Source organism: Pseudomonas sp. EB271-G4-1 (assembly GCF_058791355.1).
Genome location: NZ_JBYTEO010000017.1, coordinates 1 through 112186, shown reverse-complemented (window position 1 = coordinate 112186; position 112186 = coordinate 1). Strand labels below are relative to the sequence as shown.

The 112186-nt window shown below is 60.0% G+C and carries 105 protein-coding genes, 2 tRNA genes, 1 other RNA gene, 2 pseudogenes and 1 riboswitch (1 of these 111 cut by a window edge); of the genes and pseudogenes, 66 read left to right on the top strand and 44 right to left on the bottom strand.

The annotated features are described in order from the left end of the window. Positions 1-1861, top strand: partial view of a PqiB family protein gene (locus tag AC3WWR_RS11365; RefSeq protein ID WP_168758951.1) — the 3' portion only. The gene continues 443 nt to the left of window position 1, outside the view; only the last 1861 of its 2304 coding nucleotides appear in the window; its start codon lies beyond the left edge, outside the window; it ends in the stop codon at positions 1859-1861. A 184-nt stretch (positions 1862-2045) separates the two neighbouring features. On the opposite strand, the gene mksF is transcribed toward AC3WWR_RS11365, so the two are convergent. The 3 genes from mksF to mksB are packed head-to-tail and all read right to left on the bottom strand — an operon-like array spanning position 2046 to position 6851. After that, positions 2046-4886, bottom strand: a complete 2841-nt coding sequence (gene mksF, locus AC3WWR_RS11360) for an Mks condensin complex protein MksF (protein ID WP_020799719.1) — start codon at positions 4884-4886, stop codon at positions 2046-2048. Next, the gene (gene mksE / locus AC3WWR_RS11355) at positions 4883-5584 is read right to left on the bottom strand and encodes an Mks condensin complex protein MksE (RefSeq protein WP_020799720.1); all 702 of its coding nucleotides are present in this window, start codon (positions 5582-5584) and stop codon (positions 4883-4885) included. The genes mksF and mksE overlap by 4 nt, the downstream gene beginning before the upstream one ends. After that, on the bottom strand, positions 5574-6851 hold the full coding sequence (gene mksB, locus AC3WWR_RS11350; RefSeq protein WP_162276381.1) for an Mks condensin complex protein MksB: 1278 nt from the start codon (positions 6849-6851) through the stop codon (positions 5574-5576). The genes mksE and mksB overlap by 11 nt, the downstream gene beginning before the upstream one ends. Positions 6852-7087: 236 nt before the next feature. On the opposite strand from mksB, the gene AC3WWR_RS11345 reads away from it, so the two are divergent. Both AC3WWR_RS11345 and rimI read left to right on the top strand, forming a co-directional pair. Next, a complete protein-coding gene (locus AC3WWR_RS11345) occupies positions 7088-7828 on the top strand; it encodes an energy transducer TonB (RefSeq protein WP_168759232.1) in 741 nt (246 codons plus the stop codon). Next, positions 7821-8273, top strand: coding sequence for a ribosomal protein S18-alanine N-acetyltransferase (gene rimI, locus AC3WWR_RS11340; protein WP_007978046.1), 453 nt, complete (start codon positions 7821-7823; stop codon positions 8271-8273). The genes AC3WWR_RS11345 and rimI overlap by 8 nt, the downstream gene beginning before the upstream one ends. Positions 8274-8413: 140 nt before the next feature. Here the strand turns inward: rimI and AC3WWR_RS11335 are convergent, their stop codons facing one another. Further along, the gene (locus AC3WWR_RS11335; RefSeq protein WP_020799723.1) at positions 8414-8818 is read right to left on the bottom strand and encodes a hypothetical protein; all 405 of its coding nucleotides are present in this window, start codon (positions 8816-8818) and stop codon (positions 8414-8416) included. 167 nt (positions 8819-8985) lie between these two features. Between AC3WWR_RS11335 and can the strand changes: the two genes are divergently transcribed. Next, positions 8986-9630: a carbonate dehydratase gene (gene can / locus AC3WWR_RS11330; RefSeq protein WP_008055619.1), complete on the top strand. Its 645-nt coding sequence runs from the start codon at positions 8986-8988 to the stop codon at positions 9628-9630. Between the two features lie 82 nt (positions 9631-9712). On the opposite strand, the gene AC3WWR_RS11325 is transcribed toward can, so the two are convergent. The 3 genes from AC3WWR_RS11325 to AC3WWR_RS11315 all read right to left on the bottom strand — a co-directional run bounded on the left by AC3WWR_RS11325 (position 9713) and on the right by AC3WWR_RS11315 (position 12942). Further along, complete coding sequence (locus tag AC3WWR_RS11325) at positions 9713-10885, bottom strand: hypothetical protein (RefSeq protein WP_492598704.1); 1173 nt, start codon at positions 10883-10885, stop codon at positions 9713-9715. Positions 10886-11035: 150 nt separating this feature from the next. Beyond that, positions 11036-11356, bottom strand: coding sequence for a hypothetical protein (locus tag AC3WWR_RS11320; RefSeq protein ID WP_020799725.1), 321 nt, complete (start codon positions 11354-11356; stop codon positions 11036-11038). Positions 11357-11523: 167 nt separating this feature from the next. Further along, positions 11524-12942 carry a short-chain fatty acid transporter gene (locus AC3WWR_RS11315; protein WP_033039034.1) on the bottom strand — a complete coding sequence of 473 codons (1419 nt, stop codon included), beginning with the start codon at positions 12940-12942 and terminating at the stop codon, positions 11524-11526. A gap of 200 nt (positions 12943-13142) precedes the next feature. Here AC3WWR_RS11315 and AC3WWR_RS11310 point away from each other — a divergent pair, with 200 nt between their 5' ends. The 4 genes and pseudogenes from AC3WWR_RS11310 to ddlA all read left to right on the top strand — a co-directional run bounded on the left by AC3WWR_RS11310 (position 13143) and on the right by ddlA (position 17083). Next, on the top strand, positions 13143-14456 hold the full coding sequence (locus tag AC3WWR_RS11310) for an MFS transporter (RefSeq protein ID WP_042955697.1): 1314 nt from the start codon (positions 13143-13145) through the stop codon (positions 14454-14456). 128 nt (positions 14457-14584) lie between these two features. After that, positions 14585-15361 (top strand): annotated as a pseudogene (locus AC3WWR_RS11305) (PAS domain-containing protein); the annotation flags it as partial. After that, the gene (locus AC3WWR_RS11300) at positions 15341-15901 is read left to right on the top strand and encodes a methyl-accepting chemotaxis protein (RefSeq protein ID WP_420850702.1); all 561 of its coding nucleotides are present in this window, start codon (positions 15341-15343) and stop codon (positions 15899-15901) included. The pseudogene AC3WWR_RS11305 and the gene AC3WWR_RS11300, both read left to right, overlap by 21 nt. 87 nt (positions 15902-15988) lie before the next feature. Continuing rightward, the gene (gene ddlA / locus AC3WWR_RS11295; protein WP_492598703.1) at positions 15989-17083 is read left to right on the top strand and encodes a D-alanine--D-alanine ligase; all 1095 of its coding nucleotides are present in this window, start codon (positions 15989-15991) and stop codon (positions 17081-17083) included. Positions 17084-17134: 51 nt separating this feature from the next. Here the strand turns inward: ddlA and ggt are convergent, their stop codons facing one another. Next, positions 17135-18967 carry a gamma-glutamyltransferase gene (ggt, locus tag AC3WWR_RS11290; protein ID WP_492598702.1) on the bottom strand — a complete coding sequence of 611 codons (1833 nt, stop codon included), beginning with the start codon at positions 18965-18967 and terminating at the stop codon, positions 17135-17137. A 154-nt stretch (positions 18968-19121) separates the two neighbouring features. On the opposite strand from ggt, the gene AC3WWR_RS11285 reads away from it, so the two are divergent. Beyond that, positions 19122-20231, top strand: a complete 1110-nt coding sequence (locus AC3WWR_RS11285; RefSeq protein WP_492598701.1) for a DUF2817 domain-containing protein — start codon at positions 19122-19124, stop codon at positions 20229-20231. A 182-nt stretch (positions 20232-20413) separates the two neighbouring features. Here the strand turns inward: AC3WWR_RS11285 and AC3WWR_RS11280 are convergent. Further along, positions 20414-20490, bottom strand: a tRNA-Met gene (locus tag AC3WWR_RS11280). 242 nt (positions 20491-20732) lie between these two features. On the opposite strand from AC3WWR_RS11280, the gene AC3WWR_RS11275 reads away from it, so the two are divergent. Together AC3WWR_RS11275 and AC3WWR_RS11270 are read left to right on the top strand one after the other, a co-directional pair. Further along, the gene (locus AC3WWR_RS11275; RefSeq protein WP_492598700.1) at positions 20733-21950 is read left to right on the top strand and encodes an MFS transporter; all 1218 of its coding nucleotides are present in this window, start codon (positions 20733-20735) and stop codon (positions 21948-21950) included. Between the two features lie 100 nt (positions 21951-22050). Then, entirely contained in the window at positions 22051-24252 is a 2202-nt protein-coding gene (locus AC3WWR_RS11270; protein ID WP_492598699.1) for an OsmC domain/YcaO domain-containing protein, read from the top strand. Positions 24253-24316: 64 nt separating this feature from the next. On the opposite strand, the gene ychF is transcribed toward AC3WWR_RS11270, so the two are convergent. The 8 genes from ychF to AC3WWR_RS11230 form a co-directional block, all read right to left on the bottom strand. Continuing rightward, on the bottom strand, positions 24317-25417 hold the full coding sequence (ychF, locus tag AC3WWR_RS11265) for a redox-regulated ATPase YchF (RefSeq protein ID WP_168758944.1): 1101 nt from the start codon (positions 25415-25417) through the stop codon (positions 24317-24319). Positions 25418-25439: 22 nt separating this feature from the next. Then, entirely contained in the window at positions 25440-26024 is a 585-nt protein-coding gene (gene pth / locus AC3WWR_RS11260) for an aminoacyl-tRNA hydrolase (protein WP_020799735.1), read from the bottom strand. 169 nt (positions 26025-26193) lie between these two features. Then, positions 26194-26793: a 50S ribosomal protein L25/general stress protein Ctc gene (locus AC3WWR_RS11255; RefSeq protein ID WP_007981839.1), complete on the bottom strand. Its 600-nt coding sequence runs from the start codon at positions 26791-26793 to the stop codon at positions 26194-26196. A 142-nt stretch (positions 26794-26935) separates the two neighbouring features. Next, positions 26936-27877 carry a ribose-phosphate pyrophosphokinase gene (locus tag AC3WWR_RS11250; RefSeq protein ID WP_003171603.1) on the bottom strand — a complete coding sequence of 314 codons (942 nt, stop codon included), beginning with the start codon at positions 27875-27877 and terminating at the stop codon, positions 26936-26938. A 45-nt stretch (positions 27878-27922) separates the two neighbouring features. Beyond that, positions 27923-27997, bottom strand: a tRNA-Gln gene (locus tag AC3WWR_RS11245). 36 nt (positions 27998-28033) lie between these two features. Next, positions 28034-28885: a 4-(cytidine 5'-diphospho)-2-C-methyl-D-erythritol kinase gene (gene ispE, locus AC3WWR_RS11240; RefSeq protein ID WP_033041355.1), complete on the bottom strand. Its 852-nt coding sequence runs from the start codon at positions 28883-28885 to the stop codon at positions 28034-28036. A 1-nt stretch (position 28886) separates the two neighbouring features. Then, positions 28887-29504 carry a lipoprotein insertase outer membrane protein LolB gene (gene lolB / locus AC3WWR_RS11235; RefSeq protein WP_033041357.1) on the bottom strand — a complete coding sequence of 206 codons (618 nt, stop codon included), beginning with the start codon at positions 29502-29504 and terminating at the stop codon, positions 28887-28889. A gap of 4 nt (positions 29505-29508) precedes the next feature. Beyond that, positions 29509-31233, bottom strand: coding sequence for a tetratricopeptide repeat protein (locus AC3WWR_RS11230; RefSeq protein ID WP_033041358.1), 1725 nt, complete (start codon positions 31231-31233; stop codon positions 29509-29511). A gap of 314 nt (positions 31234-31547) precedes the next feature. On the opposite strand from AC3WWR_RS11230, the gene hemA reads away from it, so the two are divergent. The 6 genes from hemA to AC3WWR_RS11200 all read left to right on the top strand — a co-directional run bounded on the left by hemA (position 31548) and on the right by AC3WWR_RS11200 (position 36916). Next, entirely contained in the window at positions 31548-32837 is a 1290-nt protein-coding gene (gene hemA / locus AC3WWR_RS11225; protein ID WP_033044017.1) for a glutamyl-tRNA reductase, read from the top strand. After that, a complete protein-coding gene (gene prfA, locus AC3WWR_RS11220) occupies positions 32834-33916 on the top strand; it encodes a peptide chain release factor 1 (RefSeq protein WP_020799741.1) in 1083 nt (360 codons plus the stop codon). The genes hemA and prfA overlap by 4 nt, the downstream gene beginning before the upstream one ends. Further along, positions 33917-34747, top strand: a complete 831-nt coding sequence (gene prmC, locus AC3WWR_RS11215) for a peptide chain release factor N(5)-glutamine methyltransferase (RefSeq protein ID WP_083349750.1) — start codon at positions 33917-33919, stop codon at positions 34745-34747. Beyond that, entirely contained in the window at positions 34741-35496 is a 756-nt protein-coding gene (locus tag AC3WWR_RS11210; protein ID WP_020799743.1) for a molybdopterin-synthase adenylyltransferase MoeB, read from the top strand. Before prmC ends, AC3WWR_RS11210 begins: the two co-directional genes overlap by 7 nt. Beyond that, positions 35489-36280 (top strand): glutamate racemase, encoded by a 792-nt coding sequence (murI, locus tag AC3WWR_RS11205; protein WP_432668578.1) that lies wholly within the window; start codon positions 35489-35491, stop codon positions 36278-36280. Before AC3WWR_RS11210 ends, murI begins: the two co-directional genes overlap by 8 nt. A gap of 117 nt (positions 36281-36397) precedes the next feature. Further along, positions 36398-36916, top strand: a complete 519-nt coding sequence (locus AC3WWR_RS11200) for an acyloxyacyl hydrolase (RefSeq protein WP_489326383.1) — start codon at positions 36398-36400, stop codon at positions 36914-36916. Between the two features lie 60 nt (positions 36917-36976). Here AC3WWR_RS11200 and AC3WWR_RS11195 read toward each other — a convergent pair whose 3' ends face one another. From AC3WWR_RS11195 to AC3WWR_RS11170, 6 genes are all read right to left on the bottom strand, one after another. Then, positions 36977-37282: a YkgJ family cysteine cluster protein gene (locus AC3WWR_RS11195; RefSeq protein WP_033044015.1), complete on the bottom strand. Its 306-nt coding sequence runs from the start codon at positions 37280-37282 to the stop codon at positions 36977-36979. An 85-nt stretch (positions 37283-37367) separates the two neighbouring features. Then, the gene (locus AC3WWR_RS11190) at positions 37368-38150 is read right to left on the bottom strand and encodes an SDR family NAD(P)-dependent oxidoreductase (protein WP_020799748.1); all 783 of its coding nucleotides are present in this window, start codon (positions 38148-38150) and stop codon (positions 37368-37370) included. 72 nt (positions 38151-38222) lie between these two features. Then, complete coding sequence (gene phrB / locus AC3WWR_RS11185) at positions 38223-39668, bottom strand: deoxyribodipyrimidine photo-lyase (protein WP_033044014.1); 1446 nt, start codon at positions 39666-39668, stop codon at positions 38223-38225. A gap of 34 nt (positions 39669-39702) precedes the next feature. Next, entirely contained in the window at positions 39703-40644 is a 942-nt protein-coding gene (locus AC3WWR_RS11180; RefSeq protein WP_033044013.1) for a MerR family transcriptional regulator, read from the bottom strand. Next, positions 40644-41603: a YbgA family protein gene (locus AC3WWR_RS11175; protein WP_033044012.1), complete on the bottom strand. Its 960-nt coding sequence runs from the start codon at positions 41601-41603 to the stop codon at positions 40644-40646. Before AC3WWR_RS11175 ends, AC3WWR_RS11180 begins: the two co-directional genes overlap by 1 nt. Before the next feature lie 148 nt (positions 41604-41751). Further along, positions 41752-42738, bottom strand: coding sequence for an NAD(P)/FAD-dependent oxidoreductase (locus tag AC3WWR_RS11170; protein WP_033044011.1), 987 nt, complete (start codon positions 42736-42738; stop codon positions 41752-41754). A 198-nt stretch (positions 42739-42936) separates the two neighbouring features. Between AC3WWR_RS11170 and AC3WWR_RS11165 the strand changes: the two genes are divergently transcribed. Continuing rightward, positions 42937-43839 (top strand): TIGR01777 family oxidoreductase, encoded by a 903-nt coding sequence (locus AC3WWR_RS11165; protein WP_033044010.1) that lies wholly within the window; start codon positions 42937-42939, stop codon positions 43837-43839. A 13-nt stretch (positions 43840-43852) separates the two neighbouring features. Further along, on the top strand, positions 43853-44878 hold the full coding sequence (hemH, locus tag AC3WWR_RS11160; RefSeq protein ID WP_033044008.1) for a ferrochelatase: 1026 nt from the start codon (positions 43853-43855) through the stop codon (positions 44876-44878). 97 nt (positions 44879-44975) lie between these two features. Here the strand turns inward: hemH and AC3WWR_RS11155 are convergent, their stop codons facing one another. Both AC3WWR_RS11155 and upp read right to left on the bottom strand, forming a co-directional pair. After that, positions 44976-46250: a uracil-xanthine permease family protein gene (locus tag AC3WWR_RS11155; RefSeq protein ID WP_020799756.1), complete on the bottom strand. Its 1275-nt coding sequence runs from the start codon at positions 46248-46250 to the stop codon at positions 44976-44978. A gap of 2 nt (positions 46251-46252) precedes the next feature. Beyond that, complete coding sequence (gene upp, locus AC3WWR_RS11150; protein ID WP_008060213.1) at positions 46253-46891, bottom strand: uracil phosphoribosyltransferase; 639 nt, start codon at positions 46889-46891, stop codon at positions 46253-46255. A gap of 162 nt (positions 46892-47053) precedes the next feature. On the opposite strand from upp, the gene AC3WWR_RS11145 reads away from it, so the two are divergent. The 4 genes from AC3WWR_RS11145 (at position 47054) to AC3WWR_RS11130 (ending at position 48941) form a co-directional block, all read left to right on the top strand. Further along, positions 47054-47611, top strand: coding sequence for a hypoxanthine-guanine phosphoribosyltransferase (locus tag AC3WWR_RS11145; RefSeq protein WP_020799757.1), 558 nt, complete (start codon positions 47054-47056; stop codon positions 47609-47611). A gap of 3 nt (positions 47612-47614) precedes the next feature. Beyond that, positions 47615-48088: a WbuC family cupin fold metalloprotein gene (locus AC3WWR_RS11140; RefSeq protein ID WP_033044006.1), complete on the top strand. Its 474-nt coding sequence runs from the start codon at positions 47615-47617 to the stop codon at positions 48086-48088. A 16-nt stretch (positions 48089-48104) separates the two neighbouring features. Then, positions 48105-48590: a hypothetical protein gene (locus tag AC3WWR_RS11135; RefSeq protein WP_020799760.1), complete on the top strand. Its 486-nt coding sequence runs from the start codon at positions 48105-48107 to the stop codon at positions 48588-48590. 63 nt (positions 48591-48653) lie between these two features. Next, positions 48654-48941, top strand: coding sequence for a PA4642 family protein (locus AC3WWR_RS11130; RefSeq protein ID WP_179055767.1), 288 nt, complete (start codon positions 48654-48656; stop codon positions 48939-48941). Between the two features lie 87 nt (positions 48942-49028). Here AC3WWR_RS11130 and mqo read toward each other — a convergent pair whose 3' ends face one another. Together mqo and AC3WWR_RS11120 are read right to left on the bottom strand one after the other, a co-directional pair. Next, a complete protein-coding gene (mqo, locus tag AC3WWR_RS11125) occupies positions 49029-50537 on the bottom strand; it encodes a malate dehydrogenase (quinone) (RefSeq protein WP_492598698.1) in 1509 nt (502 codons plus the stop codon). A gap of 740 nt (positions 50538-51277) precedes the next feature. Then, complete coding sequence (locus tag AC3WWR_RS11120) at positions 51278-51511, bottom strand: hypothetical protein (RefSeq protein ID WP_020799763.1); 234 nt, start codon at positions 51509-51511, stop codon at positions 51278-51280. A 199-nt stretch (positions 51512-51710) separates the two neighbouring features. Between AC3WWR_RS11120 and AC3WWR_RS11115 the strand changes: the two genes are divergently transcribed. Both AC3WWR_RS11115 and AC3WWR_RS11110 read left to right on the top strand, forming a co-directional pair. Beyond that, positions 51711-52295: a YajG family lipoprotein gene (locus AC3WWR_RS11115; protein WP_008060219.1), complete on the top strand. Its 585-nt coding sequence runs from the start codon at positions 51711-51713 to the stop codon at positions 52293-52295. A gap of 274 nt (positions 52296-52569) precedes the next feature. Next, positions 52570-52848 carry a hypothetical protein gene (locus tag AC3WWR_RS11110; RefSeq protein WP_020799764.1) on the top strand — a complete coding sequence of 93 codons (279 nt, stop codon included), beginning with the start codon at positions 52570-52572 and terminating at the stop codon, positions 52846-52848. Positions 52849-52903: 55 nt separating this feature from the next. Here AC3WWR_RS11110 and AC3WWR_RS11105 read toward each other — a convergent pair whose 3' ends face one another. Continuing rightward, the gene (locus AC3WWR_RS11105) at positions 52904-54070 is read right to left on the bottom strand and encodes a 1-acyl-sn-glycerol-3-phosphate acyltransferase (RefSeq protein WP_020799765.1); all 1167 of its coding nucleotides are present in this window, start codon (positions 54068-54070) and stop codon (positions 52904-52906) included. A 139-nt stretch (positions 54071-54209) separates the two neighbouring features. Between AC3WWR_RS11105 and AC3WWR_RS11100 the strand changes: the two genes are divergently transcribed. The 3 genes from AC3WWR_RS11100 to AC3WWR_RS11090 are packed head-to-tail and all read left to right on the top strand — an operon-like array spanning position 54210 to position 55321. Beyond that, entirely contained in the window at positions 54210-54392 is a 183-nt protein-coding gene (locus tag AC3WWR_RS11100) for a CPXCG motif-containing cysteine-rich protein (RefSeq protein WP_020799766.1), read from the top strand. 9 nt (positions 54393-54401) lie between these two features. After that, on the top strand, positions 54402-54662 hold the full coding sequence (locus AC3WWR_RS11095) for a putative signal transducing protein (RefSeq protein ID WP_020799767.1): 261 nt from the start codon (positions 54402-54404) through the stop codon (positions 54660-54662). 35 nt (positions 54663-54697) lie between these two features. Next, on the top strand, positions 54698-55321 hold the full coding sequence (locus AC3WWR_RS11090) for an SOS response-associated peptidase (protein ID WP_020799768.1): 624 nt from the start codon (positions 54698-54700) through the stop codon (positions 55319-55321). Here the strand turns inward: AC3WWR_RS11090 and AC3WWR_RS11085 are convergent. Continuing rightward, entirely contained in the window at positions 55308-55475 is a 168-nt protein-coding gene (locus tag AC3WWR_RS11085; protein ID WP_160171752.1) for a hypothetical protein, read from the bottom strand. The two genes, AC3WWR_RS11090 and AC3WWR_RS11085, sit on opposite strands and share 14 nt — an antisense overlap. A gap of 11 nt (positions 55476-55486) precedes the next feature. Here AC3WWR_RS11085 and AC3WWR_RS11080 point away from each other — a divergent pair, with 11 nt between their 5' ends. Then, complete coding sequence (locus AC3WWR_RS11080) at positions 55487-56305, top strand: M48 family metallopeptidase (RefSeq protein WP_033044000.1); 819 nt, start codon at positions 55487-55489, stop codon at positions 56303-56305. A gap of 136 nt (positions 56306-56441) precedes the next feature. On the opposite strand, the gene AC3WWR_RS11075 is transcribed toward AC3WWR_RS11080, so the two are convergent. The 3 genes from AC3WWR_RS11075 to AC3WWR_RS11065 all read right to left on the bottom strand — a co-directional run bounded on the left by AC3WWR_RS11075 (position 56442) and on the right by AC3WWR_RS11065 (position 59277). Then, entirely contained in the window at positions 56442-57026 is a 585-nt protein-coding gene (locus AC3WWR_RS11075; RefSeq protein WP_020799770.1) for a TMEM165/GDT1 family protein, read from the bottom strand. Positions 57027-57115: 89 nt separating this feature from the next. Next, a riboswitch (yybP-ykoY riboswitch) is annotated at positions 57116-57240 on the bottom strand. A gap of 39 nt (positions 57241-57279) precedes the next feature. Then, entirely contained in the window at positions 57280-58278 is a 999-nt protein-coding gene (locus tag AC3WWR_RS11070; RefSeq protein WP_020799771.1) for a methyltransferase, read from the bottom strand. A 33-nt stretch (positions 58279-58311) separates the two neighbouring features. After that, a complete protein-coding gene (locus AC3WWR_RS11065; RefSeq protein ID WP_492598697.1) occupies positions 58312-59277 on the bottom strand; it encodes a 2-hydroxyacid dehydrogenase in 966 nt (321 codons plus the stop codon). Positions 59278-59368: 91 nt separating this feature from the next. On the opposite strand from AC3WWR_RS11065, the gene AC3WWR_RS11060 reads away from it, so the two are divergent. The 5 genes from AC3WWR_RS11060 (at position 59369) to AC3WWR_RS11040 (ending at position 68542) form a co-directional block, all read left to right on the top strand. Further along, on the top strand, positions 59369-59998 hold the full coding sequence (locus AC3WWR_RS11060) for a LysE family translocator (RefSeq protein ID WP_020799773.1): 630 nt from the start codon (positions 59369-59371) through the stop codon (positions 59996-59998). A gap of 152 nt (positions 59999-60150) precedes the next feature. After that, positions 60151-61833, top strand: coding sequence for a fatty acid--CoA ligase (locus AC3WWR_RS11055; protein ID WP_432668572.1), 1683 nt, complete (start codon positions 60151-60153; stop codon positions 61831-61833). Positions 61834-62170: 337 nt separating this feature from the next. After that, on the top strand, positions 62171-64108 hold the full coding sequence (locus tag AC3WWR_RS11050) for a DUF1302 domain-containing protein (protein WP_151143297.1): 1938 nt from the start codon (positions 62171-62173) through the stop codon (positions 64106-64108). A 26-nt stretch (positions 64109-64134) separates the two neighbouring features. Beyond that, complete coding sequence (locus AC3WWR_RS11045; RefSeq protein ID WP_020799776.1) at positions 64135-65499, top strand: DUF1329 domain-containing protein; 1365 nt, start codon at positions 64135-64137, stop codon at positions 65497-65499. 304 nt (positions 65500-65803) lie between these two features. Beyond that, a complete protein-coding gene (locus AC3WWR_RS11040) occupies positions 65804-68542 on the top strand; it encodes a winged helix-turn-helix domain-containing protein (RefSeq protein ID WP_492598696.1) in 2739 nt (912 codons plus the stop codon). Positions 68543-68616: 74 nt separating this feature from the next. Here AC3WWR_RS11040 and AC3WWR_RS11035 read toward each other — a convergent pair whose 3' ends face one another. Continuing rightward, positions 68617-69231 carry a hypothetical protein gene (locus tag AC3WWR_RS11035; RefSeq protein WP_492598695.1) on the bottom strand — a complete coding sequence of 205 codons (615 nt, stop codon included), beginning with the start codon at positions 69229-69231 and terminating at the stop codon, positions 68617-68619. Further along, the gene (locus tag AC3WWR_RS11030) at positions 69228-70691 is read right to left on the bottom strand and encodes a PAAR domain-containing protein (RefSeq protein ID WP_492598694.1); all 1464 of its coding nucleotides are present in this window, start codon (positions 70689-70691) and stop codon (positions 69228-69230) included. The genes AC3WWR_RS11035 and AC3WWR_RS11030 overlap by 4 nt, the downstream gene beginning before the upstream one ends. A gap of 227 nt (positions 70692-70918) precedes the next feature. On the opposite strand from AC3WWR_RS11030, the gene AC3WWR_RS11025 reads away from it, so the two are divergent. Beyond that, the gene (locus AC3WWR_RS11025) at positions 70919-71563 is read left to right on the top strand and encodes an MBL fold metallo-hydrolase (protein WP_020799778.1); all 645 of its coding nucleotides are present in this window, start codon (positions 70919-70921) and stop codon (positions 71561-71563) included. A 104-nt stretch (positions 71564-71667) separates the two neighbouring features. After that, a complete protein-coding gene (locus AC3WWR_RS11020; protein WP_033045649.1) occupies positions 71668-72372 on the top strand; it encodes a YiaD family glycine zipper/OmpA-like lipoprotein in 705 nt (234 codons plus the stop codon). Between the two features lie 241 nt (positions 72373-72613). Here the strand turns inward: AC3WWR_RS11020 and AC3WWR_RS11015 are convergent, their stop codons facing one another. Continuing rightward, positions 72614-73048: a Z-ring associated ZapG family protein gene (locus tag AC3WWR_RS11015; RefSeq protein WP_033045648.1), complete on the bottom strand. Its 435-nt coding sequence runs from the start codon at positions 73046-73048 to the stop codon at positions 72614-72616. Positions 73049-73192: 144 nt separating this feature from the next. Here AC3WWR_RS11015 and AC3WWR_RS11010 point away from each other — a divergent pair, with 144 nt between their 5' ends. The 3 genes from AC3WWR_RS11010 to zapE all read left to right on the top strand — a co-directional run bounded on the left by AC3WWR_RS11010 (position 73193) and on the right by zapE (position 76387). After that, positions 73193-73822: an alpha/beta hydrolase gene (locus AC3WWR_RS11010; protein WP_033045646.1), complete on the top strand. Its 630-nt coding sequence runs from the start codon at positions 73193-73195 to the stop codon at positions 73820-73822. 24 nt (positions 73823-73846) lie between these two features. After that, on the top strand, positions 73847-75202 hold the full coding sequence (locus AC3WWR_RS11005) for a tryptophan--tRNA ligase (protein WP_020799782.1): 1356 nt from the start codon (positions 73847-73849) through the stop codon (positions 75200-75202). A gap of 90 nt (positions 75203-75292) precedes the next feature. Continuing rightward, complete coding sequence (zapE, locus tag AC3WWR_RS11000) at positions 75293-76387, top strand: cell division protein ZapE (protein WP_020799783.1); 1095 nt, start codon at positions 75293-75295, stop codon at positions 76385-76387. A 155-nt stretch (positions 76388-76542) separates the two neighbouring features. Here zapE and AC3WWR_RS10995 read toward each other — a convergent pair whose 3' ends face one another. Next, on the bottom strand, positions 76543-77463 hold the full coding sequence (locus AC3WWR_RS10995) for a GlxA family transcriptional regulator (protein WP_177326158.1): 921 nt from the start codon (positions 77461-77463) through the stop codon (positions 76543-76545). A gap of 220 nt (positions 77464-77683) precedes the next feature. Between AC3WWR_RS10995 and AC3WWR_RS10990 the strand changes: the two genes are divergently transcribed. After that, a complete protein-coding gene (locus AC3WWR_RS10990; RefSeq protein WP_492598693.1) occupies positions 77684-78820 on the top strand; it encodes an acyl-CoA dehydrogenase family protein in 1137 nt (378 codons plus the stop codon). 130 nt (positions 78821-78950) lie between these two features. Here the strand turns inward: AC3WWR_RS10990 and AC3WWR_RS10985 are convergent, their stop codons facing one another. After that, positions 78951-79991 (bottom strand): NADP(H)-dependent aldo-keto reductase, encoded by a 1041-nt coding sequence (locus AC3WWR_RS10985; RefSeq protein ID WP_454866284.1) that lies wholly within the window; start codon positions 79989-79991, stop codon positions 78951-78953. Between the two features lie 246 nt (positions 79992-80237). On the opposite strand from AC3WWR_RS10985, the gene rplM reads away from it, so the two are divergent. From rplM to AC3WWR_RS10950, 7 genes are all read left to right on the top strand, one after another. Further along, positions 80238-80666, top strand: a complete 429-nt coding sequence (rplM, locus tag AC3WWR_RS10980) for a 50S ribosomal protein L13 (protein ID WP_003228062.1) — start codon at positions 80238-80240, stop codon at positions 80664-80666. A 14-nt stretch (positions 80667-80680) separates the two neighbouring features. Further along, the gene (gene rpsI / locus AC3WWR_RS10975; protein WP_003228056.1) at positions 80681-81073 is read left to right on the top strand and encodes a 30S ribosomal protein S9; all 393 of its coding nucleotides are present in this window, start codon (positions 80681-80683) and stop codon (positions 81071-81073) included. Between the two features lie 269 nt (positions 81074-81342). Continuing rightward, positions 81343-81936, top strand: coding sequence for a ubiquinol-cytochrome c reductase iron-sulfur subunit (gene petA / locus AC3WWR_RS10970; RefSeq protein WP_008060255.1), 594 nt, complete (start codon positions 81343-81345; stop codon positions 81934-81936). Then, positions 81936-83147 carry a cytochrome b gene (locus tag AC3WWR_RS10965; RefSeq protein ID WP_007943720.1) on the top strand — a complete coding sequence of 404 codons (1212 nt, stop codon included), beginning with the start codon at positions 81936-81938 and terminating at the stop codon, positions 83145-83147. Before petA ends, AC3WWR_RS10965 begins: the two co-directional genes overlap by 1 nt. Beyond that, complete coding sequence (locus AC3WWR_RS10960; RefSeq protein ID WP_020800905.1) at positions 83147-83929, top strand: cytochrome c1; 783 nt, start codon at positions 83147-83149, stop codon at positions 83927-83929. Before AC3WWR_RS10965 ends, AC3WWR_RS10960 begins: the two co-directional genes overlap by 1 nt. Before the next feature lie 155 nt (positions 83930-84084). Continuing rightward, positions 84085-84702, top strand: a complete 618-nt coding sequence (locus tag AC3WWR_RS10955; protein ID WP_007972581.1) for a glutathione S-transferase N-terminal domain-containing protein — start codon at positions 84085-84087, stop codon at positions 84700-84702. 16 nt (positions 84703-84718) lie between these two features. Beyond that, complete coding sequence (locus AC3WWR_RS10950) at positions 84719-85132, top strand: ClpXP protease specificity-enhancing factor (RefSeq protein WP_007943725.1); 414 nt, start codon at positions 84719-84721, stop codon at positions 85130-85132. Positions 85133-85281: 149 nt separating this feature from the next. Here AC3WWR_RS10950 and AC3WWR_RS10945 read toward each other — a convergent pair whose 3' ends face one another. From AC3WWR_RS10945 to AC3WWR_RS10930, 4 genes are all read right to left on the bottom strand, one after another. After that, positions 85282-85860 (bottom strand): BON domain-containing protein, encoded by a 579-nt coding sequence (locus tag AC3WWR_RS10945; RefSeq protein WP_492598692.1) that lies wholly within the window; start codon positions 85858-85860, stop codon positions 85282-85284. Continuing rightward, the gene (locus AC3WWR_RS10940; RefSeq protein WP_007972584.1) at positions 85857-86450 is read right to left on the bottom strand and encodes a phosphoheptose isomerase; all 594 of its coding nucleotides are present in this window, start codon (positions 86448-86450) and stop codon (positions 85857-85859) included. The genes AC3WWR_RS10945 and AC3WWR_RS10940 overlap by 4 nt, the downstream gene beginning before the upstream one ends. Before the next feature lie 104 nt (positions 86451-86554). Next, complete coding sequence (locus AC3WWR_RS10935) at positions 86555-86917, bottom strand: YraN family protein (protein WP_020800838.1); 363 nt, start codon at positions 86915-86917, stop codon at positions 86555-86557. Next, positions 86917-88728, bottom strand: a complete 1812-nt coding sequence (locus AC3WWR_RS10930; protein ID WP_020800839.1) for a penicillin-binding protein activator — start codon at positions 88726-88728, stop codon at positions 86917-86919. Before AC3WWR_RS10930 ends, AC3WWR_RS10935 begins: the two co-directional genes overlap by 1 nt. A gap of 208 nt (positions 88729-88936) precedes the next feature. Here AC3WWR_RS10930 and rsmI point away from each other — a divergent pair, with 208 nt between their 5' ends. The 18 genes from rsmI (at position 88937) to lpxC (ending at position 108411) form a co-directional block, all read left to right on the top strand. Next, positions 88937-89809: a 16S rRNA (cytidine(1402)-2'-O)-methyltransferase gene (rsmI, locus tag AC3WWR_RS10925; RefSeq protein WP_042955884.1), complete on the top strand. Its 873-nt coding sequence runs from the start codon at positions 88937-88939 to the stop codon at positions 89807-89809. Positions 89810-89883: 74 nt separating this feature from the next. Beyond that, an RNA gene (gene rnpB, locus AC3WWR_RS10920) (RNase P RNA component class A) lies at positions 89884-90237 on the top strand. A gap of 356 nt (positions 90238-90593) precedes the next feature. Continuing rightward, positions 90594-91049, top strand: coding sequence for a division/cell wall cluster transcriptional repressor MraZ (gene mraZ / locus AC3WWR_RS10915; protein ID WP_033040298.1), 456 nt, complete (start codon positions 90594-90596; stop codon positions 91047-91049). Further along, positions 91046-91993: a 16S rRNA (cytosine(1402)-N(4))-methyltransferase RsmH gene (gene rsmH / locus AC3WWR_RS10910; RefSeq protein WP_008060265.1), complete on the top strand. Its 948-nt coding sequence runs from the start codon at positions 91046-91048 to the stop codon at positions 91991-91993. The genes mraZ and rsmH overlap by 4 nt, the downstream gene beginning before the upstream one ends. Beyond that, complete coding sequence (ftsL, locus tag AC3WWR_RS10905) at positions 91990-92283, top strand: cell division protein FtsL (RefSeq protein ID WP_020800843.1); 294 nt, start codon at positions 91990-91992, stop codon at positions 92281-92283. The genes rsmH and ftsL overlap by 4 nt, the downstream gene beginning before the upstream one ends. Then, positions 92283-94022, top strand: a complete 1740-nt coding sequence (locus AC3WWR_RS10900) for a peptidoglycan D,D-transpeptidase FtsI family protein (RefSeq protein ID WP_173667183.1) — start codon at positions 92283-92285, stop codon at positions 94020-94022. Before ftsL ends, AC3WWR_RS10900 begins: the two co-directional genes overlap by 1 nt. Beyond that, positions 94022-95485 (top strand): UDP-N-acetylmuramoyl-L-alanyl-D-glutamate--2,6-diaminopimelate ligase, encoded by a 1464-nt coding sequence (locus AC3WWR_RS10895; RefSeq protein ID WP_020800845.1) that lies wholly within the window; start codon positions 94022-94024, stop codon positions 95483-95485. Before AC3WWR_RS10900 ends, AC3WWR_RS10895 begins: the two co-directional genes overlap by 1 nt. Next, on the top strand, positions 95478-96845 hold the full coding sequence (locus AC3WWR_RS10890; protein ID WP_083349737.1) for a UDP-N-acetylmuramoyl-tripeptide--D-alanyl-D-alanine ligase: 1368 nt from the start codon (positions 95478-95480) through the stop codon (positions 96843-96845). The genes AC3WWR_RS10895 and AC3WWR_RS10890 overlap by 8 nt, the downstream gene beginning before the upstream one ends. After that, a complete protein-coding gene (gene mraY / locus AC3WWR_RS10885; RefSeq protein WP_008016698.1) occupies positions 96845-97927 on the top strand; it encodes a phospho-N-acetylmuramoyl-pentapeptide-transferase in 1083 nt (360 codons plus the stop codon). Before AC3WWR_RS10890 ends, mraY begins: the two co-directional genes overlap by 1 nt. Positions 97928-97933: 6 nt before the next feature. Further along, the gene (gene murD, locus AC3WWR_RS10880) at positions 97934-99280 is read left to right on the top strand and encodes a UDP-N-acetylmuramoyl-L-alanine--D-glutamate ligase (protein ID WP_432668569.1); all 1347 of its coding nucleotides are present in this window, start codon (positions 97934-97936) and stop codon (positions 99278-99280) included. Further along, positions 99277-100494: a putative lipid II flippase FtsW gene (ftsW, locus tag AC3WWR_RS10875; protein WP_020800848.1), complete on the top strand. Its 1218-nt coding sequence runs from the start codon at positions 99277-99279 to the stop codon at positions 100492-100494. Before murD ends, ftsW begins: the two co-directional genes overlap by 4 nt. Further along, the gene (murG, locus tag AC3WWR_RS10870; protein ID WP_020800849.1) at positions 100484-101554 is read left to right on the top strand and encodes an undecaprenyldiphospho-muramoylpentapeptide beta-N-acetylglucosaminyltransferase; all 1071 of its coding nucleotides are present in this window, start codon (positions 100484-100486) and stop codon (positions 101552-101554) included. Before ftsW ends, murG begins: the two co-directional genes overlap by 11 nt. After that, entirely contained in the window at positions 101547-103007 is a 1461-nt protein-coding gene (murC, locus tag AC3WWR_RS10865) for a UDP-N-acetylmuramate--L-alanine ligase (protein WP_020800850.1), read from the top strand. Before murG ends, murC begins: the two co-directional genes overlap by 8 nt. Further along, positions 103004-103969 (top strand): D-alanine--D-alanine ligase, encoded by a 966-nt coding sequence (locus tag AC3WWR_RS10860; RefSeq protein ID WP_083349735.1) that lies wholly within the window; start codon positions 103004-103006, stop codon positions 103967-103969. Before murC ends, AC3WWR_RS10860 begins: the two co-directional genes overlap by 4 nt. 4 nt (positions 103970-103973) lie before the next feature. After that, positions 103974-104840: a cell division protein FtsQ/DivIB gene (locus tag AC3WWR_RS10855; RefSeq protein WP_033040309.1), complete on the top strand. Its 867-nt coding sequence runs from the start codon at positions 103974-103976 to the stop codon at positions 104838-104840. A 15-nt stretch (positions 104841-104855) separates the two neighbouring features. Beyond that, entirely contained in the window at positions 104856-106115 is a 1260-nt protein-coding gene (gene ftsA, locus AC3WWR_RS10850; RefSeq protein WP_008060298.1) for a cell division protein FtsA, read from the top strand. Between the two features lie 78 nt (positions 106116-106193). Next, a complete protein-coding gene (ftsZ, locus tag AC3WWR_RS10845) occupies positions 106194-107387 on the top strand; it encodes a cell division protein FtsZ (protein WP_020800853.1) in 1194 nt (397 codons plus the stop codon). A gap of 112 nt (positions 107388-107499) precedes the next feature. After that, the gene (gene lpxC, locus AC3WWR_RS10840) at positions 107500-108411 is read left to right on the top strand and encodes a UDP-3-O-acyl-N-acetylglucosamine deacetylase (protein WP_008060300.1); all 912 of its coding nucleotides are present in this window, start codon (positions 107500-107502) and stop codon (positions 108409-108411) included. A 78-nt stretch (positions 108412-108489) separates the two neighbouring features. Here lpxC and AC3WWR_RS10835 read toward each other — a convergent pair whose 3' ends face one another. The 3 genes from AC3WWR_RS10835 to AC3WWR_RS10825 form a co-directional block, all read right to left on the bottom strand. Next, complete coding sequence (locus tag AC3WWR_RS10835) at positions 108490-109983, bottom strand: sensor domain-containing diguanylate cyclase (RefSeq protein WP_033040313.1); 1494 nt, start codon at positions 109981-109983, stop codon at positions 108490-108492. Between the two features lie 147 nt (positions 109984-110130). Next, positions 110131-111399 carry an OprD family porin gene (locus AC3WWR_RS10830; protein WP_093935845.1) on the bottom strand — a complete coding sequence of 423 codons (1269 nt, stop codon included), beginning with the start codon at positions 111397-111399 and terminating at the stop codon, positions 110131-110133. A gap of 249 nt (positions 111400-111648) precedes the next feature. Further along, positions 111649-111870, bottom strand: a complete 222-nt coding sequence (locus AC3WWR_RS10825; protein ID WP_179055788.1) for a hypothetical protein — start codon at positions 111868-111870, stop codon at positions 111649-111651. Positions 111871-111952: 82 nt separating this feature from the next. Here AC3WWR_RS10825 and AC3WWR_RS10820 point away from each other — a divergent pair. Continuing rightward, positions 111953-112186: pseudogene (locus tag AC3WWR_RS10820) on the top strand (hypothetical protein); the annotation flags it as partial.

Here is a 112186-nt window from a genome sequence, read left to right as displayed (position 1 = left end):
GCCACCGCTGTCGGACGCCCAACCCGGCCTGCACCTCACGATCAAGGCTGATCGCCTGGGCTCGCTGAACCGTGGCAGCCCGGTGTTCTACAAGCAGATCAAGGTCGGGCAGATCAAGAGCTACGTGCTCTCCGAGGACCAGAGTACTGTCGAGCTCAAGGTCTTCATCGAGCCGACGTACGCCAAGCTCGTGCGCAAACACACGCGTTTCTGGAACGCCAGCGGCATCAGCATCGATGCCAACCTGTCCGGTGTAAAAGTTCGCAGTGAATCCCTAGCCAGTATTGTTGCTGGTGGTATTGCGTTTGCCACTCCTGAAAATCGCAAGGACAGCCCGCCTACCGATCCGAGCCTGCCGTTCCGCCTTTATGAGGACTTCGATGCGGCTGCCGCCGGGATCAAGGTCAAGGTCAAGCTAAGCGACTTCGAAGGCTTGCAGGCGGGCCGTACGCCGGTGATGTATAAAGGTATTCAGGTCGGCACCCTCAAGGCCCTCAAGGTCGATCCCGATTTGTCCGGCGCCAGCGCCGAGTTGACCCTGGACCCGCTGGCCGAGGATTACCTGGTCGATGGCACCCAGTTCTGGGTGGTCAAGCCGTCGATTTCCCTGGCGGGCATTACCGGCCTGGAAGCATTGGTCAAGGGTAACTACATCGCCGTGCGTCCTGGGGACAAAGGCGCCGCGCCGCAACGTGAGTTTGTCGCACGGCCCAAGGCGCCGCCGCTGGATTTGCGTGCACCGGGCCTGCACCTGGTGTTGTTCACCGATAACCTCGGTTCGCTGGAAGTGGGCAGCCCGGTACTCTACAAGCAGGTCAAGGTGGGTTCGGTACAGAGCTATCAGTTTTCGCGCAAAAAGAAACAGCTGGTGATCGGGGTCCATATCGAGAAGGAATACGAAGACCTGGTCAACGCTTCCACGCGGTTCTGGAACGCCAGTGGCATCACCTTGACCGGTGGCCTGACTGGCGGGATCCAGGTCAAGAGTGAATCGTTGCAAAGCCTGATGGCTGGCGGCATCGCCTTCGAAACACCGGAGGCCAAGGCACCCTTGCAGAAGCGCATCCCGCGTTTCCGCCTGTTCGCCAGCCATGAGCTAGCCAACCAGAAAGGCGCGGTGATCACCATCAAGGTTGACCGTGCCGATGGCCTGCGCACTGGCACGCCCATCCGCTTCAAGGGGCTGGATGTCGGCAAGATCGAAGACGTTGACCTGAGTGACGATCTGCAGTCGGTGCTGCTGACTGCGCGGATCGATGAAGTCCCGGAGCGCATCGCTCGTGTCGGCAGTCAGTTCTGGGTGGTCAAGCCCGAGTTGGGGCTGATCAAGACGTCGAACCTGGAAACATTGGTTACCGGGCAATACATCGAGGTGCAACCGGCAGCGAAGAACCTGGGCCCGCAGAAGAATTTCGTGGCGCTGGCCAATCCCCCGGAAACTGCCAAGCAGGAAGCTGGTTTGAGCCTGACGTTGAGCGCTCCTCGTCGTGGTTCGCTGAAGGCTGGGGTTCCGGTGACTTATCGAGAAATCACCGTGGGCAAGGTGACGGGTTATGAGTTGGGCCAGACGGCCGATCGTGTGTTGATCCGCATCCTGATCGAGCCCAAGTACGCGCCATTGGTCCGCAGCGGCACGCGGTTCTGGAACACCAGCGGTTTTGACTTTGATGTGGGTCTGTTCAGAGGGGCGACAGTGCGTACTGAATCGCTTGAGACGATGATCCAGGGCGGTGTCGCCTTTGCTACGCCGGATGGTGATCGCATGGGCACCCCCGCGCGACCGGAGCAGACATTCCCGCTGTTCGACAAGTTCGAAGAGGAATGGCTGACCTGGGCGCCGAAGATTCCGCTCGGCAAGTAGTGTATTGGCGGCTGTGATGCCGCCTTCGCGAGCAGGCTCGCTCCCACAGTGGTCAGCGTCGTTCACATATTTTGTGTACGCCACGGACTAAATGTGGGAGCGAGCCTGCTCGCGAAGAACCTCTCCAAATAAAAAGGCCGCAATCCATTGGATCGCGGCCTTTTTATTACCTTCGATTCAAGTCTCAGACCGCATCCAGCTCCGGCTCATCCGCTTCAACGTTCACAGTCGCCTTCACCTCGTCGTGACGACGAATGTACTTCCAATCATCCTCATCAATGTAGATGCCAGCCGGGCCGCTACCACCTTCCAGGTCGATGGCGACACTGGCGCAGACCTGTGGCTTCACACTGGCCAGGATGGGCACGAAGCCCAGTTGTAGACTGGTCTCCAGCAACGCCGCCTGGTTTTTCTCGTCGATGTCCGCCGCCTCGTCGAGGTAGTACGGCAAGCGCACACGTCCGGCCAGGTCGCGGTCCATCAAGTGCAGCAACAAATACATGTTGGTCAGCGCCTTGATGGTCATGGTGGTGCCGTTGGACGCGGCGCCGTCGATGTCGGTGTGGATAACCGGCGATCCGTTGACCTTGGTGATCTCGAACGCCAGTTCGAACAAGTCCTTGAGGCCGAGCTGGTTGTGGTTTGCCGCCACCAGCCGCGCCAGGTATTCCTTGGCCTCTTCGTTCTTGTTGTCCTGCTCGGCGCTCTGGCTCAGGTCGAAGACGGACAGGGTCTCGCCTTCTTCGTACTGGCCGGCGCTGTGGATGATCTGGTCGATGTGCTTGAGTGCTTCCTTGTTCGGCGCCAGTACGATGCGGAAGCTTTGCAGGTTGGACACCTGACGTTTGTTGATCTCGCGGTTGAACAGCGCCAACTGGTGCTCGAGGCTGTCGTAGTCGCTGCGGATGTTGCGCAGGGTCCGGGCGATGTCGGTAACAGCCGCACGCCGGGCCTTGCCGAGGGTCAGGGCTTCGTCGGTACGGTGTGCGTAGGCGTTGATCAGCAGTTGCAGGCGACGTTCCATATCGTCTTCGCTGTCGAACTTGGCCACGCCCTTGAGGCGCACCTGGGCGTACAGCGCCTCGATCTGGCCATCGGCACGCAACAGGCCTTGCCAGCTGTCCTGATAGTCGTTGAGCAACGGCAGCAGGTTGTCCATCGAATCGTCGACCGGATCCATGAACGGCGTGCCGAACGGCAGATCCGCCGGCAACAACTGACGGCGGCGCAGGGCGTCGTCGAGGGTGCGTTGCTTGGCTTCCATGTCACCGATCTGCCGGCCGACCAGTTGCAGCTTGGCGGACAGTTGCTGGACGCGTTCGGTGAAAGCATCGCTGGAGCGCTTCAATTCGTCCTGGGCGGCTTCCATCTGCGCCAGCTGCTCCAGCTTGTCGCCCTCTTCGGCGCTCAGGGTTTGCGCGCGACGGAAGTCTTCCAAGGCTTTCTGGGCATCCAGCACCTGCTGGTACAGCGCTTCGGTCTGGGTCTTGCTCGCGGCGCGGTCGGCGGCCACGGCTTGCTGGGTTTTCAGTTGCTTGAGTTCTTTTTCCAGACGCTCTTTCTGGTCGCGTAGCGCGGCGCGGTCCGCCAGGGCTTGCAGGGCCGGGGGCTCAATGTGCGAGATGTCGATGGACAGGCCCGGTACTTCGAAGCGCTCGCCTTTGAAACCGTCGAGGATCAGCTCTACGGATTTGACCCAGTCGCCGTTGTCGTCGAGGGTAATGCCGTGCTCGCCCAGCGGCAGGCTGAACAGTGCGCTGTTGAACAGGCGCATCAGGCGCTCGACGTCCTGCTGCGAGAATTCTTCGCGCAGGCGGGCGTAGCTGTTGTTGTCGGCGTGGTCGAGTTGTTGCTTGACCGACTTCAGGCGTTTTTCCAGCTCACGCAGGCGTTCTTCCAGGTCCTCGGCACTGAATTGCCGCGACTGCGCCAAGGCACCTGCCAGCTCATCGTGGGCGTCCTTGGCCGCGAGCAGTTGTTGCTCGAGCACCTTGACGTCTTCGACCAGGGCAAAACGATGCTTGAGCACCGCCAGCTCGCCGAGCCAGCGCTGGATGCCAGTGATTTCCCGCTCCAGGCGCATCAGCTCCTGGGTGCCGCCACGCTGATCGTTCTGCAGGGCGTCCTGCTCGTGGCGATAGTGCTCGGCCTGGATGGTCAGCTCTTCCTTGCGGGCACTGGCGTAGTCCGACCAAGTGCCGAGCAGGGAGTCGAGCAGCGGCGAGAGGCGGTGCAGCTTGCCGCGCAGGATATCGCGCTGTTTCACGCCGTTGGCGAGGGCTTCGACCAGGGGACCGGCTGCCACCAGCGATTGGTAGTCCTGTTCCATGCGTCGTACGTCGCGGAAAGCTTCTTCGCACGCGGCGATGTAGTCGACGCTACCGGAACGCAGGCTGTGCTCGAAGGCGTCGAGGAACAGTTGCTTGAGCTTGGCCGCGGTGATTTCGCGCATGTGCAGCAGGTTGATGAACAGCGCGCGGAAGGTCTTCAGGCTCTGTTCGCTGGTAGAGCGCAGGGGGATCAGTGTCAGGTCCAGCGGGATCGAGGTGTGTCCACCGACCAGCAAGCGCCGCAATTCATCGGGCTTGAGTTCGTAGGCTTTGAGGCCTTCGCGCTCAAGGTTGCTGAACAACTCCTTCTGGCGCAGGCAGGTGTCGTTTTTCTGGTAGTGGGCCAGGTCCAGCCGGCCGGCGTAGGCAAAGAACTGGTGACCGAAGCCGCCACCCGGACCGCGTCCGACCACGCCGATCACGTGGGGGCCATGGGGCAGGTTCACCTCCACCAGGATGTAGCTGGTGTCGGAGGCGAAATAGAAGCGCCGGGATTGCTCCAGGCTGTACTTGCCGAAGCTCATGTCCGACATGCGTGCCAGGATCGGGAACTGCAGCGCATTGATCGAAGCGGATTTACCGAGGTTGTTCGCGCCGTAGACCGACAGCGGCTCTTCCAGCGGGAACAGGCCGAGGGTGTAGCCGGCGGTGTTCAAAAGGGCAAAGCGGCGGATGCCGTAGCGTTCCTTGATCATGCGTCGAGCTCCTGTTCTTCGGCAATGGCGCGGGCCAGGGCGTCTTCTTCGCTTTCATCTGCAAACTCTGCCAAGTCGAGCGGGTCGTCGGTCTGCAGTAGTTTTTCATCGCTGTCTTCATCGATCAGCACCGGAGCCGGCAGCGGCAGTACGCTGTGCAGGCTGGCCGCCAGGTCACGGTCCTGTTGCACCGATAGGCACACATCGAGGAAACGGTGCATCGGCGGCAGGAAACGGTACACGCCGTTTTCTTCGCCGGCGAAGCCGAGTTGGGTCATGCGGCGCATGATTTTTTCTTCCAGCTCATCCTGGGTCTGTACTTCGGCCTGGATGAACAGGTCGCGGTACTTTTCCAGCAGCGATGGCAGTTCATCGCGACCCAGGCTGCCGCCGTCGAGCACGGCGACCGGGTCGCGGCCCTGATCGGCCAGGTGCTCGACAAGGATGAAGGTGAACAGCGCCAGACGCTGCGCGGTCTTATTCACCGCCGCGGCGGCCAGGTCCGGTACGAAATAGTAGAAACCACGGGTGTCGCAGACCAGTTCAAACCCCAGGGCCTTGAACAGCGTGCGGTACTGGTCCTGGAAGTTCGACAGCTGCGCATACAGCTCAGGATCGCGGCGGCTGACGTGGTAGCCCTTGAACAGCTCGCGAAAGATCGGTGCCAGTTGGGACAGTTCGGAAAGATCAAGATGCATGGGGGATGCTCGCAGAATTCTCGGTAGGGTCATCGCCGACCGAGAGCAGGGCGAAGGAGCGCAGGCTGACCTGGTGCTCGTGTGTGTGGTAGTCGCGACGTTCCAGGCGTTCGCGCTTGAAACGTTTTTCCCGGGACAGTCGCGAGAACCAGTACAGCAATTCGTCGGTGGCGCCGTCCGGCTCCTGCTCCAGCAGCCAGGTCATCAGGTCCGGCATCGGCAGGGCGTCTTCGCAGCGTTCGAGCATTTCCCGAACCGTGCGTGGCGCACGTGGAGCTTCGCCTTTCTGGGTTTTGTGGGCCTTGGGGAAGCGCGCCGGTTTCGGTTCGAAGCGGGCCAGGGCATAAACGTAGGCCTCGACCTGGCTGGCGCTGCCGAGGAAGGTGCTTTGCGGGCGTGTGAACAACGGCATTGCCGCCTGCGGCACGGCATCGATGCCTTTTCGGCGAATGGCGGACAGGGCCAGGGCCGCGCCACGGGTGACAGCGTTGTGGCGACGTGCCTCTTCACGCAGCGGCAGCAATAGTTCGCGCGCGTGACGCAGGGTCAACTGGGCGCTGGTCTGCATTTCAAGGATACGCGCGTGAGTGCGCAGCAACATGTCGTCATCGACCAGGTGGCCGAGGCGTTGCTGCTCGGAGAGCATCTTCAGCAGCACGGTTTCAACCTTGCGCACGCCTTGTTCGAAAGCGCCGTCGGCGTTCACCAGATCAATCATCGGCTCGACGTATTCGTCCCAGGTCGCCAGCACTTCAGCGTAACGCTGGCGCAATGGAATCTGTCGGTCGCTGGTTTTCGCCCTTTCGGCGACGGCCACCAGTGCTTGTTCGTCGTTATCGAGTTTTTTCAGTACATCGCGAACTCGCATGTCGAGCAGGCGAAGCTGGCGGGCCAGGTCGTTGCCGTCGCGGATGTCGAAGGCGTCCTGGATGTAGCCGGCCAGGCGCTCGAGATGGCGCAGATAGGCTTCGATTTCCAGGCACAGGCCCAAACGGTGTTCACGGCGCAGGTAGGCGAGGAAGTCGTGAATTTGCGCATTGAGCTCGAAACGGTTCGGGCTTTTCGCCACCGGAACCAGAATATCGAGGCGAATCCACACGTCCAGCAGGCTGGTGATGTCCTGCGGCGTACTGTCGAGTTGCTGGGCGGCCAGTTGCGTGCGCAGTTCGTTGAGGCTCAGGGTGCCTTGGTCGAAATGCTCGCACAGTGGCTCCAGAAGTGCCCAGTGTTCAGCGAGGGCGCGCAAGACGCGCTTGGGTTCGATCATCGGAATGGCCGGCTGGTTGGCGAATAAAAGCCGCGATTGTACTGCATCAGGCACGATGCGATTCACTCTCGGGACGGGCTGTCGCCATTTTTCACAAGTGGAAAGATTATCGGTGCAGTCTATCGATCAACAGCGGGCGATCTTGCGCGAAGGGCGGTAGAATCGGCGCACTTTAGTTATCCACAAGTGGCCGACCTTTGCTTATCGAGTCCCGTCGTCGCGCTTATTTGAACGCCATGCAGGTGGTCAACTGGTTGCCGCGCACCGAATTGCCCTTTGCCGCCCCGTCGCGGCCCGAGCTGCTGGAGCCGCCCGAGGCGCTGGTCGAGGCTCCCGTGGCGCCTGTGCCGGTGGTCGAGACGCCCGTCGTGCCTACGGTAAAACCCGCCGAGCGGGTGAAGGTCGAGGTGCCGCGGCCATCGCTGGCCAGCACGCGCACTGGCGCAAAACCTGCGGCCGAGGAGGCGCCGGTGGTCGCCAGGGTCGCGCCGGTGCCGCCGCCGCGCTTTGCCCTGCAACTGCTGCGAGCCGGCCGCTGCCTGCTGCTGGTGGAGTTACCCACAGGTGAATCCTTCCAGGCACGCGACCCTGCTTATCTGCTGCTCAAGGACATGCTGCGAGCCGCCGGTCTGCCGGACAGCCCGCAGATCATCGGCGAGCCAGTACGCTGGCCGCTGCTGGTGCGTGGGACTATGGACCAGGGCCCGGAGGCCGCCCGTGACTTTGTGCAAGGTTTCCTCTCGGTGCGCATGGAAGAAGTGCCATGCGCCTGCCTTTGGCTGATCGGCCTGCCCGCGGTGCGGTTTGCCGGTGAAGCGGACTCTGATGCGTTCAACCGCGAATTGCAGATTGAGGGCCTGGGCTCGGCGTGGGCGGTACCGGGCCTGGAATTGTTAATGGAAGAGCCACAGCGCAAGGCCGCCGTGTGGCAAGCCATGCGTCGGCTGATGGCGCGTTGGAAAGAATCGAATGAGTGACGCTGTATCGTTCCGCCCGATGACCGAGGCGGACCTGGAAACTGTTCTGAAGATCGAGTATGCGGCCTACAGCCATCCCTGGACCCGCGGGATTTTTCTCGATGGCCTGGGCAAGTATCAGATCTGGCTGATGTTCGAAGGTCAGCAGCAGGTGGGCCATGGGGTGGTGCAGATCATTCTTGACGAGGCGCATCTGCTCAACATCACCGTCAAGCCGGAAAACCAGGGCCGAGGCCTGGGTTTGACCTTGCTGGAACATTTGATGTCGATCGCCTACAAGGCCGATGCCCGGGAATGCTTCCTGGAAGTGCGCGACAGCAATACCGCGGCGTTCAAGCTGTATGAGCGTTACGGTTTCAACGAGATCGGACGTCGACGGGATTACTACCCGGCGGTGGGTGGGCGCGAAGATGCGGTGGTCATGGCCTGTACATTGGTGGATTGATCACCATCGTTTTGGTTTAACGCCGATTCCTGCGTAGTAGCTGCCGTAGGCTCGGGCCGCGTTCGGACGATCTTTGATTTTTAAGATCAAGATCAAAAGATCGTCCGAACGCGGCCCGAGCCTGCGGCAGCTCCTACAGATCAGCGTTTCTTGTCCAGCGGATCGCTCTGCGCCATCTCTGCCTCGTCCAACCCGTTGCCCCCACCAATCTCGTCTTCATCGACAATGCTCAAGTCCCAATCGGCCTGATCACCTTCACCCAATTCCTGGGCATCCCGCGCACCGTCCTCACGGATGAGTGTTTCCGGGGTCAGGTCATCATCGGTCGATTCATGATCATCGGTCGATGCCCCCGTCATGCCGGCTTCACGCACGCGTTCTTCAGGTATCAGCTGCTTGCGTTCCTTGTGTGGCAATTCATCGCCGATTTTTGCGCTGGGTTCTTCCGTGTCGAAATCCAGCTCATGCACCGAGCCCATGCGATCTTCGTTATCATCGATGGGTTCCGGTTGCACCGCATCGTACGGACGTCGTGAATCAGTCATGGCAATTCCTCATACTGTTAGCCTTATAGAGTGGACCCACTGGGTTGCAGGGAATTCCACCGGCATGGAGCGCCATGAACGGGCAGCGGCGGGCATTTGCATAACGCGCGTGACCCCGACGGACGGTTGTCTGTCAAAGCAGCGCACCATTATCGAGGCTTCATTGCATGAACGAATTACAAGATCTGATTGATAACAACGAGCGCTGGGCCGACGCGATCACCAAAGAAGATCCTGACTTCTTCGCCAAGCTGGCTCGTCAACAAACGCCGGAGTACCTGTGGATCGGCTGTTCCGATGCGCGGGTGCCGGCCAACGAGATCGTCGGCATGCTGCCGGGCGATCTGTTCGTGCACCGCAACGTGGCCAACGTGGTGTTGCATACGGATCTCAACTGCCTGTCGGTGATCCAGTACGCGGTCGACGTACTCAAGGTCAAGCATATCCTCGTGACCGGCCACTATGGCTGTGGCGGCGTGCGCGCCTCGATGCAGGACCGTCAGTTCGGCCTGATCGACGGTTGGCTGCGTTCGATTCGCGATCTCTACTACGAGAAACGTGAAGAACTCGCCAAATTGGCCACCGAAGAGGAGCAGGTCGACCGCCTCTGCGAGCTCAACGTGATTCAGCAAGTGGCCAACGTCGCCCATACCAGCATTGTGCAAAATGCCTGGCACCGCGGGCAGAACCTGTCGATTCACGGTTGCATCTACGGCATCAAGGACGGTCGCTGGAAAAGCCTGAACACCACGATCAGCGGTTTCGAGCAATTGCCACCGCAGTATCGACTGCGTCCGGTCGAGAAGTTGTAAGCCTGCGCAGCAGACGCTTTGCCGACGCCAGTGTTGCAAAAACATCTGGTCGTCGGCGCTCTCCGTCAGTTGACTCGTCAGCCTATAGCGCGGGCGCGGGTATCGCCGGGGCTGGCGCTGGCACCTTGAGCAATTTGAGCTGGGCCTTGATCGATGCTGTCGCACATTTGCCCGCGGCCTGTCCCGGGGTCAGCTTGCGGATCGAGGTGTAGAACAGCGCACAGGTTTTATCGGCCTGGGCTACTTGCCATGTCTGGGTGCAGCTTTTCAGCTCGATATCGGGATTGGTGTCCGTTTCACGGCCCATGGCGGCCTGCCAGCAAGCGGCACTCAAATCCTGGCCCATGACTTTCAGGCCCGCAGTATCGGCTTGGGCCTGGGCGTCTTTGCCGGTGTAGCTGGCTGGATCGGCGGCGTACCAGATGTAGCTGGGATGGTTGGCGCCCAATAGCGGTACTTTTACTCCGTCGACCGGGCTGATTGTCACCAGGCTCAACACATTCACGGTTGGCCCGTATTGCTGCTTGATCCAATTGCGCACCGGTGCACCGAAGGCAACCGTTGGCAAGGCCGCGCCGCTGGAATGTACGGTCACCTGCTTGACCATGTTGGTCTGGTAGTCCTTGAAGTAGTCGTAGACGCCTTCCAGATCCTTGCCGGCGTTCGAAGGTGCGGCAATCGGGGCGATATCGATAATGGTTTGGTAGCCCGGTAGCTGCTCGGGCGGGACGCCATTGATGGTCAGCAGCGTGGCCCAGCGATCCGTGGTGGCCGACTTCAGGTAATCCTGGGCCTGGGTCAGCGAATAATCGGGTGGGAAGTGCAGCAGCTCGACGCTTCTGCGGTTTTCCAGGGCCATGCCCAGTGGCAGGAAAAAATGCCAGTTATAGGCCCACTTGCCGTCGGCATTCAGTTTGCTCGCACCGTTGTAGGCCAGCTCGCCGGCGTCAAGCAGTGCTGCCAGGGGTTTTTCATAGCGCCTGGGCACGCCCGTGATTTCGGCATGGAGTTGACCGTTTTCGGTTTTGACCAGGACCTTGGCCTCGCTATAGCCATCGCGCTGCACGCTTTGCGTCAGGTAGTGCTCGACGGTCTGCTCCAGCGTCCAGTTGCGAAAGCAGATCACGTTGCAGTTGTTGGGATAGGCGAACAAACGACTGACGCGTTCGGTGCTGCCCAGCTTCAGGGCGATATCGGCATGAGCAGCGGTGCTCAGGGTGAGGGCCGCGAGAGTGAGGCCTGCGAGTCTTAACATGCTCAGATCCTTTTCAGCGTGGTCGCGATACGAAGATGCACGTCATACTGGATCAACACAATGATGCAGAAAACCAGGCCTCAAGCACTTTTTTTCGAAGCGTGCGATCCGCCCCGCGATCAGTGTTTGCGGGGGAGTGAGGTCAGGCGATCACAACAGGCGTAGCGCCAATTGGCTGCCGGCACGCAAGTACTCGACCTGTGCGGTAACCGCATCCTTGACGATAGCCTCACCGGTATCGCTCAGCCTGGCTTTTTTGGCATCGAGGACGGCGCTTTGCAGTAACTGCATGGCGACATCCATCGCTTTCTGAAAGGCCGTCACATTGTTGTGCTGGCCAAATTCGCGGACAACGGCGTCCATGCGGCGATCGGCATCGTCTCGCAGGGCCCTGTACTCAACCACCGAGACGTTACCGTCCTGGTAAATTTCATTGATCAACTCTTCCAGTGTCTTGGATATCGGTGTCATCGGATCTTCCTTGGGTTTTTGGTGATTGATACTCCGGGACAGGTTAATTCAAGGAAGCTGGTTGCGAGAGTCAGGGCTTGCCGTTGGATTGGGTGGGACAACGCTGCGCGTTTTGTAAGAAAAACGCGCAGTCTCAGGTCGCGCTGACCCTCGCTGTAGCCGCTTCCCTATGGCATCACCGGCGGCGTATACGCCAGCGTCGTTCCGAGTGCCCACAGCAGCACCAGCACCAGTGGTGTGTGTACCAGCAATTGCACGAACGAGAAGCCGATCAGGTCTCGCGCCTTCAATCCCAGCACGCCCAGCAGCGGCAGCATGTAGAACGGGTTGATCAGGTTGGGCAGCGCTTCGGCGGCGTTGTAGATCTGCACGGCCCAGCCCAGGTGGTAGTTCAAGTCGTTCGCCACTTGCATCACATACGGTGCTTCGATGATCCATTTACCGCCGCCGGACGGAATGAAGAAGCCGAGGATCGCCGAGTACACGCCCATCAGCAGGGCATAGGTGTCATGGGAGGCAATGCTCACGAAGAAGGTCGAGATGTGGTGGGCGAGGGTCTGCGCGTCGGCGCCCTTGACCGTGGTCATCAGTGCGGCGATCGAACCGTACAGTGGGAACTGGATCAGCACGCCGGTGGTGGTCGGCACCGCGCGGGCCACCGCGTCGAGGAAGCTGCGCGGGCGCCAGTGCAACAGGGCACCGAGCATGATGAACAGGAAGTTGTAGGTGTTGAGACCGGAAATCGCGCTGATCGCAGGTTTGGTGGAAAACTCATGGAACAGCCACCCAGCCGCCAGCAGCACCAACAGGATGGTCAGCAGCGGGCTGTGTTCCAGCCATTCTCCGGGACGGGTGCGTGGTTGCAGTGGTGGCAGGTTGAAACTCGGGTCGACGCCACAGGCCTGGGCGTCTCGCGCCGTGTGCGGGCCGGGGGCAGTGGCGTAGGCGATGATCAGCGAGATGACGATCAAGGCCAGCAACATGACGCCCGACTGCCAGAGAAAGATCGTTTGGGTGAACGGAATCACCCCGGTAATCGACAGGATCGACGGCGGCAGGCTGGCCGGGTTGGCCTGCAACTGCGCAGCAGACGAAGACAGGCCCAGGGCCCACACCGCGCCCAACCCCAGGTACGCGGCTGCACCCGCGGCGCGATAGTCCATCTTAAGGTCGGTACGGCGGGCAAGGGCGCGCACCAGCAAGCCGCCAAACACCAGTGACAAACCCCAGTTAAGCAGCGACGCGACCATGGAAATCAGGGCCACCCAGGCCACCGCGGAGCGCCCGTTTTTCGGCAACTTCGCCAGGCGATCGATCAGCTTCACCGCCGGTGGCGAGCTGGCGACCACATAACCGCCGATCACCACGAACGCCATTTGCATGGTGAACGGGATCAGGCTCCAGAAGCCGTCACCAAAGGCCATGGCCGCATCAGTCGGCTTGGCGCCCATGGCCATGGTGGCCACGGCGACAATGATCACCGCCAGGGCGGCAAATACCCAGGAGTCGGGGAACCAGCGTTCGGCAAAGCTTGAACAGCGCAGGGCAAAGCGGGCGGAGCGGGTATCTTCGATATCAGCGGCCACGGGACTACCTCGAATTATTATGTTTGTTGTGGTCTTCGGGGCAGCATAGGCCCCTCTGGACAGACGCCAACCTTAATTCAAACGAGTGTTTTTTGCGGCGCTGATTTAGGCCTATGGGACTTTGGTCTAACGGGTTGTCCGTCGGCGCGTTTGCGTAGACCATGGGCGCCTTGGTTTTTGCCTGTGCCAGAGTTCTTTTCATGACTGCCAATATAGATCCACGTCCGCTGCCATTCAGCCGCTCGGACTACAAGACCCTGGGGCTCGCGGCTCTCGGTGGCGCGCTGGAAATCTACGACTTCATCATCTTCGTATTTTTCGCCCTGACCTTAAGCCAGCTGTTTTTCCCGCCCGAAATGCCTGAGTGGCTGCGGCTTCTGCAAAGCTTTGGCATCTTCGTCACCGGGTACCTGGCGCGGCCCCTGGGTGGGATCCTGATGGCGCATTTCGCCGACAGTCTGGGTCGCAAGAAGGTGTTCAGCCTGAGCATCCTGATGATGGCGCTGCCGTGCCTGCTGATCGGAATCATGCCGACCTACGCGCAGATCGGCTATTTCGCGCCACTGCTGCTGTTGGCCCTGCGCGTCCTCCAGGGCGCGGCGGTGGGTGGCGAGGTGCCGAGCGCCTGGGTATTCGTAGCGGAACACGCGCCAGTCGGCCATCGCGGCTACGCCCTGGGCTTCCTGCAGGCGGGGCTGACCTTTGGTTATTTGCTTGGCGCCCTGACGGCAACCTTCCTGGCGCAGACTTTTACTCCAGCGGAAATCCTCGATCACGCCTGGCGTTATCCTTTCCTGCTGGGCGGGGTGTTTGGCGTGATTGGCGTCTGGTTGCGGCGCTGGCTCAGCGAAACGCCGGTGTTCATGGCCATGCAAGCCCGGCGCGAGGCAGCCATCGAGTTGCCGTTACGGGCAGTCCTGCGTGAACATCGCCTGGCCCTGCTGCCCGCGATGATTCTCACCTGCGTGCTGACATCAGCGGTGGTGGTGTTCGTGGTCATCACCCCGACCATGATGCAAAAAACCTTCGGCATGACCGCCAGCCACACCTTCGCCCTGAGCGCATTGGGCATCGTGTTCCTGAACATTGGCTGCGTGCTCGCCGGTCTGCTGGTCGATCGCATCGGCGCCTGGCGTACCGTCATGCTTTATAGCCTGTTGCTGCCACTGGGTATCGGCGTGCTCTACACCTGCCTGATCAGCGGTGGCAACTGGGTCGGCCTGGCCTACGCGGTGGCTGGACTGAGTTGCGGAGTAGTGGGCGCGGTGCCATCGGTGATGGTCAGCCTGTTCCCGGCGCGGATTCGCGTCTCGGGTATTTCCTTCACCTACAACATCGCCTACGCCGCCTGGGCGAGCATCACGCCCTTGCTGTTGATCGGCCTGATGCCATGGAGCCCCTGGATCTGCGTGATTTTTTGCGCGGTGATGGGGGCGGTGGGTGTGGGCAGTGCGGCGTATTTCGGCTCGCGGGCACCGGGAGTCGCCGGTTGCCCAGCCGCCGGTACAGCGTGATAGGCAGGGACGATTGGCGCGGTTTCATTATATTTGTAGGACAATCCTCAAGCGCTCTTCAGAAAATCCCTGCAAGGCCGATGGCTAGGCTCTAAGTCGCTTTCTATTCCAGTCCATCGGTGCGTCCCATGTTCAATAAACGCTTGAAGCAGGAGCTGTCGGCTCTTCGCGAAGAACTCTCCAGCCTGCAGCAAGTGAAGGAAAGCCTGGAAAGCGAGATGCTCGTGCTGACCCTCGATATTGACGGGAGGGTGCAGTCGGTCAACCAGAACTTCCTCGGCGAGATGCACTACAAGAGCAACGAGCTGATCGGCCGGCACATCGAAGAGATCGTTCCGGATCATGTGAAAAACGACGAATTCCAGCTACGTTTCAAGACCGCACTGAGTCGGGGCGAGCACTTTGCCGGTGCCGTGCGTCTGTTGCGTGGCACTGGCCAGGAAGCCTGGTTGCGTTCAATTGTGCAGCCCGTGCGCACGGCAGACGGGCGGATCAAGCATTTTTCGATTTTCTCCAGCGACCTGACCCGCACCATCGAGGCCTCCCGTGAGCATGAAAACCTGATCGGTGCACTGGTGCGTTCGACAGCGGTGATCGAGTTCGACCTCAATGGCAATGTGCTGACCGCCAACGAGCGCTTTCTCAGTGGCATGGGCTACAGCCTGGCGCAGATCAAGGGCAAGCATCACCGTACTTTTTGCTTTCCCGAGGACTACAACAGCGCCGAATACCAGGCGTTCTGGCGCCGTCTGAACACCGGAGAGTTCGTGGCCGAACGTTTCAAGCGCGTCGACAGCCACGGTCGTACAGTCTGGCTGGAGGCCTCCTACAACCCGGTGACCGATGCCAACAATAAACTCTACAAAGTGGTGAAATTCGCCACGGTGATCACCGATCAGGTCAACCAGGAGCAAGCGGTGGCCGAAGCGGCCAACATTGCCTACGGCACCTCGCAGCAAACCGATCAAAGCGCCCAGCGCGGCAACGCCGTGGTGACGCAGGCGGTGGATGTGATGCGTGACCTGGCCAGGCACATGCAAACCGCTGTCGATGGCATCGAAGCCTTGAATGAGCAATCACTGGTAATTGGCACCATCGTCAAGACCATCAGCGGGATTGCCGAACAAACCAACCTGCTGGCGCTCAATGCGGCCATCGAAGCGGCCCGTGCCGGTGAGCAGGGACGAGGTTTTGCCGTGGTGGCGGACGAGGTTCGGCAACTGGCTTCGCGCACCAGCCAGGCCACCGACGAGATTGTCCTCGTGGTGCGGCAAAACCAGGACATGGCGCGCAACGCCGTGGCCCTGATGGCCGACGGCAAGCTCCAGGCGGAACAGGGTCTGGCGCTGGCGGCGGAAGCAGGCTCGGTGATCGTCGAGATCCAGGATGGCGCGCAGAAAGTGGTCAATGCAGTGGGGCAGTTTGCCAATCAGTTGGCGAGCTGACTCCCTGCGAGCCGCTGGACGGCAGGACCTTGCAGTCGTAACGTGGCGGCTACCCAGGTTGCAAGCCATCCACGATGAGGTCAGGCAATGAGTAAACTGCGTGTGGGCGTTATTTTCGGGGGCCGCTCGACCGAGCACGAGGTGTCGCTGCAGTCGGCGAAAAACATTGTCGATGCACTGGATCGCTCGCGCTTCGAGCCGGTGTTGATCGGCATCGACAAGCAAGGCCATTGGCACCTCAACGACCCCTCGAACTTCCTGCTGAACCAGGAAAATCCGGCCCTGATCGCGCTCAATCAATCCAATCGCGAATTGGCCGTGGTTCCAGGCAAGGCCCACCAGCAATTGGTGGAAACCGCCGGTGCCGATCTGTTGGGTCACGTCGACGTGATATTCCCCATCGTCCACGGCACCCTTGGCGAAGACGGTTGCCTGCAGGGATTGCTGCGCATGGCCGACTTGCCGTTTGTCGGTTCCGATGTGCTGGGTTCGGCGGTCTGCATGGACAAGGACATCAGCAAGCGCCTGTTGCGTGATGCCGGCCTGGCCGTCACGCCGTTCGTCACCCTGACCCGCGCCAGCGCCGCGCGCACAGGCTTTGCCGAGGTCAGCGGCAAGCTCGGCCTGCCGCTGTTCGTCAAGCCGGCCAACCAGGGTTCTTCCGTCGGTGTGAGCAAGGTGAGCGACGAAGCCGAATATGCGGCGGCAGTCGAGCTGGCTTTGAGCTTCGATGAAAAAGTGCTGATCGAGTCGGCGGTCAAGGGCCGAGAGATCGAATGTGCGGTGCTTGGCAACGAAGACGCCATCGCCAGCGGCTGTGGCGAGATCGTGGTGCACAGTGGCTTCTATTCCTACGACAGCAAGTACATCGACGACAAAGCTGCTGAAGTCGTGGTGCCGACCAATATCAGCGTCGAGTCCAGCGAACGCATTCGCGCGATGGCGGTCGAGGCGTTCCAGCTGCTCGGCTGTTCCGGGCTGGCGCGCGTCGATGTATTTTTGACTGACAGTGGCGAAGTCCTGATCAATGAAATCAACTCCCTGCCAGGCTTCACCCGCATCAGCATGTACCCGAAACTGTGGCAGGCAGCGGGGATGACCTACAGTGAACTGGTCACGCGGCTGATCGAATTGGCGCTGGAAAAACACCAGGCTCGACGGGCGTTGAAAATCAGTCGTTGAGGAAAATGGGCCTGCCTTCGCCCAGGCAGGCCCCTTCACGCTGCAAGCGACTCAATCCCCCAACGTTTCCCCCTCCCGCCGAGGATCAGCCCCACCGGCCAGCGACGCCTTCCCCTGTGCATCCTTGACCCGGACAATCGCCTGGGTGCCGCTGGTCATGTCGATTTCGTTGACGCGGTGGCCCTTGTCCTTGAGTGCTTGGATTAGCGCCGGGCTGAACTGGCCGCTCTCCAGTTCGGTCGGGCCATTTCGGCTGCCGAAGTTGGGCAGGTTGATGGCTGCCTGTGTATCGAGGTTCCAGTCGAGCAGGCCGACGGTGGTTTTGGCCACGTATTCGATGATTTGTGAGCCGCCGGGAGAGCCGAGGCTGGCGACGAATTCGCCACTCTGGCGGTCGAAGATCAGCGTTGGGGCCATGGACGAGCGCGGACGCTTGCCGGGTTCGACGCGGTTGGCGACTTTCTGGCCGTTCTCTTCGGGAATGAACGAGAAGTCGGTCATCTCGTTGTTGAGCAGGAAGCCCTGGACCATCACATGCGAGCCGAAAGCGGATTCGATGGTGGTGGTCATCGACACCGCGCCGCCCTGGTCATCGACCGCCACCACTTGCGAGGTGGAGATGCGCAGGGGGGAGCGGTCTGGCGCGTAGGCGACCTGGATGCCCGGTGGCGTGCCGGGCTTGGCCGTGTCCATGCTGTGCTCGCCGACCAGCGCCGCCCGGCTGGCCAGGTAAGCCGGGTCGATCAAGCCCTTGACGGGCACTGGCACGAAGTCCGAGTCGGCCACGTACTGCGCGCGATCGGCATAGGCCAGGCGCTCGACTTCGCTGATCAGGTGCACGGCCTCGGCGGTTGGTTCGAGGCCAGCGGCTGTGCTGGCTTTCACCGGTTGCATCGGCGCCAGGGCCCAACGCTTGTCGCTTGTCTCCAGGGCTTGCAGCGTGCCGAGGATCTGCGCCATGGCGATCCCGCCCGATGAGGGGGGCGGCATGCCACAGACCTGCCAGCGCTTGTAGTCGGTGCACAAAGGCGCGCGTTCCTTGGCGCTGTAGTTGACCAGGTCGCTCAGCGACAGGCTGCCCGGGTTGGCGTGACCCTGGACCTTGGCCACGATCTCTTGTGCGATAGGCCCTTTGTACAAGGCATCCGGTCCTTCCTTGGCGATGCGTTGCAAGGCGGCAGCCAAGGGCGGATTCTTCAACAGGGTGCCGCTGGCTTTCGGGCTGCCATCGGCATTCAGGAAGTAGGCCGTCATTTCCGCAGAGCGCTTTATGGACGAATCCGCAGCGATCAACCGATGCAGGCGAGGCGAGATGACAAAGCCTTGATCGGCCAATTCGATGGCGGGCTCGAACAGCTGCGCCCATGGCAAACGACCGTGTTTGCGATGGGCCAGCTCAAGGGCTCGCAACACCCCGGGAGTTCCCACCGAGCGCCCGCCAATCTGTGCCTGGGTGAAGGGCATCGGCTGGCCATCGGCCTGCAGGAACAGTTTCTCGGTGGCACCGGCCGGTGCGGTTTCGCGCCCGTCGTAGGCGCGCACGGATTGGCCATCCCAGAGCACGATCAACGCGCCGCCACCGATGCCCGAGGACTGCGGTTCGACCAGCGTCAGAACCGCTTGCATGGCAATGGCGGCATCGATGGCCGAACCGCCCCGACGCAGCATCTCGCGCCCGGCTTCGGCGGCCAATGGGTTGGCGGCTGCGGCCATGTGGCGTGAAGCGTGTCGGGTCTGCAGGTCGGTACGATAACCGGACGCGTTTTCCGGTGCCGTGGGCAGCGTCGGGGCGGACGCGTTGTGGCAGGCACCAAGGGTCAGCGCGGTGATGATCAGCGCCAGGGCTGGCAGGCGCGCGCGACTCGAATGGGAGGCTGGGAACATGGAGGCACTCCGTCCGTGGGATAAATATACCGGGGACTGTATCGGTGACCTCGCAGTGACGCAAACCAGGTCCCGTGGTCGCTCTTCATCAATCGACGGATTTTCTGTAGGGTCATTGCCAGCGATCACCCCACAAGACCCACAAGAGGCAGCCATGCACAGCGAGTTTCCAGCCCAGCCCAGCTACCGTTCCCAGCGCGAACAATTCCTGGCGGCGGCAACCGCGGCCGGTGCGACGCTGAGCGAGTATCCCCATCCTCTCAAGGGGCCATCAGGCGAGGCCTTGGGCACCGATGTAGCGGTACTCGGCGATCCTGGCGCTAAACGCCTGCTGATCGCGCTGAGCGGTACTCACGGGGTCGAGGGCTTCTATGGCTCGGGTTGCCAGATCAAGTGGCTGCAGGAGCTCGGTAAGCGCTCATTGCCTACGGATGTCGCCGTGGTGATGATTCATGCGATCAATCCCTGGGGCATGGCGTGGCTGCGTCGGGTCAATGAAGACAACATCGACCTGAACCGCAATCACCTGGACTTCGATCGTGCGCTGCCGGATAACCAGGCTTATGACGCGCTGCATGAAATTTATGCCTGCACGCAGTTGCGCGGGCCTGAGCGAGATCGGGCCGATGCCTTGCTGGATGAGCAAATCCGCCTCCACGGATGGCCCGCGGTCATGTCGATTGTCGAAGGTGGCCAGCATGCGCACCCGGACGGATTGTTCTACGGTGGGGTGGCCCCCAGTTGGTCGAATCGCACATTGCAGCAGATTATGCAAAAGCACGTGGCCCATGCTGACGTCGCCCTGTGTTTCGACTTGCACACCGGGGCCGGGGAGTATGGGCATCCGATGTTGTTGACGATCACCGAAGCGGCTTATCCGGCGCTGGCCGATGCCCAGGCAATTTACGGTCCGTGGCTCTACACGTTGCACACCGGCGCCGACACCCTGAGCGAAACCGGTGTTGCAGCCACTGCGACCGGCTACACCTCGCAGGCGTTGCTCAATGCGCTGCCGCAGGTGCGGTTGATGCCGTTCGTGATCGAGTGCGGGACTTATCCGGGGCCGGACGTCCATCGACATCTGCGCGATGACCACTGGTTGCATCTGCACGGTAATGTCCACGATGCGCAGGGGCGAGAGATCAAGTTGAATCTGCTTGAACAGTTCTATCCGGCCGATAGCGATTGGCAGGCCATGGTCTGGCTGCGTACCTGGCAGATCTGGGAGCGGGCGTTGTCGGCGCTACCGGCGATTCGTTGCTGATGATGACGATGATGGTGTAGGAGCGAGCATGCTCGCGATGGACTCAAATGCACCGCGGGGGAACCTGACTCCCCGCGTTATCGTTCAAGTCCATCGCGAGCATGCTCGCTCCTACAAAGGAGCAGCCATTTTCTTGAGGCATAAAAAAACGGCTTACCTTTCGGTAAGCCGTTTTTAGCACTTGGTGGCTACACAGGGACTTGAACCCCGGACCCCAGCATTATGAATGCTATGCTCTAACCAACTGAGCTATGTAGCCAAGATGGCGCGCATTATTCACCGGTAATGCAGATGCGTCAAGCGTAAATTTAAAATATTTCTCTACACTTTCAACCGCTTATCTTCCTGAGCCGAAAAAACGGGGCGGAGGAGGGTATCGATCGAGTGGAAATCTGCCCAATACCGAGGTCGTTAGCAGGCTAAGGGGATGGCGCTGCCGCAACGAAAAATGGCACATTGACGCACCTGCCCGTGTGCACCCCTCTGTTTTTCGGAAATTTCATGGCTATCAGCAACGTTCAGCCCGCCACTGCGGCGGCGTCCGCGCCTTCACAAAGCAGCCCTCTGGTCATGCGCATCATCGGCGCGGTGGCACTGGCGCACCTGATCAACGACCTGATTCAATCGGTGCTGCCGTCGATCTACCCGATGCTCAAGGCCAACTATGGCCTGACGTTCACCCAGGTCGGCCTGATCACCCTGACCTTCCAGCTGACCGCTTCGCTGCTGCAACCCTGGGTCGGCTACCACACTGACCGCCATCCCAAGCCCTGGCTGTTGCCAGCCGGTACGGTCTGCACTTTGATCGGCATCGTGATGATGTCGGTGGTCGGCAGCTTCCCGCTGATTCTGCTGGCGGCGGGCTTGATCGGCATTGGCTCCTCGACCTTTCACCCGGAAGCTTCTCGCGTGGCGCGGCTGGCCTCGGGGGGGCGGTTTGGCCTGGCACAATCGACCTTCCAGGTCGGGGGCAACGCGGGCTCGGCGTTCGGTCCGTTGCTGGCGGCGGCGATCATCATCCCTTACGGCCAAGGGAATGTGGCCTGGTTCGGCTTGTTCGCGGTGTTTGCACTGTTCGTGCTGTACCGGATCAGTCGCTGGTACGCCAACCACTTGAACCTGTTCAAGCTCAAGCAGGGCCAGGCAGCGACCCACGGCCTGTCCAAGGGGCGGGTGACCAGCGCGCTGGTGGTGCTCGGGCTGCTGGTGTTCTCCAAATACTTCTACATGTCCAGCCTCACCAGTTATTTCACCTTCTACCTGATAGAGAAGTTCGACCTGTCGGTGGCCAGTTCGCAGCTGCACCTGTTCCTGTTTCTCGGTGCGGTGGCCGCGGGGACCTTCTTCGGCGGGCCCATCGGCGACAAAATCGGGCGCAAGGCGGTGATCTGGTTCTCGATCCTGGGCGTTGCGCCGTTCACATTGCTGCTGCCGCATATGGACCTGTTCTGGACCACTGTCCTGAGTGTAGTCATCGGCTTCATCCTCGCCTCAGCCTTCTCGGCCATCGTGGTGTACGCCCAGGAACTGGTGCCAGGCAATGTCGGGATGATTGCCGGGGTGTTCTTCGGCCTGATGTTTGGCTTCGGTGGGATTGGCGCGGCACTGCTGGGCCACCTGGCGGACATTCATGGCATCGAATACGTGTACTTCCTGTGTTCGTTCCTGCCGTTGTTGGGCGTATTGGCGATTTTCCTACCACGCACCAAAAAGGCCTGATCACCTGCCACTAAGCCGTTAGCGCGAGCTTGCACAAGACTTCCGGCTGAAAAGCCGGATAATGGCGGCCATTCGTTTGCTCGCTATTGTGGTATCCCGCATGGAAATCAAGGTCAATTTTCTCGACAACCTTCGACTTGAAGCCAAGTTCGATGACTTCACCGTGGTGGCCGACCAGCCTATCCGCTATAAGGGCGATGGCTCGGCACCGGGTCCGTTCGACTACTTCCTGGCTTCGTCGGCGTTGTGTGCGGCTTACTTTGTGAAGTTGTACTGCGACACTCGCAATATCCCTACCGAAAACATCCGACTGTCGCAGAACAACATCGTCGACCCGGAAAACCGCTACAACCAGATTTTCAAGATTCAGGTCGAGTTGCCGGCAGATATCTCCGACAAAGACCGTCAGGGCATCTTGCGCTCCATCGACCGCTGCACCGTGAAAAAGGTGGTGCAGGCCGGGCCTGAGTTCGTGATTGAAGAGGTGGAGAACCTGGATGCCGATGCCCAGGCGTTGCTGATGCCTGCTGCCATTTCAGGTTCAGGGGCGGGCACCTACATCGTGGGCAAGGACCTGCCGCTGGAACAGACCATCGCCAACATGTCGGGCATTCTGGCCGACCTGGGCATGAAGATCGAAATCGCTTCGTGGCGCAATATCGTACCCAATGTGTGGTCGTTGCATATCCGCGATGCGCACTCGCCTATGTGCTTTACCAATGGCAAGGGCGCGACCAAAGAGGGCGCGTTGGCGTCGGCCTTGGGCGAGTTCATCGAGCGGTTGAACTGTAACTTCTTCTACAACGATCAGTTCTGGGGAGAGGACATCGCCAATGCGGCGTTTGTACACTACCCGAACGAACGCTGGTTCCAGCCTGGCCCTAAAGATGAACTGCCGCCGGAGATTCTCGACGCCTACTGCCTGCGGGTTTACAACCGCGATGGCGAGTTGCGTGGCTCGCATCTGATCGACACCAACTCGGGCAACGAAGAGCGCGGCATCTGTTCGCTGCCGTATGTACGCCAGTCAGACGGCGAGGTGGTGTATTTCCCCTCCAATCTGATCGAAAACCTGTACCTGAGCAATGGCATGAGCGCCGGTAATACGCTGGCCGAAGCGCAGGTGCAGTGCTTGTCGGAAATCTTCGAGCGCGCGGTAAAGCGCGAAATCATCGAAGGTGAATTTGCCCTGCCGGATGTGCCGGCCGACGTGCTGGCGAAATACCCCGCGATACTGGCCGGTATCCAGGCGCTGGAAGAGCAGGGGTTCCCTGTGTTGGTGAAGGATGCGTCCCTGGGGGGCGAGTTCCCGGTAATGTGCGTCACCTTGATGAACCCGCGTACCGGTGGTGTATTCGCCTCGTTCGGCGCGCACCCGAGCCTGGAAGTGGCGCTGGAACGCAGCCTGACGGAGTTGTTGCAGGGCCGCAGCTTCGAAGGCCTCAATGACTTGCCCCTGCCGACCTTTGAAGGCCATGCGGTGACTGAGCCTAACAACTTCGTCGAGCACTTCATTGATTCGAGCGGCGTGGTGTCGTGGCGCTTCTTCAGTGCCCAGTCCGATTACGAATTCGTGGAGTGGGACTTCTCCGGCCAGGGTGAAAACTCCAATGCCGAGGAAGCCGCGACCTTGTTCGGCATTCTCGAAGGCATGGGCAAAGAAGTGTACATGGCGGTGTATGAGCACATCGGCGCGACGGCCTGCCGCATTCTGGTGCCGGACTACTCGGAAATTTATCCGGTTGACGACCTGATCTGGGATAACACCAACAAAGCGCTGTTTTTCCGCGAGGACATCCTCAATCTGCACAGCCTGGACAAGGCCGGCCTGAAGTCACTGCTCAAGCGTCTGGAAGACAGCGAGCTGGATGACTACACCGACATCACCACCTTGATCGGCATCGAATTCGACGACAATACCGTCTGGGGTCAGTTGACGATCCTGGAGTTGAAGTTGTTGCTCAATCTCGTCTTGCAGAAATTTGAAGAGGCCAAGGAGCTGGTGGAAATGTTCCTCCAGTACAACGACAACACGGTCGAGCGCGGCTTGTTCTACCAGGCCGTGAACGTGGTGCTGGAGATGGAACTGGACGAGGACCTGGAGCTGGCCGATTACGAGGCCAACTTCCGCCGGATGTTCGGCAACGAGCGCATGGACGCCGCGATCGGCTCCGTGAACGGCAGCGTGCGCTTCTTCGGCTTGACGCCTACCAGCATGAAGCTGGAGGGCCTCGACAGGCATCTGCGACTGATCGAGAGCTACAAGAAACTGCACGCGGCGCGCGCGAAGGTGACGGGCTAACCCCGTTTAAAGCGCCCACAAAAAAAGCACCCCAGGGTGCTTTTTTTGTTAATGGTTGCGAACGTCAGACGTTGAAGCGGAAGTGCATCACGTCGCCGTCCTTGACGATGTAATCCTTGCCTTCCAGGCGCCATTTGCCTGCTTCCTTGGTACCGGCTTCACCCTTGTACTGGATGAAGTCGTTGTAGGCGATCACTTCGGCGCGGATGAAGCCCTTTTCGAAGTCGGTATGGATCACGCCTGCAGCTTGTGGTGCGGTGGCACCGACTCGCACGGTCCAGGCGCGGACTTCTTCGACACCGGCGGTGAAGTAAGTCTGCAGGTGCAGCATTTCGTAGCCGGCGCGGATCACGCGGTTCAGGCCAGGCTCTTCGAGACCCAGGGCTTCGAGGAACATGTCTTTCTCTTCACCGTCATCGAGCTCGGCGATTTCCGCTTCGATCTTGTTGCACACCGGAACAACCATGGCGCCTTCTTCTTCGGCGATGGCCTTGACCACGTCCAGGTGCGGGTTGTTCTCGAAACCGTCTTCAGCGACGTTGGCGATGTACATGACCGGCTTGGTGGTCAGCAGGTGGAAGCCCTTGATCACCGCCTTCTCGTCGGTGCCCATGTTCTTCATCAGGCTGCGCGCCGGCTTGCCTTCGGTGAAGTGAGCGATCAGTTGCTCCAGCAGGCCTTTCTGGACCACTGCGTCCTTGTCGCCGCCCTTGGCGTTGCGCGCGACTTTCTGCAGTTGCTTCTCGCAGCTGTCGAGGTCGGCGAAGATCAGTTCCAGGTCGATGATTTCGATATCGCGTTTCGGGTCGACGCTGTTGGAGACGTGAATCACGTTCTCGTCTTCGAAGCAGCGGACCACGTGGGCGATGGCATCGGTTTCACGGATGTTGGCCAAAAACTTGTTGCCCAGGCCTTCACCTTTCGACGCGCCGGCCACGAGACCTGCGATGTCGACGAATTCCATGGTGGTCGGCAGGATGCGCTTTGGATTGACGATTTCCGCCAGGGCCTGCAGGCGCGGATCCGGCATCGGCACGATACCGCTGTTGGGCTCGATGGTGCAGAAGGGGAAGTTCTCGGCCGCGATACCGGATTTGGTCAGGGCGTTGAACAGGGTGGACTTGCCGACGTTAGGCAGGCCGACGATGCCGCAATTGAATCCCATGGTGTTTCCCCTCGGGTAAAAGTCAGGCCTTCTGGCTGTGCAGGTTTTTCATCGCGCGGTTCCATTCACCGGCGAGGATATCCGGCAGCACGCCGAGGGCAAAGTCGATGCTGGCATCGAGTTTTTCCTGTTCGGCGCGTGGCGCACGACCCAGGACGAAATTTGAAACCATGCTGGCGACGCCCGGGTGACCGATGCCAAGCCGCAGGCGGTGGAAAGTGTTCTGATTGCCCAGTTGCGCAATGATGTCGCGCAAACCGTTATGACCGCCATGGCCGCCGCCCACTTTGAGTTTGGCAACGCCCGGAGGCAGATCGAGTTCGTCGTGTGCCACGAGGATTTCTTCAGGCTTGATGCGGAAGAAACCTGCAAGGGCCGCCACGGCCTGGCCGCTACGGTTCATGTACGTGGTGGGAATCAGCAGACGAACATCCTGACCCTGATGCGAAAAGCGCCCGGTCAGGCCGAAATATTTGCGGTCCGCCACAAGGTTCACACCTTGTGCGTTCGCGATGCGCTCAACAAAAAGGGCCCCTGCGTTATGCCGGGTCTGTTCGTATTCAGCGCCTGGATTTCCCAAGCCAACGATCAGTTTAATGGCAGTCACGATAGGGGCCCTTCATTGGAGTGGTGGATAACATCGCCGCAATCAGGGAGTGCGGCGAAAGTGGACGAAAAATGCTCATTTACCATGATGTAAACTCCGCGTTCTCGCCCGCTTTCTCGCTACGCTCTAGTCCGCGATGTTTCCGGTCACTCCGGCAACGCAGAGTAAATTACTCTGCAGCGCCTTCTGCAGCTTCTGGAGCAACACGTGGAGCGTGGACGTTGGCAACAGCCTTGTCATCGCCGTGTGCCAGAGCAACAAACTCAACGCCTTTAGGGGCTTTGAGGTCGGACAGGTGAATGATCGAACCGATTTCAGCGTCAGCCAGGTCGACTTCGATGAACTCAGGCAGATCTTTCGGCAGGCAGGAAACTTCAATCTCGGCAACAACGTGCGAGATTTCGCCGCCTTTCTTGGTCGGTGCTTCTTCGTTGATGAAGTGCACTGGAACGATAGCGGTCAGCTTCTGGCCGGCAACTACGCGTACGAAGTCAGCGTGCATCACGTGGCCTTTGGCCGGGTGACGTTGCAGAGCTTTGATTACGACGTTTTGCTTGGTGCCACCAACGTTCAGCTCGATGATGTGGCTGTAAGCCGCTTCGTTTTCGAGCAGTTTGGCAACTTCTTTGGCCAGCATGCTGATGGATTCAGGGGCTTTGTCGCCACCGTAAACTACAGCTGGAACCAGGCTTGCGAGACGACGCAGGCGGCGGCTCGCACCTTTCCCCAGGTCGGAACGCACTTCAGCATTCAGAGTAAAATCGTTCATGTTGTATCTCCAAAATAACCACACTCGCCCCAGCGTTTGCGACCAGCGCTAAAGGCGATATGGGCAAAAAAGCCCCGCCCCGACAGGAATGCCGGGGCGGGGCGCTTTTCGTCAACGAGACATTTCGAGAAGGGCAGGGCCCTTAGCGGAACATCGCGCTGATCGATTCTTCATTGCTGATGCGGCGAACCGCCTCGGCAACTACCGGTGCGATATCCAGTTGGCGGATACGCGCACAGGCTTGTGCTGCAGCGGACAGCGGGATGGTGTTAGTCACCACCAGCTCGTCCAGCACGGAATTTTCGATGTTTTCGATCGCCCGACCGGACAACACAGGGTGCGTGCAGTAGGCGAAAACCTTGGCAGCGCCATGCTCTTTCAAGGCCTTGGCCGCGTGGCACAGGGTGCCGGCGGTATCGACCATGTCATCGACCAGAATACAGGTACGCCCTTCGACATCACCGATGATATGCATCACTTCAGAGTGATTGGCTTTCTCACGGCGTTTGTCGATGATCCCGAGATCCACGCCCAGGGATTTGGCAACGGCACGTGCACGCACGACACCACCAATGTCCGGGGATACGATCATCAGGTTTTCGAAGCGCTGATCTTCAATGTCATCCACCAGAACCGGGGAGCCGTAGATGTTATCTACCGGAATATCGAAGAAACCCTGGATTTGGTCAGCATGCAGATCAACCGTGAGAACACGGTCGATGCCGACTACGGTAAGCATGTCAGCCACGACTTTCGCGCTGATAGCTACACGTGCGGAACGCGGACGGCGATCCTGGCGGGCATAACCAAAGTAAGGAATAACAGCAGTGATACGAGTAGCCGAGGAGCGGCGGAAGGCATCAGCCATCACTACCAGTTCCATCAGGTTATCGTTGGTCGGAGCGCAAGTCGGCTGAATAATGAAGACATCTTTACCGCGGACGTTTTCATTGATCTCGGCTGTAATTTCGCCGTCGGAGAATTTACCGACAGAGATGTCACCGAGAGGGATATGCAGCTGACGTACGACACGCCGAGCCAGATCGGGGTTAGCATTCCCCGTAAAGACCATCATCTTGGACACGCGCAGTACCTAGAGGCTGAGGGTAACCTGGATGAGTATAGAAAATGGCAGGGGCGGCTGGATTCGAACCAACGCATGGCAGGATCAAAACCTGCTGCCTTACCGCTTGGCGACGCCCCTGTATCTGTTGCAACGATTACCCAGTAATCGGTTCCTTTAGAGCAGACTTTGCAGCTTGCGATGCAACATCGAGATGTTGCTTCCTTTTGCTACAAACCCTGTAAGGGTCTCTGTAAGAAGGGCCGAGACTTTATCAGCTTCAGCTTTGCTTGGGAAGCCCCCAAACACACAACTTCCAGTTCCGGTGAGTTTTGCTTCGGTAAAATTACCTAACAAATTCAATGCGTTACGTACCTCTGGATAACGCCTTGCTACCACCGGCAAGCAGTCATTTCGACTGTTTCCCTTGGGAACGGGGCGCACTTTAATGGGAGGAGTGTTACGTGTCAACAACGGATCTGAAAAAATTTCTGCCGTACTTACAGAGACTTGCGGCACCAGCACGAGATACCAGGGTTCCTCCGGGTCGACAGGGGTCAGTTTCTCGCCCACGCCCTCGGCGAAAGCCGCATGGCCGCGCACGAAAACCGGGACATCGGCGCCCAGCGTCAAGCCCAGCGCGGCCAGCCGATCCTCGTCCCAACCCAGTTGCCAGAGGTGATTGAGGCCGAGCAGGGTGGTGGCGGCATTCGAACTGCCGCCGCCGATGCCGCCGCCCATGGGCAGGACTTTATCGATCCAGATATCAATACCGAGCGAGCAGCCGGATTGCGCCTGAAGTTTTTTCGCGGCCTTGACGATCAAGTTACTGTCGTGGGGGACGCCTTCGAACTCGGTGTGCAGGCAAATGACACCGTCGTCGCGCACGGCAAAGGTGATTTCGTCGCCGTAGTCGAGAAATTGAAACAGCGTCTGTAGCTCATGGTAGCCGTCTTCGCGGCGACCCAGAATGTGCAGCATCAAATTGAGTTTGGCAGGCGACGGCAGGGTCAGGCGATTGGTTGGCATGTCATTGCCCCAATTTGCGTGGTTGCCAGGCCTTGATCACCAGCGTGACATCCAGGTCGGTGCCGTGCAGTTTGATCCGCTCGGGCAACCAGTAACCATTCTGCTCGGTGTAGGCCGTGTACTCGACCTGCCAGCCGTCCTGTTCGAGGTTAGCCAGGCGGCTGTCGCCATCGAGCGTCAAGCGGCTTTTGCTGTCCGGTGCCGGGAGCCCGCGGACCCACCAGGCCAGGTTGGAAACCGGCAGCTTCCAGCCCAGCTGTTCTTCAAGCAGGGCATCCGGGGAAGGCGCTTCGTAGCGTCCCTGGTTAGCGACCTCCAGGGAAACCTTGCCCGGACGCCCGGTCAGGCGCGCTGCACCGCGACCCAATGGGCCCGAGAGGCGGATGTCGTAGTATTCCTGGCGTTGCAGCCAGAACAGCGTGCCGCTGCCGGAATCCTTGGGCGCGCGGATGCCGATCTTGCCGTCGATCTGCCAGCCATCAAGACTCGCAAGTTGCAGTTTGTGCTCGCGCCATTGCGCTGGGTTGCCGTGGCCCACGACCGATTCGCGGGCAGTGAAACCCGCACAGCCGGCGAGCAGGGCGATAAAACTGAATACGATGAGGTGGCGCAAAAACATAATCTTAAAGAGTCTCTGATCCGGTCAGGCGCTTGATGGTACTGCGCAGGGTAGGGCTGTCGGGCTGATCCTTGAGGAACTTGCCCCAGATTTGCCGCGCTTCGCGTTGCTTGCCATTGGCCCACAGGACTTCACCGAGGTGGGCGGCGACTTCCTGGTCGGGGAAGCGCTCCAGGGCCTGGCGCAGCAGGCGCTCGGCTTCGTCGAGATTGCCCATGCGGTAGTTCACCCAGCCGAGGCTGTCGAGAACCGCCGGGTCTTCCGGAGTGATCCGGTGCGCTTGCTCGATCAGCGCCTTGGCTTCGGCGTACCGCGTCGTGCGGTCAGACAGGGTATAACCGAGGGCGTTCAATGCCATGGCATTGTCTGGATCGCGCTTGATGATCAGGCGCAGGTCTTTTTCCATTTGTGCCAGGTCATTGCGTTTTTCCGCCTGCATGGCACGGGTATAGAGCAGATTCAGGTCGTCCGGGTATTTTTGCAGCGCTTGCTCCAGGACTTTCCAGGCCTTGTCCCCCTGTTTGTTGGCGGACAGGGTTTCGGCTTCGATCAGGTACAACTGGATCGCATAATCCGGTTGCTCATCGCGCTCTGCCGCCAGCTTGCGCTGGGCTTCGGCAGTCTTGCCGTTATTCATCAGAATGTCGGCCTGACGCAGTTGTGCAGGCAAATAGTCGTTACCCGGGCCGACCTGGTCGTACTCGATCAGCGCGCCTTGGGGATCGTTACGTTCTTCAGCAATGCGCCCAAGGTTCAGGTGCGCCGAGTCGACATGGCTGTCACGGGCGATCAGGTCTTCAAGGTAGCCCTTGGCCTCGTCCCAGGCTTTGGCCTCCAGGCAGACGAGCGCCAGGGAATAACGCAGGTCGTCGTCTTCGGGGTATTGCTGCACCAGGCTTGAGAACTCGGCCTTGGCATCATCCATGCGGTCCTGTTCAACCAGCATGCGCGCGTAAGTCAGGCGAAGGCGCTTGTCATCCGGATACTTCTTGATGCCTTTTTGCAGCAGGGGCAAGGCTTCGTCGCCGCGATCAAGGGACTGCAGCAAGCGTGCGCGCAGCAGGATGGGGGCGATTTCTCCATCGTCCGGCGGATTGTCTTCCAGCAGGGTCAGTGCGCCTTTGGTGTCGCCATCCTGTTGCAGCAGCAAAGCCTTGCCGAAAATCAGCTGGCCGTTGTTCGGGTGGCGCTGCAGCAAACGGTCAAAACTTTTCATCAGGCCATTGCGCGTGTCCTGGTCGGTATCGGCCGCGGACAGAGCGAGGAAGTCGAAATGGGTATCGCCCTTGCCCTGCAGCACTTTCTCCATGTAGACCATGGAATCGTCATAGCGCCCGGCGCGTGCCAACTGCACGGCGGCGGCCCGCTGGGCCTCAAGGTCGTCCGGCGCGTTTTTGGCCCAGATCAGTGCCGTGTCCAGGGCGGCCTGGTCGGCGCCCAGGTACTCGGCAATGCGGAATGCCCGCTCGGAGATGCCCGGATCCTGGGTATTGATGGCCTGGGTCACGTAGTTGTCCAGGGCGATGTCGAAACGATTGCGCTGGCCAGCCAGCTCCGCACTCAGCAGGCTGAAGACGGTGTCTTCGCTGAATGAACTGTAGACCTTGGGCTTTTCAGGGGCCGGGGTGGAGTCTTCGACCGGCGACGGGTCATCCGTCGACACGGGAGCCAAGGCCTGGCAGCCGCTGAGAAAGACAAGGGCGAGGAGCAACGCGGAAGATCTATTCATATAGGAAGAGGACGACTAACCTGCGGTCGGATCATCATGACACAAGCCTTCGGTCAAACATAACCGGCCCCGGCAATTTACCGTCACACCCCATGCCCGGCCCCACCCTGTAGGAGCTGCCGCAGGCTGCGATCTTTTGATTTTGCTTTTTCAAGATCAAAAGATCGCAGCCTGCGGCAGCTCCTACAAAGGCTGAAACGAGAATGGATCGCAGGTCGGGATACCGCCTACCAGGCCAATAGATATCGAGTAGTTGTTCTGAATCTGGCGAAGTAGGACAATTGCCGGCTTCACGTCACCACCAGCGACTTTGAATGGCCTTCCTTGCACTCGGTATTAACCACAAGACTGCTTCAGTAGACGTCCGCGAGCGCGTGGCCTTTACCCCTGAACAGCTGGTCGAGGCCTTGCAGCAGCTCTGCCGACTCACCGACAGCCGCGAAGCTGCGATCCTCTCCACCTGCAATCGCAGTGAACTCTATATAGAGCAGGATCACCTGTCGGCGGATACCGTGTTGCGCTGGCTGGCCGAATATCATCATTTGAGCCTCGATGAGCTGCGTGCGAGTGCTTATGTGCACGAAGACGATGCGGCAGTTCGTCACATGATGCGAGTCGCTTCCGGGCTTGATTCGCTGGTGTTGGGCGAGCCGCAGATCCTCGGCCAGATGAAGTCGGCCTACGCCGTGGCTCGCGAGGCCGGCACCGTCGGACCGTTGCTCGGGCGCTTGTTCCAGGCGACGTTCAATGCGGCCAAGCAAGTGCGCACCGACACCGCCATCGGCGAGAACCCGGTGTCCGTGGCGTTTGCCGCGGTCAGCCTGGCCAAACAGATCTTCAGTGACCTGCAACGTAGCCAGGCCTTGCTGATCGGTGCCGGCGAGACCATTACACTGGTCGCCCGCCATCTGCACGACCTGGGCGTGAAACGTATCGTGGTGGCCAACCGCACGCTGGAGCGCGCGAGTATTCTGGCCGAGCAGTTTGGCGCCCATGCGGTGCTGCTATCGGACATTCCAGCAGAGTTGGTGCGCAGCGACATTGTCATCAGTTCCACGGCGAGTCAGTTGCCGATCCTTGGCAAAGGTGCTGTTGAGAGCGCCTTGAAACTGCGCAAGCACAAACCGATCTTCATGGTCGATATTGCCGTTCCGCGGGATATCGAGCCAGAAGTCGGCGAATTGGACGACGTATACCTCTACAGCGTCGACGATCTCCACGAAGTGGTCGCCGAGAACCTCAAGAGTCGCCAGGGTGCAGCCCAGGCGGCGGAAGAGATGGTCTCGGTGGGCGCCGAAGACTTCATGGTGCGCCTGCGTGAGTTGGCGGCGGTGGACGTGCTCAAGGCCTATCGTCAACAGAGCGAGCGCCTGCGCGACGAAGAATTGCAAAAGGCCCAGCGTCTGCTGGCCAATGGCAGCAGCCCCGAGGAGGTGCTGGTGCAACTGGCGCGCGGCCTGACCAATAAACTCTTGCACGCACCGAGCGTGCAGTTGAAAAAGCTCTCTGCCGAAGGTCGCCTCGATGCGCTGGCGATGGCCCAGGAACTCTTTGCCCTCGGTGAGGGCTCATCGGATAGCTTTTCGGATAAGAAACCGCAATGAAAGCGTCACTGCTCAATAAGCTGGACATCCTCCAGGACCGTTTCGAGGAATTGACCGCCTTGCTTGGCGATGGCGAGGTCATTTCCGATCAAAACAAGTTCCGTGCCTATTCCAAGGAATACGCGGAAGTCGAGCCGATCGTCGAAACCTACAAACAGTTGCTCAAGGTGCAGGGCGACCTCGAAGGCGCCCAGGCGCTGCTCAAGGATAGCGACCCGGACATGCGGGAGATGGCCGTGGAAGAAGTCCGCGAAGCCAAGGAGCGCCTGGTCGAGCTCGAAGCCAACCTGCAACGCATGTTGCTGCCCAAGGACCCGAATGACGGGCGCAACGTATTCCTCGAAATCCGCGCCGGCACCGGCGGTGACGAGGCGGCGATTTTCTCTGGCGACTTGTTCCGCATGTACTCGCGTTACGCCGAGCGTCGCGGCTGGCGGGTGGAGATCCTCTCGGAAAACGAGGGTGAACACGGCGGCTATAAGGAAGTGATTGCGCGAGTCGAAGGCGACAACGTCTATGGCAAGCTGAAGTTCGAGTCCGGCGCCCACCGCGTGCAACGGGTGCCGGCGACCGAGTCCCAGGGACGCATCCACACGTCGGCCTGCACCGTGGCGGTGTTGCCCGAGCCGGACGAGCAGGAAGCGATCGAGATCAACCCGGCAGACCTGCGCATCGATACCTACCGCTCCTCCGGTGCGGGCGGTCAGCACGTGAACAAGACCGATTCGGCGATCCGCATCACGCACTTGCCGTCCGGTATTGTCGTGGAGTGCCAGGAAGAGCGTTCGCAGCACAAGAACCGTGCGCGGGCGATGTCCTGGCTGTCGGCCAAGCTCAATGACCAGCAAACCAGTGCCGCCGCCAATGCCATCGCCAGTGAGCGCAAGCTGTTGGTGGGCTCGGGCGATCGCTCCGAACGTATCCGCACCTACAACTTTGCCCAGGGCCGGGTGACCGACCACCGGGTGAACCTGACGCTGTATTCGCTCGACGAAATCCTCGCCGGGGGCGTCGATGCCGTGATCGAGCCGTTGCTGGCCGAGTACCAGGCCGATCAACTGGCCGCGATAGGTGAGTAAATGACGATCATTGCCAGTTTGTTGCGCGCAGCCGATCTGCCCGACTCGCCCACGGCGCGCCTGGATGCCGAATTGTTGCTGGCGGCCGCGCTGGGCAAGTCCCGCAGCTTCCTGCACACCTGGCCGGAACGCATCGTGCCGAGCGAAGCGGCATTGACCTTCGCCGAGTATCTGCAGCGCCGCCGCAGCGGTGAACCGGTGGCGTACATTCTTGGCCAGCAAGGTTTCTGGAAGCTCGACCTGGAAGTTGCGCCGCACACGCTGATCCCGCGGCCAGACACCGAGTTGCTGGTGGAGGCCGCGTTGGAGCTGTTGCCGGCCACCCCCGCCAACGTACTCGACCTGGGCACTGGCAGTGGCGCGATTGCCTTGGCCCTGGCCAGCGAGCGTCCGGCCTGGAGCGTGACTGCCGTGGATCGCGTGCTGGAAGCCGTAGCCCTGGCCGAACGCAACCGCCAACGCCTGCATCTGAATAACGCCAAGGTACTGAGCAGCCATTGGTTTAGCGCCCTGGAAGGCCAACGTTTTCAACTGATCATCAGTAACCCGCCCTACATCGCAGCCACCGACCCGCACCTGGTCGAGGGCGATGTGCGTTTTGAACCGGCCAGCGCCCTGGTGGCCGGTGTCGACGGGCTTGATGATCTGCGTCTGATCGTCGCCCAGGCGCCGGACCATCTCGACACGGGCGGCTGGCTGATGCTCGAGCATGGTTACGATCAGGCCGAGGCCGTCCGCGATTTGCTGTTGACCCGCGGTTTCGAGCAAGTTCACAGCCGCACCGATCTGGGCGGTCACCAACGCATCAGTCTGGGGCGCCTGCCGTGCTGAATGATCAGGAGTTGCTGCGTTACAGTCGGCAGATTCTGCTGCAACACATCGATATCGACGGCCAGTTGCGGCTCAAGGACAGCCGAGTATTGATCGTCGGCCTCGGTGGCCTTGGTGCGCCGGTGGCGCTGTACCTCGCCGCCGCAGGGGTTGGCGAATTACATCTGGCGGATTTCGACACGGTCGACCTGACCAACCTGCAGCGCCAGATCATTCACGACACCGACAGCGTCGGCATGGGCAAAGTCGATTCGGCAATCAAGCGCCTGACGGCGATCAACCCCGAAATCCGCTTGATCGCTCATCGTGCAGCACTCGATGAAGATTCCCTGGCCGCTACTGTCGCCGCCGTAGACCTGGTCCTCGATTGCTCGGACAATTTCTCCACCCGTGAAGCGGTCAACGCGGCTTGCGTGAGCGCCAGCAAGCCGCTGGTCAGTGGTGCGGCGATTCGCCTTGAAGGGCAGTTGTCGGTGTTCGATCCGCGTCGAGCAGAAAGCCCGTGCTACCACTGTCTATATGGGCACGGCAGCGAAGCTGAATTGACCTGCAGTGAGGCCGGGGTGGTCGGGCCGTTGGTGGGACTGGTCGGCAGCCTGCAAGCGCTTGAAGCGTTGAAGTTGCTGGCCGGATTCGGCGAGCCGCTGGTAGGGCGCCTGCTGCTGATCGACGCCTTGGGTTCGCGCTTTCGCGAATTGCGAGTCAAGCGAGATCCGGGTTGCAGCGTCTGTGGGCCCAAGCATGCGTGAAGCGCCGATTGGCGTATTCGACTCCGGTGTCGGCGGGCTTTCGGTGCTAGCCGAGATCCAGCGTTTGTTGCCTGACGAATCCCTGTTGTATGTCGCCGATTGCGGGAACATTCCCTACGGCGAGAAAACCCCGGAATTTATCCAGCAGCGTTGCAGCGTCATGGCCGAGTTTTTTCAACGCCAGGGCGCCAAGGCCCTTGTCCTGGCCTGCAACACCGCCACTGTCGCCGGTGTTGCCGACTTGCGTCGCGATTACCCGCAATGGCCCATCGTCGGCATGGAGCCCGCCGTCAAGCCGGCCGCTGCCGCTACCCGCAGTGGCGTGGTCGGCGTGCTGGCCACGACGGGAACCCTGCAGAGCGCCAAGTTCGCCGCGTTGCTCGACCGCTTCGCCACCGACGTTCGAGTGATCACCCAACCTTGCCCGGGGTTGGTCGAGTTGATCGAAAAAGGCGACTTGCACAGTCCCGTCCTGCGCCAGCTGCTGGAGCGTTACGTCCAGCCGCTGCTTGCCGAGGGTGCCGACACCATCATCCTGGGCTGCACCCATTACCCTTTCCTCAAGCCCTTGCTCAAACAGATGATCCCCGACGACATCAGCCTGATCGATACAGGTGCGGCGGTTGCGCGTCAGCTTCAGCGCTTGCTCGCCGAGCGCGAATTACTGGCCGCCGGGCCTGCTCGTGCTGCGCAATTCTGGACGAGCGCCGATCCTGTTCATTTCACAAATATATTGCCGATACTGTGGAATAACGCTGGTGTTGTGCGAAGCTTTGAAGAGTAAGCAAATTCTGGGCAGAGGAAGAATTTGGGCTGAACTTCTGAATAACCGTCGACTTCTATAGCTGTGAACGTAGATCAATAAAATACCGAACGTAATCGTTGGGATAAGGATGTTTCTATGAAGCGACTATTTTGTTTGGCCGCGATTGCGGCTGCATTGATGGGGCACAGTTTCACTGCGCAAGCAGCAGGCGTGGAGTTCGGAGTCGGTCAGACCGGCGAATCAACCATGACTTATCGATTGGGCATGCAATTCGATTGGGACAAGAGTTGGTGGCACAGCGACGTGGGTCGTTTAACCGGTTACTGGAGCGGCGCCTACACCTATTGGGATGGCGACGAGACCACCAGCAATCACAGCCTTTCATTTTCGCCAGTGTTTGTTTACGAGTTCGCCGGTCAGAGCGTTAAGCCTTACGTCGAGCTCGGGTTTGGCGTGGCGGTGTTCGCCAGTACTGAAGTCGAAAGCAATGAACTGGGCAGCGCGTTTCAGTTCGAGGACCGCTTAGGTGTGGGCCTGCGCTTTGCCGGTGGGCATGAAGTCGGAATTCGCGCGACGCACTATTCCAATGCCGGGATTACCAGCCCGAACGATGGTATAGAAAGTTACGCGCTGCATTACACGATGCCATTGTAAGGATCACGGTCTGAGCAACATACCCTGTGGGAGCTAGCCTGCTGGCTCCCACATTGAGTTTCAGCGATACGCCGTCGAAATCCCTTGGCGCTCTTCGATGCATTCCGCCGCCCCCATCTCGAATTCCCTGCAGATCAGCGGGCGTTTTTCGTAGATGGTGCACATCATCGTGTTGCGATCCAGCGCGGCACACCAGCCGTCGTCCAGGCGCAACATGACCTCTCCACCCCAGTCATCGGTGTCGATGAATCGCTCGGGCACGCCGGTATCGGTGATCAGCATGACTTCGAGCTGGCAGCAGCAGGCTGCACAAGTCGAGCAGGTCACCGCGGGGGTGGCGATTTGTAGGTGAGGGATGTTTTTCATGGCGCGCAGTGTAAGGCAGTCAGCCGGCACCGTGTGAAAGCTCTGACGGACGCTCAGTCGCTGGCATCCGCTGCAAGTCTTTCGATCACAACTGATCCATGATTGGCGGGCTGCTGCGAACCATGCGTTTGCCAATCGCCAGCTTCGTCCGGTCGAGCATTTTCGGTAGCGGCCATAGGGTGGACATGAGCATCCCCGGCAGCGCGATCTCCAGTGGTCGGCTCCTGATTTCGTGGAAGATGTGCTGCGCAGCTTTCCCTGCCTTCCAGGAGAGTGGCATGGGTAAATCATTTTTCCCGTTCAGTGTCGTCTGGACGAACCCGGGATTGACCATTGTGACTTCGATCCCTTCCGGTGCGAGGTCGATGCGCAGGGATTCGAACAGGTAACGCATCCCGGCTTTCGAGCCGCGATAAGTTTCGGCGCGGGGCAGTGGCAGGTAAGTCACCGAGCTGGCCAGGCCCACCAGGTGCGGTGCGGTACCAGCGCGCAGCAATGGCAACGCGGCTTCGATGCAGAAGCTGCTGGCGAGCAGGTTGGTGCGCACCACATGCTCGATGATCGAGGCGTCGAACTGCTTGCCATCGACGTATTCGCAGGTGCCGGCGTTAAGGATCACGGTGTCCAGAGAGCCCCAGTCCCGAGCAATCCGTTCGCCGATTTCACGTACTGTCTGGCTGTTGGTCAAGTCACCAGCGACCACCAATACTTTTCCGGGGTAACGCAGGGACAAGACTTTCAGTGGGGCCAGCGAGCGGGCGCTAACAGCCAGGTGGGCGCCGCTCTTGAGTATTTCTTCAGCCAGCGCGGCGCCAATGCCGTTACTCGCACCGGTCAACCAGTATCGTCGTGGAGGGGTAAGATTCATCCCATTCTCCTTTGCAGAAAGCCAGTCGCCCGGCCAAATTCCATCTGGTGTTCATAGAGACGCTGCAGGAGGTTATTCATGGAGGCTCCCGGCAGTCTGCCGCGACGGCAGATTCTTGAAGGCAGCCAGGGCGCGGGCGCGGGAGGTGCTCAGGTCGACGATCGGCGCCGGATAACCTGCCACGCCGAACAAACCGCCAAGATGCGCCGGGTTATGCACAGCCTTTTTATCGAGCCCCGACAGTTGCGGGAGCCAGTGCTTGATGAACAAGCCTTCGGCGTCGAATTTTTCCGACTGGCTCAGCGGGTTGAAGATACGGAAATAAGGCGCCGAATCGGTGCCGGTGGACGAACTCCATTGCCAGCCGCCGTTGTTCGCGGCCAGGTCGCCGTCGATCAGGTGGCGCATGAAAAAGCGTTCGCCCTCGCGCCAGTCGATCAGCAGGTTCTTGGTCAGGAACATCGCCACCACCATGCGCAGGCGATTGTGCATCCAGCCGGTTTCCAGCAGTTGGCGCATGGCTGCGTCGATGATCGGCAAACCGGTGCGGCCCTGCTGCCAGGCGGCCAGTTCTTCAGGGGCGTTGCGCCACGCCAGGGCTTCGGTTTCCGGGCGAAAGGCACGGTGACGAGAAACCCGCGGGTAGCCCACCAGGATGTGTTTGTAGAACTCGCGCCACAGCAGTTCATTGATCCAGGTGATGGCGCCGACCTTGCCGCTTTCGAACTCGCCCTGGTTGCTTTGCAGCGCGGCATGCAGGCACTGGCGGGGCGAAATCACCCCGGCGGCCAGATAGGCCGAGAGCTGGCTGGTGCCGGGTTTTGCCGGAAAGTCGCGCTCGCTCTGGTAGTAGTCGATCTGTATGTCGGTAAAACTGTCGAGACGGCGCCGGGCTTCGTCTTCACCGGCCGGCCACAGCTCACGCAGGCTCTCCGGGGGGGCGTCGAACCCTTCGACCTGCGTCGGGATGGCGTCGCTGGCAATATTCAGTGCGGTTTGCGCCAGTGGTGTGCGTACCAGGCTGGGCAGTGAATGATGCAGTCGTTCATAACAGACTTTGCGGAACTGACTGAAGACCTGAAAGTAACTACCGGTTTTGGTCAGCACACTGCCGGGCTTGAATAGCAGTTGGTCGAGATAGTCATGGACCTCGATGCCTTCGGCTTTCAGGGCCTGGGCTACCGCTGCATCGCGGCGGGTTTCGTGGATGCCGTATTCCTCGTTGAGATGCACCGCATCGATCTGCAATTGCCGGCACAACTCGAGCAGCACTGCCGGTGCGTCATCCCAGCGTGGGGCATGGCGGATCAGCAGGGGAATGTTCAACTGGCCCAGCGCACCACTCAACGCCTGCAGGTTGCGCAGCCAGAAGTCCACTTTGCAGGGGGCATCATCATGTTCGCGCCATTGCTCCGGGCTCAATAGATACACCGCCACGGTCGGGCCACGGGCTGCCGCGGCCGAGAGGGCGGTGTTGTCATGCAGGCGCAGGTCGCTGCGCAGCCAGATCAATTGCATTGTTGTGTTCGCCCGTTTCATTGAACAAACGCCATTAGATGAGCCCGCGTTGAACGAGTGCCTGGTGCGCCGCCAAGGGGCTGTCGGCCAGGTACAGGTCACTGATTTCGGAAGTTATTGCGCACAACTCGGTGTGGTGGATGCACACCGTCGCTCCGACGATCATTTTTGGGCAACTGAGGCTGTTTAAAAGTTTCGGCAATGTTGAAAGTTTTATGGCTTTGCTGGAATAAAGCAGTACGCCCCGTGCTTGCAGAAGATCGACAGCCAGCGCAAGTTCACCGGCGGGCAATGGCCAGTCAAACACTTGCACCGGGCAATCGGCACTGCTGATCAACCAGGCCGTGAGCCACACGTGAGGTTCGAGTGGCAGATCCGATTGATTGATCAGCAGCAGTGGCGCGCCGTGTAACTGGCGGTTGTTGTGGTAGAGGCGCGCGCCAAATTTGCTTCTGAGCCAGGAGTAAAAAAATCCTCGCTCCATTTGCGTGCCGAACTGGCCTTGCCAGCGTTGTTCCAGCTCCGCCAGCAGGGGCATGAGTAACTGCTCGCACAGGGTGCGCGGCGGGTACAACGCCATGGCTTGGTTGATGGTGTCGTCCAGGGGGCGTTCGGTCAGCTGCGTGACGGCGGTGAACAGGGTATTGCGCAACACTTGCCAATCGTTTTCAACGAGTTCGCTGAAAGCCTGCGGCGTGTCGAGCAGTTGCTTGACCTGGCTGACGGCCACGCCGCGGTTGAGCCAGGTGAGAATCGTCAGAATACGTTGGACATGTTCAGCCGAGAACAGCCGGTGCCCCTTGGGCGTGCGGTGCGGCACGATCAGGCCGTAACGACGTTCCCAGGCTCGCAGTGTCACGGCGTTCACCCCAGTCTGCCGGGCAACTTCGCGAATCGGCAGCCAGCCATCATCCAGGGCCTTCTTGAAGTCGGCACCAAAGTCTTCGCTGGCGCTGCTGTCGAGTCGGGATTTCATTAGATTGCATTTCGCAGGCTGAGATTTTCCGGGTGAGGTTGCAGGTACGCCTGCTGATCGATGTACGGGTCGGGATGCTGGCGAAAGTGATGCTTGAGCAACGTCAGCGGCACCACCAGCGGCACGATGCCTTGGCGGTATTGCCCGATGAGGTTTTGCACCTCTTTCTTGTCCTCGGCGCTGATGGCTTTTTTCAGGTAACCGCAGAGGTGCTGCAAGACATTGGTGTGGGTGCGGCGGGTTGCGCATTGCTTCAGGGCCGCCATCAACAGGCTGAAGTAGCGTGGTCCGAGCTCTTTCGGGTCGGTCTGCCCCATGTTGCCCAGCAAATTGCCGAGCGTTTTGTATTGCACCGGGTTGTGGGCCATCAGCAGGTACTTGTAGCGCGAGTGAAATGTTGTCAATCCACGGCGACTCAGGCCTTCGTGCAACAACTGTTGCCAGGCGCTGTAGGCGAATACACGTGTGATAAAGTTTTCTCGCAGCACCGGGTCGTTCAGCCGACCGTCTTCTTCCACCGGCAAGTCTCCTTGCTGGGCACAGAACGCTTGGGCGTAGATGCCCCGTCCACCACCCTTCTGCGGTGCGCCATTGACGTGGTAGACCTTGACCCGCTCCAGGCCGCAGGAAGGGGATTGCTGCATGAAGATGTAACCGCAGATATCGTCAAGTTCCGCCGCCATGTGCCGACCATAGTCCGCCAGCGGCCGGGTGACGTTGATCTCGCGGTCGACAGTGCCGACGGCCTGAGGTGCGTCCGCATCCCCTACCAGGCGGATTGGCTGGCGCGGAGTACCCAGGCCAATGGCGACTTCAGGGCAGATCGGGACAAAATCGAAATAGTCGCTGAGGACCTGGCTGCACAGGCGCGATGCCTTGTGCCCGCCGTTGTAGCGCACGTCAAAACCCATCAGGCAGGCGCTGATGGCGATTTTCGGTTTGGCAGGGGGCAGGGGCATCGAACACCTCGGAATCTAAAACTGTACAGGGCTGAAAGTCTGTACAACATAGGTTCATCATAGATTCAAAGGTGTACAAGTCAAATTGTTTGTATAGGTTTTTCATCAGCTCCTACAGTTACCAGCCATCAGCTCGGATTGATGCAGTTCACTGCAAGTGTGCATGCAGGCGTCGGGCGGCTTCCTGGCCGCTGAGCCAGGCACCTTCGACGCGTCCGGAAAGGCACCAGTCGCCGCACGCATACAGCCCCAGGTCCGCATCGGCCAGGGTGCCCCACTCATGGCTGCTGGCAGGGCGGGCATAGAGCCAGCGGTGGGCCAGGCTGAAGCTGGGCGCGGGCATGGCATCGTGCAACAACTCGGCGAACGCGCCGTGCAATTGCTCGATCACTGCTTCTTTGGGCAAGTCGATATGCTGGCGACTCCAGGTACTGTTGGCGTGCAGCACCCAGGTGTCGAGGGTGTTGTCGCGCCCTGGTTTGCTGCGATTACGAGCCAGCCAGTCAATCGGACTGTCCTGCACGAAGCAGCCTTCCATTGGTGTTTCCAGGGGCGTCTCGAACGCCAGTGCAACGGCCCAGGTAGGGTCCATTTTTACCCCGGCGGCGGCGCCAGCGAGTTTTGGCGCGGAGGCCAGCAGCGCGGTTGCCTGGGGTGCCGGGGTGGCGATGACCACATGGCTGAACGGACCATGGGTGAAGCCTTCGGCATCCTGCAGGTGCCAGTGTTCTTCGCCGCGATACACCTCGGTGATCCGGCAGGCGAAATGCACTTCCAGGTCCCCCAGCAGGGAGCGGGTGATGGCGCTCATCCGCGGGGTGCCAACCCAGCGCGTCTGTTCGTCCGGCGACAGATCGAGCCGGCCACCATGGAAGGTGTACAGCTGCGGTGTCCATTCGGCGACCCAGCCACGGGCCTGCCAGCGCTGGACTTCGGTGACAAAACGACGGTCGCGGGCGGTGAAATATTGCGCACCCATGTCCAGGGCACCCGCATCGCTGCGCTTGCTCGACATGCGTCCGCCACTGCCGCGGCTTTTGTCGAAAAGTTGCACGACATACCCCAGGTCGGTCAGGGCTTGTGCGGCTGAGAGCCCGGCAATGCCGGTGCCGATGATTGCGATAGGTACAGTCATAAGGGCCTCGTTTACCTGTCTGTACAGACTACGCCGGGGTTGAAACCTGTACAATATTGTTTTTTGGTATAACTTTCAGCGTTCTCGTTCTGACAGCTTGGCCTATTGTTAAACACAGAGCCTACCCGATACCAAAAGATCCCTTGCTTATAAAAATAGACTAGTGATCAGGGTAAAACGCCACGCGAGGAAGAAGTCATGCACATATTGCTGACCGGCGGTACTGGTTTGATAGGACGTCAGCTCTGCCGGCACTGGTTGAGTCAAGGGCATCGCCTTACCGTCTGGAGCCGCACGCCTGCAAAGGTCGCCAAGATCTGTGGCGCCCAAGTGCGCGGCATCGGGCGGCTTGAAGAAATCGGACAAGACCCGCTCGACGCCATCGTCAATCTGGCCGGTGCCCCCATTGCCGATCGCCCATGGACCCACAAACGCAAAGCCCTGTTGTGGAGTAGCCGCATCACCCTGACTGAAACCCTGCTGGCATGGCTCGAAAGCCGTGAACAGAAGCCGCCGGTCCTGATTTCTGGGTCCGCGGTCGGTTGGTATGGCGATGGCGGTGAGCGCGAACTGACTGAGGATTCACCACCGGTCATCGATGACTTTGCCAGTCAGTTATGCATTGCCTGGGAGGAAACTGCCCAGCGCGCCGAAGGTTTGGGCATTCGCGTGATTTTCATTCGTACCGGGCTGGTGTTGTCGGCAGAGGGCGGCTTTTTGTCACGTCTGTTGATACCGTTCAAACTGGGGCTGGGCGGGCCTATCGGCAGTGGCCGGCAGTGGATGCCGTGGATCCATATCAACGATCAAATCGCCCTGATTGATTTTCTTCTGCACCGGCAAAGCGCCAGTGGTCCTTATAATGCCTGCGCGCCCAAACCGGTGCGCAACCGAGAGTTCGCCAAGACGTTGGGCAGCGTGCTGCACCGCCCGACGTTCATGCCCATGCCGGCCCTGGCATTAAAGGTAGGCCTGGGTGAATTGTCATTGTTGTTGCTGGGCGGCCAGAAGGCAGTACCGGCTCGCTTGCTGGAAGCGGGATTCACTTTCCAGTTCACTGATTTGCGCGCGGCCCTGGACGACCTTTCCAGCCGCCTTTGAAATAGGACGTTGCATGACCGATCACGCGTTGCTTCTGGTCAACCTGGGCTCACCGGCCTCCACTTCGGTGGCGGATGTGCGCAGTTACCTCAATCAATTTTTGATGGACCCGTATGTGATCGACCTGGCATGGCCGGTGCGACGCTTGCTGGTTTCGCTGATCCTGATCAAGCGCCCCGAGCAGTCGGCGCATGCCTACGCGTCGATCTGGTGGGACGAGGGTTCGCCATTGGTGGTTCTCAGCCGTCGCCTGCAGCAGGCCATGACTGAGCAGTGGCATCACGGCCCGGTGGAATTGGCGATGCGTTATGGCGAGCCATCGATTGAATCGACGTTGGTACGCCTGGCGGCCCAGGGTCACAGGAAGATCACTCTCGCACCCCTTTATCCACAGTTCGCCGACAGCACCGTGACCACGGTGATCGAGGAGGCCAAGCGAGTGGTGCGCGAGAAGCGGCTGGATGTGCAGTTTTCGATTCTCCAGCCGTTCTACGATCAACCGGAATACCTCAACGCGCTGGTGGCCAGCGCCAAGCCGTATTTGCTGCAGGGTTACGATCACCTGTTGTTGAGCTTCCATGGATTACCGGAGCGGCACCTGAGCAAGATCGACCCTACCGGTCACCATTGCTTAAAAAGCGCTGATTGCTGCCAGACCGCTTCGCCAGAAGTTTTGGCGACCTGCTACCGCGCCCAATGCCTGCGCACGGCATCCGAATTCGCCAAACGCATGGGATTGCCGGACGGCAAATGGTCGGTGTCGTTCCAGTCGCGCCTTGGGCGCGCCAAGTGGATTGAACCCTACACCGAGGCTCGCCTGGATGAGCTTGGCAAAAGCGGCGTGAAAAAGGTGCTGGTGATGTGCCCGGCATTCGTGGCCGATTGCATCGAGACGCTGGAAGAAATCGGTGATCGGGGGCTGGAGCAGTTCCGCGAAGCGGGAGGGGAGGAGTTGGTGCTGGTGCCGTGCCTCAACGATGATCCGCAGTGGGCGAAGGCGTTGAGTGCGTTGTGCGAACGAGCACCGCTGGTGCTTTAAAAGCTTCGCGAGCAGGCTCGCTCCCACAATAGATCTCCTCTGTGGGAGCGAGCCTGCTCGCGAAAGCTATTTCATCGACGGTGATGAACTCAAGCCATTACAACAGCGGATCTTGCGCTTTCTTGTGCTTCCAGCTGTCATTGCCCGGCAGGATCAGGTTCAGCGCAATCGCCACCACCGCGCACAGCGCGATGCCTTTGAGGCCGAAATCGTCCGGGCCAGTGCCCGTGCCGACCAGTACGCCGCCAATACCGAATACCAGGGTCACCGAGACGATCACCAAATTGCGTGCTTCGCCCAGGTCGATCTTGTGGCGAATCAGGGTGTTCATCCCCACGGCCGCAATCGAGCCGAACAACAGGCAAAGAATCCCGCCCATCACGGGTACCGGAATGCTTTGCAGCAGCGCACCGAATTTGCCGATGAACGCCAGGCTAATGGCGAAGATCGCCGCCCAGGTCATGATTTTCGGATTGTAGTTCTTGGTCAGCATCACCGCGCCCGTCACTTCGGCATAGGTGGTATTGGGCGGACCGCCGAACAGGCCGGCGGCGGTGGTGGCAATGCCATCGCCCAACAGGGTGCGATGCAGGCCAGGCTTCTTCAGGTAATCGCGACCGGTCACGCTACCCACGGCGATCACGCCGCCAATGTGCTCGATGGCTGGGGCCAGGGCTACCGGAACGATGAACAGGATCGCCTGCCAGTTGAATTCTGGCGCGGTGAAGTGGGGAATGGCGAACCATGGTGCAGCGGCAATTTTCGCGGTATCGACCACGCCAAAGTAGAACGACATGGCAAACCCGACGAAGACGCCGGAAATGATCGGCACCAGGCGGAAAATGCCTTTGCCGAACACTGCGACGATCAAGGTGGTCAGCAACGCCGGCATCGAGATCAGCATCGCCGTCTGGTAATGAATCAGTTCACTACCGTCACCGGCCTTGCCCATCGCCATGTTGGCGGCGATCGGCGCCATGGCCAGGCCGATGGAGATGATCACCGGGCCAATCACCACCGGTGGCAGCAGGCGGTCGATGAAGCCGGTGCCTTTGATTTTCACTGCCAGGCCGAGGAACGTATAGACAAAACCGGCCGCCATTACGCCGCCCATGGTCGCAGCGAGGCCGAATTGGCCCTTGGCGAGAATGATCGGAGTGATGAACGCGAAGCTCGATGCCAGGAACACCGGCACCTGGCGCCCGGTGACGACCTGGAACAGAATCGTCCCCAGGCCTGCGGTGAACAGTGCCACGTTGGGGTCGAGCCCCGTGATCAGCGGCATCAACACCAGGGCGCCGAAGGCCACGAACAGCATCTGGGCGCCAGACAGCACCGTGCGCCAGAGCGGATCGTTGAACTCTTGCTGCATGCTCACGCGTCCTTCTGCTTGGTGCCGAAGATCTTGTCGCCAGCATCGCCCAGGCCCGGGATGATGTAACCGTGTTCGTTGAGTTTCTGGTCAATGGACGCGGTGTAGATGATCACGTCCGGGTGAGCTTTCTCGACCACGGCGATACCTTCTGGTGCAGCGACAAGGACCATGGCGCGAATGTCTTTGCAACCGGCTTTTTTCAGCAGGTCGATGGTGGCAACCATCGAGCCGCCGGTGGCGAGCATCGGGTCGATGATCATTGCCAGGCGTTCGTCGATTTCCGGCACCAGCTTCTCGAGGTAGGTGTGGGCTTCGAGGGTTTCCTCGTTGCGGGCCACGCCCACGGCGCTGACTTTGGCGCCCGGGATCAGGCTCAGCACGCCTTCGAGCATGCCGATACCGGCACGCAGGATCGGCACGACGGTAATTTTCTTGCCGGCGATTTTCTCGACCGACACGGTGCCGCACCAACCTTCGATGTCGTATGTTTCCAACGGCAGGTCTTTGGTGGCTTCATAGGTCAGCAGGGCGCCGACTTCCTGAGCGAGCTCGCGGAAATTCTTCGTGCTGATGTCTGCGCGGCGCATTAGGCCAAGTTTGTGACGGATCAGCGGGTGGCGGATCTCGAGGATGGGCATGGGAAAGGCTCCGGCGGCGGGCAAAAAAACCGGGCTAGATTAATCTATCCGAGGGTGATGTCCTATAGACATAGAGTACGTTAGTCCACAATCGCTTGATCTGGCCTCACTTGATGCGTACCTTTGCCGACTTTTCCGAAACTGCCCCCCCTGGAGAGCGCCATGTCCGCTGATCTCGAGCATATCCGTCAAATCATGCGAGAGGCTGACTGCCTGTACACCGAAGCTGAAGTCGAGGCGGCCATCGCCCGCGTCGGTGCACAAATCAACGAACAATTGGCGGACAGCAATCCGGTGGTGTTCTGCGTGATGAACGGCGGGTTGATTTTCTCCGGCAAACTGCTCACCCATCTGCAATTCCCGCTGGAAGCCTCCTACCTGCACGCCACTCGCTATCGCAACGAAACCAGCGGCGGCGAGCTGTTCTGGAAAGCCAAGCCTGAAGTGTCGTTCATCGACCGTGACGTGCTGATCATCGACGATATCCTTGACGAAGGTCACACCCTGGGTGCCATCATCGACTTCTGCAAGCACGCTGGCGCGCGTAAAGTGCACACTGCCGTGCTGATCGACAAAGACCACGACCGCAAGGCTCGTCCGGACCTGAAGGCGGATTTCGTCGGTTTGCCTTGCATCGACCGTTACATCTTCGGCTACGGCATGGACTACAAAGGCTACTGGCGCAACGCCAACGGGATTTTTGCCGTTAAAGGAATGTAAGACATGACCTCGCCTCGCTTTCTTGACCACACCTTGTTCGCCGAATTGGCCGAGAAAGCGGCGGCCAACCCTCGTGGACGCCAGCATCACAACTTCCACCAGATGGAAGACGCCTGCCATCGCATGGCCGTGGGCTTGCAACCCTCGACGTATATCCCGCCTCATCGTCACCTGGGCGACAACAAGGCTGAAACCTTGCTGGTGCTCAAGGGGCGGCTGGGCGTATTGATCTTCGATGAGTCGGGCGCAGTCCTGAGCAAGACGGTGCTGCAGGCCGGTGGCGACTGTGTCGGCGTGGATTTGCCTACGGGCGTGTTCCACGGGCTGGTGGTGCTCGAAGCCGATAGCCTGATGTTCGAGTGCAAGGCGGGTCCCTATCGCCCGGTGGGCGAAAATGAACTGGCGCACTGGGCGCCACGTGAAGGCGAACCCGGTGTTGCCGAGTATCAGGCCTGGATGCGTGCGCAGTTCGATTGATCACTTGGAGCTTTTCATGAACCTGTTGATCCGTTGCTGCGCCGCCCTGTTGCTGACCCTCAGCCTGCCCCTGGCCGCCGCCCCCGCGCCCATGCACGCTCAATTCCTGCCGCCGGATGACTTGGCCCTGCGTGATGCGCAACCAGAGCAGCAACAACTGCTGCAAGTCACCGAGTATTCGGTGGTGGTCGGCAGTCAGCGTCAGTCCAGCCAGCAGCCGATCCCCGTCACTTCGCCGTTGCTGATCCGCCTCAAGGGCAAATCCTTGAACAAGGGGGCGACCATCAGTCAGGTGCTGGTCAATTTCGATGGCGAAAGCAAAAGCCTGAAAAAACCGCTCTACGACGACAAGAGCAAGACGCTGACGCTTTATTACCCGCAGGCTCAATACCGGGTGATCATGGATTTGTTGCGCAACGACACGGTGTATTGCCAGTTTCTCAGCTATGCCAACGGCCACATCTGGGCCGATCTGCACACCGGGGCTGTTCGTCCGCGTTGAGCCAGGCGCCCGCGCAGGGGTAAACTGCCCGCCCCGTGAAATGTCTGCGAGCTGGAGTCGGCAATGCGTAAAGATAAGAAACAAGTGATTGGTGACGAGATCGGCGATGAGCAGATCAAGTTGTTCCTCGATTTCGAACCGGTCGACGCGACTTCTCCGTCCCTGCACAAGCTGATCAAGGCGTACCGTGGTCTGCGGATCGACGACTTCGAGCGTTTCCTGACGTTCTTTGTCGAGGCCGGTTATGACGTGAACGGCAAGGACGAGCATGGCAAAACCTTCATTGCACTGATCCAGGATCAGCGCAATGCACAGGATTACATCGAGCTGATCGAAAAGGCCCGTGGCTGATCTATCTGTGGCGAGGGTATAAATCCCCCCGACATAAAAAAACGCCCCGCCATCAATGATGGACGGGGCGTTTTTCATGGGGTCGGATCAAGCGTAGCTTTCAGTCTCGCTGCTGGCTTCAACCAGTTCCAGGGCGACGTTGTTCTGCGTGTTGATCTTGCGATACAGCGCCGCGTCGGTTTCCAGGACTTTCTCCCGCGCCGGGAAGATCTCTGCCAGCTTGGCAGCCCATTCACCCTTGGCTTTGCCTGGGAAGCATTTTTCGATCAGTTCCAACATGATCGAAACCGTCACCGAAGCACCTGGCGAGGCGCCGAGCAGGGCGGCAAGGGAGCCGTCCTTGGCCGCGACCAGTTCGGTACCGAATTGCAGGACGCCGCCTTTTTTCGGGTCTTTCTTGATGATCTGCACCCGTTGGCCGGCCACTTCCAGGCGCCAGTCTTCGGCTTTCGCTTCGGGGTAGAAGCGACGCAGGGACTCCAGGCGCTGCTCCATCGACTGCATCACTTCGCTGACCAGGTACTTGGTCAGGTCCATGTTGTTTTTTGCCACCGCCAGCATCGGGCCGATGTTGCCAGCGCGAACCGACATCGGCAGGTCCATGAAGGAGCCGTGCTTGAGGAACTTGGTGGTGAAACCGGCGTATGGTCCGAACAGCAGGGATTTCTTGCCGTCGACGACGCGGGTGTCCAGGTGTGGGACAGACATCGGTGGCGAGCCCACGGCAGCCTGGCTGTAGACCTTTGCCTGGTGATGCTTGACCACTTCCGGGTTGTCGCAACGCAGCCATTGGCCACTGATCGGGAAACCGCCGAAGCCTTTGCTCTCTTCGATGCCCGAAGCCTGCAACAGTGGCAATGCCGCGCCACCTGCACCGAGGAAGACGAACTTGGCGTCGACTTCACGGCTGTTGCCGCTGTTGACGTCCTTGATGCTCACGGTCCAGCCGCCGTTGTTGCGCTTGAGGCCGGTCACGCGCTTGCAGTACTTGACCTGGGCATCGGGAGCGCTGGTCAGGTGCTTGAGCAACTGGTTGGTCAGGGCGCCGAAGTTGACGTCGGTACCGTTGATCACGCGAGTGGCCGCAAGAATTTCGCCAGGATCGCGCCCCGGCATCATCAGCGGCATCCACTCGGCCATCGTGGCCTTGTCTTCGGTATATTCCATGTCGGCGAAGGCGTGGTGCTTGTGCAGTACGTTGAAGCGCTCCTTGAGGAACGACACGCCGCTCTCGCCCTGCACGAAACTCAGGTGTGGCACCGGGCTGATGAACGATTTGCACGAGCCGAACGTGCCTTTCTTGGTCAGGTATGACCAGAATTGCTTCGACACCTCGAACTGGGTGTTGATGTGCACGGCTTTCTTGATGTCGACGGTGCCATCGGCAGCCTGCGGCGTGTAGTTCAGCTCGCACAGGCCGGCGTGACCGGTACCGGCGTTGTTCCACGGGTTGGAACTCTCCGCGGCACCGGAATCCATCAGCTCGACGACTTCCAGCTTGATCGCGGGGTCGAGCTCTTTGAGCAGTACCGCGAGGGTGGCGCTCATGATGCCGGCCCCTACCAGTACTACGTCGACTGCTTCGTTATGCGCCATTTAACGCGTCTCCAAAATCTGCAGCACCAAATTGACGGCATGGCTGCCAGGAGTGACGGGGCGTGTCTGTGTTGCCCCAGGTACCCATGGCAGGATCGCCATGTCCGAATCTTCGCAATTTTTCGCAACTTCGACGGACGCTACCTGCCGGGTCTAATAAGAGTCCCATGAACTCATTTCAACGTGCGACTGGCAATTCGACTTATGGTCGATACATCCGCTTGTGCAACCAAATCCGTAGCGGACAGGCTTCAGGCTCCGGTATTCGAGGTGTACTCGGTCCTGTGTCGTTGGGCTGTACTGGACGCTAATGGTGCATATTCAGACGCAAAACTATTCATTTGCTCGCCACACTCTTGTGAAGTTGTGAAAACCCGTTTTTTTCACGCTCTTTTGAAGACGTGAACCTCAAAAAAGGGCTGTCCCAGCCTGGCACCGTGCCCGGATGATTGGCCGCCAAGGGAACCCAGGCAGGCAATACGGGCAAACAGCTCAGTGACCGAGCGTAATGACAGCTCTGCAGATTCGCGAAAAGTGGAGGTTGTGCTTGAGGAACAGCAAGCGCGCCAGCTTCACTCGATCTGTGTGGGCGGCTCTCTGTGGGCGGTGCGGGGTGCCAAAACCGAAGCATTGACGATGCTGCGAGGCCCGATCAGGAGACGTCCTTATAATCGGGGGGAGATTGTAGCGAAGAAACGCAGGGAATTGGTCGTGTTTAATGACTTTTATTAGGCGTCTGGTCAGGTCGCCATCAGGTTTTGTACCCGTGAGCGCGGTGGGTGCTGGCTGACACGCGCACTGGCAGGCAGCGGTTGGTGCAACCAGTTGAGGCGAATTTCTTCGATTTCAACCCAGCCATCGCCCATGGGCTGGAGGCTGCACTGCTTGAATGCCAGGCAGAGGCCGTTGCTGTCGAGCAGGGCAAAGCAGCGGTGCCGTGGACGTGGTGCGAACAGCGAAACGAGGAAACGCATGGCGACGTACCGTGTGGGGGGCTGTTGCAAAGAATGGCAGCGAGCCGTTACGTGCAAGTGTATGGGGGGTGACAGATGCGTGACAGGAAGGGGATTCTGAAAGTTTTGTCAGAATTTTCTGCAATGGTTGCGCTGGTTCGCTGCAGCGACGCACCGCTATACTGCGGACCTGTTAGTGCCTGATTCTGGAGAGAAGAGAATGTTGCAACGCCTGTTGTTCGGTTTGATCACTGTGACCAGCTTGACGTTGGTCGGCTGCGCCCACAGCCCGCAACAACTGAACCCGGAACCCAAGCTGACGGCTCAATTGGCGCCGGTCGGCCACGGCCAGCCGGTGGTGGTGCGAGTGGTCGACGGGCGCCCGTCGCCAACCCTGGGCACCCGTGGCGGCCTGTACCCGGAAACCAGCGCGATTACCGTGCAGGGCGCACAGATCCTGCCGAAACTGCAGGCGCAGGCTGAAGCGGCCGTGCGATTGCTGGGCTTTACTCCGACGGCGAATGCGCTGAACGCCCCACAAATCACCGTGACCCTGGCCGAATTGAAGTACCAGTCGCCGAAAGAGGGCATGTACGTGACCGAGGCAACCATTGGTGCGACGTTCCGTTCCGATGTACAGAATGCCAACCGTCGCTACAGCGGTCGTTACGGCGCGTCCCTGGACCAGCGTTTCGGCATGGCACCCAACCAGGAAACCAACACCAAGCTGGTCAGCGACGTGTTGAGCGATGCGTTGACCCGCTTGTTCAAGGATCCAACCGTGGGTCAGGTTCTCGGCGAGTAATGCGAGCCCCGTAGGAGCTGCCGAAGGTTCGGGCCGCGTTCGGACGATCTTTTGATCTTGATCTTCGGCAGTTCCAAATCCCCCAAAAGCAAAGTCAAAAGATCGTCCGAACTCGGCCCGAACCTGCGGCAGCTCCTACAAAAGGATCGCAGGCGGTCTTGAGCAAAACGGCGTTAATTGTCGGAAAGACAGGGAAGGCTGCAAGGCATTCGGTAGAATCACGGCCGCGGTCGTCGGTCGGCGTCTGCCCTACCTGTTTTGTTTGAGGTTCGTAATGTCGCTGCATTTGATGACGCTGTTTACCGCCCATCCGGCAAAATTGATCAACTTGCTGGCTTTGCTGCTGGCCTTCCCGGGCAGTTGGCTGCTGCACGCCACGCGTCGCCGCGAACAGCGCGCGATGGCCAGTCTCCAGGCGCAACGCCAGAGCAGTCCAAGTCAGGAGCCGACGCTGGATTGGGCAACCCTGCGCATGAACCGGTTTTTCTATCGCTTCGGTTTTGCCTGCATGGGGTTGGCGCTGCTGGTGTCGTGGATCAGCACCCAGGTCTGAATCTTTTTATCTGGAACAAAAACGGCGCTCGTAGGCGCCGTTCTCGTATCCAAGGTTAAAGCGGCAATCCAGCCTTCACCCGATACTGATTGCGCACCGGGTTCGCATATTGCAGCACCAGGTACGGGCGATGTTCCTCGGGGCACGCATCCAGGCGTTGCTGCCATTGTTCCTGAGCCTTGGCCAGTTCGTCGGCCGGGAACAGCTTGCTGGCGCTTGGTACCTGCAGTTGCGGGTCGGCACCTTGCCATTGGGCATAGGCCAGGTAGTGCACCGGGAACAAGCGGTAACCGCCAAGGATCTGCTTGTCCATCTCGATCGCCAATTGCTTGGTGTCTTCGAACAACTCCGTGATGGGAGCCGCAAAGTTCACGTGCACCCGGCCCTTGTAGCCGGTGATGCCCTTGGCGATGCTCACGTCATCCTCACCCGGGGCCTTGGTGTAGCTGCCGGTGGTGGCGCGGATGTAGAGTTCGCGGGCCTTGGCCTGGTCGCACGGGTCGTACTCGTAGCTGATCGACACGGGGGTCAGGTTCAGCGAACGGATGACCTCACCGAACGGCTCGTCCTTGCGGCTCATGTGGAACATCTTCAGGATCGCCGACTCGGTGCGGTCGTCGCCGTCCTTGGCTCGGCCTTCCGCCTGGGCGATCCAGATCGAGGCGCAATCGTTGCGGATCGAATGGTTGATGTACGCCGACAGCAGTTGGTACGCCGCCATTTTCTCGCGACGTCCGGTGATCGAACGGTGCACGATGAAGCTCTTGTTCAGGCGCATGAGATCGCTGACAAAGGGCTTTTGCAGCAGATTGTCACCGATGGCGATGCGCGGGGTCGGCAGGCCGGCGTGGTACACGGCGTAATTGACGAAAGCCGGGTCCATCACGATATCGCGGTGGTTGGCGATGAACAGGTAGGCACTGCCGGACTTGAATTGCTCCACGCCGGTGTACGTCACACCGTCCGTGGCGCGCTCGATCGTGTGGTCGACGTAGTACTCGACTTTGTCCTGCAGGGTGGCCACCGACGTGATACCGGCGAACTCACGGCGTAGCCGATGAGCTATAAGGGGTTTGAGCGCCCAGCCTAAGGCGCCGGCAAAACGCGGAAAGCGGAAGTGGGTGAGGATATCTAGAAACGCCTTGTCGCCGAGCAGTCGTGCCAGCACCGCTGGGACTTCGCTATCGTCGTAAGGTCGGATGGCATCGAATTCGCCCATCATGCTCTCTTGTTAGAAACGGCTAGGGTAAGTAAAGGTTTTGATCGAAAACCAGCAGGGCACGGTCTGAAAAAGTAGCCAGACAAAAATAGCCCTGCAAATAGACCGGCGATTATACGCACAAGTCACCTGGGAGACCGCGATGCTGGAATCTGCACTGTATGAATGTCCGTATTGTGGTGAAGAAGTCGAAACGACGGTGGACTTGTCGGGCGGCGATCAGACCTATATCGAGGACTGTCAGGTATGTTGCCGGCCGATCACGTTCGTGTTGCAGGTTCACGGAGAGGATTGGTTTCTGGAAGTCTTCAGTGAAAACGAGTGAGAGGCGCCCATGCAGCGAATCTACGAACCGGAAAACCTGATGGAAGGCGAGTTGCTGCAGGGCATGCTCGCCAGCGAGGGTGTCGAGGCGCACCTGGTGGGGCGCGATCTGGTGGGCGCCACGGGTGAATTGCCGATCTTCGGCCTGCTGGGACTGGCGGTGGAAAATGACCAGGCTGAATACGCCCGAGAGCTGATCACTGCGTACAATGCTGCGCTGCCGCTGTCCGGCGATGAACCGGACAGCTTTCCCGGCACGCTGGTCTGTTAGGCTGGCGTTCGTTTGATCAAGAGTCGTGCATCCCCATGTGTGGACGTTATGCCCTGTTTCGCTGGAATCGCGACTTCGCGACCCTGCCAGGTTTTCCGGCCGATCAGCAGGCCCAGTGGAATATTTCTCCCAACGATTCGGTACTGATGCTGCGCGCAGGCCCGGACGGGCAGCGTGAACTGGCCCGTGCCCGCTGGGGCCTGACCCCGCCGTGGCTGACCGATTTGTCCCGCACCCCGGCCCATGCGCGGGCCGAAACCGTCGCCGAACAGCCGATGTTTCGCCAGGCCTTGCGCGAGCGCCGCTGCCTGTTGCCGGCCAACGGTTTCTACGAATGGCGCGGCACCACTCGCAAGCGGCCGTACTGGCTGACACCGGGGGAGGGCTCATCGCTGTTTTTCGCCGCCATCTGGGAGGCCTATCCGGTGCAGGAACAGGTGTGGCTGAGCACGGCGGTGATCACGCAACCGGCGGCGAGTCAGCGTCGACCGTTGATTCTCGATGAAGTGGGGCAGCAAATCTGGCTCGATCCCGAAACCCCGCTGCATGCCCTGCAAGCGTTGCTCGCCAGCGAACCTGCTGCGTTGCGTGAGCGGGTGCTGGCCAACATGGTCAATGATCCAAAGCTCAATGGGCCGGAGTGTCTTACGCCGGGTTGAAAAGATCGCAGCCTGCGGCAGCTCCTGCTTTGGATGGGCGGGTGTTGTGAATTTTTTCCTGCGTTGGTGAGAGCTTTGCCTGAAAAAAACGTCTTAATTCCAGTGTATCTGGCGTCGATACATTTCCACGCCTAGGATAGGCGGCAGTTTTCATGGAGTCTTTCGATGAACAAGATTTTGGTTGTAGGTGCACTCGGCGCAGCGCTGCTGCTCGCCGGCTGCCAGTCGGTCAACACCACCAGCGGTGGCGCCGTGGGTGTTGAGCGCAAGCAATACATGTTCAGCATGCTGTCCACTGATGAGGTCAATCAGATGTACGCCCAGTCTTATCAGAATACGGTGGGCGAGGCGAACAGCAAGGGTGTGCTGGACAAGACCAGCAGCGATGCCAAGCGCATCCAGTTGATTTCCGATCGGCTGATTGCCCAGGCTCCGGTTTTCCGTCCGGATTCGGCCCAGTGGAAGTGGGAAGTCAATCTGATCAAGAGCGATGAGCTCAACGCCAATTGTGGGCCCGGTGGCAAAATCATTTTCTATACCGGCCTGATGGACAAGCTGCAGCTGACCGATGACGAAATCGCTGCCATCCTGGGTCACGAAATCGCCCACGCCCTGCGCGAGCACGGTCGAGAGGCGATGTCCAAGGCCTATGGCATCGAAATGGCCAAGCAGGGCGCCGGTGCCTTGTTCGGCCTGGGCCAGGGTAGCCTGGCTCTGGCGGATGCCGTGGCCAACTACGGCATGACCTTGCCGAACAGTCGGTCCAATGAAAACGAAGCCGACCTGATCGGTCTCGAGCTGGCCGCCCGTGCCGGCTACGACCCGAACGCTGCGATCACCTTGTGGAACAAGATGGCCAAGGCGTCGGAAGGTTCGCCGCCGGAATTCATGAGTACTCACCCGGCTTCGTCGAGCCGTATTTCTTCGTTGCAGGCGGCGATTCCGAAGGTCATGCCGCTTTACGAGCGGTCCAGGAATCACTGATAAATATGCAGTGAGGCCGCTGCCGCCTTCGCGAGCAGGCTCGCTCCCACATTGGAGCTCGATCTAATGTGGGAGCGAGCTTGCTCCGGGCGGCGTTCCGACGAAGAACGATAACGCGGTCTACCGCCCTACACCGTCAAACCCACCCGCTGCTCTGCATCGCCTTGTACACCGCGACAATCGCCAGGACGAAAAATGCCGACGCAGCCAGTCGACGGATCAACGTCAATGGCAGTTTGTCCGCCGCAAAGTTACCCGCCAGAACCACCGGCACGTTGGCAATCAGCATGCCCAGGGTGGTGCCGATGATCACCAGCCACAGTTCAGGGTATTGCGCGGCGAGCATCACGGTCGCGATCTGGGTCTTGTCGCCGATTTCGGCGAGGAAAAACGCAATCAACGTGGTCAGGAACGGTCCGAACTTGCGGGCGGTGCTGGCTTCGTCATCGTCCATTTTGTCCGGCACCAGGGTCCACAGCGCCGTCGCGGCAAAGCTGGCGGCGAGGATCCAGTGCAGCATCGTATCCGAGAAGAAGCTCCCAACCCAGGCGCCTACCGCGCCGGCCGCCGCATGGTTGGCCAGGGTCGCGGCGACGATGCCGGCGATGATCGGCCAGGGTTTGCGAAAGCGGGCGGCGAGAATGAGCGCGAGCAATTGCGTCTTGTCGCCGATTTCGGCCAAGGCAACGATTGCGGTGGGTACCAGTAGTGAATCCAGCATCAGGGGTTTTCCTAAGGGGCGGGTCGACACGGCTATGACACGTACAGCCTTCCCGCCCCGGGTAAGGTGTTCGTGTCATAGGTCTTGTCAAACCCTGCGATCCGTCTGAAGCGGACGCTTGGGTCGCATGCGCCATGGTCTGTTGACCAAGTATGTTGACGCATGCCGGACGAGCATGGCGCTCGTGGGAGACTACTCCCCTAGGACGGAGCGGATTCTGCCTAGGCAGAATCCATTGCGCAAGCACAAAGTTTTATCCGCGTTTGGCACGGTAGATACGGAAACCCTGTCCTTCGGCCTTGATGGCACAAACCCCCAGGTGCTCTTCGATCAGCGGTTGGTACTTGAGGAAGCTATTGGCTACAAGCCGGAGTTCGCCGCCGTTTTTCAGATGTTTGGCTGCTTTTCGCAGCAGGTTCTCTGTGGCGAAATAGTCGGTATGCACCCCGACATGGAAGGGTGGGTTGCTCAGGATGGCGCTCAATCCCATCGGCGCCGCATCGATGCCGTCACCGGTAATCACATCGGCTTCCAGGCCGTTGGCCGCCAGGGTCAGGCGACTGCTGGCAGCGGCAAAGGCATCGACATCCAGCAAGGTGACCTGGTTGTGGGGATAACGACGTTTTACCGCCGCGCCCAACACCCCTGCGCCGCAACCGAAGTCCAGCAAGTGGCCGCTTGGCAGTTTATCCAGGTGTTCCAGCAACAGCGAACTGCCGCGATCCAGTCGACCGTGGCTGAACACGCCTGGCAGGCTGATGACTTTCAACGGGCCTTCGGCCAGCGGCAATTCATAGGTCTGGGCCAAGCTTTCCAGCGGTTTGGCGTCGGGTGCGTTGGCCACGGTGACCAGCCACAGCTGGCAATGCCGTGCACTGTCGAGCTTGCGTGGTTTGCCAAACGGGTTCAGCTGTTTGGCTGCGCCTTCGATGCCGCTTTTTTTCTCACCGACCAGGTACAGCTCGCGACCGGCCAGCCGCGAGGCGAGTGCGTTGAGGATGTAGTCGGTCAGGTCCTTGGACTTGGGCAGAAACACCACGGCGCTATCGAATGCGCGCTCAGGTGCATTCACACCGAAATGGCTGCGCTCGGCAAAGCGCGCATCCAGCGCGGCCTGATCGCCGGCGTGCCAACTCCAGCCATGGGCGTCGGGCAGGCGGCCCAGCAAGTCATCGGCGGGCAGACCGGCCAACAACACCGAACCCTGGAATAATTCAGCCTGACGAAGCAGTACTTCACTGCGCGGATCCATAACTGCTCCTGTGGAAAAAAGTGCCGCAGTTTATCAACTGACGACCCGCAGCGCCTTAGCGCTGAAGTATCCCTGGGCGTTTTTGGTCAACTGGCCGACGATTCGTTGCCGCGCTTCGCGACTGCCCCAGGCGTTGTGTGGGGTGACGATCAGGCGTGGAATGTCCTGGGCCAGCAGTGGATTGCCGTTCACCGGCGGCTCCACGCTCAGCACGTCAGTGGCGGCACCCCCCAGGTGACCGTTGCGCAAGGCATCGGCCAGGGCCTGCTCGTCGATCAGGCCGCCACGGGCGGTGTTGACCACGAACGCGCCGGCCTTCATGGACGCCAGTTCACGGGCCCCGATGAAGTGACGGGTGTGTTCGTTGAGCGGACAGTGCAGGGTCAGCGCATCGATTTGCGGCAGCAGCTGTTCCAGCGGCAAGCGGTCTGGCCGGGCAGGGCGCCCCGGAATCTGGCCCAGCAGCACGCGCATGCCAAACGCTTCGGCCAGGCGCGCGACCGCGCCGCCCAATTCGCCGTGACCGAGCAAGCCGAGGGTTTTGCCTTGCAGCTCAACGACCGGGTAATCCAGCAGGCAGAACTGTTTGGCTTGTTGCCAGCGCCCTTCACCGACGGCTTTCTGGTAATCGGCCAGGCGCGTTGCCAGGTTGAGCAGCAGCATGATCGTGTGTTGTGCCACCGATGGCGTGCCGTAACCCTGGCAGTTGCACACGGTTATTCCGTGGGCACGGGCGGCCTCGAGGTCGACGTTGTTGGTGCCGGTGGCGCTGATCAGGATCAGTTTGAGTTCGGGGCTGGCCGCGATGGCGGCCGCGTCGATCCGGATCTTGTTGGTGATGGCGACGGTGGCGCCCTTGAGGTGTTCGACCACCTGGTCGGGCAGGGTCTGGGCGAACAGCTGCAGTTCGCTAAAGCATTCGCGCAGGGGGCTGAGGTCGAGATCGCCCAAGTCCAGGGACGGGTGGTCGAGGAAAACAGCGCGGTGAATGTTCGTCATCAACTGTACCTTTTGTGCAATGAACTGAAGGCGTAATCTGCCGAGCCTACCAGATGAAATAAATAGTTACGCTTGGCCTGAAGGAGCCCTCATGTACTGGACCGAGTTCTTGACCGTTGCGCTGATTCACCTGCTGGCCGTGGCCAGCCCCGGCCCGGACTTTGCCGTGGTGGTACGGGAAAGCGTGACCCATGGTCGTCGCGCCGGCACCTGGACGGCGCTTGGGGTCGGTTCGGCGATTTTTCTCCATGTCGGCTACTCGCTGCTGGGCATCGGCCTGATCGTGTCGCAGTCGATCGTCCTGTTCAACGCCTTGAAATGGGCCGCCGCCGCTTATCTGCTGTACATCGGCTTCAAGGCGCTGCGGGCGCAACCGGCCAAGGCCGTGACAGACGACCTGCACAAGGAAGCCGGCGAGCGCACCGCGCGTGGCGCCTTCACTTCCGGGTTCGTGACCAACGGCCTGAACCCGAAAGCCACGCTGTTTTTCCTGTCGCTGTTCACCGTAGTAATCAACCCGCATACGCCGCTGGCCGTGCAGGCCGGTTACGGGGTTTACCTGGCGGTGGCAACGGCGATCTGGTTTTGCCTGGTGGCCATGTTGTTCAGCCAGCAGCGCGTGCGCGCCGGTTTCGCCCGCATGGGGCATTGGTTCGACCGGACCATGGGCGCGGTGTTGATCGCCATTGGCGTGAAACTCGCGTTGACCGAGATGCACTGAGCGTAACGGTCCACGTTTACCGGCAAATGATGGCGCAATGCCGGTATTCGTACGGCTCTGCAAATCATTCCTTTGGCTGATTTGGCTGGCGATCAGGGGCACTACAGTGCTCACTCTACAGCCACGACCGAGTAGTCAGAAAAGGGATTCTTATGTTGCAGACTCGCGTTATCCCCCCAGCCGAAGGCGCTTACCAGTATCCGCTGCTGATCAAACGGCTGCTGATGTCCGGTGCGCGTTATGAGAAAACCCGTGAGATCGTCTACCGCGACCAGTTGCGCTACAGCTATCCGACCCTGATCGAACGGGTCGCACGGCTGGCCAACGTGCTGACGGCTGCCGGGGTCAAGCCCGGGGATACCGTGGCGGTGATGGATTGGGACAGCCACCGATACCTGGAATGCATGTTCGCCATTCCGATGATCGGCGCGGTGATCCACACCATCAACGTGCGCCTGTCACCGGAACAGATCCTCTACACCATGAATCACGCCGTCGACCGCTTTGTCCTGGTCAACAGCGAGTTCGTGGGACTGTACAACGCGATCGCCGGGCACCTGACCACGGTCGAGAAAACCCTGCTCCTGACCGACCTCCCGGAAAAGACGGCCGACTTGCCAAACCTCGTCGGTGAGTACGAGCAATTGCTGGCAGCGGCAAGCCCGCACTACGACTTCCAGGACTTCGACGAAAACTCGGTGGCGACCACGTTCTACACCACGGGCACCACCGGCAACCCCAAGGGCGTGTACTTCACCCATCGGCAGTTGGTGCTGCACACCATGGGCGTGTCGACGATCATGGGGTCGATCGACAGCGTGCGCCTGCTGGGCACCAACGACGTGTACATGCCCATCACGCCGATGTTCCACGTACATGCCTGGGGCCTGCCCTATGTGGCGACCATGCTCGGGCTCAAGCAGGTGTATCCGGGACGCTACGATCCGGAGTACCTGGTGGAGTTGTGGCGCAAGGAAAAGGTCTCCTTCTCGCATTGCGTGCCGACCATCCTGCAAATGGTCCTCAATGCCAAGGCTGCCCAGGACACCGACTTCGGAGGCTGGAAAATCGTCATCGGTGGCAGTGCGCTCAATCATGCGTTGTACGACGCGGCCAAGGCCAAGGGCATTCAATTGACCGCTGCCTACGGCATGTCGGAAACCGGCCCACTGGTATCGTGCGCTCACCTCAATGACGAATTGATGGCCGGCTCCGAGGACGAACGCACCACCTATCGGATCAAGGCCGGTGTGCCAGGGCCGTTGGTGGAGGCGGCAATCGTCGACACCGAAGGCAATTTCCTGCCCGCCGATGGTGAAACCCAAGGTGAACTGGTGTTGCGCGCCCCGTGGCTTACCGAGGGTTATTTCAACGAGCCGCAGAAGGGTGCCGAGCTCTGGGCCGGCGGCTGGCTGCACACCGGGGACGTGGCGACCCTGGACAGCATGGGCGTGATCGATATCCGCGACCGCATCAAGGATGTGATCAAGACCGGCGGCGAGTGGATCTCCTCCCTGGACCTCGAAGACCTGATCAGTCGCCATGCGGCGGTACGCGAAGTAGCAGTGGTGGGGATTGCCGATCCGCAGTGGGGCGAGCGGCCGTTTGCCTTGCTGGTGCTGCGCGAGGGCCATGCCATTGGAGCCCGGGAACTCAAGGAGCATCTCAAGCCGTTCGTGGAACTGGGGCACCTGAGCAAATGGGCCATTCCAAGCCAGATCGCCATTGTTACTGAAATTCCCAAGACCAGTGTCGGTAAGCTCGACAAGAAGCGAATTCGCGTCGACATCACCGAGTGGCAGGCCAACAACAGCACCTTCCTCTCGACGCTTTAAGCGTCCCTTGGCGTGCCCAAAAGGGCACGCCAGCCCCACCAAGCAAGCGCTTGGCTTGTCAAATTCGTATTTTCAGCCATTCTTGCCGGGCCGACGGGTGTCGGCATGGCAAAGGACTGGTCCAGAGTGCCTGGCAGGCGCAAATCACACTTTAGAGGGATCAAGCACTACTACCTGCTGGCTATAGTCCGCTCAAGGATTTTTAAGAACGGAGCAAACGCACAAACCGGGGCGATGCAACTTTGGAATGACTTTGGGAAGCCGTGGCTCCCTGTTATCCAAGCGTTTTTAGAAGTGCTATTTGCCATAACAATAAAATGCACATGGAGAAGCGTCGATGACATCAGTAAACCAGTTCTGGCGCCGGGCGAAATTGCCGTTGGCCGTCAGCCTTGCCTCTACGCTCGCCGGGCCTGCATTCGGCGTCAGTTTCAACATCGGTGAAATCGAAGGTCAGTTCGACTCTTCCCTGTCGATCGGCGCGAGTTGGTCTACTGAAAGCGCCAACAAAAACCTCATCGGCGTCAACAACGGCGGTCGTGGCCTGTCCCAGACTTCCGATGACGGCCACCTGAACTTCAAGAGCGGTGAAACCTTCTCGAAAATCTTCAAGGGCATCCATGACCTTGAGCTGAAGTATGGCGACACCGGCATTTTTGTCCGTGGCAAATACTGGTACGACTTTGAACTCAAGGACGAAAGCCGTCCGTTCAAGGACATCAGCGACGACAATCGCAAGGAAGGCGCCAAGTCCGCTGGCGGTCAAATCCTCGATGCCTTCGTCTATCACAACTACGCCATTGCCGATCAGCCGGGTTCCGTACGCCTGGGCAAGCAAGTGGTGAGCTGGGGTGAAAGTACCTTCATCGGCAGCGGTATCAACTCGATCAACCCGATCGATGTGTCCGCATTCCGCCGTCCCGGTGCCGAGATCAAGGAAGGCCTGATCCCGGTCAACATGTTCTACGTGTCCCAGAGCCTCACCGAAAATCTCTCGACCGAAGCCTTCTACCAGATCGAATGGGACCAGACTGTCGTCGACAACTGCGGCACGTTCTTCTCGCAGCCGGACGTGATCGCCGATGGTTGCGATAACAACCTGGCGGTACTGCGTACCCAGAACGGGCTCAACAATGCGCTGGCGGCGGCGGGGCTGCCGGCCGGGGCGCGTAACGCTGCCATCAATACCCTCGGCGCCAGGGGCGTGACCTGGGGTAACCCGGACGAAGGCGTGATCGTTCGTCGTGGCCCGGATCGCGATGCCCGTGACAGCGGCCAGTTCGGCGTGTCCTTCAAGTACATGTTCGATCCACTGGACACCGAGTTCGGTGCCTACTTCATGAACTACCACAGCCGTGCGCCGATTTTCAGTGGTCATGGCGCACCGGCGAGCGCTTACAGTGGTGCTGGCCTGGTAGGCGGGCTGGTGGGCTCCGGCCTACCACTGGGTGTGGCGGCGGGCCTGGCGCCGACCTTGCTGCCGTTGGTGGTGGCGGGCAACTCCAGTTACTACGTTGAATACCCTGAAGATATCCGACTGTATGGCCTGAGCTTCTCCACCACATTGCCTAGCGGCACCGCGTGGAGTGGTGAAGTCAGCTACCGGCCGAATGCGCCGGTCCAACTCAACACCACCGACATCCTGTTCTCGGGCCTGACGCCGCTGAACCCTAACGTTTCCGTACTTCAGGGCTCGCCAGGGCAGGACCAGCAAGGTTATCGCCGCAAGGAAGTGACCCAGCTGCAAACGACCTTGACCCACTTCTTCGACCAGGTGATGGGCGCCGAGCGTCTGACCCTGGTGGGTGAAGTCGGCTGGACCCACGTCGGCGGCCTGGAAAGCAACTCCAAGGCACGTTACGGCCGTGACCCGAGCTACGGCCCTGGTCCATTGCCGAACAACCAGTGCGTAACTTTGAACAGCGGCACGCTGGCAGGCGGACCGCAAAACAACGTCAGTCGCTACTGCGAAAACGACGGCTTCACTACTGCCAACTCCTGGGGCTATCGCGGTCGTGCCATCTGGGAATACAACGACGTATTCGCCGGTGTGAACCTCAAGCCGAACGTGGCCTGGTCCCACGACGTGGAAGGTTACTCCCCTGGCCCAGGCGGCAACTTCGAGGAAGGTCGCAAGGCGGTCAGCCTGGGTGTCGATGCCGAGTACCAGAACACCTACACCGCAAGCCTGGCGTACACCAACTTCTTCGACGGCAAGTACACCACCGTGGATGACCGCGACTTCGTTGCGCTCAGCTTTGGCGTGAACTTCTAAGCACTATTTTCAGGACGAGTACACACATGAAAATAACCAAGAGTCTGTTCCACGCCGGTGTCCTGGGACTGTCGTTGCTGGCGACCAGCGTAATGGCAGCGGTCCCGGCGGCAGAAGCGGACAAGCTGGGCAAGAGCCTGACCCCGATGGGCGCCGAAATGGCGGGCAATGCCGACGGTTCGATCCCGGCCTGGAAACCGATGCCGAAAAATGCCGGCAGCGTCGACAGCAAGGGTTTCCTGTCCGATCCGTACGCCAGCGAAAAACCGCTGTTTACCATCACCGCGCAGAACGTCGACCAGTACAAGGCCAAGCTCGCTCCGGGCCAGTACGCGATGTTCAAACGCTACCCTGAAACCTACAAGATGCCGGTTTACCCGTCCCATCGCGGTGCCACCGTGCCGGATGAGGTGTTCGCCTCCATCAAGAAGAACGCCACCACCACCGAGCTGGTATCAGGCGGTAACGGGCTGAAAAACTTTGAAACCGCGATACCGTTCCCGATTCCGAAAAGCGGCGTGGAAGTCATCTGGAACCACATCACCCGTTATCGCGGCGGCAGCGTAACCCGACTGGTCACCCAAGCCACGCCACAGCCGAACGGTTCGTTCAGCCTGGTGTACTTCCAGGACCAGTTCGTATTCCGTGACAAGATGAAGGACTACGATCCGGCGAACCCGGGCAACATCCTGTTCTACTTCAAGCAGAAAGTGACCGCGCCGGCACGTCTGGCCGGTGGTGTGCTGCTGGTGCACGAGACCCTCGACCAAGTGGCGGAACCGCGTTCGGCATGGGTCTACAACGCCGGTCAACGTCGCGTGCGTCGTGCGCCACAAGTGTCCTATGACGGACCGGGTACCGCGGCAGACGGCCTGCGTACCTCCGACAACCTGGACATGTACAACGGCGCGCCGGATCGTTACGACTGGAAGCTCGAAGGCAAGAAAGAGATGTACATCGCTTCCGACGCCTACAAGCTCGATGATCCGAAGCTCAAGTACAGCGACATCATCAAGGCCGGCCACATCAACCAGGACCTGGCTCGCTACGAGCTGCGCCGGGTATGGCATGTGGTGGCAACCTTGAAGGAAGGTCAGCGCCACATCTACGCCAAGCGTGACTTCTACATCGATGAAGACACCTGGCAGGCGGCTGTGATCGACCACTACGACGGTCGTAATCAACTCTGGCGCGTGGCGGAAGCTCATGCCCAGAACTATTACAACGTCCAGGTGCCGTGGTACACCCTGGAGGCTCTGTACGACCTGCAATCGGGTCGTTACCTGGCACTGGGCATGAAGAACGAAGAGAAGTCGGCGTATGACTTCGGCTTCACTGCCACCACCAGCGACTTCACCCCGGCGGCATTGCGCCAGGATGGTGTTCGCTAACGTGCAATGACCTGAGGCCGCATCCTCCGGAAAAACGCCCCGACTGGTTCGGGGCGTTTTTTTTTGCGTTTTCACTGTAGGAGCGAGCATGCTCGCGAAAAACCAGAGAGCACCGCGTGGTGCCAGACTTCACGCGCTATCGTTCACGACCATCGTCGGAACGCCGCCCGGAGCAGGCTCGCTCCTACAGTGTGTGTAGACTTTTTGTAGCCATTTGTAGCAATAACCTTCATTCCGTCCTCGTTTACCGCTAGTCTGCGGACATCTGCAACGCCGCCACCCGCAACACTAACAAGAGCCGGCCATGACTGATCTGTCCCCACCACCAGGTCCTGCAAGCGTCGCTGTCGCCGCGCTGGACGGGCGCTTTTTCAGGCCGCCATTGCCGGACGGCCATGTGCTGCGTCCACGCTTGTGCGAGCGCCTGAGCGCCGGTCTCGGTGGCAGGTTGCTGCTGGTCAGCGCACCGGCCGGGTTCGGCAAGAGTTCGTTGGCGGTGGAGTTCTGTCAGGCACTGCCGCCGCACTGGCAAAGTCTCTGGCTGGGTCTGAGTCCGCGTGACAACGACCCGGGCCGGTTCCTCGAGCGGTTGCTCGAAGGCCTGCAGGATTTTTTTCCGCAACTGGGCAGGCAGTCCCTCGGATTATTGAAGATGCGCCAGCGTCATCAGCCGTTCGCCTTCGAAGAATGGCTGGACGGGCTGCTCGACGAGCTGGCCGTGCATCTATCGACGGCGAGCCCCCTGTTGCTGGTGCTCGATGACTATCACCTGGCCCAGGGGCCGGTGCTCGATCGCTGCCTGCAGTTTTTCCTCAACCACCTTCCTGATGGCTTGCTGGTGATGGTCACCAGTCGGCAGCGTCCGGACTGGCACCTGGCGCGGTTGCGCCTGTCGCGCCAGCTGCTGGAGTTGCATGAACAGGATTTGCGCCTGACCCACGATGAAGCCTTGAGCCTGCTCGATCGGCACAGCAGTTCGTTGCGTGGCGAGGCGCTGGAAAACCTGATCCAGCGCAGCGAAGGCTGGGTTGCCGGGTTGCGCTTCTGGTTGCTGGCCGCCTCCGAGGCAGGCAATCAGGGGGCAATGCCCCAGGCACTGCACGGTGGGGAAGGATTGATCCGCGATTACCTGCTGGAGGAGGTGATTGATTGCCTGCCCGCCGAGGTACAAGCCTTCCTCTACGACACCGCCCACCAGGAACGTTTTTGCAGCGAACTGTGCGATGCCATTCGCGACGCCCATGACAGCGCCGAAATCCTGCGCTTCCTGGCTGCCCACCAAGTGTTCCTGGTGCCGCTGGACGAACACGGCCACTGGTATCGCTATCACCATCTGTTTTCCGACCTGCTACGCACCCGGCCGGGCGCGCAATCGATGGTGCCGGCCGCCAGCCTGCACCTGCGTGCCTGTCGCTGGTTCAACGCCCAAGGCTTGCTCGATGAAGCGGTCGAGCAAGCGTTGCGAGCCGGGCACCTGGACGTTGCGGCAAACCTGGTGCAAAACCTTTCCGAAGAACAACTGCTGGCCGAACAGAACGTCGGCATGTTGCTGCGCTGGAAAATGGACTTGCCCGATAGCCTGCTGATCAGCACGCCTCGCCTGATCGTGCTCTACAGCTGGGCGTTGGGCCTGGCCTGCCAGCTGGACGCTGCCGAGGAACTGGCCAGCCACCTGAGCCGCTTCCTGCCAGCGCCGTCGGCCACCGCGCAGAAGTCGATGCTGGCGCAATGGCTGGCCCTGAGCGGGATCATCGCGCGCGGGCGCGGTAACCGCGAGCTGACCCTACGTTACTGCACCGAAGCGCTGGAGAGTCTTCCGTGCAAGCGCTATGGCCAGCGATTGATGTGCCTTTCGACCCTGTCCAACCTGGCGATTGCCGATGGCGACATGTGGCGTGCCAGGGCGTTGAACCGTGACTCCCTGGAACTTGCGCAACGGGTTGGCAATCCGCTGTTCGAGGCGCTGGCCCACTACGACCGGGCTCGTGTATTGCAGGCGCGGGGCGAAATACTGCGAGCACTGGATGAAGTCCGCCAAGGGCTGCAACGCTTGCAGGGGCTACCGGCGCAGCGGCTCTTTGCCGTACGTGCCCGACTGACGTTGTATGAGGGCTTTCTGTTGGCCTTGCGCCTGCAACCTCAAGCGGCGCGGCTGCGCTTGCAGGCCGGTTTAGGAGAAGCCCGCGCCTGTCGTGATATCAGCGTGCTGATCGGCCATTGCGTGATCGCCCGGCTTGAAGGCAACAGCGGTGAGTTCGCCAAGGCCTTTGCCGAGCTCGCCGAAGCCGAGCGGCTGATGCACATCTGGGACGTGCCGCCGATCTACTACCTGGCAATGATTACCCTGGTCAAATGCGAACTCTGGCTGGCCCAGGGGCGTACCGACCTGGCGCAAGCCTGGCTGGCGCGCTTGGGGCAGACCTACAACGGCGAGCAACCCGCCGCGCCACCGGAGTTCCATCCGCAACTGCCGCTGCACATCGAACTGCAGCAAGCGTTGCTGGAGGTCATCCAGAACCAGCCGATGCTGGCCGAAGGGCGATTGAACGCGCTGCTCGAACATGGTCAGCAAACCGGTCGGCAGATGCTCAGTGCAATGGCGCTGACGCAAAAAGTTTCGCTGTTGCTGGCCAGCGGGCGCGAACCCGAGGCCCGCAAGGCGCTGGTCCAGGCATTGGACGCCGCAGCCGGCGGCGTATTGCAACCCTTTGAAAAGCTATTGGCCGAGCATCCGGACTGGCTGCGTGGGCAGCTTCAACTCTGTGCGCCGACCCCGGTTACCCAGGAACTTGCAGACAAACTTCCAGCCATGACCTCTCGCCCGACGCTGGAGCCCATCCCCGCGTCAGAACAACTCAGCACCCGGGAAATGGCCGTCCTGCGCCTGATCGCCCAAGGCTGCTCGAATCAGGAAATCAGCGACCAGCTGTTCATTTCGCTGCATACGGTGAAAACCCATGCCAGCCATATCAACAGCAAGCTGGGGGTAGAGCGGCGCACGCAGGCGGTGGCGCGGGCTAAGGAGTTGGGGGTGTTGGTGTAGCGTTGGGCGTTTTTTTGCTGGCGTAACCAAGAACCAGCCTTGGTCGCGTCGCCAGCCCATGCATTGCAGCAGGCTCATTGCACGCCCCGTGATCGGTGGATGCCCAAGGTAATGAGGTAGCGTTCTTCTGTGGGGCGCTTGACGTCCTTGAAACGGCTAACCACCAGCATCAGTTGGTACTTATCACCTGCTCGCCAATAGGCTGATCCGCCTTTGTTCTCATCGCGCAATTGGTCACGCCATTGTGGAGTGTCGGCGAACGAGGGGAAATCCTTGACCCGGATGGCCACCCAGCCAGCGTTGCGCCATTGCTCTTGCAGATCCAACACGACCTTGAGGGTGTCGTCGAGCAGCAGTGGCTCGATTTGCGGGGACATGCGGACACCTCTCACCTTCTCGTCGGTAAAGCTCACCGTAAAGAAGCGGGCCAATGGAGTTACAAAGCCATAATGGGGGTCTACGAAACGCAGACGTGCATCAGACTTTGGGGTATTGAACCAGGATTGCCCCGGTATGGCTGGATCGATCCTTGCGCTGGAGCGTTGGCGCATAGCCTCGTACGGTTCGCCAATCACCAGCGCAATTTCGGGCTCATCCGTTAGGGCTTCAATCGTTGCCAATGTCAGCAGGGCCATGACCGCAAGAGCGAATACACTGCGTCGCCAATCCACACGTTGCAGCAGGCTCATCGCACTCCACCGCCCAAGGCGATTTCCCGAATTGATTGCTCAAGCAGCTCGCGCTGGTCGCTATTCAGCAGGCCATCAAACTGTTTCGCGGCCCTGAGCACAAAGGGCATGCGCTGATTGATATCGGCCAGGTTGGCATTGCGGTGGTTGCTGAAACCAATGGTGCGTCCGTCGTCGACGCGTCGGCACTGACTGGCCAGGGTCAGCTCGACGGCTTCTGCGGCACCGGCTGGGATACCGATGACGTAGGAAAAATGGTTACTGCGCAATAGCGCGTTGAGTCGCCAGTCGCTGTACATCGCCGGTTGCAGGATATTGACCTGTTCGTGCTCGGCCAGAAGCGCGACACTTTCGGCGATGTTGCCCGCCTCAATCGCCTCAAAGGCTTGCAAGATTTCCTCGTGGTCAGTCCCGAACTTCAGGGTATTCTGCCCAACTGGCCACAGCACTGGATACTCACCACTCCCATAGATGTTTTTCCGTGCAGCCAGGCAATCCTTCAGCGCCTCCAGCCCCCGCTCCTGGTAGAACACATGCAATGGATACACATCCAGGAACAGAGTGGTATTACCCATCGCCAACATCTCGTACACAAACTTGTACATCCGTTGCGAGTAGGACAAAGGACTGTCGGCACCCCAATGGGTGAAGCCCCACACCGGGTTGTCACGGTTGGCTTCTTCGTATTCGCGTTGGCGCTGCTCAAACTCGCGAATGGTCGCGCGCTTTTCCCGCTCACTGGGGCTGAGCAAACCTCTCAATCCTTGTCTGGCACTGTCCCTCAGTTGCTGTATCGTTTCCTCTTCCGCCTGAATTTTCTCGATCGTGTCGGCCGCGTGCAGCAATCCACAACCCACCTGTTTCGAGGCGAAGGCCGCCAGCCCGGCCCACTGGAAACGCGGGTCGTGGCGCCACAGCTGGGCATAGGCGGCATTGATCGCCTTGTTGCGCGCCTTCGGGTCGGCGATCAGCTTGCCGTTCGGTGCCACGACGTTTTCGACCCGCTGCTGGTAGCCGCGCCAATGGTTTTCGCAGGCCGTTCCTGGCCGTTCGCTGAGCGTCGGTGAGGGTGCCCGCGCTGAAGTGAAACTGGATTGTCGCGGCGTCACCGGGTTGCTGGGGGCCATTGGCGCGGCCTCCTGTTGAGGGGCACTTCTCGCGGCTGGTGGCGCAGCACCCTGTCGGGACTCATAGGTGGCGGTGGTAAACGAGGGGACGAGCCCAGCCTTGCAGGGACAGCCGCTGCGGCTGTCCAGCGAGCCCGCCACCAGGCCCCCGTGACTGCCAAAGAACGCGATGCCACCCTCGATTTCGTAGGTTTCATCATTTTTGCCACAGGACACCGGATCCCCTGCGCGAGCATGGGCGAATCCAAACATCATGACGCGGGTATCGGCGTCCAGCACCTCGCCACCACAGGTGGTCTTGTCACCCTTGCGAATGAAATATCCCTTTGCCATTGCTTGAACTCCTTGTCTGATGACGATCAAATTGCTCCTGCTCCCAAATGAAGGGGAGGAGTGGCAAAGTGCTGCGCTCAGGGTTCACTACGAGGCTGTCAGGCGTAAATCAGACGTTTCCTTGTTTGCTGTAGGTCGTTTCTACAATCGGGCAGGGGCAGTGAACGGCATCGGCGATGTCGTCGAGCTGTGCCAGAATAGGCCATCCATTTTTCCCAGGAACACCCATGGACGCTGCCAAACCTGCGCTGATCCGCGAAACCTTCCCTGTCGGCCCGTTGCAGTGCAACTGCACGATCATCGGCGACCCGATCACGAAAAAAGCCATCGTGGTCGACCCGGGCGGCAATCACGAACTGATCCTCGCGCGGCTCGATGCTTTGGGCTTGAAGGTGGTCAGTATCATTCACACCCACGCGCACCTCGATCACTTCCTGGCCTCTGGCCAGTTGAAGGAAAAAACCGGCGCCACCCTGCATCTGCACAAGGAAGATCAATTTCTTTGGGACAACCTGGAGATGCAATGCCAGATGTTCGGCGTGCCCTACACGCCGGTACCGTCACCGGACCGCTGGCTGGCAGACGATGAAGAGTTGGCGTGTGGTTGTGGTGTGGCTTTGCACACACCGGGTCACACCCCAGGCTCCATGAGCTTCTGGTTCGCCGACGCGAAGCTGCTGATCGCCGGGGATACCTTGTTCCGGCGCGGGGTAGGGCGCACGGATCTATGGGGCGGCGATCAGGCGACCATCGTGCGTTCGATCAAGCAGCGCTTGTATACCCTCGACGAAGAGGCGACGGTCGTGGCCGGACATGGTCCGGATACGCGCTTGGGTGATGAAATGCGCGAGAACCCTTTTGTTCGCGCCTGATTTGTAACGAGTGGAATTTTTACCTCGGGAAATGATCCAACGCCGGCAATGGTTCGATGCTTGAAACCGTTGCACCACAGAATGCAAAAAAGTAGGAGCTCTACATGTTCACCACGCCTCGTTTGATTATTGTCGCTACTGCCGTGGCTTTGTTGGCCGGTTGCGCATCGCCCAACCCCTACGACAACCAGGGCCAGGCCGATAGCGGCTCCACGGGCATGAGCAAAACCGCCAAGTACGGTGGCCTTGGGGCTCTGGCAGGTGCAGTGGCCGGTGCTGCCATCAACCACGACAACCGTGGCAAGGGCGCGCTCATTGGTGCTGCTGTAGTGGGTGCTTCCGCCGCGGGTTACGGCTACTACGCCGACCAGCAGGAGAAAAAACTGCGTGCCAGCATGGCCAACACCGGTGTCGAAGTGCAGCGTGAGGGTGATCAGATCAAGCTGATCATGCCGGGCAATATCACGTTCGCCACCGATTCGGCGAACATCGCTTCGAGCTTCTACCAGCCGCTGAACAACCTGGCCGGCTCGCTGAAAGAGTTCAACCAGAACCAGATCGAAATCGTCGGTTACACCGACAGCACCGGCAGCCGCCAGCACAACATGGACCTGTCCCAGCGTCGTGCCCAGAGCGTGGCGACCTACCTGACCTCGCAAGGCGTGAGCGGCGCCAACCTGAGCGCCCGCGGCGCCGGCCCGGATAACCCGGTCGCCAGCAACGCCGATGCCAATGGTCGGGCGCAGAATCGCCGGGTAGAGGTCAACCTGAAGGCGATTCCAGGCCAGCAGTACGGTGCTCAGCAATAAGGCAACGTCGCCTGACTGAACCCCAGGCATAAAAACCGCCCGATCTTAAACAGACCGGGCGGTTTTTTTGTGTTGCCACAACGGGCCCCATCGCGAGCAGGCTCGCTCCCACATTTGAAGTGCATATTCCTGTGGGAGCGAGCCTGCTCGCGAAGGGGCCGGCACAGGCAAAGAGGCATTCAGAAACAAAAAGCCCTCGAACATTCACATGTCCGAGGGCTTTTTCACACCTGAAACCTGATTACTTCTTCAGGCCGTAATGCTCATCGAGCATGCCCGGCGCGTTCGGGGCTTTCGGTGCGTAGTCGCGCGGTGGTTCCTGATTGCGCGGCGGCGTCAGGCGTTCCCGTGGAGCCTGCGTTGCATCGGCGTGCAGGGAAGCCAGCAGGCGTTGACGAGTCTGTTCGTCCAGGGCCAGGCGGTTGGCACCCTCGGCGAGATGATCCTGCACTTCCTGATAGCTTTGAGTCAGTTTCTTGACCAGTGTCGCTGTGCTGTTGAAGTGGGTCACCACTTCGTTCTGATAATTGTCGAAACGTTCCTGAATATCGTCCAGCTGACGTTGCGTGCTGCTAGGCGCGGCATTCGGCGCAAGGCGAGCGATCAGAAACCCAATGGCGACACCCACAACCAGGGCAAGAGTCGGTAACAACCAAACTAAGAGCGAGTGTTCCACGAGTCCTTCCTCTATAAACGGCTTTGCTTTACGTTAACGGCTCGAACCTGCGCTGTATACCGCGATTCACTCGCAATAGACAGCCACAGACAATTTGCTAGACGAGTCGACCCGATTCGAGGTCACGGAGTTCCTTCCTTGCTTATGCGCGAAACACCTGTAGTGATTGATGGCCCTGTCGGCCAACTGGAAGCACTGTACCTGGACAACGAGCAGTCGCGTGGCCTGGCGCTCATCTGTCATCCGAACCCGGTGCAAGGTGGCACCATGCTCAACAAAGTGGTCTCGACGTTGCAGCGCACTGCGCGCGACGCCGGACTGATCACCCTGCGCTTCAACTATCGGGGCGTCGGTGCCAGCGAAGGCACCCACGACATGGGCACCGGCGAAGTCGACGATGCCCAGGCCGTCGCCGAATGGTTTCGGGCCCGACACCCGGAATTGCCGCTGACCCTGTTCGGTTTTTCCTTCGGCGGCTTTGTTGCAGCAAGTCTCGGCGGGCGCCTCGAGGCCAAGGGCGAGAAGCTCAAGCATCTTTTCATGGTCGCACCGGCGGTCATGCGTCTGGGCGCTGAAGATCAACTGCCGCAGCAGGGCGAATTGACGTTGATCCAGCCGGAAACCGACGAAGTGATCGATCCGCAGCTGGTTTACCAATGGTCCGACAAGCTCGAACGTCCCCATGAGCTGCTGAAAGTGGCAGAATGCGGACACTTTTTTCATGGCAAGCTGACCGATCTCAAGGATCTGATCCTGCCGCGTCTCTCGAATTGATTGCAGTCTGACAAGCGATTACCCATGACGACTCGTACCCGTATCCTCACCGGCATCACCACCACCGGCACGCCGCACCTGGGCAACTACGCAGGCGCCATCCGCCCGGCGATCCTTGCCAGCCGTGACAGCAATGCCGATTCGTTCTATTTCCTGGCCGACTACCACGCCCTGATCAAGTGCGATGACCCGCTGCGCATCCAGCGCTCGCGCCTGGAGATCGCCGCGACCTGGCTGGCCGGTGGCCTGGATGTGGACCGCGTGACCTTCTACCGTCAGTCCGACATTCCGGAAATCCCCGAGCTGACCTGGCTGCTGACCTGCGTCGCCGCCAAGGGCCTGCTCAATCGCGCCCATGCCTACAAGGCCTCGGTGGACAAGAACATCGAGACCGGTGAAGACCCGGACGCCGGCATCACCATGGGCCTGTACAGCTACCCGGTGCTGATGGCCGCGGACATCCTGATGTTCAACGCGCACAAGGTGCCGGTCGGTCGCGACCAGATCCAGCACGTGGAGATGGCCCGGGACATCGGCCAGCGCTTCAACCACCTGTTCGGCCAGGGCAAGGAATTCTTCACCATGCCCGAGGCGTTGATCGAGGAAAGCGTGGCCACGCTGCCGGGCCTGGACGGCCGCAAGATGTCCAAGAGCTACGACAACACCATTCCGTTGTTCAGCAGCGCCAAAGAAATGAAGGATGCGATTTCCCGTATCGTCACCGACTCCCGTGCACCGGGTGAGGCAAAAGATCCGGACAATTCGCACCTGTTCACCTTGTTCCAGGCGTTCGCCACCCCCGCGCAAGCTGACGAATTCCGCAGCGACCTGCTGCAGGGGCTGGGTTGGGGCGAGGCGAAGAACCGCCTGTTCCAACTGCTGGACAGCGAGCTGGGCGAGTCCCGCGAGCGTTACAACCAACTGATCGAGCGCCCGGCGGATCTTGAAGACATCCTGCAGCACGGGGCGAAAAAGGCGCGGACAGTCGCGACTCCTTTCCTCAACGAATTGCGCGAAGCGGTAGGCCTGCGTTCGTTCGTTGCCCAGGCTCAAGTGGCAACGACCACCAAGAAGAAAGCCGCGAAGGCTGCGCGTTTTGTCAGCTTCCGTGAAGATGACGGCAGTTTCCGCTTCCGTTTGCTGGCGGCCGATGGCGAGCAACTGTTGCTGTCGCGCAACTTCGCCGACGGTAAAACCGCCGGGCAGGTGACCAAACAGCTGCAGTCGGGCCAGCCATTGGACGTGCGCAGCGAAGCCCTGGGCTTCAGCGTCTGGCTTGAAGATCAGTGCGTGGGTGACAGCCCGGCGTTCGCTGACAGCGGCGCGCGTGATGCGGCGATCGAGGCTTTGCGGATCGCCCTGACGCCAGTCCAGGAATAATCAACGGCTCGGCCCGACCAAGGGCTGATTGCCATTCCCACGGGCCATCGCTACAGTGACGGCCCGTTTTTGTTGCCTTGCTAACGAATTATGACGCCCCTAGAACGATATCAAGCTGATCTGAAACGCCCGGAATTCTTCCATGATGCCGCGCAGGAAACTGCCGTGCGTCATCTGCAGCGCCTGTACGACGATCTGGTCGCGGCCGAGCAGAACAAGCCGGGCCTGCTGGGCAAACTGTTTGGCAAGAAGGATCAGGCGCCGGTCAAGGGCCTGTACTTCTGGGGCGGCGTGGGTCGCGGCAAGACTTACCTGGTCGACACCTTCTTCGAAGCGCTGCCGTTCAAGGAAAAGTCCCGGACTCACTTCCACCGCTTCATGAAGCGCGTGCACGAAGAGATGAAGACCCTGGGCGGCGAGAAAAACCCGCTGACCATCATTGCCAAGCGCTTCGCCACCGAAGCCCGGGTGATCTGCTTCGATGAATTCTTCGTCTCCGACATCACCGACGCCATGATCCTCGGCACCTTGATGGAAGAACTGTTCAAGAACGGTGTCACCCTGGTCGCGACGTCGAACATCGTGCCGGACGGCCTGTACAAGGACGGCTTGCAACGCGCGCGCTTCCTGCCGGCCATCGCGCTGATCAAGCAAAACACCGAGATCGTCAACGTCGATAGCGGCGTCGACTATCGCCTGCGTCACCTCGAACAAGCGGAGCTGTTCCACTTCCCGCTCGACGAAGCCTCCCACGAAAGCCTGCGCAAGAGCTTCCGCGCGCTGACGCCGGAATGCACCGCAGCGATCGAAAACGACGTGCTGATGATCGAGAACCGCGAAATTCGTGCCCTTCGCACCTGTGACGACGTGGCGTGGTTCGACTTTCGCGAACTCTGCGACGGCCCGCGCAGCCAGAACGACTACATCGAACTGGGCAAGATCTTCCACGCCGTGTTGCTCAGCGGTGTCGAGCAGATGAGCGTCACGACCGATGACATCGCCCGACGGTTCATCAACATGGTCGACGAATTCTACGATCGCAACGTCAAGCTGATCATTTCTGCCGAAGTCGAACTCAAGGACCTCTACACCGGTGGTCGCCTGAACTTTGAGTTCCAGCGAACCCTGAGTCGCTTGCTCGAAATGCAGTCCCACGAGTTCCTGGCCCGGGCGCATAAGCCGTAGGACGATTCGGAAAATAAAAAGGGCCTGCAGATGCAGGCCTTTTTTTATGCGCTGAATATCCCCTGTAGGAGCTGCCGCAGGCTGCGATTTTTTGATCTTAAAAATCAAAAGATCGCAGCCTGCGGCAGCTCAGTGTTTTGCGAATGCCTTGAGGTTCAGGCCGCTTGCTGGAACTGCTGCCGATACTGGTTCGGCGACAACTCCGTGTGTTGGCGGAACAGTCGTGCGAAGAAGCTCGCATCGTCGTAACCAACTTCGTAGCTGATGGTCTTGATGCTCTTGCGGCTGCCGGACAGCAAGCCTTTGGCGGTTTCGATGCGCAGGCGCTGCAGGTAATGCAGGGGTTTGTCGCCGGTGGCGGTCTGGAAGCGGCGCATGAAGTTGCGGATGCTCATGCCATGTTCGCGGGCGACGTCTTCGAAACGGAATTTGTCAGCGAAGTGTTCTTCGAGCCAGTGCTGGATCTGCAGGATGATCACGTCCTGATGCAGCTTTTGCCCGCCGAAGCCGATTCTTCCCGGCGAGTAGCTGCGTTGCACCTCATAGAGGATGTCTCGTGCTACAGCCTGGGAGACGTTGGCGCCGCAGAAGCGCTCGATCAGGTAGACGTACAGGTCGCATGCCGAGGTAGTGCCACCCGCGCAATACAGGTTGTCGGCGTCGGTGAGGTGCTTGTCCTGATTGAGTTGCACCTTCGGGAAGCGTTCTGCAAAGGCATTGAAGAAGCGCCAGTAGGTGGTCGCCTCCTTGCCATCGAGCAGACCGGCTTCGGCGAGCCAGAACACGCCGGTGGCCTCGCCACAGAGTACAGCGCCGCGCGCATGTTGCTGGCGCAGCCAGGACAGGACCTCGGGATGACGTTTGCTCAGGGTTTCGAAATCGTCCCAGAACGCGGGAATGACGATGATGTCGGCATTTTCCAGGCCGCCGTCCACCGGGATCACTACGTCGCTGAAGGTATTGACCGGTTTGCCGTCGGGGCTGACCAGTCGGGTTTCGAACGCTGGCGTCAGGCCATGGCCCAGTTGTTTGCCGTAACGCAGGCTGGCGAGGTGGAAGAAGTCCTTGGCCTGCATGAGGGTGGAGGCGAAAACCCGGTCAATGGCCAGGATGCTGACGCGCCGCAAGGGCGTGGAGGCTTGGTTAGACATAATTCAACTTTATTCTTATAGGGGAAAGTGGTCACCAGACGGCTGGATCGTCTTATTTTTTGTCGGATGTGTCCAGTGTCCTGTATCGGGCGCCAGGCTTAGTCTCTGAAGGTCCATTCCTTTAAAAACAAAGATAAGGTGCCGCATGATTCCGAGAACCTTGTTCAGCTCCGAGCACGAACTTTTTCGCGACAGTGTGCGAACGTTCCTCGAGAAAGAAGCGGTGCCGTTCCATGGGCAATGGGAAAAACAGGGCTATATCGACCGTCAACTCTGGAACAAGGCGGGGGAGGCGGGGATGTTGTGCTCGCATCTGCCGGAGCAGTACGGCGGGTTGGGGGCGGACTTTCTATACAGCGCGGTGGTTATCGAAGAGATAGGGCGCCTCGGATTGACCGGTATCGGTTTTTCCCTGCATTCGGACATCGTTGCGCCCTATATCCTGCATTACGGCAGTGAAACGTTGAAACACAAATACCTGCCCAAACTGGTTTCCGGGGAGATGGTCAGTGCCATTGCGATGACCGAGCCGGGTGCGGGCTCCGACTTGCAAGGCGTGAAGACCACTGCCGTGCTGGACGGCGACGAGTATGTAATCAACGGCTCGAAGACGTTCATCACCAACGGTTTCCTCGCCGACCTGGTGATCGTCGTGGCCAAGACTGATCCCAAGGCGGGCGCGAAGGGCACCAGTCTGTTTCTGGTGGAAGCCAATACGCCGGGTTTCGACAAGGGCAAGCGGCTGGAAAAGGTCGGAATGAAGGCCCAGGACACCTCGGAGCTGTTTTTCCAGGACGTGCGAGTGCCCAGGGAAAACCTGCTGGGCCAGGCCGGGATGGGGTTCGCCTATCTGATGCAGGAACTGCCGCAGGAGCGCCTCACCGTGGCCATCGGCGGGCTGGCTTCGGCTGAAGCGGCGTTGCAATGGACCCTGGAGTACACCCGAGAGCGCAAAGCCTTCGGCCAGGCGATTGCCGACTTCCAGAACACTCGTTTCAAACTCGCCGAGATGGCGACCGAGATTCAGATCGGCCGGGTCTTTGTCGACCGCTGCGTGGAGTTGCACCTGCAAGGCAAGCTCGACGTACCGACGGCGGCGATGGCGAAGTATTGGGGCACGGACCTGCAGTGCAAGGTGCTCGACGAGTGCGTGCAATTGCATGGCGGTTACGGGTTCATGTGGGAATACCCGATCGCCCGGGCGTGGGCGGATGCGCGGGTGCAGCGGATCTATGCCGGGACCAATGAAATCATGAAGGAGATTATTGCGCGGTCGCTTTGATCTTGCGGCGACTGCTAGGGCGCCATCGCGGGCAAGCCCGCTCCCACAGGTTTTGAGCTGTACACAGCATTTGTGAACACCCTGCTCACTGTGGGAGCGGGCTTGCCCGCGATGGCGATTTATTGATCAATCAAGGGGCGGGATTCGGATGATCCTTGTGGATCGCCTCGATCCCTTCCAGCACTTCATCCGACAACTTCAGATCAAAACTGGCAATGTTGCTGTCCAGTTGCTCCAGTGTCGTGGCGCCAATGATGTTGCTGGTCACGAACGGCTGTTGCGTGACGAATGCCAGGGCCATTTGCGCCGGGTCCAGGCCGTGCTCGCGGGCCAGTGCAACGTAGCGGCTGCAGGCCGCTTCCGACTGCGGGTTGAAATACCGACTGAAGCGGCTGTAGAGGCTCAGCCGACCTTTTGGCGGGCGGGCCCCACCTTCGTACTTGCCTGACAGGAAACCGAATGCCAGCGGCGAATAGGCGAGTAGGCCGCATTGTTCGCGGATGGCGATTTCCGCCAGGCCGACCTCGAAACTGCGGTTGAGCAGGTTGTACGGGTTCTGGATCGACACCGCGCGCGGCCAGCCACGGGCTTCGGCCAGGACCAGGAAGCGCATGGTGCCCCACGGCGTTTCGTTGGACAGGCCGATATGGCGGATCTTGCCGGCCTTGACCTGTTCGTCCAGCGCTTCGAGGGTGTCTTCAAGGGGTGTCAGGTTGGCTTCGGTCTTGTGCTTGTAGCCCAATTGGCCGAAGAAGTTGGTGCTGCGCTCCGGCCAGTGCAACTGGTACAGGTCGATATAATCGGTTTGCAGGCGCTGGAGGCTGGCGTCCACGGCTTCGGTGATGTGCTGGCGATTGTGGCGCAGGTTCTTGTCGCGGATGTAGTCGATGGTATTGCCGGGGCCGGCGATCTTGCTGGCGAGGATCCAGTCGCTGCGATCGCCACGGCTCTTGAAGTAATTGCCGATGTAGCGTTCGGTGCTGGCATAGGTTTCGGCCTTGGGCGGCACCGGGTACATTTCAGCGGTATCGATGAAGTTGATCCCGGCGTCCTTGGCTCGCTCGATCTGGGCGAAGGCGTCTGCCTCGCTGTTTTGCTCGCCCCAGGTCATGGTTCCGAGGCAGATTGCGCTCACGTTCAGGTTGGTTCGGCCTAGCTGGCGATACTCCATCGGGTAGCTCCTTGGGCAAAACAATCATAAAAGCAGGTTGAATTATTTTTCGCAATCTGCATAATTGCGCACCTCTTTCTGCAGTGGAAGTGATGCGCCGCCGCCGAAGAATCTTGCCGTTGAACGGACGCGCCGACCCGAGCCCCCGAAAGCGTCTGTATCCGGCTGCCTTTGACTTGTCAAAGTACGCACTATTCAGTAAGATCCGCCGTCTAATTTACAGGGCGGCCCCTGAGGCTATAAAGAATGAAAACTTTTACTGCTAAACCGGAAACAGTAAAGCGCGACTGGTTTGTCGTCGACGCTGCTGGTCAGACCCTGGGTCGTCTGGCCACCGAAATCGCGAGCCGTCTGCGTGGCAAGCACAAGCCTGAGTACACTCCTCACGTTGACACCGGCGACTACATCGTCGTAATCAACGCCGAGCAGATCCGTGTTACCGGCGCTAAAACCACTGACAAAATGTACTACTCCCACTCCGGTTTCCCGGGCGGCATCAAGTCGATCAACTTTGAAAAGCTGATCGCCAAGGCCCCTGAGCGCGTGATCGAGACCGCGGTCAAAGGCATGCTGCCTAAGAACCCGCTGGGTCGCGACATGTACCGTAAGCTGAAAGTCTATGCGGGCGCTGCACACCCTCATACTGCTCAGCAGCCCCAAGAACTGAAGATTTAACGGAATAGTTCATTATGTCGGCGACTCAAAATTACGGCACTGGCCGTCGCAAGACCGCAACCGCACGCGTTTTCCTGCGTCCGGGTACTGGTAACATCTCCATCAACAATCGTTCGCTGGATAATTTCTTCGGCCGCGAAACTGCCCGCATGGTAGTTCGTCAGCCGCTGGAATTGACTGAGACTGTCGAGAAGTTCGACATCTACGTCACCGTGATCGGCGGTGGTGTGAGTGGTCAAGCTGGCGCAATCCGCCACGGCATCACCCGCGCTCTGATGGACTACGACGAGACTCTGCGCAGCGCCCTGCGTAAAGCCGGCTTCGTAACCCGCGATGCACGTGAAGTTGAACGTAAGAAAGTTGGTCTGCGTAAAGCGCGTAAGCGTCCGCAGTACTCGAAGCGTTAATTCGCTTCCACGTTCAAAAAAGAACGCCCAGTTTCCTCACGGAGCTGGGCGTTTTTTTGTGCGTGTAATTTTCTTGAAGAATTGCGCTGTGACAACTTGCCACATCAGCAGAGGCCCTATACTACAAGGCTTGGCAGTGGTGCCCCAGGGTAATTACCTTGTCAGAATTGGGGCTTTTCATTACCATTCGGCAAAATTTTTATAAGTACAGAGTTTTACTTAGTAGATGCCTGATTTAACAGGCCACAAAGCTGATGGGAGAGGACTGAATGAGCAATGACGGCGTGAATGCAGGCCGGCGTCGCTTCTTGGTAGCAGCCACATCCGTGGTGGGTGCTGCAGGAGCGGTGGGGGCTGCGGTCCCGTTCGTGGGGTCATGGTTTCCCAGTGCCAAGGCGAAAGCCGCAGGTGCACCGGTGAAGGTGAATGTCAGCAAGATCGAGCCAGGCCAGCAGATGATTGCTGAGTGGCGCGGCCAGCCGGTGTTCATCGTCCGCCGTACCGAGGAAATCCTGGGGAATCTGAAAAAGATCGAGGGCCAGCTTTCTGACCCGACCTCCAAGAACTCGACACAACCGACCTATGTCGACCCCGAAACGCGGTCGATCAAGCCTGAAGTTTTGCTGCTGATCGGCATCTGCACGCACCTGGGCTGCTCGCCGACCTTCCGTCCCGAAGTCGCTCCCGCGGACTTGGGCAAGGACTGGGTAGGTGGCTATTTCTGTCCTTGCCACGGCTCCCACTACGACCTGGCTGGCCGCGTCTACAAGTCGCAACCTGCGCCTTTGAACCTGCCAGTTCCCCCGCATTCCTATGAGACCGATGACATCATTGTCGTTGGCGTCGATACGGAGAAAGCGTGATGAGCAAGTTCATGGATTGGGTTGATGCGCGCTTTCCCGCGACCAAAATGTGGGAAGACCATCTCAGCAAGTACTACGCCCCGAAGAACTTCAACTTCTTCTATTTCTTTGGCTCCCTGGCACTGCTCGTTCTGGTCAACCAGATCGTCACCGGTGTCTGGCTGACCATGAGCTACACCCCGTCGGCGGAAGAGGCCTTTGCTTCCGTCGAGTACATCATGCGCGACGTCGAGTACGGCTCGATCCTGCGTCTGCTGCACTCCACCGGCGCCTCGGCGTTCTTCATCGTGGTCTATCTGCACATGTTCCGTGGTTTGCTCTACGGCTCGTACCAGAAGCCGCGTGAGCTCGTGTGGGTCTTCGGCATGCTGATCTACCTGGCGCTGATGGCTGAAGCCTTCATGGGTTACCTGCTGCCGTGGGGTCAGATGTCCTACTGGGGTGCCCAGGTGATCATCTCGCTGTTCGGTGCGATCCCGGTCATCGGCAACGACCTGACCCAGTGGATTCGTGGTGACTACCTGATTTCCGGCATCACCCTGAACCGCTTCTTCGCCTTGCATGTGGTGGCGCTGCCCATCGTTATTCTCGGCCTGGTAGTGCTGCACGTCCTGGCGTTGCACGAAGTCGGTTCGAACAACCCGGATGGCGTGGACATCAAGAAATACAAAGACGAAAACGGCGTACCGCTGGACGGCATTGCCTTCCACCCGTACTACACCGTGAAAGATATCGTCGGCGTGGTGGTGTTCCTGTTCATTTTCTGTTCGATCGTGTTCTTCTTCCCGGAAATGGGCGGCTATTTCCTCGAGAAGCCGAACTTTGAAGTGGCGAACGCCTTCAAGACCCCAGAGCACATCGCTCCGGTCTGGTACTTCACGCCGTTCTACGCGATCTTGCGTGCGGTTCCGGACAAGCTCCTGGGTGTGATCGCCATGGGTGCGGCCATCGCCGTGCTGTTCGTCCTGCCGTGGCTGGACCGTAGCCCGGTCAAGTCGATGCGCTACAAGGGCTGGCTGAGCAAGATCTGGCTCTGGGTGTTCTGCATTTCGTTCGTGATCCTGGGTGTGCTGGGTGTCCTGGCGCCGACTCCGGGCCGTACGTTGCTGTCGCAGGTATGTACCTTCCTGTACTTCGCCTACTTCATCCTGATGCCGTTCTATACCAGGCTCGAGAAGACCAAACCGGTTCCGGAAAGGGTGACTGGCTGATGAAAAAACTATTTGCTGTACTGATTCTTGCGGCGATGCCTGTACTGTCTTTCGCATCGACATCGAGTGGCCCGGAGCTGGAAAAGGTCGATATCGACGTTTCCGACAAGGCTGCCATGCAGGATGGCGCACGTACGTTCGCCAACTATTGCATGGGCTGCCACAGCGCCAAGTTCCAGCGTTATGAGCGTGTTGCCGATGACCTCGGCATCCCCCATGAGCTGATGCTCGACAAGCTGGTGTTCACCGGCGCCAAGATCGGCGATCACATGAACATCGGCATGCAGCCAGCTGACGCCAAGGCCTGGTTCGGTGCGGCACCGCCTGACCTGACCCTGGTCGCTCGTGTGCGTGGTACCGACTGGCTCTACAACTACCTGAAGTCGTTCTATGAAGATCCGTCGCGCCCGTGGGGTGTGAACAACAAGGTCTTCCCGAACGTGGGCATGCCTAACGTGCTGGTCGGCCTGCAGGGTCGCCAGGTTGTCGGTTGCAAACAGGTTCAGATCGTCGAGGACGGCAAGAAGCAATATGATCCGCTGACCGGTACGGCGCTGACTCATGAAGCGTGCGATCAGCTGACCATTGTGCCGAAGAGTGGTGCCCTGACCGAAGAGCAGTTCGATGAGAAGGTCAAGAATCTGGTAACCTTCCTGGCTTACTCGGCTAACCCGGTTAAGCTGCAACATCAGCGCATCGGTACGTACGTATTGCTGTACCTGGCGTTCTTCTTCGTATTCGCTTACTTGCTCAAGCGCGAATACTGGAAAGATGTGCACTGATAAAGCTTCAAGCAATTGCTGTTAATCGCGCGCGCCCAAGGGCGCCTCTGAAAGGGTAACGAGCCTGGTGAGCCAGGTACTGCGTTACGGGAGGCGCCCTCTGGGCGCGCTCGTTTTTCCGCTTCCGATCATTTCAACAAGCGAGGAGGATCGCCATGGGCGTGACCAATCGGTTGGCCTGTTACTCCGACCCCGCCGACCACTATTCCCACCGAGTGCGAATCGTACTGGCAGAGAAAGGTGTAAGCGCCGAGATCATTTATGTGGAGGCTGGTCGCCAGCCGCCTAAACTGATCGAAGTGAACCCTTACGGCAGCTTGCCGACGCTGGTCGATCGTGACCTGGCGCTGTGGGAATCTACGGTGGTGATGGAATATCTGGATGAGCGTTACCCACATCCGCCGCTGTTGCCGGTCTATCCGGTGGCGCGCGCCAACAGTCGTTTGCTGATTCATCGTATTCAGCGTGACTGGTGTGGTCTGGTGGATCTGATCCTGGATTCGCGGACCAAGGAAGCGGCGCGTGCAGTGGCGCGTAAAGAGTTGCGCGAGAGCCTGACAGGCGTTTCGCCGCTGTTTGCCGACAAGCCATTTTTCCTCAGCGAGGAACAAAGCCTGGTGGATTGCTGCCTATTGCCAATACTCTGGCGATTGCCGATTCTGGGTATAGAACTGCCGCGGCCAGCCAAGCCGCTGCTTGATTATATGGAGCGCCAGTTTGCGCGTGAGGCTTTCCAGGCGAGTCTGTCTGGTGTCGAACGCGACATGCGCTAAGGCTTAAGGAGCCGATATGAACTCCAGTCGACCTTATCTGGTCCGCGCGCTCTACGAGTGGATTGTTGATAACGATTGTACCCCGCACATGCTGGTTAATTCCGAGTATCCCTCGGTGCAGGTGCCGCAAGGCTTTGCCAGTGATGGCCAGATCGTCCTGAACGTATCGCCACAGGCCGTGCGTCATTTGCACATGGACAACGAGGCGGTGAGCTTCGAAGGCCGCTTTGGTGGGGTGCCGCATACCCTGTACGTGCCTATCGCATCGATCCTGGGCATCTACGCCCGGGAGAATGGCCAGGGCATGGTGTTCGATCTGGAGTCGCCCATGGAGGACGAGGAAGAGATCGAGCCGGATGATGATATTCCGCCTCCGGACAGCGAGCCACCGCGACCCAGCGGGCGGCCGAGTTTGAAGGTGGTGAAGTAATAAAAAAGGCGATCCGAAAGGATCGCCTTTTTTATTACTTCACCACCTTCAAGCGTAGGAGCTGTCGAGTGAAACGAGGCTGCGATCTTTTGATTTTGTCTTTTAAGATCAAAAGATCGCAGCCTGCGGCAGCTCCTACAGGAGCGGGGTCAGTCGATGTACTCAAACAGCTTCACAATTTTCTGCACACCGGAAACCCCTTGCACCAGGTTCGTCGCCTGGGCGGCTTCCTGCTTGGTCAGCAAGCCCAGCAGGTAAACGATGCCGTTCTCGGTGACCACCTTGATGCGCGAGCCGGGGATGTTCGGATCGGTGAGCATCTGGGTCTTGATCTTGGAGGTCAGCCAGGTGTCGTTCTGGCGGGCAAGGAAGCCAGAGGGTGGCAGGACCTGCAGTTCGTTGTGGACCGTCTTCACCCGCTGGACGGCGGCAGCGGCCTGTTCGGCCTTGGCCTTGAGGTCGGCACGCGGGGTTTGCCCGGCGAGCAGTACGACGCCGTTGAAGCTGGTGACGACAATGTGCGAATCGTTATCCAAGGCCGGATCGGCCTTGGCGATGTTGACGCCGACCTTGGTGTCGATCAATGAGTCGTCGATCTTGCTGCCGAAAGTGCGGGTGCCGCGATCATCTTCAATCGGCGCTTCACGGCTGGCATTAACCACCGAGGTGCAGCCGCTGATGCCGAGGCACAGGGTCAGGGCCAGTAGGCCGAGGCGATTATGGGTCATTCTTCACTCCCGAACAGTTGGCTGTCGATCAAGTCGCAAAGGCAGTGGATCGCCAGCAGGTGGACTTCCTGGATACGTGCGGTGACGTTGGCCGGTACGCGAATCTCTACGTCCTCAGGCAAAAGCAGCGACGCCATGCCGCCGCCATCGCGACCGGTCAATGCTACGACAATCATTTCGCGATCATGTGCGGCCTGGATCGCTTGAATTATGTTTGCCGAGTTGCCGCTGGTGGAAATTGCCAGCAGCACATCGCCCGGCTGGCCAAGAGCACGGATCTGTTTGGAGAAAATTTCGTTGTAGCTGTAGTCGTTGGCGATCGAGGTGATCGTCGAACTGTCCGTCGTCAGCGCAATGGCTGGCAGGCTCGGGCGTTCGCGCTCGAAGCGGTTGAGCAGCTCGGACGAAAAGTGCTGGGCGTCGCCAGCAGAACCACCATTGCCGCAGGAAAGCATCTTCCCCTCGTTGAGCAAGGCGTTGACCATCACTTGGCTGGCTTGCTCGATGTGCGGTGCAAGTACTTCCATCGCCTGTTGCTTGGTGTCGATACTGGCCTGAAAAAGCTGGCGAATTCGGGATTGCATGTCCATCTGTGTGACCTTAATGAGCGCGGCTGTCCGGCACGTGAATGTGCAGCCCGCAAAGCAAAGAGCAAAAGTGTTGAGTGGTAGTGTCCGGTTCGGGGCGTAGGCAATCAGCTGTCGAAGGCATTTTGCAACCAGTTCAACTGATCGAGGTTGCTGTCGATCGCAACCACGTCGAAGCGGCAAGGGGAGTTAGCCCAGCGCGACTCTCGCTGGAGAAAATACTGCGCGGCAAAAATCAGTTTTTGCCGTTTGCGCTCATCGATGCTATCGAGCGCGCCACCCCATTGAGTGTTCTTTCTGTAGCGAACTTCAACGAATACTACTGTATCGCCCTCCAGCATGACCAGATCAAGCTCGCCGCGTTTGCACAACCAGTTCTGCGCCAGTAGCTGCAGGCCGTGTTGCTGAAGATGCTCGAGCGCATGGCGCTCGGCATCTTTACCGCATTGCTGGCGAGACCTTTCAGGCATCAGCGCGGGGTGTTCGGCAAGCGTTGCACCTGACCATTGACGAACTCCGCCCATGGCAACTCACGCACCACTCGCTGGTTCTGGGTCATGCTCAGGCTACCCGACTGACCTTCGATGCGGCTGTCCGGCAGGGCCTTGAGCTGGCCCAGGCGTGGCGCCAGGCGATAGGCATCCACGCCCATGGCGTACAGGCGACCCAGGCTGCCGGCCGCTTGCGGCCATTGCGCGGTGACCTGGCGACGCAGAGGGTCATTGGCGTCCAGCAGCCATGGGGTTTCGCAAAAGCGCACGCCATTCATGTCGTTGTACTGGTTGACGTCACCGCTGGCGCTGAAGACGTGGGACGTGGCGTAGACCGGAACGTCACCTGCGTACTGGAAGTTCAAGGTCGGCTTGATCTGCTGCGCCTGTTGGGGCGTTGCGGCGAGGAAAATGAACTCGATGTCCTGGCGACGCGACGGCTGGGCGGCTACCTGCGAGCCAACAGTGGATTGCAGGCTCTTGGCGCGACCTTCACTCTGGCGCAGCTGGAACATGTCGGCAATCTGCTGGGCCAGTTGTACCGGCTGGTCGACACGCTCGGTGGCGACGATGCTGCCACCATTGGCTTGCCAGTCCTGGCTGAACGCCTTGAGTACGCGGTCGCCCCACTCGCCCTTGGGGACCATGATGGCGGCGCGATGCAAGCCATCGGCGCGAGCGCGGCGCGAGACTTCGCGGGCTTCGTCTTCAGCGGCCAGGCCGAACTGGAACAGCTGGGCGGGTCCTTGTGCGCCTTCGCTGTAGTTCAGCGCCAACGTGGTGATAGGCAGTTGTGGTCGGGCGCTGAGCTGTTTGACCAGTGGTTTTTCCAGCGGGCCTACCACCAGTTGCACGCCATCGGCCTGGGCCTTGCGATAGAACTCGTCGAGCGAGGTCAGGCGCGAGCTGTCATAGAACTCGATGGCTGGCGGTTTCTGCCCGGCTTGTTGTGCCTGGTAGTGGGCGGCCATGAAGCCTTCGCGCAATGCTTTGCCAACCGATGCCAGCGGGCCGTCCTGCGGCAGGAGCAGGGCGATCTTGCTCAGGGGCTGGCTGGCCAGGTCCTTGAGGTTGGTCAGCGGCAGTGGAAGCTGTTTGGCGGCCGGGTGTTTCGGGTTCTGGGCGCGCCAGTTGTCGATCGCCGCCTGCTGCTGTTCCAGGGTGCCGGCAGATTTCACTGCCAGCGCCAGGGCCATCCAGCCGCCAAGATCGTCGGTGGTGGTTGGCTGCAATTGGTCGGTCGGCAGCGAAGCGATCAAGACCCAGATCGCCTCGTGGTTCTTGCTGGCGGCTTCACCGCTGAGCAGTGGGGCGATGAAGATGCGTTCCCGTGCGGCGGCGAGGGTTTGGCCATCGGCTTCAAGGGCGCGGGCGCGAACGGTGCCGGTGCGCACCTGTTGCTCTTCCGGCATTTCACCGAGGCGCTGCAGGCTTGGATGGCTCAAGGCGGTCAGCGCGGCTTTCGGTTGGTTGCGCGTCATGGCCAGTTCGGCCGCCAGGGTGTTGGCGAAGATCTGCTGGCCCGGCTTGAGTGTTTCCACTGGGACCTGTTGCAGGATCTGCGCGGATTGCCCGGCATTGCCCTGGCGATAGGCCAGGTCGGCTGCGCTCAGGCGCAGCAGCGCCGCGTCTTCCGGCGATTTGCTTTGGGTGGCCTTTTCGAGCAGTTGCTCGATGCTGGCATCCGGGGTCCGTGGAAGTTCGCCAAGGCTGGAGGAGGGCGAGCTGGCGCAAGCCGCCAGCAAGGCAGCGAGGCATAGGGCAGAGAACAGCCGCAGGCAAGCGATCATGTAGTGTTCCTGATACTCGATCAAATTAGCGTGGAATTGTACCCAAGCACTGGCCGGGGCGCGATGTCGGTCGTGCGAATCGACCAATTTAGCGGGTGTAAATGTTGCTGTGCGCCACAAAAGGCCACAAAAGCGGGTGTTGCTTGCCCGTATCGCGAGCGTCGCTACGCGTTACAATGGCCGTTTTACCGATCATGAGGTGTGCGCTTTGACTGCTCCAGGTGCTTTGAATTCCGCTGCTGGCTCGCTCTATGTGGTGGCGACGCCCATCGGCAACCTGGACGATATCAGTGCCCGGGCGCTGAAGATTCTGCGTGAGGTCGCCTTGATTGCCGCCGAGGACACCCGTCACTCCCAGCGCCTGATGCAGCATTTCGGCATTCCCACGCCCCTGGCTGCCTGTCATGAGCATAACGAGCGTGATGAAGGTAGCCGCTTTATTACCCGCTTGCTCGCGGGTGACGATGTCGCATTGATTTCCGATGCCGGCACGCCGCTGATTTCCGACCCGGGCTATCACCTGGTCCGCCAGGCGCGTGCGGCGGGTATCAACGTGGTGCCGGTGCCGGGGGCGTGTGCGTTGATCGCGGCGCTGTCGGCGGCGGGTTTGCCGTCGGACCGCTTCATCTTCGAAGGCTTCCTGCCGGCCAAGGCAGTGGGGCGTCGTGCGCGCCTGGAGCTCATCAAGGAGGAATCGCGCACGCTGATTTTCTATGAGGCGCCGCACCGTATCCTCGAATGCCTGCAGGACATGGAACAGGTGTTCGGTGCCGAACGCCCGGCTTTGCTGGCGCGGGAGTTGACCAAGACGTTCGAAACGCTCAAGGGCTTGCCGCTCGCCCAATTACGCGAGTTCGTCGAGTCGGACAGTAATCAGCAGCGGGGTGAGTGCGTGGTGCTGGTGGCGGGGTGGACGGCTCCCGAGGAAGAAGGCGCTGTCAGCAGTGAGGCGATGCGGATCCTCGATCTGTTGCTTGAAGAGATGCCGCTCAAGCGTGCAGCGGCGTTGGCCGCGCAAATTACCGGCGAGCGCAAGAATGTTCTCTATCAGGTCGCGCTGGATAAACAGAAAGGCGAGTAAAACCGACGCGCTGGCGTGGCCGGAGGCGTTTATCACTTGTTCTTCGGTCGCTCTGCCGTTAACCTTCGCGGCGGAGAGTCGATCGGACAGTCGCTGCCCTCTATGAAAATTAGGGGGGGGAGGAAAGTCCGGGCTCCATAGGGCGAAGTGCCAGGTAATGCCTGGGAGGCGTGAGCCTACGGAAAGTGCCACAGAAAATAACCGCCTAAGCGCTTCGGCGCCGGTAAGGGTGAAAAGGTGCGGTAAGAGCGCACCGCACGTCTGGCAACAGTTCGTGGCTAGGTAAACCCCACTTGGAGCAAGACCAAATAGGGTCCCAAGGCGTGGCCCGCGCTGGGACCGGGTAGGTTGCTAAAGGTGTCCAGTGATGGCCATCGTAGACGAATGACTGTTCAAGACAGAACCCGGCTTACAGATCGACTCTCCACCTTTTTTCTCCCCTCTGCTTAACTCATTGAGCAGGGGCCTGATGATGGCAATTACCCTCCTTTCCCAAACGTCCGCATTATCACTTTCGTAATACCAAAAAAATCTTACTCTTAATAAATCACTTTAACTTCCGAGCGCAGCCCCTTGTGCTGATTCAAGTTATTGGGCGTTTTCATCTGCCTGATCCTGCTTGCTCCCCTCTATATGCTCCTAAATCTCAGTTCTGTAAGGGTTTTCCTTTAAAGCGCGCCTTGACGGTGCGGTGGGCGCATTCCTATAGTGTGCGCAAGTGGCGGAAAGTGGCATGAAGTGGGTTTTTTGAGCTGGAAACGCTAGAATTTGGAGAAACGCTGACGTGTTTCGCGGAGCCAACGCTATCAGTCTCGATGCAAAGGGCCGTCTCGCCATGCCGAGCCGGTACCGTGACGAGCTGGTTTCGCGAAGTTCCGGGCAGTTAATTGTCACAATTGATGCCGTTGATCCGTGTTTGTGTGTTTACCCCCTCGATGAGTGGGAAATTATTGAAACCAAACTGCGCGCACTGCCTTCGCTTCATGAAGCGAACCGTCGTCTGCAACGTTTACTGATTGGTAATGCCGTCGACCTCGAGCTCGATGGCAGTGGTCGTTTTCTGGTTCCGCCGCGTCTTCGTGAATATGCCAAGTTGGATAAGCGCGCGATGCTGGTAGGCCAACTGAACAAGTTCCAATTGTGGGACGAGGATGCCTGGGATGCGGTTGCTGCCGCTGACCTGGCTGCTATTCAAGAACCGGGCGCGATGCCTGACGAACTGCGTGAATTGATCCTGTGACTATAGATAGCGGCTTTAACCACATCACCGTACTGCTTGACGAAGCCGTCGAGGCTCTCGCCGTACGTCCTGATGGCTGCTATCTGGACGGCACGTTCGGACGCGGCGGACACAGCCGGTTGATCCTCAGCCGGCTCGGTCCCGATGGTCGGTTGCTAGGGTTCGACAAAGACCCTCAAGCGATTGCCACCGGGCAGACGCTAGCGGCCGAAGACGGCCGCTTTGTCGTTGTGCAGCGCAGCTTTGCCGAGCTGGGTGCGGAAGTCGCCGCGCGCGGCATGAACGGCAAGGTCAGCGGTGTATTGCTCGACCTGGGCGTCTCTTCGCCACAGCTGGATGACCCGGAGCGCGGTTTCAGTTTTCTCAACGATGGTCCGCTGGACATGCGCATGGACCCGTCCCGCGGGATCAGCGCGGCCGAATTCGTCAACACCGCGCCCGTGGAAGAAATCGCCCGAGTGTTCAAGGAATACGGCGAAGAGCGGTTTTCCGGGCGCATGGCCCGTGCCGTCGCCGAACGTCGCGATATCAAGCCGTTCGAGCGCACTGCCGATCTGGCTGAAGTCCTGAAAGTGGCGAATCCTGCCTGGGAAAAGGGCAAGAACCCGGCAACCCGTGCATTCCAGGGCCTGCGCATTCACGTCAACAACGAACTGGGCGATCTGGAAGCCGGCCTTGAAGCGGCGCTGGAGAGCCTGGAAGTGGGCGGTCGCCTGGTGGTCATCAGCTTCCATTCGCTGGAAGATCGCATCGTCAAGCTGTTCATGCGCAAGCTGGTTAAAGGCGAAGCCGACAACCTGCCACGCAACCTGCCGGTTCGGCACGTCGCCTTCGAACCGAAAATCAAGATCCATGGCAAAGCGCAGACGGCCTCCGATGCCGAGCTGAAGGCCAACCCACGTTCGCGCAGTGCTGTCATGCGTGTGGCGGAGAAGCTGCGGTGAGCAAGCTTTTCGCCAAGCCACTGCCCGGCGGAAGCTTTTTCATGCTGCTGTTGTTCGTTGGCGTGCTCGTGTCGGCCATAGGCGTGTCCTACAGCGCACACTGGAACCGTCAGTTGCTGAACGCGTTGTACAGCGAGTTGAGCGTGCGCGATAAGGCGCAGGCCGAATGGGGGCGCTTGATTCTCGAACAAAGCACCTGGACCGCCCATAGCCGTATCGAAGTGTTGGCCACTGAACAACTGAAAATGCGCATTCCCGGTGCCGCCGAAGTGCAGATGGTGGCGCCATGATGAAACTCGAAGGTGCTCTTTTTCCATGGCGCTTCCGCCTGGTGCTGGGTCTGCTCGGCGTCATGGTGGCGGCGATCGCCTGGCGCATCATTGACCTGCAAGTGGTCGACCGTGCCTTTCTCAAAGGCCAGGGCGATGCGCGCAGCGTTCGGCATATTCCGATCCCGGCTCACCGTGGCCTGATCACCGACCGAAATGGCGAACCTTTGGCCGTGAGTACGCCGGTCACCACCCTGTGGGCCAATGCCAAGGAAATGCAGCTGGCCAAGGAAAAATGGCCGGCACTGGCTGCCGCGCTGGGGCAAGACCCCAAGGCCCTGGCCGAGCGCCTAGAGGCACAGGCCAACAAGGAGTTCATTTATCTGGTGCGCGGGCTGACGCCTGAGCAAGGCCAGGCCGTACTCGACCTGAAAGTGCCGGGTGTCTATGGGATCGAAGAGTTCCGCCGTTTCTACCCGGCTGGTGAGGTCACGGCCCATATGGTCGGCTTTACCGACATTGATGACCACGGACGCGAAGGTGTCGAGCTGGCCTACGATGAATGGCTGGCCGGGGTCCCCGGCAAACGGCAGGTGATCAAGGACCGGCGCGGCCGGTTGATCAAGGATGTCCAGGTTACCAAAAACGCCAAGGCCGGAAAGCCCTTGGCGTTGTCCATTGACCTGCGCCTGCAGTACCTGGCCAACCGCGAGTTGCGCAACGCGATCATCGAGAACGGCGCCAAGGCCGGCAGCCTGGTGATCATGGACGTGAAGACCGGCGAAATCCTCGCCATGGTCAACCAGCCGACCTACAACCCGAACAACCGCCGCAACCTGCAACCGGCGATGATGCGTAACCGCGCGATGATCGACGTGTTCGAACCGGGTTCGACCATGAAGGCGATCTCCATGAGCGCCGCGATCGAAACCGGGCGCTGGAAACCGAGCGATACCGTCGAGGTGTATCCGGGCTCCTTGCAGATCGGCAAGTACACCATCAAGGACGTATCCAAGTCCGAAGGGCCGGTGCTCGACCTGGCTGGCATCCTGATCAATTCCAGTAACGTTGGCATGAGCAAGATCGCGTTCGATATCGGTGGCGAGACGATTTTCCGTCTCGCTCAGAAAGTCGGTCTGGGCCAGGATACCGGCCTCGGCTTCCCGGGCGAGCGTGTCGGCAACCTGCCGAACTACCGCGAGTGGCGCAAGGCTGAAACCGCCACGCTGTCCTACGGCTACGGTGTTTCCGTGACGGCGATCCAGTTGGTTCACGCGTTCTCGGCGTTGGCCAACAACGGTCGCCTGGCGCCACTGACACTGATCAAGACCGACAAGGCGCCGCAGACTACCCAGGTGCTCCCGGAAGCCGTCGCGAAGACCATGCAAGGCATGCTGCAGCAAGTGATTGAAGCGCCGCGCGGTGTATTCCGTGCACAGGTGCCGGCCTATCACGTGGGCGGCAAGTCGGGTACCGCGCGTAAAACGTCGGTCGGTACCAAAGGCTACGCCGAGAACTCCTACCGCTCGCTGTTCGCCGGTTTCGGCCCGATGAGCGATCCACGCTACGCCATCGTGGTGGTGATCGACGAGCCGACCAAGGCTGGTTACTTCGGTGGCCTGGTCTCTGCGCCGGTGTTCAGCCGCGTGATGTCCGGCACCCTGCGTTTGATGAACATCACCCCGGACAACCTGCCACCTACCCAACAAGCGAACGCAGCGCCGGTCGTTCCACTGAAAGCCAATGGAGGGCGCGGCTGATGTCTCTGAGCCTGAACAAGATTTTCCCCCACGCCGGCCACGATCTGTTGATCCGTGAATTGGCGCTCGACAGCCGCAACGTACGCGCCGGTGACTTGTTCCTCGCGGTGCCGGGCGGCAGGTTCGATGGCCGTGCGCACATTGCCGATGCGCTTGCGCGCGGCGCGTCGGCCGTAGCTTATGAAGTGGAAGGCGCCACGGTGTTGCCAATCACTGACGTGCCGCTGATTCCGGTCAAGGGGCTGGCGGCGCAGTTGTCGGACATCGCCGGACGCTTTTATGGCGAGCCGAGCCATCACCTGAAACTGGTGGGCGTGACCGGCACCAACGGAAAGACCAGCGTGACCCAACTGGTGGCCCAGGCGCTGGACCTTCTGGGCCAGCACTGCGGCATTGTCGGCACCCTTGGCTGTGGTTTTCATGGCGCGCTGGAAAGCGGCCTGCACACCACGCCCAACCCGATTGCAGTGCAAGCGACCCTGGGCGACCTGAAAAAAGCCGGGGCCAAGGCGGTTGCCATGGAGGTCTCGTCCCACGGTCTGGACCAGGGCCGTGTCACCGCGCTGGCATTCGATGTGGCCGTGATGACGAACCTGTCCCGCGACCACCTGGATTACCACGGCACCATGCAGGCCTATGGCGAAGCCAAGGCCAGGCTGTTTGCCTGGAACGATCTGAAATGCCGGGTAATCAACCTCGACGATGACTTCGGCCGGCAACTGGCCGCCGACAAGCGCGAATCGCGGCTGATCACCTACAGCCTGCTCGACAGCAGCGCTTATCTTTATTGCCGCCAGGCGCAGTTCGACGACGAAGGCGTGCGTGCCACGCTGGTCACGCCCCAGGGCGAACACCACCTGCGCAGTACATTGCTGGGTCGTTTCAACTTGAGCAACGTGCTGGCGGCGATTGGCGCCTTGCTCGGTCTGGATTACGCCCTGGACGAAATCCTCAAGGTGCTGCCGAAACTTGAAGGCCCGGCCGGACGCATGCAACGCCTGGGCGGTGGTACCCAGCCGTTGGTGGTGGTCGATTACGCCCACACCCCGGATGCGCTGGAAAAAGTCCTGACGGCCCTGCGTCCTCACGTCAAAGGTCGGCTGCTGTGCCTGTTCGGCTGTGGCGGCGATCGCGATCGCGGCAAGCGTCCGCTGATGGCCGAAGTGGTCGAGCGTCTGGCCGATGGTGTGCTGGTCACCGACGACAACCCGCGTACCGAAGATCCATCGGTGATTTTCGATGACATCCGTGCAGGCTTCACCGCTGTGGATAAAGTGACCTTCGTTGCCGGCCGTGGCCAGGCGATTGCGCAGTTGATCGCGGGTGCGTCGGCCGATGACGTGATTGTCCTGGCCGGTAAAGGTCATGAGGACTATCAGGAAATCAATGGCGAGCGCCATGCCTTTTCCGATCTGGTCGAGGCCGATCACGCCTTGACCGCGTGGGAGGTGGCCCATGCTTAAAGCCTTGAAACTGAGCGAACTCACCGGCGCGCTGAATGGGCGGTTGATCGCCGCTGATGCGAGCTTCGACGGGGTCAGCATTGACAGTCGTGCAATCAAGCCGGGCCAGCTGTTCATCGCCTTGGCCGGTCCGCGCTTCGATGGCCATGACTATCTCAATGAAGTCGCAGCCAAAGGTGCCGTGGCAGCCTTGGTCGAGCGTGAAGTCGCCGACAGCACGCTGCCGCAATTGCTGGTGAGCGATACCCGCCAGGCATTGGGTCAACTGGGCGCGCTCAATCGCGCGGCATTCACCCAGCCAGTCGCCGCCATCACCGGTTCCAGTGGCAAGACCACGGTCAAGGAAATGCTCGCGAGCATCCTGCGCACTCGCGGTCCGGTGCTGGCAACCCGCGGCAACCTGAACAACGACCTCGGCGCTCCGTTGACCCTGCTCGAACTGGCACCGGAACACAGCGCCGCCGTGATCGAGCTCGGTGCTTCGCGTCTGGGTGAAATTGCTTATACCGTGGGCCTGACCAAACCTCATGTGGCCATCCTCAACAATGCCGGAACCGCCCATGTCGGCGAATTCGGCGGGCCGGAAAAAATCGTCGAAGCCAAGGGCGAGATCATTGATGGGCTCGATGCCAATGGCGTCGCCGTACTCAATCTCGACGACAAGGCGTTCGGCATCTGGAAGACCCGCGCTGGCGAGCGCAAGGTGCTGACCTTCGCCCTGAGCAATGTCAGTGCCGATTTCTACGCCAGTGACCTGGCTACCGATGCGCGTGGTTGCCCGGCGTTCAACCTGCACAGTCCTGAAGGTGAGGAGCGCGTTCAACTGAACCTGCTCGGCACCCATAACGTTGCCAATGCCATGGCCGCTGCGGCTGCCGCCCACGCCCTGGGTGTGTCGCTGTTCGGCATCGCCACCGGCCTCGGTGCGGTGCAACCGGTCAAGGGTCGTACCGTCGCGCAACTGGCCAGCAATGGCATGCGCGTGATTGATGACACTTATAACGCGAACCCCACCTCCATGTGCGCTGCCGTTGATATACTGGCGGGCTTTTCCGGTCGCACCGTTCTGGTGCTCGGGGATATCGGCGAGTTGGGCGATTGGGCAGAGCAGGGGCACCGCGATGTGGGCGAGTACGCCCGTGGCAAGGTTTCTGCGCTGTACGCCGTCGGACCGATGATGGTTCACGCCGTCAACGCCTTCGGACCCCAAGCCTTTCACTTCAGCACTCAGGCTGAACTGATCAAGGCGCTGGGCGCCGAGCAAGACACAAACACCACCATTTTGATCAAGGGCTCGCGCAGCGCTGCGATGGAAAACATCGTTGCCGCTTTGTGCGGGTCCAGTCCGGAGAAACATTAATGCTGCTGCTGCTAGCGGAGTATCTGCAACAGTTCTACAAAGGCTTCGCGGTCTTCCAGTACCTGACCCTGCGCGGGATACTCGGTGTGCTGACCGCGCTGGTCTTGTCGCTGTGCTATGGCCCGTGGATGATCCGCACCCTGCAGAACCGTCAGATCGGCCAGTCCGTTCGCAACGACGGCCCGCAATCGCACTTGTCCAAGTCCGGCACCCCAACCATGGGTGGCGCGCTGATTCTATCGTCGATTGGTGTCAGCACCCTGTTGTGGGCCGACCTGACCAACCGTTATGTCTGGGTTGTCCTGTTGGTGACCCTGTTGTTCGGTGCCATCGGTTGGGTCGACGACTACCGCAAAGTGATCGAAAAGAATTCCCGTGGCTTGCCGAGCCGCTGGAAGTATTTCTGGCAGTCGGTGTTCGGCCTGGGCGCGGCGATCTTCCTTTATATGACTGCCGCCACCCCGGTGGAAACCACGCTGATCCTGCCGATGCTCAAGGACTACAGCATCCCGCTGGGCGCAGGCTTCATCGTCCTGACCTATTTCGTGATCGTGGGTTCGAGCAACGCGGTCAACCTGACCGACGGCCTCGACGGCCTGGCGATCATGCCGACCGTGATGGTCGGCGGCGGCCTGGGGATCTTCTGCTACCTGTCGGGTAACGTGAAATTCGCCGAATACCTGCTGATCCCTTATGTACCGGGCGCGGGTGAGCTGATCGTATTCTGCGGCGCGCTGATCGGCGCTGGCCTGGGCTTCCTGTGGTTCAACACCTACCCGGCACAAGTCTTCATGGGTGACGTCGGCGCATTGGCGTTGGGCGCGGCCCTGGGCACCATCGCGGTAATCGTTCGCCAGGAAATCGTCTTGTTCATCATGGGCGGCGTGTTCGTGATGGAAACCCTGTCAGTCGTCATTCAGGTTGCTTCCTTTAAGCTGACCGGTCGCCGTGTGTTCCGCATGGCACCGATTCACCACCACTTTGAACTCAAGGGTTGGCCCGAGCCACGCGTGATTGTCCGTTTCTGGATCATCACCGTGATTCTCGTGCTGATTGGCCTTGCCACCCTAAAATTGAGGTAGAAACTCGTGTCCCTGATCGCGTCTGACCACTTCCGCATCGTTGTCGGCCTCGGCAAGAGCGGCATGTCCCTGGTTCGCTTCCTGGCGAACCGGGGCGTGGCGTTTGCAGTGGCCGATACGCGGGAAAATCCACCGGAACTGGCCACGCTCAAGCGTGACTACCCGCAGGTGGAAGTGCGTTGTGGCGAGTTGGACGTCGAGTTCCTGTGCCGTGCCGACGAGCTCTACGTGAGCCCCGGCCTGGCACTGGCGACCCCGGCCCTGCAGGCCGCCGCTGCCCGTGGCGTGAAATTGTCCGGCGACATCGAGCTGTTCGCGCGTAACGCGAAGGCGCCGATCGTGGCCATCACCGGTTCCAATGCGAAAAGCACCGTGACCACCCTGGTCGGCGAGATGGCCGCTGCGGCGGGCAAGCGTGTGGCCGTCGGTGGCAACCTGGGTACGCCAGCGCTGGATTTGCTCACCGACGACATCGAGTTGTACGTGATGGAGCTGTCGAGTTTCCAACTGGAAACCACCGATCAACTCAACGCCGAAGTGGCGACCGTGCTCAACATCAGCGAAGACCACATGGACCGCTACAGCGGCCTGCCGGCCTATCACCTGGCCAAGCACCGGATATTCCGCGGTGCCAGGCAGTTCGTGGTCAACCGCCAGGACGCCCTGAGCCGGCCACTGATCGGCGAGGGTCAGCCATGCTGGACTTTCGGCCTGAACAAGCCTGACTTCAAGGCTTTCGGGATCCGCGAAGAAGGCGGCGAGAAATACCTGGCTTTTGAATTCCAGAACTTGATGCCAGTGCGCGAATTGAAAGTTCGCGGCGCCCATAACCAGTCCAACGCCCTGGCGGCCTTGGCACTCGGCCACGCCGTCGGCTTGCCGTTCGACGCCATGCTGTCGGCCCTGCGCAATTTCGCCGGGCTGGAGCATCGTTGCCAATGGGTCCGTGACCTGGATGGCGTGGGCTATTACAACGATTCCAAAGCCACCAATGTCGGCGCCGCGCTGGCGGCCATCGAAGGCCTGGGCGCGGACATCGACGGCAAAGTCGTGCTGATCGCAGGTGGCGATGGCAAGGGCGCCGAATTCAAGGACCTGCGTGATCCGGTGGCGGCCAACTGCCGCGCCGTGATCCTCATGGGCCGCGACAGCGACAAGATCGGCCAGGCCATCGGCGATGCCGTACCGCTGATTCGTGCGGGCTCCCTGGTCGAAGCCGTCGAGCAATGCCGCGCCACTGCTCAAACGGGCGACGTGGTGCTGCTGTCGCCAGCGTGCGCCAGTTTCGACATGTTCAAGAACTACGAAGATCGTGGTCACCAATTCGTCCAAGCCGTGGAGGAACTGGCATGAGTCTTCGAGGCATCATCAAGCCGTACCCATCGCCACTGATCACCGGGCGCGGTATCGACCTCGACTTTCCGATGCTCGTCGGTTGCCTGACGCTGCTGGGCCTGGGGCTGGTCATGATTGCATCGGCCTCCACCGAAGTGGCGGCGGTCCAGTCGGGCAGCGCCCTGTACTACATGATTCGCCACCTTATCTACGTGGTGCTGGGCCTGGGTGCCTGCATCGTCACCATGATGATCCCGATCGCCACCTGGCAACGCCTGGGCTGGCTGATGCTGTTGGGGGCATTCGGTTTGCTGGTGATGGTGATCATCCCGGGGATCGGCCGTGAGGTGAACGGTTCGATGCGCTGGATCGGCTTCAGTTTTTTCAACGTCCAGCCTTCCGAGATCGCCAAGGTGTTCGTGGTGATCTACCTCGCCGGTTACCTGGTGCGTCGCCAGAAAGAAGTGCGTGAGAGCTGGATGGGGTTCTTCAAGCCATTCATCGTGTTGCTGCCGATGGCGGGCCTGTTGCTGATGGAACCGGACTTCGGTGCCACCGTCGTGATGATGGGTGCGGCGGCGGCGATGCTGTTCCTCGGTGGTGTCGGGCTGTTCCGGTTTTCTCTGATGGTGGTCCTGGCGGTCGGGGCGGTGGTGTTGCTGATCCAGATGCAGCCGTATCGAATGGCGCGCCTGACCAACTTTGCCGACCCATGGGCCGACCAGTTCGGTGCCGGCTATCAGCTGTCCCAGGCGTTGATCGCTTTCGGTCGCGGCGAGTGGCTGGGCGTCGGCCTGGGCAACAGCGTGCAGAAACAGTTCTACCTGCCGGAAGCCCACACCGACTTCGTGTTCTCGGTCCTGGCCGAAGAGCTGGGTGCCGTGGGTTCCCTGTGCACCGTGGCACTGTTCGTCTTCGTTTGTATTCGCGGCATGTACATCGGCTTGTGGGCCGAGAAGGCCAAGCAGTTCTTCGCCGCCTATGTCGCCTACGGTTTGTCGTTCCTGTGGATCGGGCAGTTCCTGATCAATATCGGCGTGAACGTCGGCCTGCTGCCGACCAAGGGCCTGACCCTGCCGTTTCTCAGCTATGGCGGCAGTTCGTTGGTGATCTGCTGCGCCTGTCTGGGGTTGTTGCTGCGCATCGAGTGGGAGAGTCGAACCCACCTGGGCAGCGAAGAGATGGAATTCCATGAGAGCGACTTCGCCGAGGAGCCGAACCATGGGCGCTAACGTATTGATCATGGCCGGTGGCACCGGGGGCCATGTGTTCCCGGCCTTGGCCTGTGCCCGCGAATTCCAGTCCCGCGGCTACACCGTGCACTGGCTGGGCACGCCGCGCGGCATCGAGAACGAACTGGTTCCGGCGGCCGGCATCGAACTGCATCGGATCAACGCCAGCGGTTTGCGCGGCAAGGGCAAGTTGTCCCTGCTCAAGGCGCCGTTCATGTTGCTCAAGTCGGTGTGGCAGGCGCGGGCGATCATTCGTCGTTTGCAACCGGCTTGCGTGGTGGGTTTTGGTGGTTATGTGACCGGTCCCGGCGGTGTCGCAGCCAAACTGGCCGGCGTGCCGGTGATCGTTCACGAACAGAACGCCGTGGCCGGTACCGCCAATCGGTTGCTCGTGCCGTTGGCCGCCCGGGTCTGTGAAGCGTTCCCCGACACCTTTACCCTGTCGAGCAGCCGACGGACCACCGGTAACCCGGTGCGCACCGAGCTGTTCCTCGAAACACCGCGACCAGCCCTGGCCGGTCGCAAGGCGCGTTTGCTGATCCTGGGTGGAAGCCTGGGCGCAGAACCGTTGAACAAGCTGCTGCCTGAAGCCCTGTCGCAAGTCCCCGTCGACCTGCGCCCGGACGTGTTCCATCAGGCCGGCAAAAACCACGATGAAGTGACTGCGCAGCGCTACCTCGCGGCTGGCGTCGAGGCGCAAGTGCAGCCGTTCATCAAAGACATGGCCCAAGCCTATGGCTGGGCCGACCTGGTGGTATGTCGCGCAGGTGCGCTGACCATCAGTGAACTGGCTGCCGCCGGTCTGCCCTCGATGCTGGTGCCGTTGCCCCATGCGATCGACGATCACCAGACCCGCAACGCCGATTATTTGGCCCGTGAAGGCGCAGCCTTCCTGATGCCGCAAAGAACGACCGGTGCAGCGGATCTTGCCGCGCGCCTGACAGAGGTCCTGATGCAACCACAACGACTCAACGATATGGCCACTGCGGCCCGCCGCCTGGCCAAACCCGATGCCACCCGTAACGTGGTCGATACCTGCCTGGAGGTGGCCCATGGTTGAGAATCAGAAAGCCATGCCGCAACCGGAAATGCGCCGCATCCGTCGCATCCACTTCGTCGGGATCGGCGGCGTGGGCATGTGCGGGATTGCCGAGGTGTTGCTGAACCTGGGCTACGAAGTGTCCGGTTCCGACCTCAAGGCTTCGCCCGTCACCGAGCGCCTGGAATCTTTCGGCGCGCAGATTTTCATTGGTCACCGCGCCGAGAACGCTGCCGCCGCCGATGTGCTGGTGGTGTCCAGCGCCGTGAACACCTCCAACCCGGAAGTCGCCACCGCGCTGGAACGTCGCATCCCGGTCGTGCCTCGGGCGGAAATGCTGGCCGAGCTGATGCGTTATCGCCACGGCATCGCCGTTGCCGGTACCCACGGCAAGACCACCACCACCAGCCTGATCGCCTCGGTCTTCGCCGCCGGCGGCCTGGACCCGACGTTCGTCATCGGTGGCCGCCTGAATGCAGCTGGCACCAATGCCCAGCTTGGCACCAGCCGCTACCTGATCGCCGAAGCCGACGAAAGTGACGCCAGCTTCCTGCACTTGCAGCCGCTGGTGGCCGTGGTCACCAACATCGACGCCGACCACATGGCGACCTACGACGGTGACTTCAACAAACTGAAGAAAACCTTCGTCGAGTTCCTGCATAACCTGCCTTTCTACGGCCTGGCGGTGGTGTGCCTGGACGATCCGGTGGTGCGTGAAATCCTCCCGCAGGTCAAGCGTCCGACCGTTACCTACGGCTTCGGCGAAGACTGCGACGTGCGCGCCATCAATGTGCGCCAGCAAGGCATGCAGACGTTCTTCACCGTGCTGCGCCCTGACCGTGAACCACTGGATGTGTCGGTGAACATGCCGGGCAACCACAACGTATTGAACGCCCTGGCAACCATCTGCATCGCCACCGACGAAGGCGTCAGCGATGAAGCCATCGTCCAGGGCCTGTCCGGGTTCCAGGGCGTTGGCCGACGCTTCCAGGTCTACGGCGAACTGCCGGTGGACGGTGGCCAGGTGATGCTGGTGGACGACTACGGTCACCACCCGACCGAAGTCGCCGCGGTGATCAAGGCCGTGCGCGGTGGTTGGCCGGAGCGTCGCCTGGTGATGGTCTACCAGCCGCACCGTTACAGCCGTACGCGCGACCTGTACGACGACTTCGTCAATGTACTGGCCGACGCCAACGTCCTGCTGCTGATGGAAGTCTATCCGGCCGGCGAAGAACCGATCCCCGGTGCCGACAGCCGCAAGCTGTGCAACAGCATCCGCCAGCGCGGCCAGCTCGACCCGATCTACATCGAGCGCGGTGTCGACCTCGCGCCGCTGGTCAAGCCGCTGTTGCGTGCCGGTGACATCCTGCTGTGCCAGGGCGCCGGTGATATCGGCGGTCTCGCACCGAAACTGTTGAAAAGTGAGTTGTTCGCCGGTGCCGTTGTTGCATCGGTGGAGGGGAAGTTGAAATGACTGCTGCCTACGCCAACCTCGCCAGCACCGTCGCGCCGAAAGACTTCGGCCGCGTCGCCGTGCTGTTCGGCGGCAAGAGTGCCGAACGCGAAGTGTCCCTGAAGTCGGGTAACGCCGTTCTCGATGCGTTGCTCAGTGCAGGTGTGGACGCGTTCGGCCTCGACGTCGGCGATGACCTGTTGCAGCGTCTGCTGAACGAAAAGATCGACCGCGCCTTCATCATCCTCCACGGCCGTGGCGGTGAAGACGGCAGCATGCAGGGCCTGCTCGAGTGCCTGGGGATTCCCTACACCGGCAGCGGCATCCTCGCCTCGGCGCTGGCCATGGACAAGCTGCGCACCAAGCAGGTCTGGCACAGCCTGGGGATTCCGACGCCACGTCACTCGGTACTGAGCAGCGAAGCCGATTGTATTTCGGCGGCGACGGAACTGGGCTTCCCTTTGATCGTCAAACCGGCCCATGAAGGTTCAAGTATCGGTATGGCCAAAGTGAGTTCCGCGTCTGAATTGATCGACGCCTGGAAAGCGGCCAGTACCTACGATTCGCAAGTGTTGGTCGAGCAATGGATTCACGGTCCGGAGTTCACCATCGCCACCCTGCGTGACCAGGTGTTGCCTCCAATCGCCCTGGGCACGACGCACAGTTTCTACGACTACGACGCCAAGTACATCGCCAACGATACCCAGTACCGTATTCCGTGCGGCCTGGACAGCGCCAAGGAAAAGGAACTCATGGACCTCACGGCGAAAGCCTGTGAAGCCTTGGGTATCGCCGGTTGGGGCAGGGCGGATGTGATGCAGGACGCCGAGGGGCAGTTCTGGTTCCTGGAAGTCAACACGGCACCGGGCATGACCGATCACAGCCTGGTGCCGATGGCGGCCCGTGCTGCCGGCCTGGATTTCCAGCAACTGGTTCTGGCCATTCTGGCCGAGAGCTTCGGCAAGCAAGAGCCGCGAGGTTAAGACCATGCAAGGCGCACAGTTGAGACATCAGCCTACCGCACCCGGTCGCAAGCCGGTGCCGCGGGGTGCCAGCCGAATGGTGGCCAAAGAGCCGATGTCCGCGCGCCTGCCGAAAGCCAACTTTGGCTTTGTCAAAGCGCTGTTCTGGCCAGTCCTGCTGGTGGCGTTGGGGTTCGGTACTTATGAAGGCGCGCAGCGTTTATTGCCGTATGCCGATCGACCGATCACCAAGATCGCGGTACAGGGCGACCTGAGCTACATCAGCCAGCAAGCGGTGCAGCAGCGAATCGCCCCGTTCGTTGCGGCGAGCTTCTTCACCATCGACCTTGAGAGCATGCGCACCGAGCTTGAAACGATGCCATGGATTGCCCACGCCGAAGTGCGCAGGGTGTGGCCGGATCAGGTGGTGATTCGCCTGGAAGAACAACTGCCGGTGGCCCGTTGGGGCGACGAATCGCTGCTGAATAACCAGGGGCAGGCGTTCACACCGCGCGAGCTGGCCAACTACGAACACTTGCCGCAGTTGTTTGGTCCGCAGCGGGCCCAACAGCAGGTGATGCAGCAATATCAGGTACTGAGCCAGTTGCTCAGGCCATTGGGCTTCTCGATTGCGCGCCTGGAGTTGCGTGAACGAGGCAGCTGGTTCCTGACGACCGGCCCTGGCAGTGCCGGGCCCGGGATCGAACTGCTGCTGGGACGCGGCAACCTGGTGGAAAAGATGCGCCGTTTCATTGCCATCTATGACAAGACGCTCAAAGAGCAGATTACGAACATTGCGCGCATCGATCTGCGCTACGCCAACGGCCTCGCTGTTGGCTGGCGGGAACCAGTAGCGCCGACGACAGCCCAACCCGCTGTCGCGAAGAATTAAGAGAGGCAGGACCCCATGGCAAACGTGCAAAGCGGCAAAATGATCGTCGGTCTCGATATCGGCACCTCCAAGGTGGTGGCGCTGGTCGGCGAGGTCGCGGACGACGGCACGCTGGAAATCGTCGGGATCGGCACCCATCCGTCCCGAGGCCTGAAGAAAGGCGTGGTGGTGAACATCGAGTCCACCGTGCAGTCGATCCAGCGCGCCATCGAAGAAGCGCAGCTGATGGCTGGCTGCCGTATCCACTCGGCGTTTGTCGGCGTGGCCGGCAACCATATCCGCAGCCTGAACTCCCACGGCATCGTGGCAATTCGTGATCGCGAAGTCAGCTCCGCCGACCTTGAGCGCGTACTCGACGCCGCCCAGGCCGTGGCGATCCCGGCTGACCAGCGGGTGCTGCACACCTTGCCGCAGGATTACGTGATCGATAACCAGGAAGGCGTCCGCGAGCCACTGGGCATGTCCGGTGTGCGCCTGGAAGCCAAGGTCCACGTGGTCACCTGCGCCGTCAACGCCGCACAGAACATTGAAAAATGTGTGCGTCGCTGCGGCCTGGAAATCGACGACATCATCCTCGAGCAACTCGCTTCGGCTTATTCCGTGCTGACCGACGACGAGAAAGAGCTGGGCGTGTGCCTGGTGGACATCGGTGGCGGCACCACCGACATCGCGATCTTCACCGAAGGCGCGATCCGTCACACCGCGGTGATCCCGATTGCGGGCGACCAGGTGACCAACGACATCGCGATGGCGTTGCGCACTCCGACCCAGTACGCCGAAGAAATCAAGATCCGCTACGCCTGCGCCCTGGCCAAACTGGCGGGCGCCGGTGAAACCATCAAGGTCCCGAGCGTCGGCGACCGTCCGCCGCGCGAGCTGTCCCGCCAGGCCCTGGCCGAAGTGGTCGAGCCGCGTTACGACGAACTGTTCACGCTGATCCAGGCTGAGCTGCGTCGCAGTGGCTACGAAGACCTGATCCCGGCCGGCATCGTGCTGACTGGCGGTACCGCGAAGATGGAAGGCGCCACTGAACTGGCCGAGGAAATCTTCCACATGCCGGTGCGCCTGGGCGTGCCCCACGGCGTCAAGGGCCTGGATGACGTGGTGCGCAACCCGATCTATTCCACGGGCGTTGGCCTGTTGATGTACGGCCTGCAGAAGCAATCCGACGGCATCTCGTTCTCGGGTATCGGCAGCCGCGACAGCTTCAGCAACGAAGAACCCAAAGGTGCCTTGCTCGATCGCATCAAGAGCTGGGTCCAGGGCAATTTCTAAGATTTACCGCAGCACCGCAACACCGTTGTAGATACAGGCAGTAGGCGAAAAAACTAGAGAACGTAAAGGAGAGGGAAAATGTTCGAACTCGTAGACAACATCCCCGCAAGCCCGGTTATTAAAGTTATCGGTGTCGGCGGTGGCGGTGGCAACGCCGTGAATCACATGGTCAAGAGCAACATTGAAGGCGTTGAGTTCATCTGCGCCAACACTGATGCCCAGGCGCTCAAGAGCATTGGCGCGCGGACCATCCTGCAACTGGGTACCGGCGTGACCAAAGGCCTGGGCGCGGGTGCCAACCCTGAAGTAGGTCGTCAGGCCGCTCTCGAAGATCGTGAGCGCATTGCCGAAGTCCTGCAGGGCACCAACATGGTGTTCATCACCACTGGCATGGGCGGTGGTACCGGTACCGGTGCTGCGCCAATCATTGCCGAAGTGGCCAAGGAAATGGGGATTCTCACCGTTGCGGTGGTGACTCGTCCGTTCCCGTTCGAAGGTCGCAAGCGCATGCAGATTGCCGATGAAGGCATCCGCCTGCTGTCGGAAAGCGTCGACTCGTTGATCACCATTCCGAACGAGAAGCTGCTGACCATCCTCGGTAAGGACGCCAGCCTCTTGTCGGCTTTCGCCAAGGCTGACGATGTACTGGCCGGTGCCGTTCGCGGTATCTCCGACATCATCAAGCGTCCGGGCATGATCAACGTCGACTTTGCCGACGTACGTACCGTGATGAGCGAAATGGGCATGGCGATGATGGGCACTGGCTGCGCCAGCGGTCCGAACCGTGCACGCGAGGCTACCGAAGCGGCCATTCGCAACCCGTTGCTCGAAGACGTGAACCTGCAAGGTGCACGCGGCATCCTGGTGAACATCACCGCCGGTCCTGACCTGTCCCTGGGTGAGTACTCCGACGTGGGTAGCATCATCGAAGCCTTCGCTTCCGAGCACGCCATGGTCAAGGTCGGTACCGTTATCGATCCAGACATGCGCGACGAGCTGCACGTGACTGTCGTTGCGACCGGTTTGGGCGCTAAAATCGAGAAGCCGGTGAAGATCATCGACAATACCGTCCACACGTCGATGGCTTCCCAGCCGCAACAACAGGCCCCTGTTCGTCAGGACGCTCCAGCGGTGAACTACCGTGACCTGGACCGTCCGACCGTCATGCGCAACCAGGCCCAGGCCGGTGCTGCGACTGCCGCGAAGATGAATCCGCAAGATGATCTGGACTACCTGGACATCCCGGCATTCCTGCGTCGTCAGGCCGATTGATGAAATGTATCAGGGCTATGAAGGTGATTGGTGTTCAGCAAAGGCGTGGTCTGCTATCATCGCCAGCCTTTGTTGATACCAGTTCGCAATTTGCGCTGAAGCGGCCCAAGCCATGATTAAACAACGCACACTGAAAAATATTATCCGTGCCACAGGTGTAGGTCTGCACTCCGGGGAGAAGGTATACCTGACCCTCAAGCCTGCGCCGATCGACACCGGCATTGTGTTTTGTCGTGCCGACCTCGATCCCGTGGTGCAGATCCCTGCACGCGCAGAAAACGTTGGCGAAACCACCATGTCGACCACACTGGTCAACGGTGACGTCAAAGTGGATACGGTGGAGCACTTGCTCTCGGCCATGGCTGGCCTGGGCATCGATAACGCCTACGTCGAGCTCTCCGCGTCCGAAGTCCCGATCATGGATGGCAGCGCTGGACCTTTCGTATTCCTGATTCAGTCGGCTGGCCTGGAAGAGCAGGACGCCGCCAAGAAGTTCATCCGCATCCTGCGTGAAGTGACTGTGGAAGACGGCGACAAGCGCGCCACTTTCGTCCCTTTCGAAGGTTTCAAGGTGAGTTTCGAGATCGATTTCGATCACCCGGTTTTCCGTGACCGCACACAAAGTGCAAGCGTGGATTTTTCCAGCACTTCGTTCGTAAAAGAAGTCAGCCGCGCCCGTACCTTTGGTTTCATGAGTGACATCGAGTACCTGCGCAAGCACAACCTCGCACTCGGCGGCAGTGTTGAAAACGCTATTGTGGTCGACGCTGATGGTGTATTGAACGAAGACGGCCTTCGCTACGAAGACGAATTCGTGAAACACAAGATCCTCGATGCAATTGGTGACCTCTACCTGCTGGGCAATAGCCTGATTGGTGAGTTCAAGGGCTTCAAGTCCGGCCACGCACTGAACAACCAGCTGCTGCGCAAGTTGATTGAGCAGACAGATGCCTGGGAAGTCGTGACGTTCGAAGACGCCAGCACCGCACCGATCTCTTACATGCGCCCTGTAGCGGCCGTGTAAGTAAAAAACCTCTCTAGTTTTTTAAAGGCTGCCTTCGGGTGGCCTTTTTTTATGTGTGCGAATGTTCATCGCCATCCACTACAAGGCTACTACCCGATTGCGCCCGGTCTCCTTGGCTTGATACAACGCTTTGTCCGCGGCGAACATCAGCACCTCCAGGTTGATGTCGGAGCAGGCGTTCCAGGTGCTGATGCCAATGCTCACGGTAATTGGCGAGTCGGTCCCGTCGATCGGCGGTAGCTGCTCGACGGCCTCTCGAATGCGCTCGGCGATCTGTTGCGCGCCCGCCATATCGGTTTCCGGCAGGACCACCGAAAACTCCTCGCCTCCGTAGCGCGCGACCAGGTCGGCAGGCCGCCTTACGTGGGTGCGCAACACATTGGCCACTGCGCGCAAGGCCTCATCGCCGGCTTGATGGCCGTGACGATCGTTGAAGGCCTTGAAGTGATCGGCGTCGATCATCAGCAGCGACAATGGCTTGCCGGAACGCTGGGCGCGAAACCACTCATGACGCAACGTCTGGTCCAGCGTGCGGCGGTTCGCCAGACCGGTCAAGGCGTCGGTGGCGGCCAGTTGCGCCAGTTCCAGTTCGGCATGGTGGCGCAGGCGCAGTTCGCGGCAGAGCAACCAGGTCAGCCACAGCAGGCACGCACACAGCGCAATCGTGGCCAGGCTGACCACCAGCGCCGTGCGTTGCCACGAAGCAAACACTTCCGCGCCCGACAGCGCCACGATGACAATCAGCGGCAGATTGCCAACCTGGGAAAAGGTGTAGAGCCGTTGATCCTGGTGGCGACTCGAGACACTGCTGAAGCTGCCGTTGCCTTCCTTGACGATGCGCTGGAAGTTGGGGCGACTGCTGAAGTCCGAGCCGGTCAGGTCTTCGCCCAGGCGAGGGACTTGGGCTAGGAGAATTCCATCCTTGTTGATCAGGCTGATCGAGCTGTCAGGACCGATGTTCAGGCTGTTGAACAGCTGTTCGAAGTAGCTCAGGCGCATGGCCGCTTCGGCGACTCCAAGGAACTCGCCCTGGGCGCCACTGATCCGGCGGCTGAAGCTGATGCGCCATTCGTTGTTGGCCAACCGGGACCGAAAAGGACGGCTGATGAACATGCCCGGGTCGCTGTTGTTCACGTGGGACTGGAAGTACTCGCGGTCGGCAAAGTTACCTTTCCTCGGTTCTCGCGAAGCCGAGTCGGCGACTACGTTGCCCTGCTGGTCGAGCAACAGGATGTCACCCTTGTACGGTGCCGCGGTGGCGCGATCGAACAAGGCCAGGTGACGGATCTGCGGGGAAACGTGCATGAGGTCTTCACGACGCGAGGCCGCGATCAAGCCGAGCAAGGAGACGTCATAGAGCTCGATGTTGCGCAGGACGTCGGCTTCGATCAATTGCACAATGTTGGCCGCGGAGCGACTGGCTGACAGTTCGGCATTGGCGCGTTCACGCACCAGCAGGAACGCCACGATGCCGAGGATGGCAATCACCATCAAGACGCTGCCGACAATCACCAATCGCTCGGAACGCGTGGATGGGGTTGTGGGGTGAAATGTCGCGCTGCGCTCGCTCATGGTTCTGGCTTCTGCTGTCTAGGCGTCGGGAACATTCTTTTACAAGAATCGGGCAGCGTCCCGGACACCCGTCATATCCACCGCCTCCCTGCGCACTCCGGATAAAAAAAGGCCAGCAAAACGTGCCGGCCTTTTGTTTACTGAAGCTTAGAAGACATTGAGCGGGTAGTCGAAAATCACCCGGTATTCGTCAGTGTCCTGATCCAGTGCGCCATAACCGTTGCCACCCCGGTTCGTTGCCCATTGCAGGCGTAGGGCAAGGTTTTTCGCCTGGCCAGCCTGGACCACGTACTTGAGTTCGATGTCGCGCTCCCAGTGCCTGGCGTTTTTGCCGTCGGCGCTATACCAAGCGCTGTACCCTGGGCTGTCTGGATCGACTTTGGTCAGGTCCAGCTTGCCTCGGGAGTAGGACAACGCGGAGGTCAGTCCCGGCAGGCCGAGTCCGACAAAGTCATAGGCGTACTTGAGTTTCCATGAGCGTTCGTTGGGGCCGTTGAAGTCCGAGTATTGCTGGGAGTTGTCGAGGAAGACGCTATCGCCCTGGCTGATGTAGTCGAATGGGGTGTTGCCATTGACTCGCTGGTAAGCAGTGGTGACGCTGTGATTGCCGATGCCGAGGGTGAAATGCAGGCTGTAGGTGTTGTTGTCGATGTGGCCGAGCAGCGCGTCACCGGTGTCTTGCGTGTGATAGAAGTGCAGGCCTGGGTTGAGGCTGACCACCTCGTTGAGCGCATAGGTGTAATCGAGGTCGTAGTAGTACTGGTTCCAAATGTCCTTGAGCTCGGCGGCATACAGGCTGCTGCTCAAGCCGGGCAGACCGCTCCAGGCCACGCCTGCCCAGTTGAGATGCCGGCTCTCGTCACCTTCGGCCAAGGTGCCGTAGGACGTGCCGATACGGGTATGGCCACTTTGGTTATACGGCTTGGTGAAGCTCGCTTGCCCACCCTCTATCAGCCAGCCGTCGAAGCTGTGGTTGGTCAGGCTGACCCCGCGAAAGGTCTGCGGCAACATGCGGGTCTCACCGCCGGCAATCACCGGATTGGCGAGAAACAGGTCACCGGCCTTCAATTCGGTATCGAAGGCACGCATTTTCAGGGTGCCGCCTGCGGTGGAGAAAGAGCCCGGTGCCTTGCCGTTGCCATCGCTGACCGGCAGGATGCTCGAATTGTCCGTGCCACCGCCACCGTCGAGCTTGAGCCCAAGCATGGCATGTGCGTCGAAGCCGAACCCGACGCTGCCTTCAGTGAAGCCCGATTCGAAGATGCCCAGGAAACCCTGGCCCCATTCAATATTGTCATCGGCCTGCTGCTGGCGATTGCGGTTCATGTAGTAGTTGCGCGCGTTGAGGGTGAGGCTGGCGTCTTCGGCGAAACCTTGGGCAGCTGAATTGTCGGTGGCGTGAGCATTGGCCGTCATCGTTGCAGCGATTGCAACGAACAGCGCAGGTGAACTGAGTGGGAAACGCACGGGGGTAAAGCTCCTGGGTCAGCGGGGAACAGCACTTTTCTTGCAGTCGCAGAGGTGTCTTGTTGGCGAAAAAAGGACGCGGCGGGTGGCAAAAACCACAACGAAAAAAAGCCGCTGACAGCAGCGGCTTTGAAGACAACTTTTCAATGGGAAGAGCCGTTGAAAAGTGTCGAGGGAAACTGGAGCGGTGAGCGGCGATCAGCTGTCTTTCTCAGCCTGCTTGGCCTGGACGCTCGACGCTTGTGGGGCTTGGGTGGCCTCCTGGGCTTTGGCGGTCATCTCGATCTGGTGCTCTTCGTAGGCTGCCGCCCGGGCGGCATTTTGCGCGACGAAGGCCTGCGACTCTTCGGCCATGGCGAACGGAGACAGGAACAGAGAAGACAGAACGAAAGCGCTGGCAATACCCATACTGTTGGACATCTTTTAAACCTTCTTGCTTGGCAAGTGCTGTTTGGTGCGGGCAAAGATAAGGGGCTTGAGGGAAAGGAAAAAGAGCGGATTCATGAAAGGACTGTTACCTAAAGAGCAAAGATCGAGCTTCCGACACAACGCGCGGGAAAGATTTTTTGTAGGAGCCAGGTTTGCCGGCGAAGGCGTCCTGACAGCTGGAGCTAATCTTTCAGGTGTACATATCCAATTCTGCGGTAACGGCCACCTATGGTTTCGCCCTTACGGCGAGTCACTTGGAAAAACGGAACGCCGCCCGGCCCTAAGTAACCAAGGGCTCTTGCCCCTG

Excerpts from the sequence above, each read along its gene's own strand:
- mksF (WP_020799719.1), bottom strand. The coding sequence starts at position 4,886 with ATGATCAAGGAACGCTACGGCATCCGCCGCTTTGCCCTTTTGAACACC.
- mksE (WP_020799720.1), bottom strand. The coding sequence starts at position 5,584 with ATGCATCTTGATCTTTCCGAACTGTCCCAACTGGCACCGATCTTTCGC.
- mksB (WP_162276381.1), bottom strand. The coding sequence starts at position 6,851 with ATGATCGAACCCAAGCGCGTCTTGCGCGCCCTCGCTGAACACTGGGCA.
- AC3WWR_RS11345 (WP_168759232.1), top strand. The coding sequence starts at position 7,088 with ATGCAGGTGGTCAACTGGTTGCCGCGCACCGAATTGCCCTTTGCCGCC.
- rimI (WP_007978046.1), top strand. The coding sequence starts at position 7,821 with ATGAGTGACGCTGTATCGTTCCGCCCGATGACCGAGGCGGACCTGGAA.
- AC3WWR_RS11335 (WP_020799723.1), bottom strand. The coding sequence starts at position 8,818 with ATGACTGATTCACGACGTCCGTACGATGCGGTGCAACCGGAACCCATC.
- can (WP_008055619.1), top strand. The coding sequence starts at position 8,986 with ATGAACGAATTACAAGATCTGATTGATAACAACGAGCGCTGGGCCGAC.
- AC3WWR_RS11325 (WP_492598704.1), bottom strand. The coding sequence starts at position 10,885 with ATGTTAAGACTCGCAGGCCTCACTCTCGCGGCCCTCACCCTGAGCACC.
- AC3WWR_RS11320 (WP_020799725.1), bottom strand. The coding sequence starts at position 11,356 with ATGACACCGATATCCAAGACACTGGAAGAGTTGATCAATGAAATTTAC.
- AC3WWR_RS11310 (WP_042955697.1), top strand. The coding sequence starts at position 13,143 with ATGACTGCCAATATAGATCCACGTCCGCTGCCATTCAGCCGCTCGGAC.
- ddlA (WP_492598703.1), top strand. The coding sequence starts at position 15,989 with ATGAGTAAACTGCGTGTGGGCGTTATTTTCGGGGGCCGCTCGACCGAG.
- ggt (WP_492598702.1), bottom strand. The coding sequence starts at position 18,967 with ATGTTCCCAGCCTCCCATTCGAGTCGCGCGCGCCTGCCAGCCCTGGCG.
- AC3WWR_RS11285 (WP_492598701.1), top strand. The coding sequence starts at position 19,122 with ATGCACAGCGAGTTTCCAGCCCAGCCCAGCTACCGTTCCCAGCGCGAA.
- AC3WWR_RS11275 (WP_492598700.1), top strand. The coding sequence starts at position 20,733 with ATGGCTATCAGCAACGTTCAGCCCGCCACTGCGGCGGCGTCCGCGCCT.
- AC3WWR_RS11270 (WP_492598699.1), top strand. The coding sequence starts at position 22,051 with ATGGAAATCAAGGTCAATTTTCTCGACAACCTTCGACTTGAAGCCAAG.
- ychF (WP_168758944.1), bottom strand. The coding sequence starts at position 25,417 with ATGGGATTCAATTGCGGCATCGTCGGCCTGCCTAACGTCGGCAAGTCC.
- AC3WWR_RS11255 (WP_007981839.1), bottom strand. The coding sequence starts at position 26,793 with ATGAACGATTTTACTCTGAATGCTGAAGTGCGTTCCGACCTGGGGAAA.
- ispE (WP_033041355.1), bottom strand. The coding sequence starts at position 28,885 with ATGCCAACCAATCGCCTGACCCTGCCGTCGCCTGCCAAACTCAATTTG.
- lolB (WP_033041357.1), bottom strand. The coding sequence starts at position 29,504 with ATGTTTTTGCGCCACCTCATCGTATTCAGTTTTATCGCCCTGCTCGCC.
- AC3WWR_RS11230 (WP_033041358.1), bottom strand. The coding sequence starts at position 31,233 with ATGAATAGATCTTCCGCGTTGCTCCTCGCCCTTGTCTTTCTCAGCGGC.
- hemA (WP_033044017.1), top strand. The coding sequence starts at position 31,548 with ATGGCCTTCCTTGCACTCGGTATTAACCACAAGACTGCTTCAGTAGAC.
- prfA (WP_020799741.1), top strand. The coding sequence starts at position 32,834 with ATGAAAGCGTCACTGCTCAATAAGCTGGACATCCTCCAGGACCGTTTC.
- prmC (WP_083349750.1), top strand. The coding sequence starts at position 33,917 with ATGACGATCATTGCCAGTTTGTTGCGCGCAGCCGATCTGCCCGACTCG.
- murI (WP_432668578.1), top strand. The coding sequence starts at position 35,489 with ATGCGTGAAGCGCCGATTGGCGTATTCGACTCCGGTGTCGGCGGGCTT.
- AC3WWR_RS11200 (WP_489326383.1), top strand. The coding sequence starts at position 36,398 with ATGAAGCGACTATTTTGTTTGGCCGCGATTGCGGCTGCATTGATGGGG.
- AC3WWR_RS11195 (WP_033044015.1), bottom strand. The coding sequence starts at position 37,282 with ATGAAAAACATCCCTCACCTACAAATCGCCACCCCCGCGGTGACCTGC.
- AC3WWR_RS11190 (WP_020799748.1), bottom strand. The coding sequence starts at position 38,150 with ATGAATCTTACCCCTCCACGACGATACTGGTTGACCGGTGCGAGTAAC.
- phrB (WP_033044014.1), bottom strand. The coding sequence starts at position 39,668 with ATGCAATTGATCTGGCTGCGCAGCGACCTGCGCCTGCATGACAACACC.
- AC3WWR_RS11180 (WP_033044013.1), bottom strand. The coding sequence starts at position 40,644 with ATGAAATCCCGACTCGACAGCAGCGCCAGCGAAGACTTTGGTGCCGAC.
- AC3WWR_RS11175 (WP_033044012.1), bottom strand. The coding sequence starts at position 41,603 with ATGCCCCTGCCCCCTGCCAAACCGAAAATCGCCATCAGCGCCTGCCTG.
- AC3WWR_RS11170 (WP_033044011.1), bottom strand. The coding sequence starts at position 42,738 with ATGACTGTACCTATCGCAATCATCGGCACCGGCATTGCCGGGCTCTCA.
- AC3WWR_RS11165 (WP_033044010.1), top strand. The coding sequence starts at position 42,937 with ATGCACATATTGCTGACCGGCGGTACTGGTTTGATAGGACGTCAGCTC.
- hemH (WP_033044008.1), top strand. The coding sequence starts at position 43,853 with ATGACCGATCACGCGTTGCTTCTGGTCAACCTGGGCTCACCGGCCTCC.
- AC3WWR_RS11155 (WP_020799756.1), bottom strand. The coding sequence starts at position 46,250 with ATGCAGCAAGAGTTCAACGATCCGCTCTGGCGCACGGTGCTGTCTGGC.
- upp (WP_008060213.1), bottom strand. The coding sequence starts at position 46,891 with ATGCCCATCCTCGAGATCCGCCACCCGCTGATCCGTCACAAACTTGGC.
- AC3WWR_RS11145 (WP_020799757.1), top strand. The coding sequence starts at position 47,054 with ATGTCCGCTGATCTCGAGCATATCCGTCAAATCATGCGAGAGGCTGAC.
- AC3WWR_RS11140 (WP_033044006.1), top strand. The coding sequence starts at position 47,615 with ATGACCTCGCCTCGCTTTCTTGACCACACCTTGTTCGCCGAATTGGCC.
- AC3WWR_RS11135 (WP_020799760.1), top strand. The coding sequence starts at position 48,105 with ATGAACCTGTTGATCCGTTGCTGCGCCGCCCTGTTGCTGACCCTCAGC.
- AC3WWR_RS11130 (WP_179055767.1), top strand. The coding sequence starts at position 48,654 with ATGCGTAAAGATAAGAAACAAGTGATTGGTGACGAGATCGGCGATGAG.
- mqo (WP_492598698.1), bottom strand. The coding sequence starts at position 50,537 with ATGGCGCATAACGAAGCAGTCGACGTAGTACTGGTAGGGGCCGGCATC.
- AC3WWR_RS11120 (WP_020799763.1), bottom strand. The coding sequence starts at position 51,511 with ATGCGTTTCCTCGTTTCGCTGTTCGCACCACGTCCACGGCACCGCTGC.
- AC3WWR_RS11115 (WP_008060219.1), top strand. The coding sequence starts at position 51,711 with ATGTTGCAACGCCTGTTGTTCGGTTTGATCACTGTGACCAGCTTGACG.
- AC3WWR_RS11110 (WP_020799764.1), top strand. The coding sequence starts at position 52,570 with ATGTCGCTGCATTTGATGACGCTGTTTACCGCCCATCCGGCAAAATTG.
- AC3WWR_RS11105 (WP_020799765.1), bottom strand. The coding sequence starts at position 54,070 with ATGATGGGCGAATTCGATGCCATCCGACCTTACGACGATAGCGAAGTC.
- AC3WWR_RS11100 (WP_020799766.1), top strand. The coding sequence starts at position 54,210 with ATGCTGGAATCTGCACTGTATGAATGTCCGTATTGTGGTGAAGAAGTC.
- AC3WWR_RS11095 (WP_020799767.1), top strand. The coding sequence starts at position 54,402 with ATGCAGCGAATCTACGAACCGGAAAACCTGATGGAAGGCGAGTTGCTG.
- AC3WWR_RS11090 (WP_020799768.1), top strand. The coding sequence starts at position 54,698 with ATGTGTGGACGTTATGCCCTGTTTCGCTGGAATCGCGACTTCGCGACC.
- AC3WWR_RS11085 (WP_160171752.1), bottom strand. The coding sequence starts at position 55,475 with ATGAAAACTGCCGCCTATCCTAGGCGTGGAAATGTATCGACGCCAGAT.
- AC3WWR_RS11080 (WP_033044000.1), top strand. The coding sequence starts at position 55,487 with ATGAACAAGATTTTGGTTGTAGGTGCACTCGGCGCAGCGCTGCTGCTC.
- AC3WWR_RS11075 (WP_020799770.1), bottom strand. The coding sequence starts at position 57,026 with ATGCTGGATTCACTACTGGTACCCACCGCAATCGTTGCCTTGGCCGAA.
- AC3WWR_RS11070 (WP_020799771.1), bottom strand. The coding sequence starts at position 58,278 with ATGGATCCGCGCAGTGAAGTACTGCTTCGTCAGGCTGAATTATTCCAG.
- AC3WWR_RS11065 (WP_492598697.1), bottom strand. The coding sequence starts at position 59,277 with ATGACGAACATTCACCGCGCTGTTTTCCTCGACCACCCGTCCCTGGAC.
- AC3WWR_RS11060 (WP_020799773.1), top strand. The coding sequence starts at position 59,369 with ATGTACTGGACCGAGTTCTTGACCGTTGCGCTGATTCACCTGCTGGCC.
- AC3WWR_RS11055 (WP_432668572.1), top strand. The coding sequence starts at position 60,151 with ATGTTGCAGACTCGCGTTATCCCCCCAGCCGAAGGCGCTTACCAGTAT.
- AC3WWR_RS11050 (WP_151143297.1), top strand. The coding sequence starts at position 62,171 with ATGACATCAGTAAACCAGTTCTGGCGCCGGGCGAAATTGCCGTTGGCC.
- AC3WWR_RS11045 (WP_020799776.1), top strand. The coding sequence starts at position 64,135 with ATGAAAATAACCAAGAGTCTGTTCCACGCCGGTGTCCTGGGACTGTCG.
- AC3WWR_RS11040 (WP_492598696.1), top strand. The coding sequence starts at position 65,804 with ATGACTGATCTGTCCCCACCACCAGGTCCTGCAAGCGTCGCTGTCGCC.
- AC3WWR_RS11035 (WP_492598695.1), bottom strand. The coding sequence starts at position 69,231 with ATGAGCCTGCTGCAACGTGTGGATTGGCGACGCAGTGTATTCGCTCTT.
- AC3WWR_RS11030 (WP_492598694.1), bottom strand. The coding sequence starts at position 70,691 with ATGGCAAAGGGATATTTCATTCGCAAGGGTGACAAGACCACCTGTGGT.
- AC3WWR_RS11025 (WP_020799778.1), top strand. The coding sequence starts at position 70,919 with ATGGACGCTGCCAAACCTGCGCTGATCCGCGAAACCTTCCCTGTCGGC.
- AC3WWR_RS11020 (WP_033045649.1), top strand. The coding sequence starts at position 71,668 with ATGTTCACCACGCCTCGTTTGATTATTGTCGCTACTGCCGTGGCTTTG.
- AC3WWR_RS11010 (WP_033045646.1), top strand. The coding sequence starts at position 73,193 with ATGCGCGAAACACCTGTAGTGATTGATGGCCCTGTCGGCCAACTGGAA.
- AC3WWR_RS11005 (WP_020799782.1), top strand. The coding sequence starts at position 73,847 with ATGACGACTCGTACCCGTATCCTCACCGGCATCACCACCACCGGCACG.
- zapE (WP_020799783.1), top strand. The coding sequence starts at position 75,293 with ATGACGCCCCTAGAACGATATCAAGCTGATCTGAAACGCCCGGAATTC.
- AC3WWR_RS10995 (WP_177326158.1), bottom strand. The coding sequence starts at position 77,463 with ATGCAGGCCAAGGACTTCTTCCACCTCGCCAGCCTGCGTTACGGCAAA.
- AC3WWR_RS10990 (WP_492598693.1), top strand. The coding sequence starts at position 77,684 with ATGATTCCGAGAACCTTGTTCAGCTCCGAGCACGAACTTTTTCGCGAC.
- AC3WWR_RS10985 (WP_454866284.1), bottom strand. The coding sequence starts at position 79,991 with ATGGAGTATCGCCAGCTAGGCCGAACCAACCTGAACGTGAGCGCAATC.
- rplM (WP_003228062.1), top strand. The coding sequence starts at position 80,238 with ATGAAAACTTTTACTGCTAAACCGGAAACAGTAAAGCGCGACTGGTTT.
- rpsI (WP_003228056.1), top strand. The coding sequence starts at position 80,681 with ATGTCGGCGACTCAAAATTACGGCACTGGCCGTCGCAAGACCGCAACC.
- petA (WP_008060255.1), top strand. The coding sequence starts at position 81,343 with ATGAGCAATGACGGCGTGAATGCAGGCCGGCGTCGCTTCTTGGTAGCA.
- AC3WWR_RS10965 (WP_007943720.1), top strand. The coding sequence starts at position 81,936 with ATGAGCAAGTTCATGGATTGGGTTGATGCGCGCTTTCCCGCGACCAAA.
- AC3WWR_RS10960 (WP_020800905.1), top strand. The coding sequence starts at position 83,147 with ATGAAAAAACTATTTGCTGTACTGATTCTTGCGGCGATGCCTGTACTG.
- AC3WWR_RS10955 (WP_007972581.1), top strand. The coding sequence starts at position 84,085 with ATGGGCGTGACCAATCGGTTGGCCTGTTACTCCGACCCCGCCGACCAC.
- AC3WWR_RS10950 (WP_007943725.1), top strand. The coding sequence starts at position 84,719 with ATGAACTCCAGTCGACCTTATCTGGTCCGCGCGCTCTACGAGTGGATT.
- AC3WWR_RS10945 (WP_492598692.1), bottom strand. The coding sequence starts at position 85,860 with ATGACCCATAATCGCCTCGGCCTACTGGCCCTGACCCTGTGCCTCGGC.
- AC3WWR_RS10940 (WP_007972584.1), bottom strand. The coding sequence starts at position 86,450 with ATGGACATGCAATCCCGAATTCGCCAGCTTTTTCAGGCCAGTATCGAC.
- AC3WWR_RS10935 (WP_020800838.1), bottom strand. The coding sequence starts at position 86,917 with ATGCCTGAAAGGTCTCGCCAGCAATGCGGTAAAGATGCCGAGCGCCAT.
- AC3WWR_RS10930 (WP_020800839.1), bottom strand. The coding sequence starts at position 88,728 with ATGATCGCTTGCCTGCGGCTGTTCTCTGCCCTATGCCTCGCTGCCTTG.
- AC3WWR_RS10900 (WP_173667183.1), top strand. The coding sequence starts at position 92,283 with ATGAAACTCGAAGGTGCTCTTTTTCCATGGCGCTTCCGCCTGGTGCTG.
- AC3WWR_RS10895 (WP_020800845.1), top strand. The coding sequence starts at position 94,022 with ATGTCTCTGAGCCTGAACAAGATTTTCCCCCACGCCGGCCACGATCTG.
- AC3WWR_RS10890 (WP_083349737.1), top strand. The coding sequence starts at position 95,478 with ATGCTTAAAGCCTTGAAACTGAGCGAACTCACCGGCGCGCTGAATGGG.
- mraY (WP_008016698.1), top strand. The coding sequence starts at position 96,845 with ATGCTGCTGCTGCTAGCGGAGTATCTGCAACAGTTCTACAAAGGCTTC.
- ftsW (WP_020800848.1), top strand. The coding sequence starts at position 99,277 with ATGAGTCTTCGAGGCATCATCAAGCCGTACCCATCGCCACTGATCACC.
- murG (WP_020800849.1), top strand. The coding sequence starts at position 100,484 with ATGGGCGCTAACGTATTGATCATGGCCGGTGGCACCGGGGGCCATGTG.
- murC (WP_020800850.1), top strand. The coding sequence starts at position 101,547 with ATGGTTGAGAATCAGAAAGCCATGCCGCAACCGGAAATGCGCCGCATC.
- AC3WWR_RS10860 (WP_083349735.1), top strand. The coding sequence starts at position 103,004 with ATGACTGCTGCCTACGCCAACCTCGCCAGCACCGTCGCGCCGAAAGAC.
- AC3WWR_RS10855 (WP_033040309.1), top strand. The coding sequence starts at position 103,974 with ATGCAAGGCGCACAGTTGAGACATCAGCCTACCGCACCCGGTCGCAAG.
- ftsA (WP_008060298.1), top strand. The coding sequence starts at position 104,856 with ATGGCAAACGTGCAAAGCGGCAAAATGATCGTCGGTCTCGATATCGGC.
- ftsZ (WP_020800853.1), top strand. The coding sequence starts at position 106,194 with ATGTTCGAACTCGTAGACAACATCCCCGCAAGCCCGGTTATTAAAGTT.
- lpxC (WP_008060300.1), top strand. The coding sequence starts at position 107,500 with ATGATTAAACAACGCACACTGAAAAATATTATCCGTGCCACAGGTGTA.
- AC3WWR_RS10835 (WP_033040313.1), bottom strand. The coding sequence starts at position 109,983 with ATGAGCGAGCGCAGCGCGACATTTCACCCCACAACCCCATCCACGCGT.
- AC3WWR_RS10830 (WP_093935845.1), bottom strand. The coding sequence starts at position 111,399 with ATGACGGCCAATGCTCACGCCACCGACAATTCAGCTGCCCAAGGTTTC.
- AC3WWR_RS10825 (WP_179055788.1), bottom strand. The coding sequence starts at position 111,870 with ATGTCCAACAGTATGGGTATTGCCAGCGCTTTCGTTCTGTCTTCTCTG.